Below are 115343 nucleotides of genomic sequence, written 5' to 3'. Positions count from 1 at the left end.
GTCGCCGCTGCCTGAATCAACTGTGTCACGGTCGCTTGGGTGTTGAGCAACTGCGTGTAGTTGCCGGCACCGACGTTGAGGTTGATCGCCAGTTGATCGAGGTATTTGAGCAGGTTGATGTCGGTGTGCAGCAAACCGTCCCAGCCCACTGCCGTCAGGTTGACGTTGCCGCCGAGCAGCCCGGAAAACAGCGGATTGAGGATGTTCGACTGCGCCGTGTCGATGCTGGCGAGGGTGCTGCGGATATTGAGTTGGGCGACGGTCGGCTGCGGTTTCGCGGCAACTGCGGAAGCATTGAGTGTGGTGTTGAGGCTGACCGGCGTGGCGCTGAACAGCGCCTGCACACCGCCGGCAAAACTGCTGGTGACCGTTCGGCTAGCGGTGACTTTCACCGCAGCCGCTTGTGTGGCATCGACGGTGAAACTGCGCAAACCGCTGGCAGCGGTGGCCAGCGTGCCGCAGGTGGTCGCGAGTGTATTGGCGGCGTCCACCACGTAACCATTGCGCAGCGCACTTTGCCCGGCGTAACTGGCGGCCGTCAGCCCGGGCAGGCAATTACCGTTGCGACTGACCGCTTCGAGGGCGGCGGTATCCACCACCCGCTGCAGTTTGCGCTGTTCCATGTACAGGCGACCGCTGTCGACCACCAGCAACATCATCACCAGCGCCAGACTAAGGGTGGCGGCGGCCATCAAACCGATCGCCCCGCGTTGCCGGGCCGGGCCGTTGCATTGCGATCCTCGCGACATGGCGCACTCCTGTGCCGGCGCAGTGCCGAGCGCTACCTCCGTTAATGAAAAAGAGTGTAGACGCGGTCGGTCGAGAGTGCTGGCGCCACGTCCCCTGTAGGAGTGAGCCTGCTCGCGATAGCGGTGTGTCAGTCACCGGCCAGGAACCAGACATACCGCTATCGCGAGCAGGCTCACTCCTACAGGGCTGTGCCGGTTTCAGGAAATAATCAACGCGGTGGATAGTTGGCCAGAATCCTTGCGACGGTCTCGCGAATGGCATTGCTGCGATCGGCCGGATTCGGGCGGCTGCTGAGCATTTGTTCATCGCTGCCGCGCCACACCAGTTTGCCGTCCTTGCCGTCGAGCAGGTCGATCTGAATGGTCGCGACCTTGTAGGTGATGTTGCGCGTTTCGTTGTACATCGGCGCGCCCCAGTAGCCGTTCCACGGACCGCCCCAACCGCCACCGTAATTGGTCGTCACCTGCTGCTGCCGATCCTCGACGATCAGGTAGGTCTGCACATTCAGATCACCTTTGCCGCCGCCAGCAGCCGGGCGCAAACCGCGCTGATCGAGCTGATCGGACACCGCCTGGCGGATGCGCTGTTCGGTCAGGTCACTCTTGATGCGCGGGTCATCGGGACGATATTGCAGGGCCGGATCTTTCCAGCTCCAGCTGCGATACGCGGCGAAGTCGCGGCTGGCATCGAAGTCGTGATTGACCTGGTTGGCAGCGCAGGCGCTGAGCAGCGCGGCAAAAGCGAGTAGAGCGAGACGGCGGAACATGATGTTTCTCCGGGTGAAGACATGAACCTGCTGACACGAAGTCAGCTGGGAGGATACGCCGCCATGGCTTTTTCCACAGCCTCGCGAATCGCATCGGCGCGTTCGATCTGATTGCCCTGGGTGCCGGTTTCGGCGCTGGCGCTCCACACCGGTTGACCATTGCCGGCATCGAACAGATCGACCCGCACCACCACGACCTGCTCCTGATAAGTGCGCACGATCGGAACGGAGTTGTACATGCCGTAACCGCGACCATACCGATCATAGCCGCCGTAACCGCCGTAGTAGCCGTAATCGTCGCGGACCTGTCGCAATCGGGTTTCCAGATGCAGATCGGCGCTGACCAGCAGGTCGGCCGGGCGGTTGTCGCGCATCGGCCGCAAGCCTCGCTGGTCGAGGGCGTTGCTGACCGCCTCGGCCACCTGCGCCGAGTCGGCCCACGCCGTGCCCGGTGGCAACTGGCCGTTGAGCCAGGCCCAGTTGCGGTAGCGCCCGTAATCACGCGGCGGCGCCGGGTAGGCGCTACGGTCGAAAGTAATGGCGGCTTGCGGCGGCGCTGGCGGCAATGGCCGCGACTGCGCCACGTAGGGGTTGCTGCCCTGACAGGCGGCCAACCCCAGACACATCAGCAATAACCCGCATTGAGCTTTCATGTCGCGCTCCGATCAGATCGGCCGGCAGATCCAGTGCAAGTAACGCCCAAGCCCGGCGAAGCCTGGGTGACGACGGTGCGCGAGTTCCATTTCCAGCAAATCCGCCAGTTCGGCGCGGGCCTGGAATTCCACCGGCATGTAATCGTGAAATACCCGTACGCCGCTCTGACTTTCGACCTGCCACATTCCGGCGAGTTGCGTCGCCAATTCCCGTGGGTCGAGAGGCTGTTGCGGCGTCAGGCTCTGCTTTTCGCCGGCCATGACGTTCTTGCGCATCTTCTTGAAATGGCCTTTGAGCAGATTGCGATAAATCAGTGCATCACGGTTGTAGAACGCCAGCGACAGCCAGCCGCCGGGCTTGGTCAACTGGTGCAGCACCGGCAGGATCGCATGGGGTTCGGCGAGCCATTCCAGCACGGCGTGGCAGATCACCAGATCATAGGGTTCGGTGAGCTGACCGGGGAGTGCCTGCCACGGCGCCTGAATGAACGTCGCGCTTTGTCCGGCTTCGGCAAACCGCTGGCGCGCACCTTCGAGCATCGGTTCGGCCGGCTCGGTGAAGGTGACGTCATGGCCGCGCTCGGCCAGCCACAGCGACATGTGCCCCAAGCCCCCGCCGATATCGAGCACCCGCAGCGGACGATCCGGCAAAGCCTCGCTCAGGTCGGCCTGCAACACGGCGAGACGAATCGCGCCTTTGGCGCCGCCGTAGATTTTTTCGGCGAAGCGCGTGGCCAACTGATCGAAATGACGGTCGCTCATCAGTTGAACCGCCGTTCGCTGTCGGCGAGCTTGGCGCGCACCACTTCATTCATGTCCAGGCCCAGCTCGCTGCACAGCAGCAACAGATACAGGACGATATCGCCGACTTCCTGCCCGGCATGGGCGAGTGTGTCCGCCGGCAACTGGCGCGACTGGTCTTCTGTCAGCCACTGGAAGATTTCCACCAGCTCGGCCATTTCCACGCTGGCGGCCATGGCGAGGTTTTTCGGGCTGTGAAATTGCCGCCAGTCATTGCGGTCGCGAATGGCGTGCAGGCGTTCGGTCAGTTCAACAAGGTTCATCGGGCTCTCCTGAAGACGCATAGCTTCGGGGGGATAGGTGCTTAAGGCAAGCGCAAAACCTGTAGGAGTGAGCCTGCTCGCGATAGGGGGATGTCAGTCGACGATGATGTCGAATGTGACGGCGTCATCGCGAGCAGGCTCACTCCTACAGGACGTGCAAACGCTCTATAGTTGCAGGGAACTCGGCCGCCCTCGGCGTGGCCCAAGGCTCAGCTCTTTCATCAGGGATGCAGACATGCGTGTAGAAAGCTTTTTCGAATGGCTCGGCCAGGCACTCGGTTCGGTCATCCGCTTCATCGTCGATGGCCTTAGCGGTCTGTTCAACATGCTCAGCAACGCTGGCGGCAATTTTGTCGATGGCCTGGCGCAGACGCTGGGGATGGACACCTCGATCATCAGCATCATCGCGCTGATCGTTGGCCTGATGCTCTTGTGGTCGGCGATTCGGGCGTTCATGAACGCGTCGATCATTGCCGGGATCATCTGGTTGCTGCTGGGGTTGTGGTTGTTGAGCTGGATCATCCATTAACCCACCGCCCCCTGTAGGAGTGAGCCTGCTCGCGATCGCGGTATGTCATTCGAAGCTTGTGTGACTGAACGGGCGCTATCGCGAGCAGGCTCACTCCTACAGTAAATTGCGTTAATCGCTACAATCCCCGCTCCCCCAAGGAGCCTGCATGTCCTCTCTGATTACCGACTGGCGCGACCGCCCGACTCACCGCAAGGTCTGGGCGCTCGCCGCGCCGATGATCCTCTCCAATATTTCCGTGCCGCTGGTGGCGCTGGTCGACAGCACTGTCATTGGCCATCTGCCGCATGCCCATCAGTTGGGCGCGGTGGCGGTCGGCGCCAGCCTGTACACGTTTCTGGCCTGGGCGATGGGATTTCTGCGCATGGGCACCACCGGTTTTGCCGCACAGGCTGCCGGGCGCAGCGATGGCGCGGCGTTGCGGCAGATTCTCCTGCAGGGTCTGTTGCTGGCGATGGGGCTGGCGATCGTGCTCGGCTGTCTTGGTGTGCCGCTCAGCGGCGTTGCGCTGCACTTCATGCAGCCATCGGCGGAACTGGAGCTACTGACCCGGGAGTTTTTCCACACGCGCCTGTTCGGCCTGCCCGCAGCGCTGGCAACGTACGCGCTGGTCGGCTGGTTCCTCGGCACGCAGAACGCGCGGGCGCCGTTGGCGATTCTGCTGAGCACCAACCTGATCAACATCGTTCTCAATCTGTGGTTTGTCATCGGTCTGGACTGGGGCGTGGTCGGCTCCGCCCGCGCTTCGGTGATCGCCGAATGGAGCGGCGCCCTGCTCGGCCTGTGGCTGACGCGCACGGCGTTGCGCGCCTATCCGGGGCAGATCATCTGGTCGGCGCTGAAAGTCTGGCAGAGCTGGCGCCCGCTGCTGGCGGTCAACCGTGACATCTTCATCCGCAGCCTCGCCCTGCAATCGGTGTTTTTCCTGATCACCGTGCAAGGCGCGCGGCTCGGCGATGCGACGGTGGCGGCGAATGCGCTGTTGCTCAACGGCCTGCTGCTGACGGCTCATGCCCTGGACGGTCTGGCCCACGCCGTCGAAGCCTTGTGCGGCCATGCCATCGGCGCGCGGGATCGACTGGCACTGCGCCGTTCGCTGGTGGTGGCCGGCGGCTGGTCACTGATCGCCAGTCTCGGCTTCGCTGCGCTGTTTCTGCTCGCCGGACACCTGTTCATCGAAATGCAGACCGATATCCAGAGCGTGCGCGACACTGCTTTCGTCTACCTGCCCTACCTCGCCGTGCTGCCGTTGATAGCGGTCTGGAGTTACCTGCTCGACGGGCTGTTCATCGGCGCCACCCGCGCCCGGGAAATGCGCAACGGCATGCTGTTGACGGTGCTGCTGTTGCTGCCCTTCGCCTGGTTCTTGCAGGAGCTGGGCAATCACGGCCTGTGGATATCTTTCCTGCTGTTCATGGTCTTGCGCAGCGTGACCCTTGGCGCGCAAGCCCTGTGGCTGAAACGCAGCGATGGCTGGTTCAGCGGCAAGGCTCACTGAGGAAAACAGTCAGCCCGCCGCGCCCCACTGACGACGCAGATGATCGAGCCGCTCCTGCTGCGTCAGCCCCGCCGGCGGCGCAACCAGCGCGGCGCGTGGATGCAGCAGACGCAACCACAGCCAGCCGTCGAGCACGGCACGATCGCTGAAACCCAGCGCCAGTCCTTGTTGCACATGTACAGAGATCGTCTGGTAATCGGCGCTCAGGGACTGGCACCAGCGCCAGATATGCTGCTCCAAAAGGCAAGTTTGCAGGCGTTCACGCTGGCGCCGGGTCAGACTTTCCTCGATGCCCAACGGTTCGACGAGCAGACCGGGATTACGCAATTGCTGCCAGCCCTGACTGCCGATGGCGCGGTCGGCCCACGTACCGCCAAACCAGCGCAGGTAGCGGATCGGCCCGAGCCAGCGACTCAGTTGCGCGGCGTCGCAGGCGTCGAAGAAATAGCTCGCGGTCTGACGGTTGTAATAGCTGAGCAAGGCCCGATGATTCAGACCGAACGAAACCGTGAGCATGCGCTGCAAATGGCTCAGCAACTGCTGCGCGGGTATTTCGCAGCTCAGCAGCAGGCCGCGCCAGGTGTCCGGATCGTGCAGACATAACGCCGTCAATCCCGGGCTGTTGCGCAAATCGACGAGGACCGGGCCATGCTCACTGACCGGTTGAAACTCAGTGCCGTCAAACAATCGGTGACGTTGCACCTCGGCAAACCCCTGGCGCAAAGTTCGCAGGGCACGTGACGCGTCCGGAGTATCGAGCAACAGCCAGTGCGCCACAGGCTCAAGCGCCGCGCCGCTCATCTTGCGCTGCTCTGGTCGAGCGCAGTGAGCAACCGGCAGCTGCATACGGATTCAGCGCAATGGTTGAAACTCCCCCCACCCGGCAGCAGACACAGCAGCAGCAACGGCTCGCCGGACTGTAGCAATTGCTGCAATCCATCACTGACCAGCAGTTCCGGCAGCGGTGACGGAGCATCGTCCTCAACCGCATCCTCTGGCAGCACTGAGGGCTGAAGAACGCCAGTGACCATCGGCTGATCGGGATCGCCTTCAAGAAAACTCACCACCACCTCCACGCCATCGGCCAACGCTGCCGAAGGCAAATCGCTCAGGGTTGGCGCGAGGGGCAGCCAGCAATGGCTCGGCGCTGCGCCCTCGCCCTGATAGAGCCAGTCGAATTGCACCGCGACGGGCCGCGAGCGATCAGGTTGCGCTTCGTCGACCGAGACTACCCAGGCGCGCTGCAGGCTGTGCATGCGTTGTTTGGGAGGCATCGCGGCGGCCGCAGAGACTGGCACCCGCGCGGCCGCGAACAGGCGATTGCTGTAGGCCGGTTCGAGAGACTGATCGGCGCGGTGCTCGATACGGGTCAGCAACCAGGGGCGATTGCATTCGATGAAAGGATGGTCGTCCAGCGGCAGCCACTGACCGCTGCGCAGGGCGGGCAAATCGCTGTGTCCTTCGGCATAGGGTCCTCGCTGGTTGGCCTCAGAATCGTCTTGCAGTCGCCATTGGCGGACGGCTGGCGCGACGCCCCGGTGGTCATGCTCAGCCTGATAGTGCGCGACATCGGCCTGTGGCAACCGCGTCGGATCGTCGCCGAACACCAGGCAATGCCGGTCGCGGTGATGCTCGAAGTGATAGTGAATGCGTGCCTGTGCGCACAAGCGCTGGAGCAGTTGCAGATCGGATTCGCGGTACTGGGTGCAGAAGGTGCGGGCCGGGTAGTCGCTGTGCAGGTCGAAACGCCGTTGCAGGCCGACGATGCCATGTTCGCGCAGCACCTGTTCGATGATCTGCGGCACAGAACGGCCGCTGAAAATGCGCTGGCTCAAGCGCAGGTCGAGGCAATCGAGCCTCGGCCCCAGGCGCACTCGGCTCAAGCGCAGACCATGGCTGTGCTCATGCTGGACAAGGCTGTGCAACTGTCCGTGCACGCCTTGGCCGGGCGGGCCGAAACACAGGTAGGCCGAACGGTGCAGCAGGCCGGCGAGATCCAGATGCGGATCGTCGATTACCACATCGATCTCGAAGGCGAAGGGTTCGCTGAGCGCTTCCCTTCCGGTAAAGGCGAGAACTTCGAAGGGGTCGGACAGGCCCGCTACATCGAGACGAAACGACGGCTCGTTGACTGGATCGAACATGGGCGGATCTCTACAGGAGGGGCGGCCGGGGATTCTCGCCGAGAGGCATGGCCGAGTAGAGAGGCGAAGTACAACTTAGGAAATGACCTACGCGAAAAGCAGACCAGAAGAGTTTGCTGACTTAAGTAGCACAGGTTTTCCTGAAAAAATCAGGAGATGTCCCACCGGGTTATCCGAATTTTCCACAGCTTGCGGAAAAAAATCGGACAACCCGGTCGGAACGCTATCGGGTCTCAGGAAGACAGATAGGACGAGCGGGTCAGGCCCAGACGCAGAGCATCGAGGAACTGCGTGCGCTCGCTGGCGCTGATGCGGGCACTGGCGCACTTGTCGCGGTAGTGAGTCATCAGTTCTTCCGGCGACAAGTGCACGTAACGCAGCATGTCTTCGATGGTGTCGTGGGTCTCGATGCCCGCGTGATACACGCTGCCATCGGCGTTCTGGTAGATGTTCACCGAGTCGGTGTCACCGAACAGATTGTGCATGTCGCCGAGGATTTCCTGGTAGGCGCCGACCAGGAACACGCCCAGCAGGTAATCTTCGCCTTCGTTCAACGCATGCACCGGCAGGCTGGTTTCGATGCTCTGCTCGTCGACGTACTGGTTGATCTTGCCGTCCGAATCGCAGGTCAGATCCTGCAGCACCGCCCGGCGCAGCGGCTCTTCGTCGAGACGGTGCAGCGGGATGATCGGCAACACCTGATCGATCGCCCAGGTGTCCGGCAGGCTCTGGAATACCGAGAAGTTGCAGATGTACTTGTCGGCCAGCTTGTCGTTGAGTTCGTCGAGCACCTGACGGTGCGAACGCTGACGCGCCTTCAGCGAGTTGTGCAGGCGCCGGCAAACAGCGAAATAGCATTGTTCCGCCAAGGCCTTTTCCGCCAGGGTCAGCTTGCCATCGGCGTACTGCGCGGCCACGTCGCTCATGTAGTGCGTAGCGCGCCAGTAGGTTTCGGTGACCATTTCGATGTCGGTCGGGCCGAGCAGGTCCACCAGCCACTGCACGGTTTCCGGCAGGCTTTCCTTGTTTTCGATCAGCGGGATTTCGTCGTTGTGTTTCTCGACGTCGGTCACCTGCACCACCAGCATTGCGTGGTGTGCAGTCAGCGAACGGCCGCTTTCCGAGAAGATGTGCGGATGCGGCAGGCTCTGCGCGTCGCAGAATTCCTTGAGCATGCCGACCACGACGCCGGCGTAATCGTCCATGTCGTAGTTGATCGAACTGGCATTGCGCGAGTGGGTGCCGTCGTAGTCGACACCAAGGCCACCGCCGACGTCGATGTGATCGACCGGCAGACCGAGGTTGCGCAGTTCGCCGTAGTAACGAATTGCTTCCTTGAAGCCGTGCTGGTAGTCCGCGAGGTTGGCGATCTGCGAGCCCATGTGGAAGTGCAGCAGGCGAATGCCCTGATCCAGACCGGCGCCACGGAAGCGCTCGACCACCGACAGCAACTGCGCCGCCGACAGACCGAATTTGGATTTCTCGCCACCGGTGTCCGCCCATTTCGACGAGGCCAGCGACGACAGGCGCACGCGCAGACCCACCTGCGGCTTGACCTTCAGCGAGGCCGCTTCTTCGATCACCAGACCGACTTCGGATTCTTTTTCGATGACGATGAACACGTTGTGGCCGAGCTTCTGGCCCATCAGCGCCAGACGGATGAACTCGCGGTCCTTGTAACCGTTGCAGACGATCGTGCCGCCCTTCGGCGCCAGCGCCAGCACGGCCAGCAGCTCAGGCTTGGAGCCGGCTTCCAGACCGATGGAGACGTTCTGGGTGGCGATGATGTTCTCGATCACCGCTTCCTGCTGGTTGACCTTGATCGGGTACAGCGCGGTGTACTTGCTCTGGTATTCCAGGCGTTCGATGTTCGAATCGAAGGCTCCAGTCAACTGACGGACACGGTCTTGCAGGATGTCGGGGAAACGTACCAGCAACGGCAAGGACAAACCGCTCTTGCGCAGTTGGTCGACTTGTTCGAACAGATCGATGGGCGAGCTGCTCGGGCCGTTCGGACGTACTTCGACGCGACCGGCTTCATTGATCGCGAAATACCCGGCCCCCCAATGGCGAATCCCGTAAACGCTGCGGCTGTCCGCAACTGTCCATTGGCTGCCATCGTCTTTACGTGTGCGTCGTACGGACATCGAAGTCCCCTATAAAGAAGTCAGAGTGCGTCGCCTGAAGTGCAGGCCGGCGCAGTCTAAAGAATGAAAATGACGGTTCGTCAGTGCGGCGGTAGACCGCACTGACTGCGTGGAGTTTAGAAACCGGTCATGAACAGGCTCTGTGAAAACCATGGCGACGACGCCGGAGTCGAGAACACTCGAAGCCGGATCAAGCCGCCGGAGGGTTTCACAGAGGCTGCTAGCCGCCGGATTTCTTCGCTTTGAAACCGTGCTTGATCAGCTCTGCCAAGAGTAGCTCGACGTGATCGCCCTGGATTTCGATGATGCCGTCCTTCAACGCCCCGCCGGTGCCACAACGTTTTTTCAACGTCGTCGCCAGTTCCTTGAGCGCGTCTTCGGCCAGGGGCACGCCGGTGATGGTTGTCACCGTTTTGCCGCCACGTCCTTTGCATTCGCGACGCACGCGGGCAATGCCGTCACCGGCCGGGATCACGGTTTGTTTGCAGATACAGGCGTCCACCGGCTTGCTGCATTCCGGGCAATGACGACCTGCGTCGGTGGAAAATACCAGGCCGCCCAGGGCGGCGAAGGATGCGGCTTTCTTGGCCACCGGCAATCCTCTCGGGAGGACAAAGACTGATCGCAACCTTGGGCAAGGTCAGCGACCGCGAAGCCCCACTCAGGCAGGGGCAGCGCTACTGCATCGGAAAACTATGAACGCTGGGCTGAATATCTGCAGGCCAACCTCAAGCCATCCGGTGCAGCTTGAAAAGGTCGCGCAGTGTAACGACAAAAATCGCGATTGCTAAGTGCCAATCGGCGCCAATTCATGTGTTCTTTGCGACGTGGCTCTGCTGCGCCTTGAGATAGCGCTTCAATGCGGCCAGAGAGTCCGGGCAATAAGGCTTTTCGGTGATTTCCCGCATGACCTGTTCGACGGGAATGAATCGCGCTTCGAGGACTTCCTCCGGCTGCAGTTTCAGCGGCCCGTCCCATACAGCGGAAAACGCCGAACACCACAGTCGATTGCCGGTGTCTTCGAAGTAGAAGTGATCGTGAGCGGTCAGCTCGACGCCGCTGACGCCCAGCTCTTCCTCCAGCTCGCGCGCCGCCGACTCGGCGTAGCTTTCGTCGGCCTGGACCATGCCGCCGGCGGCAACATCCCAGTAGCCGGGATAAATCGCCTTGCTCAATGTGCGCCGGTGCACGCACAACTCACCGGCGGAATTGAACAGCATGATGTAGGTGCCACGACCGATCAGCCCGCGTTCGCGCAAATCGGAACGCACCAGGGTGCCGAGCAGGTTGTCGTGCTCGTCGACCCAGGCAATCTGTTCAGCATCCGAGGCAGCGCGATGGGCCGCCTCTCCGGGGGTCTGGCTCACGTATCAGCCCTGATTGAGCAGTTGACGCAGATCGATCACCGCGGCGTTGGCCCGGGAAATGTAGTTGGCCATGACCAGCGAGTGGTTGGCCAGAACGCCGAAACCGCTGCCATTAAGGATCATCGGGCTCCACACCGGCTCTTGCGAAGCCTCCAGTTCCCGAATGATCTGGCGCACGCTGACGGTGGCGTTCTTCTTCGCCAGCACATCAGCGAAGTCGACTTCGATGGCACGCAGCAGATGCGACAGCGCCCAGGCCTGACCCCGTGCTTCGTAGAACACGTTGTCGATCTGCATCCATGGGGTTTCCACGACTTCTTCGTCAACCTGCGGCACTTCGCCGACCGCCGGGACTTCGGTTTTCAGCGCAGTGTTGAGCTTGACCCGGCCGACACTGGCCGACAGGCGTTGCGACAGCGAACCGAGACGGGTGCCGACGTCGCCCAGCCAGTTGTTGAGGTTGTCGGCGCGGGCATAGAACAGCGCGTTTTTCTGATTCGGATCGGACAGGCGCGCCTGATAACGGCTCAGGGAGTTGATGCCTTCCTGATATTCCGACTCACTGGACGGCAGCACCCAGCTCTTGTTGTCGAAGTTGAAACGCGGTTCGGCCTTGGCCAGATCGGCGTCTTCGGCCGACTGCGATTGCGAACGGGCGAAGTCTTTGCGCAGGGCACGGGTCAGGTCACGCACCTGCACCAGCACGCCGTATTCCCAGCTCGGCGTGTTGTCCATCCACAGACCCGGCGGGAAACGATCGTTGGAAATGTAACCGCCCGGCTTGTTGAGCAAGGTACCGGCAACGGTTTTCAGGGTTTCGACGGTGGTGTAGCCGACCACCATTTGCTTGCCTTCTTTCTCGGCAGCGACCTGGGCATTTTGCGCCACTGGAAACAGCTCCGGTTCCTGGCTCCAGTACCAGCCCAGCGCGATGGTCACCAGCAAGTAGAGACCAATCACTGTGGCCAGCGCCCGGCTGAAAAATAGCCCGCCGACATAACTGCGGGTGGCCGACTTGGGCTCGGCGGCACGTTCAGGCGCGCTGCCCGCGCGGTTTTTCCAGTCCAGCATGGCGATATCCTTTCAATCACTTGGGTTCAACGGTTCGACCACAACCATACAACAACGTGCCTTGGCCTAGCACCTGCCGCTAACGATAAGCCGCAAATCGTAAGGGCCGATGACGCTTGGCGACACGCTAGGGGATTCCCTGATACTGGCAATGCCTGCGATGCAGCGAACCCTGCCTGAGCGTGGTCCGCGCAACGATGGAGAATTCCCGACTGTTCTGCCCTTCCTTGCAAGTCGAACGTGCGGATTCCGGGCGTCGGACTGACCCGCAAGTGCGTGAGAAAACCACCCGGTCAGAAACTGAATCGTGTCGTCCAGCAGATTATTGACGTACGACACTCGTCTAAGGGAAAAGAGGTGCTAGCATAGAGCCACCAGTCGATCTCAGCATGCACCCTAACTAGTAGTCAGGATATGACCGAGCCAGAAGACCCCAGCCGTGAGCGTCTCAAGCACCACTTTGCCCAGCGGGTAATTCATCAGGCACGTCAGATTCTTGAGATATGGCAGCGCCTGCAACGCAGTGAGTGGTCCACCGTCGACCTCGCCGAACTGAGCGAGGCGAATCTGCGTCTGCTGCGTTTTGCCGAGCGTTTCGAACAGCCGGAACACACGCAGTTGGCGCATCACATCGGCCAGTCGCTGCAGGCGGTGGACGCCAACCGTGGCCGTCTCAGCAGCGGCCTGATCACCGATCTCAATCGCTTGATGCAGCGCCTGTCGCGCACCGGCCTGCGCCATGGCGATCAGCTCGACCAGACCTTCCTGCCGCCACTGCGCAAGCCGATCTATGTGATGTTGCAAGACCACGACCGCGCCGAACGGCTGGCCAAGCAGCTGGAATTTTTCGGTTTGAGCGCGCAGGCACTGGACAGCGTCGCCGCGTTTCGCTCGTCGATGGTCGAGCGCTTGCCCGCGGCGATTGTCATGGACGTGGATTTCAGCGGTCCCGGCATCGGCCTGAAACTCGCCGCCGAAGCTCAGGTCGGCCTCGAAGAACAGCTTCCATTGCTGTTTTTCAGCCTGCACGAAACCGATACCCCGACCCGTCTCGCCGCCGTGCGCGCCGGCGGTCAGGAATTTCTCACCGGCACCCTCGAAGCTTCGAGCCTGCTGGAAAAAATCGAAGTGCTGACCTGCGTCGCCCAGTACGAGCCCTATAAAGTGCTGATCATCGACGACTCGCGCGCGCAGGCCTTGCACACCGAGCGCCTGCTCAACAGCGCCGGGATTGTCACCCGCACGTTGATCGAACCGATTCAGGCGATGGCGGAACTGGCGGATTTCCAGCCGGACCTGATCATTCTCGATATGTACATGCCGGCCTGCACCGGCACCGAACTGGCCAAAGTGATCCGCCACAACGACCGCTACGTCAGCGTGCCGATCATTTACCTGTCGGCCGAGGACGATCTGGACAAGCAGCTCGACGCCATGAGCGAGGGCGGCGATGACTTTTTGACCAAGCCGATCAAGCCACGGCACTTGATCACCACGGTGCGCAACCGCGCCGCCCGCGCGCGCAATCTGAAAGCGCGCATGGTCCGCGACAGTCTCACCGGGCTGTACAACCACACGCACATCCTGCAGTTGCTCGAAGACTGCTCGTTCCGCGCCCGCCGCGAGAACAAGCCGCTGAGCTTTGCCATGCTCGACATCGATCACTTCAAACGGGTCAACGACAGCCACGGCCACCCGATGGGCGACCGTGTGATCAAGAGCCTGGCGCTGTTCCTCAAGCAGCGTTTGCGCAAGACCGATTTCATCGGCCGTTACGGTGGCGAAGAGTTCGCCATCGTCATGCCCGACACTGATATCGACGCGGCGCACAAAGTCCTCGACGAGATTCGCCAGCGCTTCGCCGAAATTCATTACCCGGCGCAGCCGCAGGATCTCTGGTGCACATTTAGCGCCGGCGTGGTGGAAATGTGCGATGACTCCGACAGCCTGATGATGGCCAGCCAGGCCGACGAGGCGCTGTATCGCGCCAAGGGTGCCGGACGCAATCGGGTGCAGACCGCCAGGCAATCAAAGCAAAGTGCCACTTTTTCATCGGAATCCACTGATTCGGTCATAACCTTGTAATAGAACCGCAATAAATTCAGGCGCTTACCATTTCTGCCGTTGGTAGCCGTCATGCGCCTGAAGTTGCTCACCAATCTCAACACTCTGCTGCTGGTCGCCGTCTGCGTGGCCCTTGGCGCCACGCTGTGGTGGTCGCAAAAAGCCCTGGAACGGCCCTATCTTTTGATGGAGCGGTACCTGGGGCTGTCGCAGCAATTTCAGAATGAAGTGGCGCGCAACGTCGAGGATTACCTCGCCAGCGGTGACGCGCTGCGCCTGAGCAGCGCCGCCCAGGCCATCGACAGCGTGCACAAGCAACTGAGTGAATTGCCGCCGGCGCTGGCCGACACCGTGCAGCCAAGTCTGTCGAGCCTCGATGAATTCAGCAAAACCGACCTGCTCGCCGCCGGCAAACTGGCCGGCGATCCGCAAGCCCTGCTGTTGCAGGCAGAACGCGAACTCAGCGCCGGCCTCGACCAGCTCAACACCTACGCCAATGGCAACGCCGCCTATCTCGCACCCCTGCTCGCCGCGTCGCAGCATCTGGGCAAATTGTCGCTGGCGCGGGACAAACTGGTGAGCAGCGGGCGCAGTGAGCTCGCCGCCGATGTCGAGCGCGAGGTCGACAGCATGCGCGCCGAGGCCCAGGCAATCGACGCCCTGCCCTTGCTCGGAGTGGTCACCAGCACTGAATCGAACAGTGACGATTTCGCCGCACTCATGGGCATCGAGAACACTGATAAAGCCGCCGCCGAGGATGCCGGTGTCGGCCTCAAACGCGAACTGAACAGCTTGCTCGGCCGCTACCCGGCGGAACTGGCGCGCACTCGCGAGCAGATCCATAAACGCGCGGATCTCAGCGCCGCCACCCACGAAAAAATCGCCAGCGTGCAACACGCCATCGCCGGCCTCGAACCGGTGGTGCGCGCGCAACACGGGCAGATCCAGGGCGAAGTGCGGCTGATGCAAGGCGTAATGATCGGCCTGATTCTGCTGATCGCCCTGCTCATCGACACCTTGCAGCGGCGCCTGGCCCGCACTCTGACCAACCTCGCCCCGGCGCTGTCGACCTGGGCCGAGGGCGATTTCAGCCAGGATATTCAACTGGGCAAGACCAACCGCGAACTGCACGACATCGAAGCCTCGCTCAATCGCTTGCGCGCCTATCTGGTGGATCTGGTCGGCACGATTCGCGGCAACGCCGAGCAAGTCGCGGGTAGCAGCCGCACCCTCGCCGAACTGAGCAATGACCTGCACAGCGGCGCCGAGCATCAGGCCGGTGATACGGCGCTGATCCGTGACTCACTGGGCGAACTGGAGGCGACCATTCAGCAAGTGGCCGGCGACGCCCGCCAGGCTGCCGATGCCAGCCGTCATGCCGGTCTGGCTGTCGAGCATGGCCAGGCTGTGATCGGCCAGAGCCTGACCGGACTGCATGCTTTGGTCGGTGAAGTTCAGGGCAATGCGCAGATGATCGAGCACCTCGCCGAGGAGTCGGCAACTATTGGCGGCGTGCTGACGGTGATTCGCTCGATTGCTGACCAGACCAATCTGCTCGCCCTGAACGCCGCGATCGAAGCCGCTCGCGCCGGCGAGATGGGCCGTGGTTTCGCCGTGGTTGCCGAAGAAGTGCGCTCGCTGGCGCAGCGTACTGCCGGAGCGACGGCGGAAATCCAGACGCTGATCGCCGGCCTGCAGACCGCCGCCCGACAATCGGTTGAGGGTATGCGCGCCCAGGTCGAACACGCCGAAGCCACGGCCAGTCAGGCGCAGGCGGCGGACGGTGCGCTGGATAAAATCGTCGGCGCGATTCAGACCATCGCCGACACGGCTGTGCGCATTGCCGATGTCACCGCACAACAAAGCGGCGCGGTGAGCGAGATCCGCGATCACAGCGAGCGCATTCATCAACTGGGTGGGGATAACCTGCTGCGCATCGGCCAGGGGCGCGAACAGGGCGAGAATCTGCTGGTGCTGGGTGGGCGATTGCATACGGCCGTTCAAGCCTTCCGCGTTTGATAAACCGCTATCGCGAGCAGGCTCACTCCTACAGGGGATACGCGTTCCAAATGTAGGAGTGAGCCTGCTCGCGATAGCGTCAAACCAGACACCGCCGATCCCGCAGAATGACCGGATGTGAACTCATGGTCACAAATTTCGCGCAAACATCGCCCATCGTGCCGGCTATTGCATGGAACTGGACAGTCACAAAGGCTTTGCGGCATAGTCGCCGGGTTCTGACGACTGCTCATTGATAACAAGGACAACGCAGATGGCGACGCTACTGGTGCTGCACGGCCCCAACCTGAACCTGCTCGGCACCCGGGAACCGGGGACCTATGGGTCGACGACCCTGGCGCAGATCAATCAGGATCTGGAGCGTCGCGCCCGTGAAGCCGGCCATCATCTGCTGCATCTGCAAAGCAACGCCGAGTACGAATTGATCGATCGCATCCACGCTGCGCGCGATGAAGGCGTGGATTTCATTCTGATCAATCCGGCGGCTTTTACGCACACAAGTGTCGCATTACGTGACGCGCTGCTGGGAGTGAGCATCCCATTCATCGAAGTGCACTTGTCCAACGTGCACAAGCGCGAACCTTTCCGCCATCACTCCTACTTCTCCGATGTAGCGGTAGGAGTGATCTGCGGCCTTGGCGCCAGCGGTTACCGACTGGCCCTGGAGGCCGCACTAGAGCAGCTTGAACACCAAGCTATACGCCCCTGACCGACCCTTGGGAGTTGATGATTCATGGATATCCGTAAAGTTAAGAAACTGATCGAATTGCTGGAAGAGTCCGGCATCGACGAGCTCGAGATCAAGGAAGGCGAAGAGTCCGTACGCATCAGCCGCCACAGCAAGACCCCGGCGCAGCAGTACTACGCGCCAGCCCCGATGCAGGCTCCGGCCGCTGCCCCTGCTGCCGCGCCAGTCGCCGCCGCTGCTCCGGCTGCCGCTGCTGCACCCGCGCTGAACGGCACCGTTGCCCGTTCGCCGATGGTCGGCACCTTCTACCGTAAATCTTCGCCAACCTCGCCAGCCTTCGTTGAAGTCGGCCAGACCGTGAAGAAAGGCGACACCCTGTGCATCGTCGAAGCCATGAAGATGATGAACCACATCGAAGCTGAAACCAGCGGTGTGATCGAATCCATCCTCGTCGAAGACGGCCAGCCGGTTGAGTACGACCAACCGCTGTTCACCATCGTTTGAACCGCGGAGAGCCTTTGATGACTGCGAAGTTGGAAAAAGTTCTGATCGCTAACCGCGGTGAGATCGCCCTGCGGATTCTGCGTGCCTGCAAAGAGATGGGCATCAAGACCGTCGCCGTTTACTCCAAGGCCGACAAAGAGCTGATGCACCTGGGTCTGGCAGACGAATCCGTCTGCATCGGCCCGGCGTCCGCCGCTCAGTCTTACCTGCACATCCCGGCCATCATCGCTGCCGCTGAAGTGACCGGCGCTACCGCCATTCACCCAGGCTACGGTTTCCTCGCGGAAAACGCCGATTTTGCCGAGCAGGTCGAGAACTCCGGCTTCGCCTTCATCGGCCCGAAAGCCGACACCATCCGCCTGATGGGCGACAAGGTATCGGCCAAGCACGCGATGATCGAAGCAGGCGTACCCACCGTTCCAGGCTCCGACGGCCCACTGCCGGAAGACGAAGAAACGGCGCTGCGCATCGGTCGTGAAGTCGGCTACCCGGTGATCATCAAGGCCGCCGGTGGCGGTGGTGGTCGCGGCATGCGTGTGGTGCACAAGGAAGAAGACCTGATCGCCTCGGCGAAACTGACCCGCTCCGAAGCAGGCGCGGCGTTCGGCAACCCGATGGTCTATCTGGAAAAATTCCTCACCAATCCACGTCACGTCGAAGTGCAGGTCCTGTCCGACGGCCAGGGCCACGCCATCCATCTGGGTGACCGCGACTGCTCGCTGCAGCGTCGTCACCAGAAGGTTCTCGAAGAGGCGCCGGCACCGGGCATCGACGAGAAGGCGCGCCAGGAAGTCCTGGCTCGCTGCGTCAAGGCGTGCATCGACATCGGCTACCGTGGCGCCGGCACCTTCGAGTTCCTCTACGAGAACGGTCGTTTCTACTTCATCGAAATGAACACCCGTGTTCAGGTGGAGCACCCGGTTTCGGAGATGGTCACCGGTATCGACATCGTCAAGGAGATGCTCAGCATCGCCGCTGGCAACAAGCTGTCGTTCACTCAGGATGACGTGGTCATCCGCGGTCACTCGCTGGAGTGCCGGATCAACGCTGAAGATCCGAAGACCTTCATGCCGAGCCCGGGCACCGTCAAGCATTTCCACGCCCCAGGCGGCAACGGCGTCCGCGTCGATTCGCACCTGTACAGCGGTTATGCCGTGCCACCGAACTACGACTCGCTGATCGGCAAGCTGATCACTTACGGCGCAACCCGCGACGAAGCCATGGCACGCATGCGCAATGCCCTGGACGAAATCGTGGTCGACGGGATCAAGACCAACATCCCGCTGCACCGTGATCTGGTTCGTGACGAAGGCTTCTGCAAAGGTGGTGTGAACATTCACTACCTCGAGCACAAGCTGGCCAAGCAGTCGTAAGACTGACCTGGCGTGAAAAAACCCGATCCCTGCGGATCGGGTTTTTTTATGCATTAAGCCAGCGCATCAGTTCATCGATACCAAGGTAAAAGCCTGCTCCTGAATCATCTCGGGAGTTGCCCGGCGCCCGTTCTGGTCGACCACGGCGCCAGAGGCATCCTCGTGCAACGGCTTTCGCCGAAACCGCTCCATGAATACCTGTGCGCGTCTGGACACCGGATCGCTGGCATGGCTCGCCCGCTGCAAAACCGGCGAATACAGGCGTTCAACCTGACTGGCGGATGTCTTGAACACGGTCGAAACACCGCTATCGAGATTCAACGACACTGCATAGTTATTGCCCAGACAGGAAGAATACGACCAGTAGTCCCACGTCGGCTTCAGCCCCTCTTGACGCAATACTGTCCTGACCGTCCCACCGATGTCGGTCCCGGTCAGCCAGTCACCGCCGACCAGCGTGACCCGAACATCTTTGCTCGAGCCTCCCAGACGCGCCATCGTATCCTTGACCGTGTCTTTGATCAGCGTGCGAATGTTGTGATCGAAATGAATGACAGCGCCAACCTTTGTCGTCGGGTTGTAGATCGAGGCAATCACGCAGGTTTGCGCATTCAGCGAAAACAGGTAATTGTCCCGCGAGCCGGCGACAAACTTCGCCACCAGCGCTTCGCCCTGCAACGCGCCACGGTTAAGCACCGGCTCGACGCGCCCGGGAAACGCATTGCGCAGATTGCTCACATGGCCAAGATTGCGCACCTGATCATCGCCGCCGCGCAACCCGACGCGATCGTGCGTCCATTTGCCGCTCGTGGTCAGTCGTACCGGTTTTTGATAAATGGCTGCGGGCCGCCGGGCATCGACCAGGCTGAGACCATCGAAATGCGGGTTTTCCCTGACCTGGAAATACTTGCCCCTGTTGCGGATGTAATAGGTCGGTTGAGCCTGTGGAGTCATGGGCGGACTGCGCCATGTGCCAAAAAAGACACCTTCTTCAGTGACCTGCTGCAAATCATTCGGCTTTCTGCTGACGGCCTGTCTGGCATGAAAACGCACCTCGCGAACCGCCGGCAGCGTTTCCTTGCGAACAGGAGCCACGCTGCTCAGACGCTCGGTGAGCAATGAGACCGGTCGCATCGTGTGCTTCAGATTGCTGACCGAACGCCCGAGCAGCTTGACCGTACCGCCGGCGCCGACCATGGCAAACAGGGCGCCCCACGATGCCTCGAGCCAGTGGCCGAGCGCGCCCTCGACATCGCCTTCCAGATGCGCCGCGACGGCCTGACCGGCGCTGACGGCAATGAACACGACATCCAGCAGCAAGGCAAAGGGTGGAAACACCATGCAAAACGGTGCGGCGCCGAACATCAGTCCTTTGACAACCTGTCTCTCGATCATTTCTGCCCGGCTGGTGGTGATGTCCTCCACATCCGTGGCCGTGCGCTCGATGTAGGCGTTGAACTCGCTGCGCGCATCACTCACGCGCTGTGCTTCGTACAGCGTATCGACACGCTGTTTTCTTGCCGCTATCGCATACAGGGCACGCGAAACAGTGTTGCGCGCAGCAACCGGCGTGCGCGCGAGCAGGTAATCATGCAATGCACCGGCGATGTCGCCATGCAGTGACTGATACGGGCGCAGCGTCAGATCATCGGGAGCATCCGGCGTGTACAGCCACCAGGACGGTTCGGGATCGAAACAGGTGAAAACGTAGACCCCAAGCACAACGTGGCTGCGCACGGTGAATCTGAAAACACCGTCACTGCTGACCATGCTCGCGCCCCGCAAAGGCTTGCCCGGCGCTGGCAGCTGACTCAACAGCGATACCTGACGGACCAGCGCCGAATAAACCGCGTCGCTTAACCGCGCCTGACTTCTGGCGACGCGCAAATCACGGTCCATTTTCGACAGCAGCACGTTACGGTAGGCGAAGCGACGCGGCTCATAGGCAGCATCGCGAGCGTCGAGATACCTGCTGCGGATCTCGCTGGCATACTTTTCACCCAGCCACGCCCGGCGCAGATACAGCGCCAGATCAGCGCTGCGCACCTGACTCAAATCCTGACCAACGGAGGAGCGCACGCCTTTCTTCGGATGGTCGATACCGGCGTTGTCGTCGTAGCCGTAGATCGCCAGGTCGAGCAGGCTGGCTACCGATTGCTTCCTGCGATCGACGATGCCGGCGCTGTAATCGATCAACACGGTGGCCGGGTCGACCGGTTCCAGTACCTGTTTGCTGCGCATATAAGGCGCGATCTCTGCGGCAACCGTGCGCCTGGCGAAGTCGACAAAGACTTCGAAACCGCCCAGCCACTCATTGAAGACCCGCTGATGGACAACCAGCTCCTGATTCAGGCTGCTGAGGCGTCGGCGCGCATCCGGGGCCTGCGTCGAGGACCAGCGAAGCGAGTTGTCCTCTTCAAGCTGCTGCAGGTTTTTCGCCAGGCCCATTTTTACCGCCGCGTCGACGCATTCAGCAAACAGCATGGGCGCACGGCGGATGTCACTGCTCATCCCCCACCGGCCAGGGTCGGCAGCCACGGCGACCAGGTACTCACGGGCTTGACGATGGGCAGTGGGGGAAAGCTGCTGCAAAAGGTATTCGCGACCGGACTCGCTCTGCGTCCAGCCCCAGACCTCTCCGGTCAATGCCGCCAGCGAAGGCAGGCGCACCCACTCCTGGCCGTCTGGTTTGTTTGGCGCGTACAGCAGCAGATCAGTTACCGCTGGTGCAGCCTTTTCTCGGTAAAACACCAGAAAGTCGGCACACTGCATGCCATTGGGTAACGCAAGTGCGGCGACGCGCAAGGATTCATCCATGGCCTCCCCGGCCCACAGCGATTCGAGACGATCATGGTCGTCGACCGCCAGATGCCCCGCACAACGCGCAACGAACGCGCTTTGCCTGAGTCGCGTGATAAACCAGTCGATCAAGGCTTTGTGTACATCCTCGCGCTCATACTGTGCGGTGAGGGCGCGCAGGTAGCCGACCGGATAATCCTGGCCGGCCAGCATGTCGGCGATGAATGCCGGTTCCAGCGGCTGATTGCGTCGCGAAGGAGCACTGGTGACTTCCAGGACGGTAGCGAAATCAGTCCCGATCGGCCCCGCCGCGAGCAACTCGCTCAGACTGCGGTTCTGTGTCGGCTCACCGACCGCTGAACGCCATTTCAGGCGGACGTCGATCCGGTCCGGCTCCACCTCCATGTCGAGTTTGAGCCTGATGTAGTCAAGCGCCTGTTGCCGGGCATAGGCGCGCAACGAACCGTAGCCTTCCAGCAGATCATCGAGCGCTGCCCGGGCCTGCGACGTCTGCTCTTGATAACCGCGCAACCTCGCACGCTCCGGGTCGTTCAGCACTCGCAACCAATGTGGCAACTGTGCGTATGACTGCGCTTCGAGCCGCTTCTTTTCCGCGCCCGTTGCCAGCGCGGTCAACCGATAGCGGCGCGCGCCTCGCTCCTGAACCTTTTCGATCTGCCTGCGCAGTCGATCCGGCGTCAGTTCCGCGAGACGATCCGGGTGAAACAGCGCGTCGATGTCGTCGACATAACGCCGCAACTTGCGCAGGACCAACTGATCGAACGCAGCCTCCTGGCCTTTGGTTTCCCAGTGTGCTCGCAGGTATTTTTTGTATTGCTCAAGGAAATGCACAGAAACGCTATCCACGGTCTGGATGACCGCTTGGCGATGGCCGGGCGGCAATCCCCGATCAGCAGCGCCCGGCCAGCGGTACGGAGCGTCACGGATCGCCAGGTACATCAGCGGTTTGCCGTCGATGATTTTTTGCAGGATCGCATCCAGCACAGCCAGCACGAACCCCGGGTCGATATTGCCGTGCGGGTAATGACCGCGCAGCTCGGTCAAGGCGAAATCTTCCATGGCCTCCAATAAGGTCAGCTGACTGCTCAGGCGTTTGTCGATGATCACCTGCCAACGCGTGATCCGCAGGAGAATCTCCTGGGCCGTTCCTGTGGGCGCAGCGGCTTCCGGTGGTTTTTCTTCTACAATCGCTTGTTCACCCGCCATATCGTCCAGCCCGTTCTTGCGTAGAAATGAGCTTTCACTCTATTTGTCGGCAACCGCACTCAGGCGATACATATGTATATCGCGCTGGCGAATGTGTAACAGCCAAGCGGCGTGTCCACTTTGCCGGCGACCTGGCGTAAACTGCGCGCTTTTGCAGCTTCGGGCTGCCCCACAGATTTTCAAAGGTGCCCGCCATGCCTTGGCTGCAAGTCCGTCTCGCCATCACCCCGGAACAAGCCGAAACTTACGAGGACGCATTTCTCGAAGTCGGCGCCGTGTCGGTGACTTTCATGGACGCCGAAGACCAGCCGATCTTCGAACCGGAACTCAACACCACGCCGCTGTGGTCGCACACCCACTTGCTGGCGCTGTTCGAAGGCGGCACCGAACCGGAGCCGGTGCTGGCTCACCTGGAGTTGCTGACCGGCAGCCCGTTGCCCGAGCACCACAGCGAAGTCATCGAAGACCAGGACTGGGAACGCAGCTGGATGGACGGTTTCGAGCCAATGCGCTTCGGCCAGCGCCTGTGGATCGTGCCGAGCTGGCACGCCGCGCCTGAGCCTGAGGCGGTCAACCTGTTGCTGGACCCGGGCCTCGCGTTCGGCACCGGCACCCACCCGACCACCGCGCTGTGCCTGGAATGGCTCGATGGCCAGGATCTGAAAGACTGCCACGTGCTGGATTTCGGCTGCGGCTCGGGGATTCTGGCGATTGCCGCTCTGCTGCTCGGCGCCAAACAAGCCGTGGGCACCGACATCGACGTGCAGGCGCTGGAAGCCTCGCGCGACAACGCCGGGCGCAACAACATCGCCGATGAGCTGTTCCCGCTGTACCTGCCGGAAGATCTGCCGCAGGTCCAGGCCGACGTGCTGGTCGCCAATATTCTCGCCGGCCCGCTGGTGTCGCTGGCGCCGCAACTGTCCAGCCTGGTCAAGAGCGGCGGGCGCCTGGCGCTGTCGGGCATCCTCGCCGAACAGGGTGAAGAAGTCGCCGCTGCCTATGCGCAGGACTTCGCGCTCGACCCGATTGCCAATCGCGATGGCTGGGTGCGCATCACCGGGCGTCGGCGCTAAAATGACCGCTTGCCTGAACCGGATCGCCGCATGACCGACAGTTTCGTCACCCAGTGCCCGCATTGCCAGACCAGCTTCCGCGTCAACCATGCGCAATTGAGCGTGGCGCGCGGCGTGGTTCGTTGCGGCTCCTGCCTGCAAGTGTTCAATGCTGCCAAGCAGCTGCTCGAGCAACATGCCGGCAAGGACACGGTGACGCCGGTCGCGTCGCCACTGCCTGAAGCGCCAACATCCGTCAGCGTTGCACCGACCATCGATGACACGCCTGCGCCGCGCGCCATCAGTCAAAAACAGTGGAGCGCGTCCGAACTCGACCTGGACAGCCTCGATCTGGACGAAGAACTCGCCCGCCTCGAACAGCGCGAAATCCAGCCGGTCGCCGAGTTCGGCCGTGCCCGCGAAGAGTCCTTGAGCGCGCGGCGCGACATCCCGGAACCCGACGAGGGGACATGGCCCGACAGTCTGTTCAGCGAGCCTGCCGAGGAGCGCAGCGCCGCGCCGGATATCGAGCCGGATATCGACGAGATTGAAACCCTCGAACCCGAGCGCACCGAACCGTCGTTGTCACTGGAGCCGGTGGACCTGGACGACGAGCCGCCGATCCCGCAACTGCGCCTGCACGACCCGATCAATCCCAACGCCCGCCGTGAACGCTTGTCGGCCAGCGACGACAGCGAGGACGACGATCTGCCGTTGATCACCTCGCCGCGCAAGAAACGTGAACGGGCCGAGCCCGGCGTGCGCGCCGAGGTCCTGCAGGATCTGACCGACGACCCGCTGCAACTGGACTGGCAGCAACGTCGCTCGCCCTGGGGCCGGCGTCTGCTCTGGCTGGTGCTGGTGGTGTTGGCGGCCGGCGGGCTTGCCGCTCAGTACATCGCCTATCATTTCGAGGAACTGGCGCGGCAGGATCAATACCGCCCATGGTTTCAGCAGATCTGTCCGCAGATCGGCTGCACCGTGCCCTCCAAAGTCGATATCGGCAAAATCAAGAGCAGCAACCTGGTGGTGCGCAGCCATCCGGAATTCAGCGGAGCGCTGGTGGTCGATGCGATCATTTATAACCGTGCGACGTTTTCCCAGCCGTTTCCGTTGCTCGAGTTGCGTTTTGCCGACCTCAACGGTCACCTGATCGCCAGTCGTCGCTTCAAGCCCGGCGAGTACCTGAGCGGCGATCTTGAGGGTCTGGCGGAAATGCCGCCGCAGACGCCGATCCACATCGCCCTGGATATTCTCGATCCGGGGCCGAAAGCGGTGAATTACAGCCTCAACTTCCATTCGCCGGAATGAACCGCTTCAGCGTTTCCCGATTGACGGCATTTTTCTGACTGGATCGCGGCCAACCAAACCGTTGGCGATAACAGAATAACTGTTCAGATTTTGTTCAATTCAGCCTTTAACCAGTCATCGAGAGCGGGTATCATGCCCACCCTTTTTCGAACTCTCATGATCCGGCCCCACTTCAGGGAAGTCCTATGTCGGCGGTACGCATCGGCCCATATACATTGCAGAACGGTTTGATTCTCGCCCCGATGGCGGGCGTCACCGACCAGCCCTTTCGTCAGCTGTGCAAGCGTCTGGGCGCAGGACTTGTAGTCTCGGAAATGGTCACCAGCGACATGAGCCTGTGGAATACCCGCAAGTCACGCATGCGCATGATCCACGAAGGCGATCCCGAGCCGCGCTCGGTGCAGATCGCCGGTGGCGACGCGCAGATGCTGGCCGATGCGGCACGGGCCAACGTCGAGCTGGGCGCACAGATTATCGACATCAACATGGGCTGTCCGGCGAAGAAGGTCTGCAACAAGGCCGCCGGCTCCGCGTTGCTGAAAGACGAAGCACTGGTGACCGAGATCCTGCAGGCCGTAGTGGCCGCGGTTGATGTGCCGGTCACCCTGAAGATCCGCACCGGTTGGGATCGCGAGAACAAGAACGGCCTGATCGTGGCGAAGATCGCCGAACAGGCCGGGATCACTGCGCTGGCCGTGCACGGCCGTACGCGCGCCGATCTGTACACAGGGGAAGCCGAGTACGACACGATTGCTGCGATCAAGCAGGCCGTGTCGATCCCGGTGTTTGCCAATGGCGATATCGATTCGCCGGAAAAGGCCCGATATGTGCTTGACGCGACCGGTGCCGATGGCCTGCTGATAGGCCGCGCCGCTCAAGGGCGGCCATGGATTTTTCGCGAGATCGAACACTTCCTGCGCACCGGCGAGAAATTGCCCGCGCCGGAACTGAGCGAAGTGGAACGCATCCTGCTGGAGCATCTGGCCGCCCTTCACGCCTTCTATGGCGACGTGATGGGCGTGCGCATTGCCCGCAAGCATGTGGGCTGGTATCTCGCAACCTTGCCGGGCGCCAGGGAGTTTCGCGCCCGTTTCAATCGTTTGGATGGTACGGAAGCACAATGCGCCGACGTTCGGGAGTTCTTCGCCGAGCGTTACAAGAGCCTGACAGGGGACGAAGAAGGGGTGGCCGCATGACGATGATGACCGAGACTTTAGTGAGTGGAACAACACCCGTGAGCGACAACGTGAATTTGAAACAGCACCTCAACACGCCGAGCGAAGAAGGCCAGACCCTTCGCGGGAGTGTCGAGAAGGCGCTGCACAATTATTTCGCCCACCTTGAGGGCGCGTCCGTCACGGATGTGTACAACCTGGTGCTGTCCGAAGTCGAGGCGCCCCTGCTCGAAAGCGTGATGAACTACGTCAAGGGCAACCAGACCAAGGCCAGTGAGCTGCTGGGACTGAACCGCGGCACGCTGCGCAAGAAACTCAAGCAGTACGATCTGCTGTAAGCATTCAATCAAACCAGAAAGGCGCCCGCGTAAAAAACGGTCGCCTTTTTTGCTGACTTCCTTTGCTTTTGATGGAAATTGAGATGACCGACCAGACTACCCGCCTGCCGATCCGCCGCGCCTTGATCAGCGTTTCCGACAAGACCGGGATCCTCGAATTCGCCAAGGAGCTCGAAGCTCTGGGCGTCGAGATCCTCTCCACCGGCGGAACGTTCAAGCTGCTGCGTGACAACGGCGTTGCCGCAGTGGAAGTCGCGGATTACACCGGTTTCGCCGAGATGATGGACGGTCGGGTGAAAACCCTGCACCCGAAAATCCACGGCGGCATCCTCGGTCGTCGCGGTACTGACGATGCAATCATGAACGAGCACGGCATCAAGCCGATCGATCTGGTGGCGGTCAACCTGTACCCGTTCGAAGCAACCATCAACAAGCCAGGCTGCGACCTGCCGACCGCCATCGAGAACATCGACATCGGCGGGCCGACCATGGTCCGTTCGGCAGCGAAAAATCATAAAGACGTTGCGATCGTGGTGAATGCCAGCGATTACGCCGACGTCCTGGAAAACCTCAAGGCTGGCGGCCTGACCTACGCTCAGCGTTTCGACCTGATGCTCAAGGCCTTCGAACACACCGCCGCCTACGACGGCATGATCGCCAACTACATGGGCACCGTTAACCAGGCCGCTGAAACCCTGAGCACTGAGGGTCGCAGCGAATTCCCGCGTACCTTCAACAGCCAGTTCATCAAGGCCCAGGAAATGCGCTACGGCGAGAACCCGCACCAGAGCGCGGCGTTCTACGTTGAAGCCAAGCCTGCCGAAGTCGGCATCGCCACCGCCACCCAGTTGCAAGGCAAGGAACTGTCGTACAACAACGTTGCCGATACCGACGCTGCGCTGGAATGCGTGAAGAGCTTCGTCAAGCCAGCCTGCGTGATCGTCAAGCACGCCAACCCGTGCGGCGTGGCAGTCAGCCCGGACGCCGAAGGCGGCATCCGTCAGGCCTACGAACTGGCCTACGCCACCGACACCGAGTCGGCGTTCGGCGGCATCATCGCCTTCAACCGTGAACTCGATGCCGAGACCGCCAAGGCGATCGTCGAGCGTCAGTTCGTTGAAGTGATCATCGCGCCATCGGTTAGCGAAGAAGCCCGCGCCATCGTTGCCGCCAAAGCCAACGTACGTCTGCTGGCCTGTGGTGAGTGGTCGGCTGAGCGCGCCGCTGCCTGGGATTACAAGCGCGTCAACGGTGGCCTGCTGGTGCAGAGCCGCGACATCGGCATGATCAGTGCCGATGACCTGAAAGTGGTGACCAAACGCGCGCCGACCGAACAGGAAATCCACGACCTGATCTTCGCCTGGAAAGTCGCCAAATACGTCAAATCCAACGCCATCGTCTACGCCAAGAACCGTCAGACCATCGGCGTCGGCGCCGGCCAGATGAGCCGCGTCAACTCGGCACGCATCGCCGCAATCAAGGCTGAGCACGCTGGCTTGCAGGTTGCCGGTTCGGTCATGGCCTCGGACGCATTCTTCCCGTTCCGCGACGGCCTCGACAACGCGGCCAAGGTCGGTATCACCGCGGTGATCCAGCCGGGCGGCTCGATGCGTGATGCTGAAGTGATTGCCGCTGCTGATGAAGCCGGTATCGCGATGGTCTTCACGGGCATGCGCCACTTCCGCCACTAATCACACGATCCACTGTAGGAGTGAGCCTGCTCGCGATAGCCATTGGTCAGTCAAAGCTGCAGTGACTGACACACCGCAATCGCGAGCAGGCTCACTCCTACAGAAAAGCGTCCCTGCGGCGCTCAACAGAATTAGCGTCATCCGAGGTTTTTGAAATGAATGTTTTGATCATTGGCAGCGGTGGCCGTGAACACGCCCTGGCCTGGAAAGTGGCTCAGGATCCGCGTGTGCAGAAAGTCTTTGTCGCGCCGGGCAACGCTGGCACCGCCATTGAAGCCAAGTGCGAAAACGTCGCCATCGACGTATTGGCCCTTGAGCAACTGGCCGATTTCGCTGAAAAGAACGTTTCGTTGACCATCGTTGGCCCGGAAGTGCCGCTGGTGGCTGGCGTGGTCGATCTGTTCCGCTCCCGTGGCCTGGACTGCTTTGGTCCGACCGCCGGCGCTGCGCAACTGGAAGGTTCGAAAGCCTTCACCAAGGATTTCCTCGCCCGCCACAAGATTCCGACCGCCGATTACCAGAACTTCACCGAGATCGAGCCGGCCCTGGCTTATCTGCGGGAGAAAGGCGCGCCGATCGTGATCAAGGCCGATGGCCTCGCTGCCGGCAAAGGCGTGATCGTTGCCATGACCCTGGCCGAAGCCGAAGACGCCGTGCGTGACATGCTCGCCGGCAACTCGTTTGGCGACGCTGGTTCGCGCGTGGTGATCGAAGAATTCCTCGACGGCGAAGAAGCTTCGTTCATCGTCATGGTCGACGGCAAGAATGTCCTGCCGATGGCCACCAGCCAGGACCACAAACGTGTCGGCGACGGCGACAGCGGCCCGAACACCGGTGGCATGGGTGCCTACTCCCCTGCCCCGGTGGTCACCGCCGACGTGCATCAGCGCGTGATGGACCAGGTGATCTGGCCGACCGTGCGCGGCATGGCCGACGAAGGCAACGTCTACACTGGTTTCCTCTATGCCGGTCTGATGATCGACAAGGCCGGTAATCCGAAGGTCATCGAGTTCAACTGCCGCTTCGGCGATCCGGAAACCCAACCGGTGATGCTGCGTCTGCAATCGAGCCTGGTGCTGCTGGTCGAAGCCGCGCTGGCGCAGGCACTGGACAAAATTGAAGCGCAGTGGGATCCGCGTCCGAGCGTTGGCATCGTTCTGGCTGCTGGCGGCTATCCGGGCGACTACGCCAAAGGCGCAGCGATCAAGGGTCTGGATGCAGCGGCAGGTCTGGAAGGCAAAGTCTTCCACGCCGGCACCGCATTAAAGGACGGTCAGGTGGTTACCGCCGGTGGTCGCGTGCTTTGCGCCACGGCCATGGGCGCCACCGTCGGTGAAGCTCAGCAGCAGGCCTACCAGCTTGCCGCTGCCATCGACTGGGAAGGCTGCTTCTACCGCAAGGACATTGGCTACCGCGCCATTGCCCGTGAACGCGGCGAAATCCAGGAATAAGCGATCCATCAGGCCCGGCGCGGGATGCCATTTCTCGCCGGGCTGTTCGGTCGTCGCGCATCGTTATATTCTGGCATCAACCTACGAAGGGATTTCGCCGTGCGCTGGCTCAGGATTGCCATAAGCTTCACCGTCACGCTGATGACCTTGCTCTGCATGCTCCCGGCCCAGGCCGCGCAAGGCAGTGGCTGGTCGGTATTGCTTGACGATCAGGGCATCCTGCAACTGAGCGACATCCGCTCCGCTCGCTACACCAATCAATTCAGCCCCACCGACCTTGACCACCTGACCGCGGCCGAGCCCGAGGGCGCCCTGTGGCTGCGCTTCAAACTGGCGCCGGGCAAGCACGAACAGGTGCTGCGCATCTTTGCCCCCGATCTGTCACAGCTCAATCTCTACGTGCTCGACGGCGACCGGCTGATCGAGCAACGTAACACCGGCACCGCACGGCCTCAGGCCGAACGTCCCTTGCCGAGCAGCGATTTCATGCTGCCCCTGCCCCAGGCCGACAAGCCGCTGGACATCTACGTACGCATGGTCTCCGACCATCAATTGCGCCCGCACATCACCCTGCAAGCGGCGGTGGAAGGCGCGGCCGATCAGAAGCAGACGCTGATTTTCGGCCTGCTGTTCGGCTGCCTCGCCATGCTCCTGCTGCACAATCTGGTGCGCTACGCCTACTCGCGCTCGCGCAGCAGTCTGTGGCTGGCGATCTGTGAAGGCCTGCTCGGGCTGAGTCTGTTCCTGTTGCTCAACCTCGCCGGGCCCTGGCTGCCGAACTGGCATGCGATCCAGACGCCGGGGGCTTATCTGGCCCTGTTGCTGACCGCCCCGGCCGGATTGATGTACGCCCTGCGCTTCTTCGCGCCACTGGGCCAGCACCCGCTGAACAAACTGCTGTGGGGCGACATTCTGTTGATCGTCACGTGCAGCCTGTTGCTGCTGTTCGTCAACACCTTGCCGCTGAACATCATCACCTACGCGCTGGTGGCGCTGGCCGGCCTGAGCATGTTGCTGGTGGGCTTCTATCACTGGCAAAAGGGTTACCGCCCGGCGCGCCTGTTCGTTGCCGCCATGGTCGTGTTCAACATCGGCACGCTGGTCATCCTGCCGGCGCTGCTGGGGCTGACCCTGGTCACGCCGCAAGGCCTGATCATGACGCTGATGGTGTTCATCTGCATCAGCGGCCTGCTGATGAGCATCGCCCTGGGCGAGCGACAGCGCAGCATCACCGAAAGCCGCTTCAGCATCAGCCGCGACCTGGCGGCGAGCAATGCCGAGATCAATGCCAAAGCCGAATTCCTCGCCAAGATCAGCCACGAAATCCGCACCCCCATGAACGGCGTACTGGGCATGACCGAGTTGCTGCTGGGCACGCCGCTGTCGGTCAAGCAGCGTGATTACGTGCAAACCATCCACAGCGCCGGCAACGAACTGCTGACGCTGATCAACGAGATCCTCGACATCTCCAAGCTCGAATCCGGGCAGATCGAACTCGACGACGTGCAGTTCGACCTCAACGCGCTGATCGACGATTGCCTGAGCATCTACCGGGCCAAGGCCGAGCAACAGAACGTCGAGCTGATCAGCTTCATCCAGCCGCAAGTACCACGGGTGATCAGTGGCGATCCGACACGCCTGCGCCAGACCTTGCTGAGCCTGCTGGAAAACGCCCTGAAGAAAACCGAAGAAGGCGAAGTGTTGATCGTCGTCGCCCTCGACGAGCGCAGCAGCAAACCGCGCCTGCGCATCGCCGTACAGGACAGCGGCGTGCCGATGGAGCCGGAAGAACGCGATGCACTGCTGCACGCCGAGCTGCACAGCAAACACTTCCTCTCGGCCAATCGCCTCGGCGGTAATCTGGGGCTGGTGATTGCGCGGCAACTGATTCGTCTGATGCACGGCGAGTTCGGTATCAAGAGCGGCGCCACCCAGGGCAGCACCTTATGGCTGACCCTGCCACTGGACCCCGATCGCCTCGAGCATCCGACCTCCGATCTGGACAGCCCGCTGCAAGGCGCGCGGGTGCTGGTGGTCGACGACAACGACACCTGTCGCAAAGTGCTGGTGCAGCAGTGCAGCGCCTGGGGCCTAAACGTCAGCGCCGTGCCTTCGGGCAAGGAAGCGCTGGCGCTGTTGCGCACCAAGGCGCACCTGCGCGATTACTTCGATGTGGTGCTGCTCGACCAGAACATGCCGGGCATGACCGGGATGCAACTGGCGGCGAAGATCAAGGAAGACCCGAGCCTGAACCACGACATTCTGCTGATCATGCTCACCGGCATCAGCAACGCGCCGAGCAAGATCATTGCGCGCAATTCGGGGATCAAACGGATTCTGGCCAAACCGGTGGCCGGCTATACGCTCAAGACCACGTTGGCGGACGAACTCAATCAGCGCAACAAGGGCCAGGTGGTGTTCCAGCCGCAAGTGGTTACAGCGGCCGCTGCTGCGAAAGTGCCGAGCGACTTCCGTATCCTGGTCGCCGAAGACAACACCATTTCGACCAAAGTGATTCGCGGCATGCTCGGCAAGCTCAACCTGCAGCCGGATACCGCGAGCAATGGCGAAGAAGCGCTGCAAGCGATGAAAGCCCAGCGTTATGACCTGGTGCTGATGGACTGTGAGATGCCGATCCTCGATGGTTTCTCCGCCACTCAGCAACTGCGCGCCTGGGAAGTGAGCAATCAGCGGATCCGCACACCGATCGTGGCCCTCACCGCGCACATTCTTGCCGAACACAAAGAACGCGCCCGGCAGGCGGGCATGGACGGGCACATGTCCAAACCGGTCGAGCTGTCGCAGTTGCGCGAGTTGATCGAGCACTGGGTGGCACAGCGTGATCAGCAGAACCGTACGGCTTCCACGTACTGAGCGATCAGAGTTCAAGCTCGCTCAAATATTTCAGTGACTGGGTGAGCACCGACTTTTTCACCTTCTCGCGAAACGTACCGTAGTGAAGCGTATTGAAGCTGATCAGTGCCATCTGTTCGAGGCTGTTACTGATGAGTGATTGATCATCGAGAAACAGGAACCCGGTGGCCTTTCGTTCAAGCTTGAACTGCCGATGATAGACACCCATATCGACCCTGTTCGGGCCATTCATGACGCAGGGAATCAACTGAAAAATACTGCCCTGCGCCCGCAGTACGGTTGAGTCGAACAGTTCGCTCGCAGATGCATTCCTCTCCATTTGCTTGAGGGCGCGGCTCATCGGCCAGGCGAAATCGGCGCCCAGGCGCGTGGAAATGCGGTTGATCGCCTGCCCGGCCATCACACCGCCCTGCTCAGGTACGAAGGCTTGCGGACGGGGTACGTCCCATCCCAGAAATCTCAACTGGTTGCAGTAGTACTCGAACCATTCCCCGGACAATCCTGCTTCGAATGCTGCGCGCGTCGCGTTTTGCGCGAACGCCGTGCTCATGTAGACGTCTTCCCGGTGGGATGCGGGCAGACCGCTGGCGAACGACACGACGCTGCCGCCCACGACCGCAGCGGGTGGTGCGAAGAGCTCGGTCATTGCTCATGCTCCAGGGACAGCGCCGCCACGTTGGCCGCAATGCGATCTTGAATCTTCAGCGCTATTTCGCTGGCGACCATCTCATACAGACCTTGCGACAGCGTCGATCGGGCAAACCGCAGCGTGACAGGACCTTGAACCTCCTCTGCCTGATAGGCATGGGCCAACGGATTCACAGGAAGCGCTTGATGCGTTCTCAACGTCACGTACACGCTGGTGAGATGCGTCGGGGAGTGCGCCACGATCACCAGCAACTGCACAGGCATTGCCGTTGCATCAGAGATCTTTTGCATATGCGTACGAAGCAAGTGGATGGCCGGATGCTCCGCCGACAGATTCGCACATTGATCCAGCATGGCCGCAATCGCAGGCACTCGATCTGGATCGGCCTTACCGATGCAATCGACTACCCAATCGATGACTGACTCCATATTCCCAGACAACACATTCCTGTCCTCACGCGCCCTCGTCTGGCGCACCCAGAAGTTGTCCAGGACTTCTGTATAACACTCATACCATTGGGATCCGGGTTGTTTTTCCACCGATTTATTGGCGACCAATTGTGCGTACAGCACACTGTTGATGACGTTGTCACAAGCCAACATTTCTTCTGTTTCAGGCACCAGCAAAATTGCCGTACCAACAACAATTGCCGTATAGGCCGTATCCATAACAAGTTATCCCCGCACAAAAAAGGCGGCCGTTATCCGGCCGCCTTCATGTTGTCATCAAATATCGTAATCGATGGCTTTAGCCAGGTGATTCACCAGAGCGGTGGCAATCTTTGTGCGAGTCGCTTCAGCAACAAACTCGTTTTTCTCGAAGACAGTTTCACCGCGATAAAGGCCGACATTGCGAACATCCACATCGACAAACATTACTTTGGTCGAAGAGTTGCGTCGGGCAAAGCGCACGGCACCAACTGCAAAAATAGTCGCTCCGTTGATCTCGGCGCACGCGCCGGCGGTCACTCCACCGACACCATTTTCCAGCAGGTTGCGCTCATACAGGGTCAATGCCGTTTGACGCTCTTTCAGCGCAGCGATCGCATCGCCCGCTACCTTCAACATCAGCGCGGTGCTAGGGCCAGGTACAGCCAGGCCAGCAACTACCGAGCCAAGGATTTCAAGCACCAGCTTGTCCATCCGCACGCTGGTTCCGCTGACTTGCAAATCACTGTAGAAACGGCGGATAGGCGCCCAGCCCGCATTGGTCATGACTTCGCGAAACAGCATGTACCATTCTTTGCCCTGACTCTCCAGGGGGTAGCGCTTGTTAGCGACCAGCGACGCATAAAGAAAAGCATTCTGCGCATCGGTGCGATTAACACCGGTGATGTTGCCGCTGAAGGAAATGATCCCTTCACCGACAACCGAGCCCTGGGAGGGCGCTTCAATTTCGTCACCCGGCATGATCAGACTACGCGAACGGATAATGGGCGCATCATCCAGTTCATATTCGTCAATGTTTTTGACACACGCATCGATATACCGCTGACTTACAACTTGAGCATTCATTACAACTGTTCCTTATTCAATTCAATGCAAGTTCCTCATGAACTTGCCAAACAAACAATAACCAGCAAATACATTACTCACAAACCCAAACATGTAACAGCATATCCAGCACAAAACCAAACCAACAAAAGAAGTTACCCCACTCCCCGGAATAACAACTAAGCAACAATTAAACATCAGACCCACAGCCAATAGATCAGTCTGATAGACTCCAACTCATCTACTCTGGATGCGAGCCAAAATCATGCTCCACGTGTTGTTCAGCGTTTACCTGAAGATGCTGGTGCTCTACAGCCCGTTCTTCGTGTTGTCCTGTTTTATCAGCCTGACCCGCGGCTATTCGCGCAAGGAGCAGCGGCGTCTGGCGTGGAAGGTCGCTCTTGCAACACTGATTTCCAGTGTTCTGCTGTATCTGTTCGGGCGGGTGATTTTCGACGTGTTCGGCATCACCGTGGACGCCTTCCGCATCGGCGCCGGCAGCGTACTGTTCATCTCGGCACTGGGCATGGCCCAGGGAAAACCGGCGGTGCAGGCCGACAACGTGCAGCAGGACGTGACCATCGTACCGCTGACCATTCCGCTGACCGTCGGCCCCGGCACCATCGGTGCCTTGCTGGTAATGGGCGTCAGCCAGCCGCACTGGGACGACAAGCTGACCGCGATCATGAGTATCGCCCTGGCCAGTTTTACCGTTGGTGTGGTGTTGTATCTGTCCAATCGTATCGAACGGATTCTTGGCGATCAGGGTTTGCAGATCGTCAGCCGCTTGATGGGGCTGTTCGTCTGCGCGCTGGCAGCGCAGATCATCTTCACCGGTGTGAAGGGCTATTTGGTGCCTTGAGCATTGCCGCAGCACGACGACCACTACAAAACGCCGCGCACGGTAACCGTTCGCGGCGTTCTGTTGTGCAGAGCGACCTCAGTGCAGGGCTGCGATCACCGCTGTCAGGCTGGCCGTTGACTCAGCACCGCGCGCGGTGGCCAAGGCTTCCACGCCTTGAGTCAGGGTGAAGGTATGTTGCCGCCCGGCGATGGGGAGCATCAGTTCCAATGGGCGCTGTGCGTCGAAATTGCGCACGATCAGACTGCGCCCGGAGTCCGGATCGCTCAGCACCACGTCGCCATCGACCGATGACATCAACCAATGCCCGCACTCGTCCAGGTCCAGACCCAGCAGGCAAGGCTCAGCCGTTTCCGCGTCCGACGCCTGTCTTCCATCGACCACGATGCAGTCCAGGCGCTGCCAGGTTTCCAGCGACAGCCGATAACCAGAGGTCTGCGCAGCGTAAACCAGCCACAGCTTGTCGACCCCATCCGGCAGCAACGTCGCAATCTCCGTAACGTCATCAGCCACTTCGAGCGTCATGACCTCGGCGTCGCGATGGGCATGACTTGCGGGTAGCCAGACGCCGTCGCTTGGGCCGGCGCTGAAAATCAATGGGGCGATCGGGTCGAACAGCAGCGGCTGCCTGGACCCGCGCGTGCCGAGAAATGTCGACCACGATCCGTCGCTGCGACCTGGAAGATCGAACAGCCGATCGAGGTCCGGCACGTAATACACATAGCGTCCGGTTGCGCTTGCCACTTGCACGACCGGCGCGTGGGCATGCCCGCTCAATAACGCTCGCAGGCGTGCACGTAACTGATCATCGGTCTGCCCCGGCACGCAAGACCAGCGATTTTCCACGCCAACGATCATCGCTGGCTGGTTATCCAACAATTGCAGATGCACCCCGTCGAAGGTCTGCGCGACCAGCCCTTCACCCTGCCGCTGCACCTCGCTACAGGCCCATGATGGCCAGACCTTTTCAGGCCTGACCAGCAACTGCGGCTGCACCAGGCGATGTTCGGCTGAAAACGCTCCGCGCAGCGCTTCGATCGCCACCAGCGGCTGGCGATAAAGTCGCCCGGTGGCGACCTCGAACAACCAGACCGCGGTTTTATCCGGCGTCGGGCCGAGCAGCGACAATTCCCTGCCTTGACCGATCTCGGCCAGAGCGATTTGCCCCTCGATAAACCATGCCGCCAGCAGGGCCTGACCCGCTACATCGCGCAAACCCAGGATCGGAAAAGCCACCAACGGCGCGGCCCTGGCCAGCGCGGGCAATGCACTCAACCAATCGGGGTTGCGTTGCAGCCAGCGTTGACCAACGCCGGCAAACCTGAGAATCGAGGGTTTATCTGCCAGATCACGCCACGCCTCATCGCTTCTGTGGCTGAGCGCAGGTACCCCGAACTTGAGCGCAACGTCGTCGGCAATCGCTGGCGCAGCAGGCACATCGACGATATCGACCTCGAACAGGCGACCATCCTCCCGGGTGGCGATGAAGCGCTGATTCGTGCGGGTGATCTCGACCACATCGTGCTCGATCACCAAATTCTGCCAACGCCCGACGCTCGGTTCGATGCCGCGGCTGATGGTCCGCTCCTGCTGACTGTAGAACAGCACCGCATTGTTTTCAGGACTGGACGGCATCAGCATCAGCAAGTCCTCGGGCCATGCCAGGTTTTGTCCGGCCTGAATGCACTTGCCCGTCGTCTTGTTCAGCCAGGCGCGGTCGCGCAACTGCGACCCGACGTAGCCTTCGACGACAATGAACGGAGCATAGGACCAATCGCTGCTGCTGGCGGTCGTGTCTGGCGTGTCGTCAGCGAATGGCACATCGATCTGGCGCAGTGCTTCGCGCGGCTGAAACCGATAGTCCTGCGCCGCAAAAGCAATCTTGCAAGCCGTCAGCTCCACCTGTTGGGCGCTGATCCGATACTCGACGGTGGTCGTGCCATGCAGCGCTTCTGCCGTCAGCCTCTGCGCAATCCGCAAGGCACCATCGGCTTGCTGGTGGCAGCCGATGATGGTCGAACCTGTGCGCGGTTTTTTCAGCCGGTAGCGATGCTGGACAGTACCGGTCAGCGCATCGACCTGCCACACCAATGGATGGTCGGGATGGTAGAACCACGCATGACGGGCGCTGGCGCCGGCCAGGACCACGCCCTCGCTGACCTCTTGCGGCAGGTTGCGCGCGAACAGCACTCGATCCCGCGCAGTGTCGTAGTAGCCAGTAGTGATGACTGGCCGGCCCGGCGCGTGGAACGGCACGCTGAAGTTACGCAACGGCAGACAGGCCGCTGTCAGTTGTCCGGTTTTGACCTGAGTGCGCAGAAAGCTCAGAACCGGCGCCGGGATGCCACTGGCTGTCTGGTTTGCGCTGCGCAGGTGATCCGCAGCTGTATTTTCGTAGTCGAGGACCACGCTGATCAGATGCAGGCTGCGGCCCGTCCAGTCGATCCGGTACAGCCCCTCGGCCAGCTCGATGACGCCGTCGAAACGATTCAACACCAGGCCATCGACCAGCATCTCAGGTGCGCTGTCGGCACTGTCCCGTGGCTTTTCGCGGAAGCTGACCTGCGCCAGCCGAGCCCAGGACGCCTGCACCGTCCATGTCACCTGTTCCCAGCCCTGCGCTTGCTCGAAGCTCACCGCCAGCAGGCCCGGCACCAGCCGGATCCGGTACTGCCCCTGCGGTGCGGTGATGCGGTACGCAATCTTCTTGCGCCACTCTGGCGGCAGATCCGCAACCACCAACTGGCGCACCGATTCGCTCAATTGCACCGCGATCGTCGTGGCCAGAAATACCGGATGCAGCTTGAAGAGTATGTGCGGCGCAAACGGTGTACTGAACAGATAAAACTGCCGATTGCCCTGCGTGTCATATTCCAGCTGATGCGCCAGGCGATCATGCAACTGCGGATAGCGGGTGGTGGAAAAGGGTACGGCGCCGGCGCTGCCGATCTGATATTCGTAGCCGTAGTAACAGATTGGCGCACAGGGCAGCACAATCACCTCGGGTAACGTGCCCCAGACGCTGGCGACCGCAGGTCGTTGAAAAGCGCTGCGGATATCGATCGCGGCGTGCCGCCGGGCGGGATCATCGTCGTACTGCGGCAGCTCCAGCGCGCTGCCCTTCCACGGGTAGAACTTCTGCCCCTCGAACACCACCCGTCTGCTTTGCAGATTCAGATCGGTGATCACTGCCAGTGAGGGGAACTGCAAGACCGCACCATGGCTTTCGTAAGACGCCTGATAAGCGTCATGGATCTGCGAGAGGTGCTCGCCAATGGCCGCAGCCTTGTCCATGATCTGCCCCAGATTGCTGGCAATGGCGGTCACGCCGATACCCACGCCCAGGAGCGGCACGGACAGCGCTGCGGCGAACGCGCCCACCGCTCCGCCCGCCGCCAGGGCGACGATATCCAGGCCCAAAGCCGCCACGTTGAACGCCAGAGACGTGGAAAAGCGCGCACGCTGCTCACGATTCTCTGCCTGCGTCAGGTTGTAAATGTCGAAGCCGATGTTGGCCACGGAAAACGCCACCCCGACGCCCGTGGCGGCCTGCCCTGCCAGGCGAGCGGATAACGAAGCCTGCTTCAATGCCTGCTCAGCCGCCGCCACCTGGCGCACCAGTTGGGCAATCTGCAGTGCATCGCTGACCACACCAGTCCCCAGCTGTGCATAACTCACGTACAGCTGGATTTGCAGGGAGACGGTCAATGTCGGCAATGAATCGCCAACGCGGTACTCGCGCTGGCGCATTTCACTGATCAGCGTCTGGATCGCGAAGGCGAAACTCAACCGGCTGCCACCGTCGTGATCAGCCGCCAGACCTGGCCTGGCCGCGCCGCCCTGGACGAGTCGTTCGACATACTGCCTGATTCTCTGAAAACGCGAATCCCGGCTGAGGACCGTCACGGTATTTTGCGCATTGCGCGAATCCATCAGCGTCAGGCGATAGCCGCCGTCGGCGTCGTTAACTAGGGTATCGAGCAGCGGCACATACTCACGCGTCAGCTTGTGCTCACTGCGCAAACGCTGGGTCGCCTGTTCGAACTCGCTGGCCCAGTAGCGCGCATCCAGCTGCGCCAGACTGGCGCCCAGCCGCGAGTTCTGGCCCAGAGACCGGGTGCGGGCCAGCGCCTGTTTGCGCCAGATCGACGCCCCCTGAGGGTCGGCCAGCGCAACGTTGTGCAGAAAACTGTCCACGCGCAGATCCGATGACAGCCTGCGTTCGGCGATCGCCACGGTGTCCAGTTCAGTCACGGTGAACTGCGCCGTGGCCATATCGCCCAGGCCATAAAGCTTCGCCAGGGCGTTATCGTCCGCGCTCAGATAACGCTCTATGCCACGCAGCAGTTGTGCGCCATCGGCAAACCCGTAGAGGGCAAAATTGGGATCGTAGAAGCGATAGGTCGGGTGTTCACCGGTCAGGACCTTGGCCAGCAACAGGGCGTGGTCGCCAGTGTCGAGCAGCAGCACCGCAGGCCCCGCGCGGGCGTCCAGTGCAGCCATGATGCTGTCGAGACGCTGCACGCCCCGCGCGGTGCCGACCTCGGCGGTGGGCACGGCACGCAGTTCGTCCAGCGCACTGCGCAACGCCTGTGCACCGAGTTCGTCGGGACTCGCGCTGGCGGTGGCGACATGCCCTACCAACGCCCGCTCGGCCGTCTCGCCGGCAGCCACGGCGGCGGCCATCAGCAGCGCCAGCGGATAGCAACGGCGACCCGGATCGCCCGCGCTGCGTAGCAGCAGATCCTGCGGCAACTGCTTGACCGAGACGGCGCCAGCCGTGAAAAAGGCGTCGCGCACTTGCCCGCTGCGCTGGAAGATCTGCGTGCGCAACTCCTGCTCGGCGCTGCGCTTGATCTGGCCGATACGCTCGCCCCACTGGCGTAGCGTAAGCGGCTCGGACATGGCTTGGACCTTGAGCTCGCGGGCCGTCGATGCAACGGCCGGCAGGTCGCGCGCCAGTCCGTTTTCGAACGTTGCCGAGTGGCGCTGGCACACGGCTTTTTCGATCGCATGGTAGCGGGCGAACGTACCGTCGCTGTCCGTTTCGAGGGCGAGGTTGCGCACGTTCTGCCAGGTATCGGCGAAACCTGCATCGTCCAGGTGCGTCGCACCGAAAATCCCCCCGAGCACCACTCGCATCAAAGGACTCAGTTGTTCCAGCGGCATCGTTCCGTGGGCGATCCGGCTGAACAGTTCGTTGAGGTGGCTGACGGAATCCGCACCGCGGGAGGTCGGCACAACGGCAGGCCTTTGCGCCAGTACTTGCTGGCGGGTGTCGAAGTCGATGACCACGGCCTGGTGGAAAGCGACTTCACCACTCAACTTGTCGCGCATTGCTCGAATGAACGGCTCTCCCAGATCATCCATCAAACCTTGCAACACCGAGGTCAACAGCACCGGTTTGCCTTCGATAATCGGCCAGCCGCGCTCGAAGGTCAGGCTTCGATCATTGAGCAGTTCGGACAAGCGACCGGCATACCGAGACTTGAGCTTTCCCTCGGCCCACCGCGCGTGCTCCCGTTCCAGCCAGTCTTTTTCCTTGCCCCTGACGATCCAGCCGGAAACGGTTTCCTCTTCGGTATTGACGTTGTAGCCCTCGCGCAAACGCTGTTGCGCCAATACCTGACGGCTGAAAGACGGATCGGAATTGGCTTCGATATATTCATGCAATCCGGCGAGTGCCGCGCCCGGGCCGGTAAGCGTTACGGTACCCCCGGCGTCATTACGGATACCGTCCTGGTAATAGGTGACAACCGCTTTAAGCAACTGATAGGCATACGCCTCATCCCATCGGGTGAAGTTCGACCTGACCAGAATATCTTCAATGACTGTTGCAGCAATGCCGGTCAGGGTTTCGCTGTCGGCCCAGCCCGCTCCCGAATTCGCCATGCGTTTTTCAACTTCAATGAGCACGTCGTAATTAAGTCGAATGACTTGCATGATCGACATCGTCATGCCGCTGCCTGGCTGAGCAATAAAATGCGCGTTCATTTCTTCGCCGATTTGCAGTCCCATGCGAAAGCCGTTCTCGACAGCGTCCATGGTTTCTGGCGGCACGAACAGCTCAAGGACGTCCGGCTTGCTCCGAGCAAAATCCTCCAGAAGTTGTTTATGTTGTTCGGGAAGGCTGTCGGTTCTGTCCGGGTAATGCTGCGGATCGCGCCCAGGCATCAACTGTCGGTTGTTATTCAACAACAGTTGCAGAACACCGATTTTCTGCGTCTGGCTGTAATCACTGATATCGACACCACCCAACTTATCGAGCAGTGGCGGCAGATAATCCATGTCGGTATAACGCCCGCCTTCAAGGAGTTCTGCCTGCAAGCGCACCACATCGCTCGCCGCGGCGAAATTGCCACGCATCGCCACTTCGCGGCGGTAGACGTCCGCCAGCAGGTCATCGGTAAAGGCCTGAGCTACATCGCGTAATTGCAGGTCCGGACCCACCATGGCCAGATGGCTGTCGAGGCAGCGTTGCCGGAAAGCCTGCAGCGTCGCGCGGTCCTTGCCATAAGCACGCACCATCAGATCGATGCGCGCTTCATCGGTTCGCCCCTTCCATTTCGGCTGGCTGAGGTAATCGAACATTTGCTGTTTCAAGACCCGCGCGCGGTCTTCAATCATCGTCGCCAGTTGCCCGGCATGGTGGAGTTGTGCGCCACCGGACGCCATCGCATCAGCCCTGGCACTGTCGAGAATGACCCGGTTCATCTCGAAAGCCAGCAACGCGTCGCTGTCGTACCAAAGGTTGAAGCGGTAATCCTCAGCCCTCATCACCTGGCGCCAGATGTTCATGTAATCGCGCTGGTTGACACCGACTTCGCTTCCGCCAACCCAGACGAAATGAACAATTTTCGGCACCGGTCGGCCCACCCCCGACAACATTTCCACGGTCGTCGAAAGCCGTGCCAGATAACGCTGCAGCCCGCTCGCAATGTTATCCACAGCCACGGGCACAGCGGTTTTCTTGCGTTTCAACAATTCTGCAAGTTGCTCTTGAAACAAGCTCGCCAGATTCAGTAACAGCACCGGGTCAGTCGTCTGACTGGCCTGCTGATAATAGTCGTTCAGCGCTTGGTATTGCGCCGAAGCGGAAAACTCCCGAAGTGCCTTGGAAAGCACCGAATATTCTTGCGCAGATACGAATGCTCGTCCGAACGAATAATCATTTTTTAAAGCCATCACACATTCCTTGTTTATTGAATGACCCATTCACCGCGCACACTTTCGCGCCGCTGCAGAGCGGTAATCCGATTTCAATGACACTCGACAAGTGCTACGAACACAGCACCCTAGTGGGCCAACAAGCGCCATACAAACAACAAGGAATACAAAGCTTGTCGCCGGCAATATCTGATCACACGGAAATCATCAAACCGTAACAGCAGTGCGATTACTAACGGGCTGGCGCAATCTCCAGGCATAAAAAATGGCCCTGTCCGGGGGGACATGACCATTTTTTATGACTTGAAGAAAACAATTGAAACTTCAACTCAACTTACAACCGCTCAAACTTCTTACAGCTGGAAATCGAATGACTGGCGGCTTTCTCAGGAACGTGGTTTTTCGCCATACCAACGCGGCGTATACACCCAGTCACCGCCCCCGGCACGAGCGAAAGTGCAAGTGGTCGACGAACCGATCAGCACCATCGTGCGCATGTCGACCTGTTCCGGCGTCAGCGCACCCAGCGTCGTGGTGCGCAGGGTCTGTCCCGGGCGGCCGATGTCTCGGCCCAGAACCACCGGCGTTTCCGGCGAGCGGTGCTGTGCAACGATTTCCAGCGCGCGGCCCAGTTGCCAGGGGCGCGCCCGGGAAATCGGGTTGTAGAACGCCAGGGCCAGATCCGCTTCGGCGGCCAGATCCAGACGCTTCTCAATGATCGCCCACGGCTTGAGGTTGTCCGACAGCGACATCACACAGAAGTCGTGGCCCAGCGGCGCCCCGGCCTGAGCGGCGGTCGCCAGCGAGGCGGAGACACCGGGCAGGATCTCCAGCTCGACACTGTGCCAGGCCGGATCATCCGATTCGTGCAAGGCCTCGAGCACCGCAGCGGCCATAGCGAACACGCCCGGATCACCAGAGGAAACCACGATCACCGAGCGCCCCTCGGCGGCAAGCCTGAAGGCGTGACGGGCACGCTGCATTTCTTCACGATTATCGGTGCAGTGCTGCACTTGATCATCGCGGAAGGGGCCGGCCATGCGCACGTAGGTTTCGTAACCGAGCACATCGGTGGCGCGCGCCAATTCGGCTTTCACCGCCGGCACCATCAGTTCGGCGGCGCCAGGGCCAAGGCCGATCACCGCGAGTCGACCCCGTGGGCGGCCGATCTGCGAAACGTCCAGTGGTTGCTCGGCAATCGCCACCGCCAGATGTTCAACGCCAATCACGTTCGCTTCAGGCACTGCGATACCCGCCAGGGCCTGCAGATCGCTTTGCGCCGCCACGAAGCGCAGTGGCACGCCCAATTCGAGCGCAGCCTCGCGCAAGTTCGTCGCCGCCATGTCAGTGTCGGCGGCCACGAGGCAGGCGAGCGCCGGCACGGCGACGTTGGCCCGTTGCAATGCGGCGCGAACGACGTTTGGCAGATCCGCCACTTCAGCATTCACCGCCACCGCCACACTGCGCGGATAGATCAACAACTCGTCGGCACTGGCCAGACGCTGCGCACTGCTCACATGGATCGAACGCAGTGCCTGCGGATCCTGTGGCAACTGCGCCTGATCCAGCCACGGCGCCGCGCCTTCGATACGCACGCTGTGCCCGGCGAGCAGGTCGGAGACGAAGCGTTTGCCCGATTCCAGATCCGCCAGCGCATAACCACTGGGCGGATTGAGCAGGCAGGTGCCAAAGCGCAATTCCCCGCTGGTGGTGATTGCCGGCGCCACGTGCAGCGCCGCCGCGATCTCCCGGGCCATGACATTCACTCCGCCCAACCCGCCAAGTAGCGGCACCACAGCGCTGCCGTCTTCAGCGACAGCCAGCACCGCCGGTTCGGCGCCCTTCTCCAGCAGCAGCGGCGCCAGGGTGCGGATGACGATGCCGGCCGCGCACAGGGCAATGATCGGCGTGTCCTGCTGATACAACGCGCGCAGGGTCGCGCCGAATTCCTGATACAGGCAATCAGCGCCTTCAACCCGCCCGGCGAGGCCGTGGATCTGCGCCGCCGGATAGACCTGCTGAATCCGCCGTGCCGTCGCGAGACTGCCCTGGCCGAGGATAACGATGGCGGGTGTCGAGTGCGTCATCACCCTTGCCACCGTTCGCCCGGGACGATGATCAGCGAGAAGTATGGCGAGGACATCGGCTCGACCTGATCCATCGGCACGATCTTCTGATTGGCCATGGTTGCCCGTTCGACGTACAGCGCGCGCTCGGCGAGGCCGAGTTCTTCCAGAACCTGACGCACCTTGGGAAAATTGCGCCCCAGCTTCATGATCACCGCCGCATCGGCATCGGCCAGACGCCGTTTCAGCTCTTCATGGGGGAGCACGCCCGAGAGCACCGACAGGCTCTGATTGCGATACACCAGCGGCGCGCCGAGCACCGAAGCGCCGCCGAGCATCGAGCACACGCCGGGCACCACTTCAGCCTCATAACGGCTGGCGAGGCGGTCGTGCAGATACATGTAGGAACCGTAGAAGAACGGGTCACCTTCACAGATCACCGCCACGTCACGGCCGGCATCCAGATGTTCGGCCACCGCCACCGCGGCTTCGTCGTAGAAATCGCTGATGACCTGTTCGTACGACAGCGGAGCCGGCAACGCCTCGGTGGTCACCGGGTACACCAGCGGCAGCAGATTCTGCGCCTCGACCAGGTGCGCCTCGATGATCCCGAACGCATTGCCCTTCTTGCCCTTGGCCACGAAGTACGCGACCACTGGCGATTCGCGCAACAGGCGCAAGGCTTTGACGGTGATCAGTTCCGGATCACCGGGGCCGACACCAAGGCCGATCAGACGTCCTTTGGCCTGCATCATTCGATCTCCGTGGCGAGGGCATTGACGGCGGCGGCGGCCATGGCGCTGCCACCCAGGCGGCCTTGCATGATCACGAACGGCACGCCACGACTGTCGGCAGCCAGCGCCGCTTTCGATTCGGCAGCGCCGACGAAGCCCACCGGGAAGCCAAGAATCAGCGCCGGTTTCGGCGCGCCGGCGTCGAGCATTTCCAGCAGGTAGAACAGCGCGGTCGGCGCGTTGCCGATCACCACGACGCTGCCTGCAAGGTGCGGGCGCCACAGCTCCAGCGCCGCGGCCGAGCGGGTGTTGCCCAGCTCGCGAGCAAGCTCCGGCACGCTGTCGTCGCGCAAGGTGCAGATCACTTGATTGTTGGCCGGCAGACGGGTGCGGGTCACGCCTTCGGAGACCATGCGCGCGTCGCAGAGAATCGGCGCACCGGCCGCCAACGCATCGCGCCCGGCCTTGCCCGCGCCTTCGGAAAACTGCATACCGTCGACGGCCTCGACCATGCCGCACGCGTGGATCACCCGCACCGCGAGTTTTTCCAGATCGGCGGGGATGCGCGCCAGATTGGCCTCGCGGCGAATGATCGCGAAGGAGTTGCGATAGATCTCCTGACCGTCGCGGATGTAATCAAGCATCAAGGGGGCTCCGGGAGCGGGCGTCGAGCAGGGTCGCGGCCGCTTCAATAGTAAGGTTGCAGGCGTGCAGCGAGCCGAAACCGGGCTGTGCTGCATCGCGAAAATAGAGGTCGTAATGACCGGGGGCAACGGCCAGCAGCGTGGCTGGCGCGCAGTGAGCGGCGGCGCAGGAGCGCGAGCAGCCTGACAGGTGCACGCGCAGTCCTTCGGGCAGCAAAGGTGCCAGTTGCCGGGCGTCCTGCTTGGTGTCGGCCAGGCCTTTGCTGCAGCCATCGGCACCGGTGCAGGCGATCAGCCGGGCCAGCGGTTCGGCTTCGGTCGTCAACAGGCCCAACGCCCGTAACTGCTCAAGCACTTGCTCGGTCTCAGTGACGTTCACGTTCGGCAACAGCAGGCTTTGCCATGGCGTAAAGCGCAGGCTGCCATCGCCAAATTGACGGGCCAGTTGCGCCGCGCCGCGTAGCATCAGCGGATCGAGTCGTCCAAGCGGCGGCACCGCGCCGATGTAAAAACGATCCGTCGTGTTTTGCTGCCGGGCGCCAATGTACAGCGCATCTGCCGACGTCGGGCGCTGCCAATCGCTGATCGCCTTGACCGATACGCGCTCGCGCAACGATTCAAGAAACGCGAGCCTCGGCAACTCATCGAGCAGATGGCGCATCCGTGTTTGCTCTGGCCGGGCCAGGTCGAGGAACAACTCCAGCACCGCGACCACCAGCGCGTGAGCGTTGTCCAGGGTCACGGCGCCGAGCGGGCGATCGGTCGGGCAACCGGCCAGACCGAATGCCCAGAGGATTTCGCCATCACGCTCGCACGCCGACAGCCACAGGTCATGGGGATGTTCGAGCATCGCCAGCGCTTCACCACCATCGAGCTGCACGGCGAACTTGGCGCTCAGTTCGTGGAAGCGCGGATGGCTTTGCAAGGTGTCGAGGATCTGTTCGGCGAGCGGACGCGTGTCGATCGACAACTGCTGATCGACCCCGGCGGTCGGGCTGAGCATCAGATTGCGCACATCATCGCCGGCGGCGGTTTTTGGCCCCAGCCCAGCGGCGAGCAAGCGCTCGATCAGCGCCGCCGATTGCGCACCGATTCCGCGAATCTGCAGATTGCCGCGATTGGTCGCCTCGATCGCGCCACTGGCGAACTGCTCGGCGGCAGCGGCCACCGCATCGGCCTGATCGGCACTGATCGAACCGCCATCGAGTTTGATCCGACAGATACCGCCGTCCAGTGCCTGGACGATACGCAGCAACCCCGGGCAGGCCGAGGGGCGTAAGGCGGTGGACATCGGGCGTTCGTTCAAGGGGCTGACCGGTTGCGTGGCAGAAGCGCTTCGCGGGCGAAGGCGCGGTATTATGCCTGCTTTGTCCGGCGGCATGAAAAGTCTGCCCGTCGGAACGGCACGTTTAGAGGAATATAGATGTCACCCTGGCTGACGATCGTGGGAATTGGGGAGGACGGCTTCAAGGGCCTGGGCAAGAATGCCCGGCGTGCCCTGATGGGCGCTTCGCGGATCGTCGGCGGCCAGCGGCAACTGGATTTGCTGCCGCCGTGCATTGGCGGCGAGCGGCAGTCGTGGCCCAGCCCGTTTTCTCTCGCGCTGGTGCTTGAGTCCCGTGGCGAGCCCGTTTGCGTGCTGGCGAGCGGCGATCCGATGTTCTACGGCGTCGGTGCCAGTCTGGCGCGTCTGGTGCCGAGCGCCGAGATGTCGATCATTCCCGCGCCTTCGTCGTGCGCATTGGCGGCGGCGCGCTTGGGCTGGCCGCTGCAGGAGGTGACGGTTGTGTCGCTGGTGGCGCGGCCGCTGGCGGCGCTCAATGCGCACCTGTTCAGCGGCGTGCGTCTGTTGTTGCTGAGCAATGACGGCAGCAGCCCTGCCGCCGTCGCGCAACTGCTGCGCGAGCGCGGTTTCGGCGCCAGTCGCCTGAGTGTGCTGGAGCATTTGGGTGGCGAGGCCGAGCGGTGCATCGACCGCCGCGCCAGTGAATGGGACAACCCGCCCGTTGCCGATCTCAACGTCATCGCTATCGAGTGCCTGGCCGAGCCCGGTGTTGCCGGCCTGTCGCGGCTCGCCGGTTTGCCCGATTCGGCATTCCGTCACGACGGCCAGTTGACCAAGCGCGACGTGCGCGCCATCACCCTCGCCCGTCTGGCACCGACGCCCGGCGAACTGCTCTGGGATGTCGGCGCCGGCAGCGGCTCGATCGGTATCGAATGGATGCGCGCCCATCCGAGCTGTCGCGCCATCGCGGTTGAGGCCGACGCGGGCCGCCAGCAATTGATCGAACACAACCGCGATGCGCTGGGCGTGCCCGGCCTGCATCTGATTCGCGGCAAGGCACCGCAAGCGCTGCATGGCCTTGAACGTCCGGACGCTGTGTTCATCGGCGGCGGCGTCACCCGTGAAGGCGTGGTCGAAGCCTGCTGGGAACAACTCAAGCCCGGCGGCCGTCTGGTCGCCAACGCCGTGACGCTGCAAAGCGAAGTCGCCCTGATGCACTGGCGCGAACGTTACGGCGGCGAGCTGACGCGCATTCATGTCGCTCAGGCGCAGCCGCTCGGCGAGTTCGACACCTGGCGTCAGGCACTGCCGATCACCCTGCTGGAATTGGTCAAACCCCTCGATGCGTGACGAAACCGCCGAACAACCCGCGCCCCTGCGCAGTGGCCTCACCACCGGCAGCTGTGCCACCGCGACCAGCCTCGCCGCGGCGCGCCTGTTGCTCACCGGCGTCGGCGCCGACGCAGTGCAGATCACCTTGCCCAAGGGCAAACAGGTACAGATGCGTCTGGAGTTCTGCCGCCTGAGCGAGAACGGCGCCGAGGCCGGCACGATCAAGGACGCTGGCGACGACCCCGATGTGACCCACGGTGCTTTGCTCTATTCACGAGTGCGCTTGCTGGACGAAGCGGGGATCCGTTTCAATGCCGGCGCCGGGGTCGGCACGGTGACCCGCCCAGGACTGGTACTGGCTGTCGGCGAGCCGGCGATCAATCCGGTGCCGCGCAAAATGATCAGCGATCACCTGACCCTGCTCGCCGCCGAAACCGGTTATCACGGCGGCTTCGAGGTCACCGTCAATGTCGAGGGCGGTGAGGCACTGGCGCTGAAAACCATGAATCCACGGCTGGGCATTCTTGGCGGCCTGTCGATCCTCGGCACCAGCGGCATCGTCCGGCCATTTTCCTGCGCTGCCTACATCGCCTCGATTCATCAAGGCATCGACGTGGCGAAAACCAACGGTTACCTGCACATCGCCGCGTGCACCGGCAACGCCAGCGAAGACACCATGCGCCGGGTCTACAACCTGCCGGAAATCGCCCTGATCGAAATGGGCGACTTCGTCGGCGCGGTACTCAAGCATCTGCGCAAGGTGCCGGTGAATAAACTCAGCCTGTGCGGCGGCTTCGGCAAGATCAGCAAACTGGCCGCCGGGCATATGGATCTGCACTCACGGCATTCGAGCATCGACTTGCCGCAACTGGCCGAGTGGGCGGCGGCGATTGGCGCGGACGCGGCGTTGCAGCAAGGCATTCGCGCGGCCAACACCAGCCAACAGGCCTTGGCCATGGCCAGTGCGGCGGGGATCGCTTTGGGTGATGAAGTGTGTCGCCATGCGTTGAATTTCGCCCGCAGCGTCGTGCCTGCGCAGGTGCAGGTCGAGGTGTTTGCGATCGATCGCCAGGGCGGGATCGTCGGGCACGCCGGAGGGTTTGCATGAAACGGATCTTGTTGCTCGGTGGTGTGACTGAAGCGCTGGCGATTGCCCGCACGCTCGGGCCAGAACATATCTACAGCCTCGCCGGTGTTGGCCGGGTGCCGAGCGACTTGAGCTGCCAGGTTCGGGTCGGCGGTTATGGCGGCGCTGAGGGACTGACGCAGTTCATCGCTGATGAAAGTGTCGATCTGCTGCTAGACGCTACGCACCCGTACGCCGCACAAATCAGCGCTAACGCCGCCCGCGCGGCACAGCTCGCCGGCATTCCCTGCTGGGCCCTACGGCGCCCAGCATGGCAGCCGCAAGCAGGCGATGACTGGCGCGAGGTGAGTGACTGGCCCGAGCTGATCACAGCCCTAGAACCCTTCCACCGCCCGCTGTTCACCCTCGGCCGCGAACCACTGCAACACCTCGACGAAATCCCCGCCCACCAGTTCTGGACCCTGCGCGCCCTCGACGTTTACCCCGGCAATGAACGCTGCGAAGTGATCGGCGCCCGAGGGCCGTTTCTGCTTGAGGATGAACGAGCGCTGTTCGAGCGCCGGCAGATCGACGTACTGATCAGCAAGAACAGCGGCAGCACCGCGACCGAGCCGAAGCTGGAAGTGGCGCGTGAGCGTGGCGTGCCGGTGCTGGTGTTGAAGCGGCCGGGGTTGCCGGGGGTTGATCGGGAGTTTGCCTCGGTTGACGATATCCTCGCTGCCCTCTCCCTCTGAATCGGCACGTCCCGTCGTGGGAGCGAGCCTGCTCGCGAAGACGTCAGCACCGACAGCCCATTAGTGCCTGACAAATCGCTTTCGCGAGCAGGCTCGCTCCCACAGGAACCGTGGATGTTGCTGATAGCTGTGCGCAGCCACAAAACCTGTGGGAGCGGGCTTGCCCGCGAAGACGTCAGGTCTGGCACTGCAAATCCAAGTGGCTACACTCTTTTCAACGGCGCACTGCGACACCAGACCGCAGGACGCTTTTTTACTTATCGGCCCTGATCAGGCTAAATAGCCGCGCCTGATCGCCCACCCAACGGACCTGTCCCATGAACCGACGCCGGTTAGCATTTGCCTGGATCGCCTGCTTTGCAGTGCTGTTCAACATGCTCGCCATGCCGCTGAGCGGGGCGATGGCGCAGGCGGGCGGCGACCCCGCCGAGCAGATCCTCTGGAGCAGTTTCTGCACCGGCAGCGGCATGAAGATGGTGGCGATCGACATCGGCGCCACAGATCAAAAGGCCCCGCAAAACGATAGCCATTCGAACATGCAGCATTGCTGGTGCTGCTCAGGCTCGGCGCCACTGCTGGCGCTGCCGGGGCATTCGCCGCAGTTGTATTTCGCGCGATTCGAAAGTAACCGCAGCGTTGCCCCCGTCGCCCTGCAAGCCCTCGCTCCGCGCCAGCAATGGCCGAGTCTCAATCCCCGTGCATCCCCTCTGGTCTGATTTGTTCGCGCCATAAATCCGCGTTTCAAATCGTTCTGGAGAACTGCCATGTTGAAGAAACTCTTCGTCCTCGCTGCGCTGCTTTTGCCGGCGTGCTTCGCCCATGCCCACGAATACAAGGCCGGTGCGCTGGAAATCGCCCATCCGTGGTCACAGGAACTGCCGCCGAATGCGCCGACCGTTGCCGCCTATTTCATCATTCACAACACCGGCAAAAGCGCCGATCGCCTGCTCAGCGTCGACTCGAAGATTGCCGCCGACGCACAACTGCACGAGCACGTGATGCAGGGCGACCTGATGAAAATGCAGCAGGTTCCAGGCGTGGATATTCCACCTGGCGGCACCGTGACGTTTGCGCCGATGGCTTACCACGTCATGTTGCTCAACCTGAGCGATCGCAGCCTGCTCAGCGATGGCAAGCGCTTCCCGATGACCCTGCATTTCGAGAAGGCCGGCGATGTCACGGTCGATGTCGCCGTGCAGAAGAAACCGCCGGAATCCACCCAGGCCCACGTGCACGCTCAGTAACCGACCCGGCTGACTCCGCCCATGCGTCCTTTGCGCGCCAGGCCCGCCCCGCACCACCGTCAGACTCAAGCGCTGACGCGTGGCAGCTGGATCGCCCTGTTCGCCATGTTGATGATCTTCATCGGCCCACTGATTTCTCAGTCGATGCCGATGGATCAGCACGCCTCGACATCGATGCCAATGAGCATGGACATGTCGATGGACATGCCCGGCATGGACCACAGCAGCCATGACGCCAAGCCCTCGGTAGAGCACTGCCCGCCGCAATCCTCGCATCACGTGCTGTGGGAAAAGTGCGGTTACTGCAGCCTGCTGTTCAATTGCCCGGCGCTGACCGGCGGTGGCGATTTCATCGCTTTCAACATCCCGCCACCCAATACCTTCACCCCACCCTCCCCGCGTTTGGGCCACGCCCGCCAACCCTTCTTCCCCGGCGCCCGCACCCGCGCCCCGCCCGTCGCCACGTAAACACGCACCTCTGATTGCACACGGTTGAGAAGACAGTTTCAGGCTGTCGGCCGTGGTGTTTACGACTGTTCGATGGAAATTGTCATGTCCAGGTTTACTGCTGTTCCCTGCGCGGAATCCGCCCGCGCGCCTTTTACCCTGAACCGATCGCGGATGCGATTCGGGCACGCCAGCGCCGTCCTCTGCGGCGTATTGCTGACACCGCTGGCCCAGGCCGATGAGCATGCCGGCCACCCGCAAGAACTGAGTCCGACGGTGATTACTGCCATCGCCCCCAGCTCACCACTGACGATCGTCACCGATCCCAAGGACCCGCGCCAACCGGTGCCGGCCAGTGACGGCGGTGACTATCTGAAGAGCATTCCCGGCTTCGCTCTGGTGCGCAATGGCGGCACCAACGGCGATCCGGTGCTGCGCGGGATGTTCGGCTCGCGGCTGAACATCCTCACCAACGGCAGCATGATGCTCGGCGCCTGCCCGGGCCGAATGGATGCGCCGACTTCGTACATCTCCCCGGAAACCTACGACAAACTCACGGTGATCAAAGGCCCGCAAACTGTGCTCTGGGGCCCCGGCGCGTCGGCGGGCACGGTGCTGTTCGAGCGCGAGCCGGAGCGCTTCGGCGAACTCGGCACGCGGGTGAACGCCAGCGTGCTGGCCGGCTCCCACGGTCGTTTCGACAAGGTGATCGACGCCGCTGCCGGTGGTGCGTTGGGCTACATGCGGGTGATCGGCAACACCGCGCATTCCGACGATTACCGCGACGGCAACAACGACGTCGTCGCCTCGCGCTACGACAAATGGAACGGTGATATCGCGCTGGGCTGGACGCCGGATGCCGACACCCTGATCGAGCTCACCGCCGGCAAGGGCGATGGTGAGGCGCGGTATGCCGGGCGTGGCATGGACGGCTCGCAGTTCCTGCGCGAAAGCCTTGGCCTGCGCTTTGAAAAATCCGATATCACCGATGTGCTGGAAAAACTCGAGGCGCAGGTCTACTACAACTACGCCGACCATGTAATGGACAACTACACCCTGCGCACACCGTCCGGCACCGGGATGATGGCCGGCCCCATGGCGTCCAACGTCGACCGGCGCACCCTCGGCGCGCGGATCAAGGCGACCTGGCGTTGGGCGGATATTCAGCTGATCACCGGGCTGGATGCGCAGACCAATGAGCACCGCGAGCGCAGTGCGATGGGCGTCGATACCTACAAGGATCTGCCGTACAGCAAGGACGCAGACTTCCACAATTACGGCGTGTTCAGCGAAATGACCTGGTACGCCGCCGAGCGTGATCGCCTGATCAGTGGCGCGCGGGTCGATCGCGCTTCGGCCAGGGATTATCGCCAGACCACCGGGTCGGGGATGATGTCGCGGCCCAACCCGACCGCTGACGACACCCGCGCCGATACGCTGCCCAGCGGCTTCGTGCGCTATGAGCATGACTTGGCTGACAGCCCGACCACGCTTTACGCAGGCCTCGGCCACGCGCAACGCTTCCCGGACTACTGGGAACTGTTTTCGCCAGACGCCGGCCCGACGGGTACGGTCAATGCTTTCGACTCGATCAAACCGGAAAAAACCACCCAGCTGGATTTCGGCGTCAATTACAAAAGCGCCGACCTCGAAGCCTGGGCATCGGGCTATGTCGGCGTGGTCCGCGATTACATCCTTTTCGACTACACGCCGGGAATGATGGGTATGAGCACTTCGCGCGCCGAGAACATCGACGCGCGGATCATGGGCGGCGAACTCGGCGCCGCCTACAACCTCAGCGAACACTGGAAGGCCGACGCAACGCTGGCCTACGCCTGGGGCAAGAACAGCAGCGACGGCTCGGCGCTCCCGCAAATGCCACCGCTGGACGCGCGTTTCGGCCTGACCTACAGCGAAGACAACTGGAGTGCCGGGGCGCTGTGGCGGGTGGTCGCCGCGCAGCACCGCATCGACGCAAACAAGGGCAACGTAGTCGGCAAGGACTACGACCAGAGCTCGGGCTTCGGTGTGTTCTCGCTCAACGGCGCGTACCGCATCAACAAGCACTGGAAGGTCAGCAGCGGCGTCGACAACCTGTTCGGCAAGGCTTATGCCGAGCACTTGAACCTGGCCGGCAATGCCGGGTTCGGCTACCCGGCCAATGACCCGCAGGCAATTAATGAACCGGGGCGAACGCTCTGGACCAAAGTGGATATGAGTTTCTGACACGCCACGAGAAATTCCTGGTGTGAACACTGCCCTGTGGCGAGGGAGCTTGCTCCCGCTGGGGCGCGTAGCGGCCCTCTCTTGATTTGCAGAGCCAGAGCCTGCTTCGCAGGCCAGCGGGAGCAAGCTCCCTCGCCACGAACAGGCAGTCCAGACAAATAGCGAAAAGAACCAAGCCCAGCGGAGCACACGTGATGCAAAAGCCTCAACCCAATTTCTACAACCTGGCCTGGCGCTGGCATTTCTATGCCGGCCTGTTCGTCGCGCCCTTCATGGTGATGCTGGCCCTGACCGGGATCATCTATCTGTTCAAACCGCAGCTCGACGCGCTGATGTACAGCAGCCTGCTCGAAGTGCCGGCCGGTCACCACACGGTCCCGGCCGATGACTTGCTGCAACGGGTGAAAAACGCTTATCCGCAAGGCCAGGTCACCCAGTACCTGCCGCCGGTGAATGCCGAACGCAGCGCGCAATTCGTGGTGAAGAATGCCGGGCACGAACTCAACGTGTTTGTCGATCCGTATCACGGCGACATCCTCGGCGAGCAGGACGCCAAGCAGAATCTGCAAGCCATCGCCCGGGCGATCCATGGCGAATTGATGATCGGCACCGTCGGTGATCGGCTGATCGAAATGGCCGCTGGCTGGGGCGTGGTACTGGTGGTGTCGGGCCTGTTTCTGTGGTGGCCGCGTGGTCAGGCGGCGGGCATTCTGTGGCCGCGCCTGAGCAGCCGCGGTCGGGTGTTGTGGCGCGATCTGCATGCGGTCAGCGGTTTCTGGGGCGCGACGTTGCTGTTGGTGATGCTGCTCAGCGGCATGACCTGGACCGGTTTCTGGGGCAAGCAGTACGCGCAGGTGTGGAACGTGTTTCCCGCCGCGATGTGGAACAACGTGCCAACCTCCGACATCGAAGCGCGCAGCCTCAACAGCGCCACTCGCCAGACCGTGCCATGGGCGATGGAAAACACGCCGATGCCCATGTCCGGCGACCACGCCGAACACATGAACCACGGCAACGCCCACGCCGGCCCCGCGGCTCCCGCGATCAGTCTGCAGGAGGTGCAGAACATCGCCAGCGAGCGCAAGGTCGAACCCGGCTATAGCATCACCCTGCCAACCACCGCCACCGGCGTGTTCACCATCGCCGTATTCGCCGACGACCCGCGCAACGATGCCACCCTGCACGTCGATCAGTACACCGGCAAGGTCCTCGCCGATGTGCGCTTCGAACACTACGGCACGGTTGCTCGCGCGACCGAAATCGGCGTGATGCTCCACGAAGGCAAGATGTTCGGCACCTTCAATCAGATCGTCGTGCTGCTGATCTGCCTGATGATCCTGCTCAGCGCCGTCAGCGGTGTGGTGATCTGGTGGAAGCGTCGCCCCGAAGGCAAGTTCGGCGTACCGCCGCTGCGTCATGACCTGCCAAAGTGGAAAACCGGCGTGGCGATCATGCTGGTGCTGGCGGTGGTGTTTCCGCTGGTAGGCGCCTCGCTGGTGGTGGTGTGGTTGCTGGATCGTTTCCTGCTGCCGCGATTGAGCCAGCGCACCGCCGGCCAGCCCCAGTGATCTCGCGGCGCGGGCTCGATGGCCCGCGCCCGACATGGCGTTCGATTTACAGTTCATCTCTGATCCGCACGGTGCCTCGAGCCGAGGGCTGTTGGCGACGGGTGCGCCAACCGCTGCCCAGGCGCCCGGTATGGCGCCAGTACTGGCCTGCCACCAACACCTGAAGCTCGCCCAGTTGCATGAGCCGCGAGACAAATTGCCCAGGCGTCAGGGGGCTGATCCATTCCCCGTTTTCATAAACGATTGACCGGGTCAGCAACAGATCCTGTTCGGCGTCCGAGTACACAGGCGTGTATTTGAGCAACTCATGGCCGGGCGTCGAGTAGTAATAGGCACGGATATCGAAACCCTGGTTTTTCAGTTCATGGGTGTGTGCGTGCACCTGCGCGGGATCGGCGAAATTATTGCGAATCTGTTCGCTGTCGACGACCAACAGGGTGTTGCCCGACAGGCTGAATTGGTGGCTGGCCACCACGGCGTATCCGTCAGGGAAGCGTGGCACCGGCCGACGCCAGTCGGTCGCCGGGTCTGCGCTGGTACGGTAGAGCCGCAGACGCAGGTTTTCCTCATTGCCGAACCAGGCAATCGGCTCCAGCGGCACAAAGCGCTGCCGCGTCTTTTCCGCAAGAATCGCCCCCTCATAACCGGTCCGGCCGAGCGTTTCCCTGTCAGTCCGATGCTGGGCATAGCGAGCCGCATCGTCGGGATGCTGAAAAATCGGCCCCAGTGCCGGAACCGGATGGTGTTGCCAGCGAAGCATGCGCGACGTATCGGCAAGGCCCGGCTGCCAGCTTTCATCCACCCGCCCATGACGCGACCAGCAAGCACTGGTTTCAATCACATCAAGCTCACCGGCACGGGCCATGCGCTTGATGTAATCGACCATGCTGAACGTCCCCTTGGCGATGTCGCGCTCATCGTCTGCGGCCTGCTCCATCGAGACAAAGGCGTTGGGGCGCAACTGGATCTGCCCGAAGCCGTCGTAAAACGTGCCAGGCTCGAACGCGTGCAGTTGCAGCTTCAACAGTGCACCGTCGGCGCAGGAGAAGTAGATCGGCCGGTAGCCCTGCGGCGTAGAGGCCCGTCTACAGGCCTGCTGGACATCGCCGGGCGAAAGCAGCACATGCCGGATATCCCCGGACTGCGCGGCCAATGGCGGCAGAGCGGCACGCAAGTAGATGGAATCGAGCAGATAGCCTGAAGGCAGTCGCCCTTGCTCGAACACCCGGTCCAGCGCCAACGCCGAGCGTTGCGTCGTCAGCGGCAGACTGGCAAGAAACAGACCCTCGGCCGAGCGCAGAACGACACCAAAGGTCTGCGCATCCCGGCTCACCGCCAGCTCATGCACGTATCGGGCGGCTGCCTCCGCCTGAAGGAATAACGGGCTGCACACCGACTCAGTGACGGCTTTGCTGTAATCCGACCCGGCCTGCAGATCGGTCGAGAACGGCACCCAGCGCGATACTTGCCGAGGCAGGCCCCACAGGTCACTGCCGGTGACGACTTGCAAATAGCCTGTTCTGGCCAGCGAGTCGATCCAGGCAATCGGTTTCAATGCGCCGCTGTAGAGGCGCTGCTTGATGACCTCGCCGTTCAACGAGTCGGGCAGCGTATTGTTTGCGGTCAGCGCAATCGACAGATCGGCGCGCAAGCGCTCCCACAGTCCCGGCTGATAGCGAATCGTCGCTCCGTCCGGCGCGAACAGGTATTCATCGTGCACCGGCTTGCGCGTAAAAGCCGAATACAACGTCTCGACCGAGAGCATGTTCAGATAAATCCGTTTTTCCATGGACGAGAAGGCGACCGACAGTTCCCGTGCAACTCTGGAACGGTAACGCGCAACGATCCGACAGCCTTCCGGAAACAGTCCAGCGGAGCGGCTTTCATCGGCGATGATCTGCGTGCTGTCGAAATTTTCCCGGGTGACTTCCACTGGCGTCGTGGCGACGTACAGGCCGTCGAGCCTTTCCAGAATCAGCCCTCCCCAGATTTTTTCCGTGACGTCCGGCACAAGCGATCGGGCGTGAACTGCCGCATCATCGGCACTGCGAAAAACCGGGCCGAGGGCGCGCCGCTCAAGATTTGCAAAGGGCTGCCAGGTTTTCTTGACGATGCCCGGACGGTCCCAGCACAGGCTGGTTCGCAGCACGCTCAGTTGGCCACTCTCGGCCACGACATGGACCAGATCCGACGGTAGCAACCGTTGCGCAGCAAGATCGTCCTTGAGCGATTCGAGCGTCTGTTGCGAGCTCTCGTCATGGAACAACTTGCCGGAACTGCTGCGCACATATTTCAGCAGGGCATCGTCGCCTGTCGCGATGAACAGTGTCTTGTGCAGGCCAGAGGTGATGACCGGGCGCCGGGGCGACAAGTACATCGCCACGGCCAGGGTATCGGGTGAAACAAAAAAATGCCCAAGCCAGTCCGCAGGATCGCGCGAAGGATCCTCGACACGCCGGTGCGAATAAAAACCGGCATGCAGATCGAAGCCATCCGGGTATTCATGCCAGGGGGGCGTTGTTCGGGAGCCAAACACCGACGCCAGGCGAAACAGGTTGTCGCCGGAGTCATTCACGGGAATCAGTTCGGTGCCGATGTACTCTTCCCGATCGTTGTGCTTGAGGATAAAACCGAACCACGCTCGGTTTTCGCTGTGCAAGCGCCGGTCAGCAGCGCACTGACTCACGGCCACATCGTCCGCCGAAGCGAAAACCGCACCGAAGAGCACCCTCTCAGGGCGTTTCCATGGCATTACCGTAGCGGCGGGCAGAGGGGTTGCCGGCGACGGATACGGCGGCAAAGAAGGTTGCGGCAATGAAGGCGCCGGCAGCGTGGTCTGCGGCCTCTCGGGCTCGGCGGGGACAGCCGGGAAAGCCACCGGCAGGTAACCGTCGGGCTTGATCTGACCGCGATAGCCCCACAGTGGATGGTCGATCAGATTGACCAGTTGGCCCGCCTGCGCCTGTTCGCGGACAAAATCCTGCGGCCGCTTGCTGCCTCTTTCCAGCTCATTGGCCAACCAGCCCGGCTGCTGGCGAGTGCCGAGGCGTTGGGCCAGGTCGCTGGCCTGCGCGGTTGCCGAGGGCTCGAATCTGATCAGGCTATTGCCGGCACCGGAACAGTACACAATCGCGCGATCGAGCAAGGTCTGGCGCATTTCATCGACACTCAGCATCTGCTGACTCAGCACCGCTTCTTCCCATGTCCAGCGCAAATAGCGGACATGCACCGGATCAAGTTGCGACAGCGCCACGTGACAGACATAACGCGCATATAACCGGTGGTCGTCCGGAAATACCGGGCGACCCTGATTGTCCTGGGGAAAAAGTCGCCCCTGGCTCAGCCTGTCGATGTCCGCCGGCAACGGCTCGGTCACGACAAAGCGTTGATCGCTGCGCTGGAAAACATAACCGCCGTGCTGCCGATCGCGACGGCTGCCGAGCTGCTCATGGGCATGCAGGGCGGCATCGTCAGCGCGCCGGAAATCCCGACTCAACACCGGCCAGGGGAAGTTGGCGAACGGCTGCCACTGCAGACTCACCGCGCCCAGGTTCGCCCAGAGCGCACTGCCCCGCACTACCTCCAGCCTGCCGGCCAATACCAGCATCGAGACGAACTCACGCGGACTCAGCGTGCCGGCCAGCAACCTGGCCTGCACGCCGTTATCGCTGACCGTGGCGTCGGCGTTCACGACGCTCAATGCCGCCTCGATCGGCTGGTCGCTGAAGCAGTACCTCAACATCGAATGATCCTGCGCGCGCATGTACAGCGACAGCGCCCCCCCAACCTTTGCCAGGTGTTTACTGCGACCAAAGGCTTCGATGCCGATGGCGATTTCCTGCGGGGTGAAAAAGTTCTCGTATAGCCAAGGTTGCGCGGCTGGAAACTGCGCAGGGTCGGGGCGTGATGCGAAGTAAAAGCCCTCCAGCAGATAGCCCCGCGGCAGTTGCAATTGCCCTTGGGCATCCGCGGGAAAGATCTGCTCGGGATCCCACGCAGCGAGTCCGGCCGGGCGCGCATGGGTCGCGACATATTCTTCCCCGGTGATTTTTTTCAGCAGCAGCCCGGCGGTTTGCGCGCCGGTGGATTTCAATGCGGCGAGCACTGCGCGCTCGGCGTTGACACAGACCCGGGTCATCAGCGGTGGCTCGCTCGGGGTACCCGTGGAAAACCCCTGACCCGGTTGCCAGTCCAGCGGCACCACGCCCACTGAATGGCCCCAGTCGGCATTGGAAACGATGACCTTCAGTTCACCGACCGAGGCAAGTCGGATGATGGTATCGATGATGTTGATCGCCCATGATTTCTGCCCAGAGCGTGATTGCTCGCCATATAACCGATAACTGTCGAGCTCCGCTTGTGAACCACTGGGCGAATATTTCAGCAAGGTCCCATCGGGGCCGGAAATATAGGCACCGGGAAACTCGGCGCGCAGATCGATGGCCGTCTTGAAATCCTTGAGCGAGAAAAAGTTGACGAAGAGTCGCCGACGCCTTTCGTCCAGTTCCGGCCAGGCGGCACTGACAACCTCGTAGAGAGCCACATGGCTGTGAAGATGGGCAACGAACCGGTACCCCGAGGGCGCTTGCCAATATCCGGAGATACCCAGTTCGAGCACAGTGCTGAGATCGAAAGAAGTGGCATCCCCGGGCGTGGGTGCAGTGGCCACGAACCTGCCGTCCGGGCGCAGCAGAATCACGCTGCCATATTCCCGGTCCGGTTTACGCGGTAGACGTGTGTGGACCCAATAGGCCGCGTCCTCCTCAGACAGGAACGCCGGACTCAGCGGCGGCAGCCTGGATTTTCCATTGTGGGTGGCAGCAAGACCGGGCCGGCCTGGGACGTCATTCATGATAAAAATCCTGCGAAATGAAATCGGGATATCGATCGAATGAGTGTCGGCCGTCGGTTCGCCCGTGCTGTGGTACATGTTTATCGTTTCTGTATCTGCATTCGAGCGCCGCGCGCGCCCCAATCTGGCGCACCCCTGCGCACCACCGCCCGCAACCCGTCCCCTCGTGGTGCACGCCTTCAGCGCGCAAGCGCTCTAGCACGACATTTTCCTGCCTGATCCCGACCGGGCACAGCCCTTGCAAAACACCCTTCAGTCGTCCGCATCTGCCAATCAAAAAAAATCGAATGTTCATGGAGATCGCACAATGAAGCGTCGCAGTTTGATCAAGGCTTTCACACTCACGGCATCCATTGCCGCGATGGGCATGACCTGGACCGTCCAGGCCGCCGAGACCATCAAGGTCGGGATTCTGCATTCGTTGTCCGGGACCATGGCGATCTCCGAAACGTCGCTCAAGGACATGGCGCTGATGACCATCGACGAGATCAACGCCAAGGGCGGTGTGAACGGCAAGATGCTCGAGCCGGTGGTGGTCGACCCTGCTTCCAACTGGCCGCTGTTCGCCGAAAAAGGCCGGCAGTTGCTGACCCAGGACAAAGTCGCGGTGGTGTTCGGCTGCTGGACGTCGGTGTCGCGTAAATCGGTATTGCCGGTGTTCGAAGAGCTCAACGGTCTGCTGTTCTACCCGGTGCAATACGAAGGTGAAGAGATGTCGCCGAACGTGTTCTACACCGGCGCCGCGCCGAACCAGCAAGCAATCCCGGCAGTGGAATACCTGATGAGCGAAGAAGGCGGCAGCGCCAAGCGCTACTTCCTGCTCGGCACCGACTACGTCTATCCGCGCACCACCAACAAGATCCTGCGCTCGTTCCTGCACTCCAAAGGCGTGGCCGACAAGGACATCGAAGAGGTCTACACGCCGTTCGGTCACAGCGATTACCAGACCATCGTCGCCAACATCAAAAAATTCTCGGCCGGTGGCAAGACTGCCGTCATCTCCACCGTCAACGGCGACTCCAACGTGCCGTTCTATAAAGAGCTGGCCAACCAGGGCCTGAAGGCTACCGACGTGCCGGTGGTAGCGTTCTCGGTCGGTGAGGAAGAGCTGCGCGGCATCGACACCAAACCGCTGGTGGGCAACCTTGCGGCGTGGAACTACTTCGAATCCGTGGAAAATCCTGCGAACAAGAAATTCGTCGCGGACTGGAAAGCCTATGCGAAGAAACACAACCTGCCGGGCGCCGACAAAGCGGTGACCAACGACCCGATGGAAGCCACCTACGTCGGCATCCACATGTGGGCTCAAGCGGTCGAGAAAGCCAAGTCCACCGACGTCGACAAGGTTCGCGAAGCGCTGGCCGGGCAGACCTTCGCCGCGCCATCGGGCTACACCCTGACCATGGACAAGACCAACCACCACCTGCACAAACCGGTGATGATCGGCGAGATCCAGAGCGACGGTCAGTTCAACGTCGTGTGGCAGACCGAAGGCCCGATCCGCGCGCAACCGTGGAGCCCGTTCATTCAGGGCAACGACAAGAAGCCGGATTATGCGGTGAAGAGCAACTGAGGCGAATTCAGTTTTTGAGGCGAGCATGAGACTTCCCCCTCACCCCAGCCCTCTCCCTCAGGGAGAGGGGGAAAGGGAGCCGATCTTCATGCTCTTCAAACCCTGAGTTCGACTCGAATTCGCAGGCCGCAGCACATCGTCCAGACACCTCGGTCAGTCCCCTCTCCCTCCGGGAGAGGGTTAGGGTGAGGGGGCGGTTGAACAGGACACCACTAATGCCCACTGCCATACACCGCGTACTGCTCGCCATCGCACTGTTGCTGCCACTCCTGGCCCACGCCGGCGACGCCGAAGACTTTGTCGCGGCCAACCCGATGCAACAGGCCAGGCTCCTGGAAGCCTGGGCCGCGCAGCCCGATCCGGCACGTATCGAGTTGCTCAATGCCCTGCAACAAGGTGCGCTGACCATCGACGGCCAAAGCAAGACCCTGCGCCTGAACAATCGCCTGCGGGGTCTGATCGACACCGCCATGGCCAGCCATCAACTGCTCGCCGCTGACGGCAAAATCCGTCTGGCTGCCGCACAGCAATTGCAGAAAAGCGCGAAACCCGCGCAGCTGAAATTCCTCGACCAGCAACTGGCTGGCGAAAAAGATGAAAGTGTCCACGCCGCCCTGAGCCTGGCGCTGGCCAATCTGCAACTGGTCGATGCGGATCCGGCGGTGCGCCTCGCCGCTGTTCGCCTGCTCGGTGAAACCGGTGATCCGCTGGCGCGCACACGCCTTGAAGGCTTGCTCGAACCCGGCGTGGAAAGCGATGCCGGCGTACGTACCGCCGCCGAAACCAGCCTCGCTCAGGTCAAGCGCAAATTGCTGATCGGCGAAATGCTCGGCCAGGCGTTCAGCGGCATGTCGCTGGGCTCGATTCTGCTGCTCGCCGCCCTCGGTCTGGCCATCACCTTCGGCCTGCTCGGGGTGATCAACATGGCCCACGGCGAGATGCTCATGCTCGGCGCCTACTCGACCTACGTGGTGCAACTGATGTTCCAGCGTTACGCGCCGCAGGCCATCGAGTTCTATCCGCTGATTGCGCTGCCGGTGGCGTTCTTCGTCACCGCGGCCATCGGCATGGCGCTGGAGCGCACGGTCATCCGCCATCTCTACGGTCGGCCGCTGGAAACCCTGCTGGCTACCTGGGGCATCAGCCTGATGCTGATTCAACTGGTGCGTCTGGTATTCGGCGCACAGAACGTTGAAGTAGCGAACCCGGCATGGCTGTCCGGCGGCATTCAAGTGCTGCCCAATCTGGTGCTGCCGTACAACCGCATCGTCATCATTGCTTTCGCATTGTTCGTTGTAGTGCTGACCTGGCTGCTGCTGAACAAAACCCGGCTCGGCCTGAACGTCCGTGCCGTCACCCAGAACCGCAACATGGCCGCCTGCTGCGGGGTGCCGACCGGGCGCGTCGACATGCTCGCCTTCGGCCTCGGATCGGGCATTGCCGGCCTCGGCGGCGTGGCGCTGAGCCAGATCGGCAACGTCGGCCCGGATCTGGGCCAGAGCTACATCATCGACTCGTTCCTGGTGGTGGTGCTCGGCGGCGTCGGTCAGTTGGCCGGTAGCGTGCTCGCTGCGTTTGGCTTAGGCATCGCCAACAAGATTCTCGAACCGCAGATCGGTGCGGTGCTCGGCAAGATCCTCATCCTCGCGCTGATCATTCTGTTCATCCAGAAACGTCCGCAAGGTCTCTTCGCACTGAAAGGACGGGTGATCGACTGATGAACCAGCCTCTGTTAGTCACGGCTACACAAAAGGCCGGGCCGAAAGCCACGCTCGCGGTCGGTGGTGTGATCCTTGCGCTGCTGATCGTGCTGCCGCTGCTGTCATTGCTCGCGCCGGACAATGCCCTGCACGTCTCGGCCTACACGCTGACCCTGGTCGGCAAAATTCTCTGCTACGCCATCGTCGCCCTCGCGCTGGACCTGGTCTGGGGTTACGCCGGCCTGCTGTCGCTGGGCCACGGTCTGTTCTTCGCCCTCGGCGGTTATGCGATGGGCATGTACCTGATGCGTCAGGCCGCTGGCGATGGCTTGCCGGCGTTCATGACCTTTCTGTCGTGGAGCGAATTGCCGTGGTACTGGAGCGGCACCAGCAGCTTCCTCTGGGCCATGTGCCTGGTGGTGCTGGCCCCGGGCTTGCTGGCGCTGGTGTTCGGTTTCTTCGCCTTCCGCTCGCGGATCAAAGGCGTGTATTTCTCGATCATGACCCAGGCCCTGACATTCGCCGGCATGCTCCTGTTTTTCCGCAACGAGACCGGGTTCGGCGGCAACAACGGGTTCACCAACTTCCGCACGATTCTCGGTTTCGGCATCACCGAGCCGGGCACCCGCGCGGTGCTGTTTCTCGCTACGGTGTTGTTGCTGGTGGCGAGTCTGTTCATTGGCTGGCGCCTGGCACAGAGCAAGTTCGGACGGGTATTGACCGCCCTGCGCGATGCGGAAAACCGCCTGATGTTCTGCGGCTACGACCCGCGCGGTTTCAAGTTGTTTGTCTGGGTGCTCAGTGCGGTGTTGTGCGGTCTGGCCGGTGCGCTGTATGTGCCGCAAGTAGGCATCATCAATCCGAGCGAAATGTCACCGACCAACTCGATCGAAGCGGCGGTCTGGGTTGCTCTCGGCGGGCGCGGCACCTTGATCGGCCCGCTGCTCGGCGCCGGCGTGGTCAATGGCATGAAGAGCTGGTTCACCGTGGCCTTCCCGGAGTACTGGCTGTTCTTTCTCGGCGCGCTGTTCATCGTCGTGACGTTGTACCTGCCCAAAGGCGTGATCGGTCTGCTGAAGAAACGAGGTGAACAATGAGAGTCACAGCGAGTGCGGAATTCATGCTGGAACCTGCGTTCTTTCCCGTGGAACCGAACAAGGACGAAGGCACCAGTCGCGACTCGATCGGCCTCGGCCAGCGCGTCGGCCCCGGCCTCGATACGCGCCATGGCACGATCCTGACCCTGGAAGACATCAGCGTCAGCTTCGACGGCTTCCGTGCGCTGAACAATCTCAACCTGTATATCGGCGTCGGTGAACTGCGCTGCATCATCGGCCCCAATGGCGCCGGCAAGACCACGCTGATGGACGTGATTACCGGCAAGACCCGCCCCAGCCACGGCAAGGCCTGGTTCGGTGAAACGCTGGATCTGACGCAGATGAGCGAAGTGCAGATCGCCCAGTCCGGCATCGGCCGCAAGTTTCAGAAACCGACGGTGTTCGAGGCCTTGAGCGTGTTTGAAAACCTTGAGTTGGCGCAGAAGACCGACAAGTCGGTGTGGGCCAGTTTGCGTGCGCGTTTGAGCGGCGAGCAGAAGGACCGCATCAGCGAAGTGCTGGAGACGATTCGCCTGACCACCTCGGTCAATCGCCAGGCCGGGCTGTTGTCCCACGGGCAGAAGCAGTTCCTCGAGATTGGCATGTTGCTGATGCAGGACCCGCAACTGCTCCTGCTCGACGAACCCGTGGCGGGCATGACCGACGCCGAAACCGAGTTCACTGCTGAATTGTTCAAGTCGCTGGCGGGCAAGCACTCGTTGATGGTGGTCGAGCACGACATGGGTTTTGTCGGCTCGATTGCCGACCACGTCACGGTGCTGCACCAAGGCAGCGTGCTGGCGGAAGGCTCGCTTGAGCAAGTGCAGGAAAACGAGCGGGTGATCGAGGTTTACCTCGGCCGCTAAGGTTTGCGAATACAAAACCTGTGGGAGCGAGCCTGCTCGCGAAAGCGGTGCATCAGGCGATGAAGATGTTGAATGTCAGTCTGCATTCGCGAGCAGGCTCGCTCCCACAGGGTTCTGTGTGCAACAGAAGGAATTCGAACATGCTGCAAGTCGACAAGCTGCATCAGTACTATGGCGGTAGCCACATCCTGCGTGGCCTGAGCTTTGACGTGAAGGTTGGCGAAGTCACCTGCCTGCTCGGGCGTAACGGCGTCGGCAAGACCACCCTGCTCAAATGCCTGATGGGCCTGCTGCCGGCCAAGGAAGGCGCGGTGAACTGGGAAGGCAAACCGATCACCACGTTCAAGCCGCATCAGCGCGTGCATGCCGGTATCGCCTACGTACCGCAGGGCCGTGAGATCTTCGGGCGCCTGACGGTAGAAGAAAATCTGTTGATGGGTCTGTCGCGCTTTCCCGGCAGCGAGGCCAAAGAAGTCCCAGGTTTCATCTACGAACTGTTCCCGGTGCTGCTACAAATGAAGCAGCGGCGTGGCGGCGATCTGTCCGGCGGTCAGCAACAACAATTGGCGATCGGCCGAGCGCTGGCCAGCCGTCCGCGACTGCTGATTCTCGATGAGCCCACGGAAGGCATACAGCCGTCGGTGATCAAGGAAATCGGCGCGGTGATCAAACAGCTCGCGGCGCGCGGTGACATGGCGATTCTGCTGGTCGAGCAGTTCTACGACTTTGCCGCAGAACTGGCCGATCAATACCTGGTGATGTCCCGGGGCGAGATCGTTCAGCAGGGTCGCGGTGAGAATATGGAGGCCGAGGGTGTACGCGGGCTGGTCACAATCTAATGCGGCGGTCTAATCTGTAGCTTCCTAACGATAATCACAACACCATGAATTCAATTGTTGCACCTGCCCTGTTTACCCCCAGCTGGCACGCCGAGCTGGAACTGGCCTACGCGCGCTTCGGCGACTGCACGCGCCCGGTCATGCGCCGCCACCTCGGCCCACTGCGGGTGCAAAAGCATCTGTACGCGGAAGGCCCCGAAGTCTGCCAGCACATCATCGTCCATCCGCCGGGCGGGATCGCTGGCGGCGATCGGCTGGATATCAGCGCCCGCGTCGAACCCGACGCCTGGGCACAGATCACCAGCCCCGGCGCTGCCAAATGGTATCGCGCGGGTGGGCCGGCGTATCAGCAGCTCGACTTGCAAGTTGCTGCCGGCGCGACCCTGGAATGGCTGCCGCAGGAAACCATCGTCTACAGCGCCGCGCAGGCCGAGTTGAGCACGACGATCGAACTCGAAGGCGATGCGCGACTGTTCTACTGGGACGTGGTGGCGCTGGGTCGTCCGGCCAGCGGCGAGCGTTTCGACCTCGGGCATTTTCAGGCGCACCTGGATATACGCCGTGACGGGCGGTTGCTCTGGCACGAACGGCAGCGCATTGTCGGTAACGATGGTTTGCTCGACTCGCCAATCGGGCTGGATGGGCAACCGGTGTTCGCGACGATGCTGGTGACCGGTGAAATCGATGCTGAATTGCTTGAGCGCTGCCGCTCGCTGGGGCATGAGGTACGCGGGGATTTGACTCAGTTGCCGGGGTTGCTGGTGGCACGGTGTCTGGCCGGTGAAGCGTTGCTAGCCCGCGCCTGGCTGATTGATTTGTGGCGACTGCTAAGGCCTGTGCTGCTGGGGCGCGAGGCTATGCCCCCCCGAATCTGGAACACCTGAAATGCATTGCCCTGTAGGAGCTGACGAGTGAAACGAGGCTGCGATCTTTTGATCTTGATCTTTAACAGCAAGATCAAAAGATCGCAGCCTTCGGCAGCTCCTACAGATCGCGATCGACCTGATCATTCTTAACTGCCGATATTGGATTCCAACAATGGACCTGACCCCACGCGAAAAAGACAAGCTGCTGATCTTCACCGCCGGCCTCGTCGCCGAACGGCGGCTGGCCCGTGGCGTGAAACTCAACTACCCGGAAGCCATGGCCTACATCTCCGCCGCGCTGCTCGAAGGGGCCCGCGATGGCCAGACCGTGGCCGAGCTGATGCACTACGGCACCACCCTGCTCAGCCGCGAACAAGTGATGGAAGGCATCGCGGAAATGATCCCGGAAATCCAGGTCGAGGCGACGTTCCCTGACGGCACCAAACTGGTCACCGTTCACCAGCCGATCGTCTGAGGCCGCGCCATGACTTATGCGATTCGCGATGCAACCCGGGCCGATCTGCCGGCGATCCGCGACATCTATAACGACGCCGTGCTCAACACCACTGCGATCTGGAACGAACAAGCTGTCGACCTCGGCAACCGCGAGGCCTGGTTCGACGCCCGTCAGCTGCAGGCGTACCCGATTCTGGTGATCGTCGACAGCCAGAACGCAGTGCTGGGTTACGCCTCGTTCGGCGACTGGCGGCCGTTCGACGGTTTCCGTCACACCGTCGAGCATTCGGTGTACGTGCGCAGCGATCAGCGCGGCAACGGCCTCGGCCCGCAACTGATGAACGCGTTGATCGAACGCGCCCGCACCTGCGACAAACACGTCATGGTTGCCGCCATCGAAAGCGGCAACGCCGCCTCGATCCGTCTGCACGAACGCGCCGGTTTCACCATCACCGGGCAGATGCCGCAAGTCGGCATCAAGTTCGGCCGCTGGCTCGACCTGACCTTCATGCAGTTGACCCTCAACCCCGGCGCACCGCCGCCGAATGTTCACAAGGAGTGATGTCGATGAACGCCGCCCAGTTGCGCCGCGTCAACGCTGAGAGTTTTGCCCACTATCGCCAGGGCCTGATTGATCTGCTGCTCGACGCCGTCGGTTACGGCGCCAGCGTCGGCTTCATGGCCGACCTCGATGCCGCGCAGGCGCGCGCCTATTTCGACGAGGTGCAGGACAACGTCAACAAGGGCAGCACGCTGCTGTGGGTGGTGGTCAAGGACGAGCAGATGCTGGCCAGTGTGCAATTGGGCCTGTGCCAGAAAGCCAACGGTCTGAACCGCGCCGAAGTGCAGAAACTGCTGGTGCGCGAACACGCCCGGCGCCGCGGTCTCGGTCAGCAACTGATGCAGGCGCTGGAACTCGAAGCGCCCAAGCACAAGCGCGGCATGCTCTATCTCGACACCGAGGCCGGCTCGCCGGCTGAAGATTTCTACAAGGCGCTGGGCTACGTTCGCGCCGGCGAAATCCCTGATTACGCCTGCGACCCGAACGGCACCTATCGCCCGACCGCGCTCTATTACAAAGTCCTGCAAGGAGCCCAGCGATGATTCCTGGCCAATACCAGATCCAGCCCGGCGACATCGAACTCAACGTCGGCCGTCGCACCGTCAGCCTGAAAGTCGCCAACAGCGGCGACCGGCCGATCCAGGTCGGCTCGCACTATCACTTTTTTGAAACCAACGACGCGCTGACCTTTGATCGCGCAGCCAGTCGCGGCATGCGCCTGAACATTCCCGCCGGCACCGCCGTGCGCTTCGAGCCGGGGCAGAGCCGTGAGATCGAACTGGTCGATTACGCCGGGCATCGCCGGGTGTTCGGCTTTGCCGGACGCATCATGGGTGATCTCTGACATCGGCGTGCACCGCCGCCCCTCACCCCAGCCCTCTCCCGAGGGAGAGGGAGCCGATCACCGATAGCCGCACGACCGCGATCAATCCCCTCTCCCTCTGGGAGAGGGCTAGGGTGAGGGTCCATGGCTCACCACCATTTTCCTGAAGGACGCAGCATGAAGATTTCCCGTCAAGCCTACGCCGACATGTTCGGCCCCACCGTCGGCGACAAGGTGCGCCTGGCCGATACCGAGCTGTGGATCGAAGTCGAGAAGGACTTCACCACCTACGGCGAGGAAGTGAAATTCGGTGGTGGCAAAGTCATCCGCGACGGCCAGGGCCAGAGCCAGTTGCTCGCCGCCGAAGTGGTCGACACACTGATCACCAATGCGCTGATCATCGACCACTGGGGCATCGTCAAGGCCGATGTCGGCCTCAAGGACGGGCGCATTGCCGCGATCGGCAAGGCCGGCAACCCCGACGTACAGCCCGACGTGACCATCGCCATCGGCGCCGGCACCGAAGTGATTGCCGGCGAAGGCATGATCCTCACCGCTGGCGGCATCGACACGCATATCCACTTCATCTGCCCGCAGCAGATCGAAGAAGCACTGATGAGCGGTGTCACTACCATGATCGGCGGCGGCACGGGACCTGCCACCGGCACCAACGCCACCACCTGCACCTCCGGTCCGTGGCATCTGGCGCGCATGCTCCAGGCCGCCGATGCCTTCCCGATGAACATCGGTCTGACCGGCAAGGGCAACGCCAGCCTGCCGGAGCCGTTGATCGAACAGGTCAGGGCCGGCGCCATCGGCCTCAAGCTGCACGAGGACTGGGGCACCACCCCGGCGAGCATCGACAACTGCCTCAACGTCGCCGATCAGTACGATGTGCAGGTGGCGATCCACACCGATACCCTCAACGAATCCGGTTTCGTCGAAACCACCCTCGGTGCGTTCAAGGGCCGCACGATCCACACCTATCACACCGAAGGTGCCGGTGGCGGCCACGCGCCGGACATCATCAAGGCCTGCGGTTTCTCCAACGTGCTGCCGAGCTCGACCAACCCGACCCGGCCATTCACCCGCAACACCATCGACGAACACCTCGACATGCTGATGGTCTGCCACCACCTCGATCCAAGCATCGCCGAAGACGTCGCCTTCGCCGAGAGCCGTATCCGCCGAGAGACGATTGCCGCCGAAGACATCCTTCACGACCTCGGTGCGTTTTCGATGATCAGCTCCGACAGTCAGGCCATGGGCCGCGTCGGCGAAGTCATCACGCGAACCTGGCAGACGGCCGACAAGATGAAAAAACAGCGCGGCCCGCTGCCGCAGGATGGCGAAGGCAACGACAACTTCCGCGCCAAACGCTACATCGCCAAATACACGATCAACCCGGCAATCACCCACGGCATCAGCCATGAAGTCGGTTCGATCGAAGTCGGCAAATGGGCAGACCTGGTGCTGTGGCGCCCGGCATTCTTCGGCGTGAAGCCGACGCTCATCCTCAAGGGTGGCGCGATCGCCGCCAGCCTGATGGGCGATGCCAACGCCTCGATTCCGACGCCGCAACCGGTGCACTACCGGCCGATGTTCGCCAGCTACGGTGGCTCACTGCACGCCACCAGCCTGACCTTTATCAGTCAGGCAGCGCAGGAGGCCGGACTGCCGCAAGCCTTGGGACTGAAGAAGAAAATCGCGGTGGTCAAAGGCTGCCGCGACGTGCAGAAAACCGACCTGATCCACAACGACTATCTGCCGGACATCGATGTCGATCCTCAGACCTATCAGGTCAAGGCAGACGGCGTATTACTGTGGTGCGAGCCGGCGGAAACACTGCCGATGGCGCAGCGTTACTTTCTGTTCTGATAACTGCCGGGGGCTGAATACGGACGGGCACATCCGTATTCAGCCGTGCACGGCAAACGCTCAGGGAAACGCCCACGACATCTGTTGCTCGCTGTAGTTGTAATCCAGACGCAGCTCGGTGCCCGCGGGGATGTCCTGGGTGGCAAATACGGCGTTGAGGATAAAATCCCTGGTGACCAACTGTTTGCCGATCCATTGCTGCGCCTCGACATCGAACGGCACCAGCTCGACGTTGTACCCCTCCGTTGCCTGACGCACAGGCTTGCCCGTCGCGTCATATTCAAAGGTGGAGTTGATGCGGGACATGATGGTGTCACCCAGGATCGCGAGCGGATCAGGGATAAACTCTCCGGCGCCATACTTCAAACGTACCCCGGCAAGCATGGTGAAGGTCTGCTCGTGGGGCTGGACGAAACGTGCTGGCGTGATGGCCCCGCCGTAGACACCCAGCGCCTCGCCTTTGGCAATGCGCCGGTTGGCGACCACCATGGACTGACCGATCAAGGCCCGCTCACCGGGGGCTTGCATATCGGCTTCGGTAAACACGCGCCATTGCAGCTTCTCCTCATACAGCCGCGCGACATCCTCGTACCCTTCAAACCTGATGTAAGGTTTGATCTGCTCGGAGGTGTAGAGATCGCCGTTTTCGAAGCGCACTTTCGTTTGCAGTTTTTTGATGCGGATCGGCCGGCCAGCGGTGTCTCGCAGCGGATACTTGCCGTTGTTGGCGCGGTTGTAGGTACCCAATTGATTGGCCAGGAATGAATAACGCGTTTCACTGCGCATCGTGTTCAGTTCTTCCGCCGTGTAAGGCTGGATCGGCATCGATTCGGAGGCCAGATAAAACGTCTCGCCAGCGCCTTCGTGATCAGTGGGCAGCTCTTCGAGAGCCGACTCGAATTCATCGTCACTCTGCCGGCTTACCCTGCGGTTTTTCCGCGGCAGGAGTACGGAACCGTCCGCGGGCGCGGTGAAATCCTGCAGCGGATACCAGTGATTGTGCAGCGGGTCGAACGCGAGAGTGGGACCGGAGGCTCGCGCCTCGCTGGGTAATGTGGCCCGGTACAGACCGGTTTCGGCATCGACGCCAAGCAGGACGGTACCGCCATTCTGCAGGTCGGCGTATTGACGTCCCTTGAACACACGAAACCCCTGAGCATCGGCGCCTGGCAAGGCAACCGTCGAGGGAATCAGATAATGCTGCAGAGAAACGGCTTCAGCGGTCGCGGCCATCGAAGCGCTGGACGATGATGGGTGAACCTGGATGTTCGGCGTTGCGGCTGCGGTCTCGATCTGCCGCGTGCCGTCGCCGGTTCCTTGCGTATCGCGCGGGGTCTGGTGAATGCCCGGATCGGGGGTAATGCGCAGCGTTTCAAGACCCTGCGCAGTTGCATCGACAGGCGGGCGCGCAGGCGTGTTCACATCGGCTGTGGCCGTTTTGGGCGGTTTGGGTTTGACTGGCATGGGCAGGCTTCCTTGCAAAGTTTGCGTAGCGCTGGCCCGCGTGGCTGGCGCTACGACAGTCGGCATCCATTGCCGACCTGAGCGCGAAAAAGTATCAGACCCTGCTCACGCTTAACATGGACGGAAACACGCGCAAACACTAACCCGCTGATGACCCGCACACAGCCGTCAGCCCCTCTATTCCACCACCAGGCGCCCCAACCGTTGCCGCAACATGCGATTCTCGGCGCGCAGCGCTTGCACTTCCTCCAGCAGATCCAGGGCCAGCGCCACGCCTTCCCACTCCAGCTCAAGATCACGCCGCAGCTTCGCCGCACGTTTGGCCAGCGCCAGTTCGTAATCGGTGAAGCGCCATTCCCGGGGCTGCGCGCCCTGAGGTTCGAGGATGCCGTGCTCGACGATTTCGATCACGTAGACGTCCGACAAATCGGCCGCCTCACAGAATTCTGCCAGGTCCAGTTGAACGATCAGGGGGCTGCTCATGATGGGCTACTCCGTCGTCGGGTTCAGAAGTTCTCTCGCGGGTTGAACGCAGCTTTCTTCGCCAGTTCCTGCCACAGCGCCTTGACCTCATCGTCGGACGCTTTCGGCATCACGGCCTTGAGTTGCACGAACAGATAACCGCGCTCGCCGGCCTTGTTCAGCAGGCCGTGGCCCTTGGCACGCATGCGCTGGCCATTCTGGCTGCCGGCCGGAACCTTGAGGTTGATCTTGCCGGTGAGGGTCGGCACGGCCACTTCAGTGCCCAATGCCAGCTCCCACGGCGCCAGCGGCAAGGTGATGATCAGGTTTTCGCCTTCGACATCGAATTTCGGGTGCGGCGCAAAACGAATGGTCAGGTACAGATCGCCATTCGCTCCGCCACCGATGCCCGGTGCGCCCTGGCCCTTGAGGCGAATGCGCTCGCCGTCGGTCACGCCGGCCGGGATCTTCACGTTCAGGCTCTTGCTGGTGTTGCTCACGTGCTGGCCGTGCGCGTTGTATTGCGGCACCTGAAAGGTGACTTTCTTCGATTCGTTCGACAGGGTTTCTTCGAGGAAGACCGGCAATTCCATTTCCACGTCTTGCCCTCGGCGTCCGCGTGATTGGCGGCTCTCGGCGCCACCGAAACCGGGGCCGCGATTGCCGAAGATCGAACTGAAGAAGTCCGAGAAGTCGCCGGTGTCGCCACCGCCGCCGCCAAAACCGCCACGGCTCTGCCAACCCGGTGGCCCCTGGAACGGCTGACCGTGCTGGCCATAACGACGCAACTCGTCGTATTCAGCGCGCTTGTCGGCGCTTTTCAGCGCTTCATAGGCTTCCGAGGCGTCCTTGAACTTGGCCTCGGCGTCTTTTTCCTTGCTGACATCGGGGTGGTATTTGCGCGCCAGCTTGCGATAGGCCGCTTTGATGGCCTTGTCGTCGGCTGTCGGCTCCACGCCGAGTATCTTGTAATAGTCTTTGAAGTCCATTGAAGGATCACCATCCGTTATCGATTTCGCGCCGAGGCCAGCGTGCGCCCGAATGGCGCGTGCCGGGTTGACCGATCTCAAGGTTGTGACCGGGTGGCGCCGCAGAAGTTTATCGGCAGTGGACGACGGTTCTTGCGACCGCCGGTGTGTCTGCCGGCCCATGCCAGCAAGTTTGGGGCGATGCGGCGGTTTTCAACCTGCCAGGTGGCGAAATAGCGGATGACCGGCCTTCGAATCTGCCGCGCACTGACATACACTGCGCGGCCGTTTTTTGACCGGAATCCGAAAGACATGAAAGACGCCTCTCCAGCCCGTGCCTGCGGCATCGACTTCGGCACGTCCAACTCCACCGTCGGCTGGCTGCGCCCCGGCATGGACACCATGATTGCGCTGGAAGACGACAAGATCACCCTGCCGTCGGTGGTCTTCTTCAACATCGAGGAGCGCCGCCCGGTGTACGGTCGCCTGGCCCTGCACGAGTATCTGGAAGGCTACGAAGGCCGGCTGATGCGCTCGCTCAAGAGTCTGCTCGGTTCCAAGCTGATCAAGCACGACACCAGCGTCCTCGGCACGGCGATGCCGTTCAAGGACCTGCTCGGGCTGTTCATCGGTCAGCTCAAGAACCGCGCCGAAGCCACCGCCGGTCGGGAATTCGAACAAGTGGTGCTGGGCCGTCCGGTATTTTTCGTCGATGACGATCCGTTGGCTGACCAGGAAGCCGAAGACACCTTGGTCGAAGTGGCGCGCAAGATCGGTTTCAAAGACGTGTCGTTCCAGTACGAACCGATCGCGGCGGCATTCGACTATGAGTCGACCATCGAAAAAGAAGAGCTGGTGCTGATCGTCGACATCGGCGGTGGTACCTCCGACTTCTCGCTGGTGCGCCTGTCGCCTGAGCGCCGCTCTGTGGATAACCGTCACGATGACATCCTCGCCACCGGCGGCGTGCACATCGGCGGTACCGACTTCGACAAACAGCTGAGCCTGCAGGGCCTGATGCCGCTGTTCGGCTACGGCAGCCGGATGAAAAGCGGTGCCTACATGCCGACCAGCCACCATATGAACCTGGCGACCTGGCACACGATCAACTCGGTGTACTCGCAGAAGTCCACGCTGGCCCTGGGCAGCATGCGCTACGACATCGAAGACACCGGCGGCATCGATCGCCTGTTCAAACTGATCGAACAGCGCGCCGGCCACTGGCTGGCGATGGAAGTCGAAGAAACCAAGATCCAGCTGACCCACGCCGACAGCCGTCACGTGCCGCTGGACCGCATCGAAGCCGGCCTGAGCGTCGAGCTGACGCGTGCGCTGTTCGAATCGGCAATCGAAGCTTTGCTCGAGCGCGTGCGCGGCAGCGTTACGCAGCTGTTGAATGACGCCGGCGTGGCGGTCGATCAGGTCGACACGGTGTTTTTCACCGGGGGTTCGAGCGGCATCCCGGCCCTGCGCAACAGCGTGTCAGCAATGTTGCCGAACGCGCGGCATGTCGAAGGCAACATCTTTGGCAGCATTGGCAGCGGTTTGGCGATTGAAGCGATGAAGCGCTACGGCGCCATGAACTGACCACAATCTCTGTGGCGAGGGAGCTTGCTCCCGCTGGACTGCGCAGCAGGCCCCTGCTTTGGACTTTCAAGAGCGGGGCCGCTCCGCGCCCCAGCGGTAGCAAGCTCCCTCGCCACAATGGTCGACAGCCAGACAGTCAGCTCAAACCATCCCGCCCAGCTTCAACTCACTCTTCAGATACGCGTAATAAATCGGTCCCGCCACCACGCCCGGCAAACCGAACGCGGCTTCGAACACCAGCATCGCCAGAAGCAACTCCCACGACTTGGCACTGATCTGCCCGCCGACGATGCGCGCGTTGAGGAAATATTCGAGCTTGTGGATAACGATCAGGTAGCCCAGCGCGGCGATCGCTACCCAGATCGACAGCGACAGGCCGACGATGGTGATCAGCGTGTTCGACATCAGGTTGCCGATCACCGGCAGCAGGCCGAGCAGGAAGGTCAGCACGATCAGGGTTTTGGTCAGCGGCAGCTTGATGCCGAACATCGGCAGGATCACTGCGAGGAAGATCCCGGTGAACACCGTGTTGAGCAGGGAAATCTTGATCTGGGCGAAGACGATATTGCGAAACGCCTGCACCAGCAGATGCAGACGGTCGAACAGGGCCGCGGCCAGGGGTTTGCGCTTGGTCACGTCGGGGATGCGCTGCAGGGCGATGATCGCGCCGAGCACCATGCCGATCAGCAGGGTGACGAACATGTGCGCGGCGTCCTTGCCGACCAGTTGCAGGTCGGCCAGATGCTTGCTCGCCCACTCGCCGATCGCCACGCGAAACTCCGCCGCGCTGGCCGGCAGATAGGCGTCGATGAACGGCGGCAACTGCCCCCGCGCGCGATCGACCACGCCCATGAACTTATCCAGCGAAGCGCCCGGATTTTCCGCTTCATGCAAGAGGAAACTGATAGCCCCGGCGAAGATCAGCGCCAGCACACTCACCACCAGCGTGCCGAGCAGCGCCACCGCCAACCAGCGCGCACGCCGCCCTTCGATCAGTCGTTGCAGTTGCGGGGTGAGCATGTTGACCAGCTCAAACACCAGCAACCCGGCCAGCAGGCTCGGCAACAGGCGCAGCGGCAGCACCAGCAGCAATCCGCCAAAAATGATGATGCAACTGACCCAGAACACAACATGACGCTGAGAAAACGTTGGCATACAGCCTCAAAACGAACGGCGTGAAAGGATGGGCAGTCTGCCAGCGATCCGGGGTTAGCACTAGGGATATGCGGGGTTTCGGATTTTCGTGCAACGCGTGCGATTTTCCCCCTCACTGTAGCCCTCTCCCAGAGGGAGAGGGGACCGATTGGGGGTTGCTCGAGAAATTTGCCGACCTGAACGTGCAGCGCCGAATCCGCCATCGACTCGGTATTTCAGACCACAGTTCCTGTCGGTATCCATGCGGTCGGTCCCCTCTCCCTCCGGGAGAGGGTTAGGGTGAGGGTGAGGGCAAATCTCAAGCCGACCGAATCAATCGGGCACGCATGGCGCCCGCTTATTTCTTCTTCAGACACTCACTCATGAATGTCTTGCGCGCATCGCCGGTCAGCGCCTTGGTTTTCGCATCGGCATTGCAGGTAGTCATCTTCTGCTGCTGCGGGGTCAGCGCCTTGCCATCGTTGGCCGCTGGCGCCGCTTTCAGGCAGGTGCTCATGAACGCCTTGCGCTCATCGCCCTTCAAGCTCTTGGCGGTCGCATCGGCATTGCAGGTGGTCATCTTGTTCTGTTGCGCCGTGGCGGCGAAACCCTGGGAACACAGGAGCAGACCGATCATCAACAACGGCACACGCAACATCTTCATGGAGTTTTCTCCTTGTTGCCGCACCGATGGATGCGGCCTCTGTCGCAGTGTAGTCAAAGCTTGTTACACCTTCCTGCCCTCGAGGTGACTGCGCCGATACTGTTCCGGCGTACAGCCAGCCTGGCGGGCAAACATGGCGATGAAGGCCGAGCCGCTGCTGTAGCCGAGATCGAAAGCGATTTCCTGCACCGAACGCGACGTCTCCAGCGCTTCGATCGCCGCCAGATAACGCAGGCGCTGACGCCACTCGCCAAAGCTCATGCCCAGTTCGCGGACAAACTGCCGCGCCAGCGTGCGCTCGCTGACATGCACCTGCGCGGCCCAATGCGCCAAGGGCTGATTGTTGCCCGGCGCGGCCTGCAAGGTTTCCAGAATCGTCAGCAGCCCGGGACTGCTCGCATATGGCAGGTAACATTCCTGCACCGGCGCTTGTTGCAGTTGATCGACCAGCACCTGGGCCAGACGCTGATCGGCCGCATGTTCGGGGATTTTCACATCGCGGGCGGCGAAGTCCTTGAGGATCGCCTTGAGAATGTCGCTGATCGCCAACGTGCAGGCGCGCGCCGGCAAGCGCGCGCAGACATCGGGATCAAGGCACACCGCGCGGTAGTTGACCGGTTGATGACTGTAGAAACTGTGCTCGACCTCGGGCGGCACCCACACCGCGTATTGCGGCGGCGACATGAAGCGACTGCCGTCGACATCCATGTGCAGCACGCCATGGGCCGCATATTCCAGCGTGCCCCAGGGATGCCGATGGGGCGCGGCATATTCGTGGGCATTGAAATCGGCGTAGCGGAAGTACACCGCTGACGGCAATTGGCTGAATGCGAGCAAGTCGATGTGTTTACTGTTCATGCTGTCCGGATGCAGAGGCAGGTTGTCTGGTTCGCAGTATAGGCCTGCATCCAGACAGGGGATAATCGCGCTTCATCAACGTAGGTTTTGTCCCATGCAATACGCTTTTCCCCTGCTGGCGATTTTCATCTGGGCTGGCAATACCGTGATCAACAAACTGGCCGTCGGGGCGATCTTCCCCGCCGAGATCGGTTTCTATCGCTGGCTGCTGGCCGGGCTGCTGTTTACGCCGTTCATGCTGCGCAAAGTCATCGCGCACTGGCCGCAGATTCGGCCGAACCTGGGGCGGATCTTCGTCCTCGGCGTGCTCGGCATGGCGGTGTATCAAAGCCTCGCCTACTTCGCCGCGACACTGACCACGGCCACCAACATGGGCATCATTCTCTCGCTGATGCCGTTGATGTCGCTGGCCATGGCGATCATCAGCCTTGGCCAGCGCCTGACTGCAGGGGCCTTGGTCGGTGCAGTGCTGTCGTTCGCTGGCGTGCTGGTGGTGGTGTCAGCCGGCAGCCTCGGTGCGCTGCTGCAACACGGGGTCAACATGGGTGACGCGATGATGCTGATCGCGACGCTGGCCTATGCGGTTTACAGCACGCTGTTGAAAAAATGGCAGCTGCGCCTGCCACCGTTGGTGCTCCTGTACTTGCAGGTGCTGGTGGCGATTGTGGTGTTGTTTCCGTTGTTCGCGGTGTCGCCGAAGACCGGTTTGAATCTGCAAAACGTGCCGCTGGTGCTGTATGCGTGCCTGCTCGCTTCGATGGTCGCGCCGCTGGCGTGGATGCAGGCGGTGCAGCGGCTGGGGCCGAGCCGGACAACGTTGTTCTTCAATCTGCTGCCGCTGATTACCGCGATGATTGCCGCTGTGGTGCTGAAGGAGCAGTTGGCGATGTATCACCTGGTGGGCGGATTGCTGACCTTGGGTGGGGTGGTTTTATCGGAGCGCTGGACCACGGTGTTGGGCCGCAGGATGAGCGTCGCCTGAACCGACGCTTTCGCGAGCAGGCTCGCTCCCACATTCAAGCGCATTCCTTCAGTTGAAATGCAGACACCTGTGGGAGCGAGCTTGCTCGCGAAGAACGATAACGCGGTCTGACTGCTAACACCCAGCCGCCTCCAGCCGCGCCGCATGCTCGACAAACAACCGCACCGGATCCGCGCCCTTGCCCACCAGCCCCAGCGACTGATTGACGATGTCGAAATGATCCAGCGGATAGTCATCACCGATTACCGTGCCCAGATGCGAGCTGTAACGACCGACCATGCCATCGCACTGCCCCCGCTCGCGAACGAAGGTCGTGGCGAACAGGCGGCAACTGCGATTGGTGCCGTCAAAGAGATTGCCACCACGATCGGTCTTGCCCGGTTGCAGCGTTCCTGACCAAGAGTAGTACCGCACGCCGTTGACCTCTTCCGGGCCCTGCCCGCCCCAGGTTTGCGGCAACCCTTGTGGATAACGTTGATTGAACAAGGCAACGCCCGCCGTCGTCAGCGAGTGGTGGGAGGCGTGGATATCCACAGGCAATCTTGGCCCGTGATAACCGGTGTCGAGCATCGCCATGATCCAGCCGATCAAGCGCAACAATGCTTCGAGCAGACGCCCTTTGGCGGTGTTCGCCGGATAGTTCTTTTCCAGATGATCGGCCAGCTCCGAACCGTGATTCGGCCCGGCCACCGATGTTACCGAGGCGACCAGATCGGGACGTTTCGCCGCTGCATAGCGCGCCGTCAGCGCGCCCTGGCTGTGACCGAACAGATTGACCTTCTGCGCCCCGCTCTCGCGGAGAATGTCCTCGATCCGCGCCAGCAACTGCTCACCGCGCACTTCGGTGGAGTTGAGCGGCGAAACCTGCACCGCGATCACCGTCGCACCACCACGGCGCAAGGCCTTGATGATGCCGAACCAGTACGGGTAAAGCACCAGCCGGACAAAGCCGAGCATGCCCGGCACCAGCACCAGTGGATAACGTGTCGACATGGGTTACATCCTTGTGCGCGGTGAGTGGAGGCCTGACGTGCAAGACGCCCGCCAAGCATCCACCGTGACGATGACAACTCTTGGATGAGCCTACATCAACCCCACCTGAAACTCCCGGGCCAGTTCGAGCAAACGCTGCTCGGCCTCGGCCACCGACACCGCGAAGGTGCGCTCAGCGGACTCCTCGCCTTCTGCCGCGACCACGCTGACGTCATTGATACCGATAAAGCCCAGCGCAGTGCGCAGCCATGGGTCGGCGTGATTGAGCGCCAGGTCCCCGCCCGGGCCAAAGCCGAAACCGCCGCGACTGGTGACGATCAAGGCTTTCTTACCCTGCAACAATGGGCTGTACTGCGCGACGCCATTGTCCAGCGTGTGATCGAAGGTCAGCCCCAACCGCACAATCTGATCGACCCAGGCCTTGAGCCCGCTGGGCACGCTGAAGTTGTACATTGGCGTGGAAATCAGCAGCAGATCGTGGGTGAACAACTCGTCGACCAATTGATCGCTGAGCGCCAGATCCGCCTGCATCACCAATGGCCGCGCCTGCGGTTGTGGATAAAACGCCGCCGCCACAAAAGCCTCGTTGACCGCAGGAACCGGCACCCGCCCGACTTCGCGGCGGGTCACCTGCCCTTCTGGATGACGCTCCTGCCAGGCACTCAAAAATCCCTCCGCCAAACGCCGCGAAGTCGACCGATCCCCACGCGGACTGCCATGCACCACAAGAATCCTGCTCATCTATAAATCCTCAGGCTAAACTCAAACCTCTTGAGGCTTGCAGCTTGGAGCTCGCAGCTGCTCCATACAAATGTCTGGACTGACGCCGAGATCGCAGTCTTCAGCAGTTCCTGCACGGAGCCCGGCGTAAATCGCATAAAACTTTTCGCTTCGCTCAAGACTCACAACCTGGGTAGCGACCGCGTCTTCAGAACGTGGCGCCCATCGGATTAGCCTCCAGGAGAATGAAATGAGTGACCTGCATTTGTCTGATGTTCAAACCCTGCGCGAACGCGCACGGCAACACGTGGAAAACGGCGCGGTCACCGAGACCTACAGTGCCAACCGTGAGGAGGTGCTGCGCTTGCTGAACGAGTCGCTGGCCACCGAACTGGTCTGCGTATTGCGCTACAAGCGCCACTACTTCATGGCCAACGGCCTGAAAGCCAACGTCGCCGCCGACGAATTCCTCGAGCATGCCAACCAGGAAGCCGAACACGCCGATCGCCTCGCTGAACGCATTGTGCAACTGGGCGGCGAGCCGGAGTTCAACCCCGACCTGCTGAGCAAGCTGTCCCACGCGCAGTACGTGGCCGGCAATTCGCTCAAGGAAATGGTTTACGAGGATCTGGTGGCCGAGCGTATCGCGATCGACAGCTACCGGGAAATCATCCAGTACATCGGCGACAAGGACCCGACCACCCGCCGCATCTTCGAAGACATCCTCGCCCAGGAAGAAGAGCACGCCGACGACATGGCGGACATCCTCAACGACCTGTAACCCTTAACAGCAAAAGATCGCAGCCTTCGGCAGCTCCTACACAAGGAACGCATTCCAAATGTAGGAGCTGCCGAAGGCTGCGATCTTTTGATCTGCCCTGCTTACTTGGTAGGTTTGACGGTCACCGGCGCCTTGCCCTGCTTCATCTGCTCCAGCAACGGCGCGCATTGATTCGGCTCGCCACCGCTCGGCGCCACCAGCGCCAGCAATCCCGCCGCTGGTGCGGCGATCACGCCCAAAGCGACCATCCCCGCCCCACGCAGCATCAACGGTACGGCTTTGACGCCGGCATCCGGCTTGATGAACTTGCCGCGCACATACAGCGGCGAGCGCAGGGAGATCAGGCGCCAGCCCTTGGATTCCGGTGTCACCGTCAGGTCCAATCGCTCGGTGGCCATGTTTGCCGTGCCATCGATGTAGATAATCGCGTTCTCGGTATCGAAGACAAACAGCCGCGTGGTCGCCAGGCCGGTCTTGATATCGAAGTCCGCCGCCGCGCAGTTGATCTTCACTTCCTTGTCGCCAAAGATTTTCCCGACCACGTAGTTGCCGACGTTGAGCCCGGCCAGCTCCATCAGCTCACGGCTGATCGCGCCGTCGTTGATCAGCATCTTCAGATTGCCGTTAGCGCCGCCAAGCAGCTTCGCTACGGAGTTGCCACGGCCACTGATGTCGGCATCACCGTTGAGCTCACCGAAACTGGTTTTCATCGGTTCGAAAGTCGGGAACAACTCTTTCAGCTTGAACTTGCGTGCGGTCAAACGCGCCCGGCCTTCCAGTGGTTCGGTGCGGCCATTGAGGCGAATCTGCGCATCCAGCGTGCCGCCGGCGACGCCAAAGCGCAGCGGCTCGAGACTGAGCTCGCCATCGTTGAGTTTCAGATGGGTATAGAGATCCTTGAACGGCAGCTTCTCGCTGTGGACGATGCGCTTGCCGGTGAACTCGACGTCGGCATCCATGGCGCGCCAGCGGTCGGTCTTGAACTCTTCTACCGGCAGAACCTTGTCCCCGGGTTGCTTGCTCGCACCGCCACGGGCTTTCTGTTCGGTGTTGGAGTCGGCGCCGATCAATGGCGCGAGGTCGGCGAACAGCAGTTGATTGGAGAGCAACGCACCGCTGAGTTTCGGCCGTGGCTGGCTGGCGACGTAGGTGAGGTCGCCGTGGATGTCGCTGTCGCCGATCTTGCCGTTGAATTTCTCGTAAGTGAATCTCGCCCCGGCCTCGTCGTGCAGCTTGGCGATCAGGTGGCCGTCGGTGGAATACGGTGGCGTGTCCGGCAGGGTTACGCCGGTCAGCGGATAGAGATTGCCAAGGCTATCGCCGGCGAGCTTCAGGCGCAGGTCGAGGGCGCCGAGGTTGAGCGGGTCGGTGAGGGTGCCGGCCAGCTCGATTCGGGTGTCGCCAATCTTCGCCTGGGCCTGCAACGGGAACGGTTTGCTCGCGTCCTGCAAAGCCAACAGTCCGCCGATCTTGCCCTGCCCGGTGAGATTCTGCGCGTGGTACTGGCCTTTGACCTTGAGCGCAAAAGCGTAGTCCTGCGGTGCGCCGCCCTTGTCCTGCGCGGTTTTCGCCGCTTTGTCGCCGACGATTTCGCTGAAGGGGATCGGCTTGCCGAGCGGGTCGATCAGCACATCAAGGTTGGTTTTCAGGGTCTGATCGTCGAGGGTCACGTGGCCCTTGTCGAAGCCGATCGCGCCGATATCGACCACCCAGTTCGATGGCTCGGCGTTCGGGTCCTTGGGGTCGAATTTGAAGGTCCAGTTGGCGCGGCCATCGGCCAGACGTTGCAGCTCGGCATTCGGCTCGGTCAGGTCGATGCGCGGAATCACCACGCGCTGGGCCAGCAGGGCGAGCGGCGAAATGCGCAGCTCGACGCGTTTCAGCGTGACCATCTGCGGCTGCGTCGACCAGTCCGGATTGCCCAGGCTCAGGTCCTCCGCGACCACGTGCGGCCACGGCACCCAGGCACGCCAGCCGCCCTCTTCCGGCTCGCGCTGCCAGATCACCGCGAGGTTGCCATTGATAGCAAACGCCCGGTGCAGTTCTTCCGAGACTTTGGCGTTGATGGTGGGTTTGATCCGGTTCCAGTCGAAGAACACGATGATCAGAATCAAGGCTGCCACTAGCAGCACGAGGATGGCGAAGGTCCAGCTGAAGATTTTTCCAGTGCGCGTCATGCACAAAGCTCCTGATCACGACTGCACGCCGATTACCCGACGCACAGCTGAAACGGCAGACCGAAGCGGCCCCTATGCAGTCTGTGACTGGCGAAAGGCCCGCAGGTTTAATCGAAAGGCAGTTTAAGCCATAAAAAGCGCAGCAAATCTGACCGATCGGTCGAGCAGTGTTACCGCGACCCGCACTTTTACGAGGCGCGAGTGAGTCGAAAATACCCACGACGGTGCAAAACCGCCGCCCGCAAAGGCCCGTGCTAGAGCCTTCGCGTGGAACAATCAATTCTGTTGATTATTACCATTGCGTTTATGAACTTTTATATCGACTTATCGAGAGTAGCATTGCCCTCGTACCCACTTTATCGCCCTCCCAAGGAGCCACTATCATGAAACGCCAATTACTGCTCAGCCTTACCCTTTCGATGCTAGCCAGCACTGCTTTCGCCCTGCCCGCTGCCGATCAGGCCACTCCGCAAATCAAATCGAGCCACTCGGTGTTTAGCCAGACCGTAGCTTCCGACGGTTCCGAGCGCACTCCACAAGGTCAGACCCTGGCTGAAAACGGCCGCAACCGCCTCGAAGAAAAAGGCCTGGTTCAAGACGGCTCGGATCGCACCCCACAAGGCCAGGCCCTGGCTGAAAACGGTCGCAATCGCCTCGAAGAAAAAGGTCTGGTGCAAGACGGTTCGGATCGCACGCCTCAAGGTCAGATCCTCGCCTCCGACGGCACCGAGCGCACCCCACAAGGCCAGACCCTGGCTTCCGATGGTTCCGAGCGCACTCCACAGGGCCAGACCCTGGCTGATGACGGCTTCGATAAAACCCCACTGGGTCAAGCCCTCGCTGAAGGCGGTGGTGACCGTGTGATCGAACGCAACAGCAAACTGAGCTGAGCCCATGACGGCCCGGCAAAAAAGCCCAATCAGCGGATTGGGCTTTTGACTTTTCAGCTTCTGTAAATTCCTCGCTGAACGACTCCCCGTTCGACGCCGACAAAGCCGATTTGCTAGAGTGCGGCGCTTGTCCTGCCGAAGAACACACCCTGCGATGCTGCCCCGCGCCGAACAGAAACAACAGACCCGCAACGCCTTGATGGACGCTGCCCGCCACCTGATGGAAAGCGGCCGAGGATTCGGCAGCCTGAGCCTGCGCGAAGTGAGCAAGACCGCCGGCATCGTGCCCACTGGATTCTATCGTCACTTTGCCGACATGGACGAGTTGGGGCTGGTGCTGGTCAGCGAAGTCGGCCAGACCTTCCGCGAGACCATCCGCCTGGTGCGGCACAATGAATTCGTCATGGGAGGCATCATCGACGCTTCGGTGCGCATCTTCCTCGATGTGGTCAACGCCAACCGCTCGCAATTCCTGTTTCTCGCCCGCGAACAATACGGCGGCTCGCTGCCGGTACGGCAGGCAATCGGACGCTTGCGCGAAAACATCAGCGCCGACCTCGCGGCGGACCTGGCGTTGATGCCCAAACTGCAACATCTGGATCTGGCGGGTCTGAGCGTGATGGCCGACCTGATCGTCAAATCAGTCTTCGCCACCCTCCCCGACATCATCGACCCACCGCCCGAAGCCTTGCCGGAGCACCTGACGCCGCAGGCGAAGATCACCCAACAGTTGCGCTTCATCTTCATCGGCCTCAAGCACTGGCAAGGGCTGGGCAGTACCGAATAACACCTTCCTACCGCGACAACACATATCCCCTGTAGGAGTGAGCCTGCTCGCGATAGCGGTTTAACAGTCAGATATTTACTGACTGATCCACCGTCATCGCGAGCAGGCTCACTCCTACAAGGGTGCACCGCGACAGCCTCTCTTTGGTGCATGACAAATTCTTCATGCACCAAAACCTTCCAGAATCCCCGCGCCTGTTGAAAGATCGGATGCGCGCCGACAGCTATTTCCTACATCTCGTGCGATTGGCGCGGCCCTTGCTCTAGCCCAATCAACGTTCATTGCTGGAAGCTTTCCGATGCTGGTGATTCATCGCAGAATCGACCCTCAACCCGTCTGGGCCGCCGAGTTGCACCTGACCTTCGAAGCGCGCAGCAAAAGCCGTTTGCGCTGTTTCAGTGCCGAAGGCGAAGACGTCGGGTTGTTTTTGGAGCGCGGCCAGCCACCGCTGCATGACGGCGAATGCCTGCAGGCCGAAGACGGCCGCGTCGTGCGCGTCTGCGCCCGTCCCGAACAATTGCTCCATGTCACCTGCGCCAATGCGTTCGAACTGACGCGCGCGGCCTATCACCTCGGCAACCGCCATGTCGCCCTGCAGGTCGGCGATGGCTGGCTGCGCCTGCTCGACGATTACGTGCTCAAGGCCATGCTCGAACAGCTCGGCGCACAAGTCGAAGCCATCGAAGCGCCGTTCCAGCCGGAGCACGGCGCCTACGGCGGCGGCCATCATCATTCCCGCCACGGTGACGAAGACTTCAACTACGCGCCGAAACTCCATCAGTTCGGCGTGCGCCTGTGAATCCGGCCTGGGCGCTGCTGCGTCTGGCTAGTCCGCAATTGCCGATTGGCGGCTACAGCTATTCCCAGGGTCTGGAAATGGCGGTGGATAACGGCCGGGTGAACAACCCGGACAGCGCCCGTCGCTGGATCAGCGACCAACTGCTGCTCAATCTCGCCCGCTTCGAAGCGCCGCTGCTGTTGGCGCATTGCCGGGCGGCGGCGGACGAAAACTGGGCCGACCTGCAGCTACTTTGCGAAAACCATCGTGCCAGCCGCGAAACCCGCGAACTGCATCTGGAGAGCCGGCAGATGGGCTACTCCTTGCAGCAGTTGTTGAACGGTTTGCCGGAACTCGACGCGTCCGCCCGCGATTTTCTTGCACAGATCACAGAACCGCATCTGGCCCTGTGCTGGGCACTGGCCGCGCGCGCCTGGGGCATCAGCCCCCAGGACGCACTTGCCGCGTGGCTGTGGAGCTGGCTGGAAAACCAGCTCGCCGTATTGATGAAGACTCTGCCGCTGGGCCAGCAAGCCGCCCAGCGCCTGACCAGCGAGCTGCTGCCGCTGCTGCAACAGGCGCAGCACGACGCAAGCCAAATCAACCCCGAACACATCGGCAGCGCCGCTTTCGGTCTGTCCCTGGCCTGCATGGCCCATGAACGCCAGTACAGCCGTCTCTTCCGCTCTTAGGCCTGTTTATTTTGGAGAATGAAATGCAAACACAACCTCTGCGCGTCGGCATCGGCGGCCCGGTCGGTTCCGGCAAGACTGCGCTGACTTTGGCCCTGTGCCTGGCCCTGCGCGAGCGCTACAACCTCGCCGTGGTCACCAACGATATCTACACCCGCGAAGACGCCGATTTCCTGGTGCGCAACGAGGCCCTCGCGCCGGAGCGGATCATCGGCGTGGAAACCGGCGGTTGCCCGCACACCGCAATCCGCGAAGACGCTTCGATCAACCTTGAAGCGGTCGACCAACTGAACCGACGCTTTCCGGGGCTGGATCTGATTCTGGTCGAGTCCGGCGGCGACAACCTCTCGGCGACCTTCAGCCCCGAGCTGTCCGACCTCACCATCTACGTGATCGACGTTTCCGCCGGCGACAAGCTGCCGCGCAAGGGCGGCCCAGGGATCTGCAAGTCCGACCTGCTGGTGATCAACAAGATCGACCTGGCGCCGCTGGTGGGCGCCTCGCTGGAAATGATGGACAGCGACACCACACGCATGCGCAACGGCAAGCCGTTCGTGTTCAGCAACCAGAAAACCGGTCAGGGCCTTGAAGAAATCATCGCCTTCATCGAACGCCAGGGCCTGCTGACCGCCGCCTGACTCACTTATCAACAAGGAAGCTTATCCATGACATTCAAACGCATTCTTGGCGCCGTGGCGCTGCTGCTGACACCGGCGCTGGCCTTCGCTCACCCGGGCCATGGCGACAGTGGCCTGGTCGCGGGCATCAGCCACCCGATCGGCGGTCTCGACCATTTGCTGGCAATGCTCGCCGTCGGTTTGTGGGCGGCGCAGCAACAAGGCGCGGCGCGCTGGGCGCTGCCGTGCACCTTTGTCGGCACCATGCTGCTGGGCGGCCTGCTCGGTTTTGAAGGGCTGGAGTTGCCGGCGCTGGAAAGCGGGATTGCCGCGTCGGTATTGGCGCTGGGCCTGGCCGTGGCACTGGCGGTGCGTCCACCGCTGGTGATGGCGGTGGCGGCGACGGCGCTGTTTGCGCTGTTCCATGGCGTGGCGCATGGGCTGGAGTTGCCGGAGATGAGCAGCCCGTGGGCGTATGCGACCGGGTTTGTCGCGGCGACGGCGGTGTTGCATGCGCTCGGCTATGGCGTGGTGCGGGTTCTTCCGCAGGCAGCGGCACCGCTTGTGCGACTGGCGGGTGCGGCTTCGGCGGCGACCGGGGTCTGGTTGTTGGCAGGATGATTGTTTAGCGCCTGCACTGGTCTCTTCGCGAACAGGCTCGCTCCCACAGGTTTTATGTACGCTGCAAATCCACTGTGGGAGCGAGCCTGCTCGCGAAGACGGCCTGACAGACACCGCATCTCTCAAGCAGTGCTCTCTGCTACCATGTCGCGCAATCGCCCCAGCCCGTGACGACATCCGCTCATGCCCCACGCTTCCCGCTCCACCACCCTGCCCGAATTGACCGCCCTGTTTGCCGAGGTGCAGAAGCATTTTCTGCATGTCATCGTGCCGCTGTGGCAAGGCCCGGGCTGGAATGCCGACATGGCGTTGCCCTATGAGGCGCTGGACGCCGCGCATCAAGCGTTGCCGGCGCAACGTTATCGGGCAATGGCCTGCGCACGGCAGCTGTACCTGTTCTCCAGCCTGATCGGGGTTGTGGATAACGCCGAAGCACGGGCGGCGGCGCTGTTCCGTTCCTTGCAACGGCACTTCCATGACGCCGAGCATGGCGGCTGGTTCTACAGCATCGACGCCCAGGGCAAGCCGCTGGATCAGCGCAAGGATCTCTACACCCACGCTTTCATTCTGTTTGCCTGCGCGCATTACTGGAACAAGTCCGGCGATTCGCTGGCCGAGTCGACATTGAACGCCGCGCTGGAAATCATCGGCCGCCGTTTTGCCACCGGTGACGGCTTGTACGAAGCCTGCCTTGAGCGTGACTGGATCACCTTGCAGACCGGCCCGTTGCAAAATCCGCTGATGCATTTGGCTGAAGCCTTTCTGGCTACCCTTGCGGTGCGCGAAGATCCGCAGACGCAGAAAGCCCTGCTTGAGTTATGCACAGCCATGCACAAGCAATTCGTCGATCCGCAACATGGCGTGTTGATGGAGAAGCCGCTGGGGGCTGTGGATAACTGGTACGAGCCGGGGCATCAGTTCGAATGGTATTTCCTGCTCGAATCGTCGCCGCTGTTGCGCGATTCCAAACTGCATCGGGCATTGGATCGGGCGTTTGCCTTTACCGAACAATATGGCGTGCTGGAATCTTGCGGCGCCGTGCGGGCGATGCTTGATCTGGAAAGCAATGGCCGACCAAGGGATTCGACCCAGCGTATCTGGGCTCAGGCCGAATACCTGCGCGCACTGACGTTGCGCAAGGACAGCGAAGCGGCGGTGCTGCGCCAGTTGCAGGCGTTGCAGCAACGGTTTCTGCATACCGGTGGGTGGCACGAGTGCCGGGATGAAAACGGCGAAGTCAGCCGCAAGGACATGCCTTCGACCACGCCTTATCATTTGGCTACGTGCTACCACGGTTTGGCCGCTTATCTTGCTTGAAGATCAAAAGATCGCAGCCTTCGGCAGCTCCTACACAGAAACGCATTTCAAATTATAGGAGCGAGCCTGCTCGCGAATGCCGTTACGCGGTCATCAGGCAATCCACTTCTTGTCCCCGGTGAAACTGATGGTCAGCCACCGCGCCGCATCCGGCTTGCCCAACTGCGCGGAAATCTGCTCACGCAACGCGTCCAGCTGCGCGACATTGCGCAACGGATAAGCCGCCGGCAGCACCACATGAATTTCGATGAACCGCGCCCGACCGTGCTTTTGTACGTAGGAGACGTAATCGTCGAAACCATGCTCGACCTTCGCCACCTCCATCACCTGCCGTACCTGCTCATCCAGCGTGTCCGGGGCGATACCCAGCACATCACGCAATGCCGGGCCGAGGATCTTCAACGCCGGGGGCAGCATGCTCAGCGCAAGTACGATAAGGATCAGCGGGTCGACATACACCGCCCACTCGCCATAACCCTGGGACTTGAGCAGCAGCGCGGCGAGGAAACTGATCAACAAGCCCACCGAGAGCATCGCATCGACCAGCCAACTGATGTTGTCGAACTGGATCAGGCTGGATTTGAGCGTGCGATTACGCCGGCGCACGTAGAAGAAATAAGCGAACTCGACGACGGTGAACACCGCCGCGTAGACGATCACCAGACCCAGCTCGATATCGCGACCACCGTTGATGATGCCGAACAGGCCATTGAGAAATGCATAGATGGCGATCAGCAGCAGGAAGCTGCCTTCAATCAGCAGCACCATCGGCTCCAGATGCCAGAAGCCGAACTGGAAACGCTGATTGCTTTGCTTGGCGATCAACCGGGCGGTGATCAGCATCAGGATTTTGATAAACGTTGCGATCAGCGAGAAAAAACCATCGAACAGGATGGATTGCGAACCTGAAACAAAACCGGTGACGATCCCGGCAATTGACACCGCCAGCATCAGCAGCGTCGATTGTTTGAGCAGTGCCTGCTCACCTCGGTTACTCACTTGAACTCCTCATGAAACCTTGCACACCGCGGGGTGCGGCGGGCTGGCTGAGTGCGGAGTTTAGCTTATCGTCGATTTACACCCGACTTTGTGGCGAGGGAGCCTGCTCCCGCTGGGGTGCGAAGCGCCCCCCCCTGTTTCAGCAAAAAAGCAGGGGCCTGCTGCGCAGTCCAGCGGGAGCAAGCTCCCTCGCCACAGGATCAGGTATCAAGCCTTGTTACGCTCAATGGCAAACCCGGCCCAGGTCTGACTCACCGGCATCAGCTCCAGGCTGTTGATGTTGATGTGCGCCGGGGTGTTCATCACCCAGAAAATTGTCTCGGCGATGTCCTGCGGCTGGATCGGCTCGGCGCCGGCGTAAGTGGCGTTGTAGCGTTCCTGGTCGCCGGCGAAACGTACCAGCGAGAACTCGCTTTCGCACAGGCCGGGTTCGATGTTGCTCACGCGCACGCCCGTGCCCTGCAAATCGCAACGCAGGTTCAGCGAGAACTGTTTGACGAAGGCTTTGGTCGCGCCATACACGTGGCTGCCCGGGTACGGGTAGTTGCCGGCAATGGAACCGAGGTTGACGATACCGGCGCCACGGCCGTGGGCGATCAGGCGTGGCAGCAGCAGGCGAGTGGCGTACATCAGGCCTTTGACGTTGGTGTCGACCATGGTGTCCCAATCGTCCAGGTCGCACTTGGGCGCAGGATCGACACCAAGCGCCAGGCCGGCGTTGTTGATCAGGCCACGGAGTCTGGCGAACGACGGCGGCAGGTTGGCGATCGCCTCTTCCATCGCCTTGCGATCACGCACATCGAGGACCAGACCGTGCACTTCGGTCTGCTTCGACAGCTCGCTGCAGAGGGCGTTGAGGCGTTCTTCACGACGGCCGGTCAGCACCAGTTTCCAGCCAGCCTCGGCAAAACGGCGGGCACAGGCTTCACCAAAACCGGACGTCGCGCCGGTGATAAACAGGGTGTCGGACATCGTGTTCTCCTTGCTTCGGCCGCCACGGCAGCCCTTGGAATAGAAAATCAGCAGGCAGCATGCCCGCCCTCGCGGATACGGGCAACACCCGCCGCCTGTACAAAAATCAACCAGACGCACCAAGTCCTTAGCCTGCGTGGCTTCCAGCCATGTGCACGCACGTTATCCACAGTCTGCTCCACAGTTTCCGGGGGCAAGTAGAAACGCGCAAAGCCGCGCTGCACAGGGCTTTGCGGGCGAAATGCAAAGTTTTTTGCTTGACCCTGAGTGACCGGATGTGCGGGACAGGGCATTTTGCACGACGGACGGTACAACCGCGTGATTGCGCGAGGCCAGCAATTACGGCCTCCAGCGAGGTCTTTCCAGAGTTTAGTCACAGACTTATCCACAGGCCGAGGCATACGAAATCCTGTGTGCTGCCAACGCTATAAAAAGGTTGACAATGGCACCCCGCGCTTGCTTGAAATTGCCTGATCAAAAAACAACCACAAGCTTGAAAGCCACGGATTACAAGGGCTGCAACCATATACACCCACGTTATGCACAGCCAGCTCCACAGCAATCGGGGACAAGTCAAAACTGTGGAAAAACAGCCATTTGCAGCGTCTATATGTCGCGCTTTGGCAGCTTGGGGAATTTGTTTTCCACAATTCTGAAAGTTGTGCAATTCCAATGTAGGAGTGAGCCTGCTCGCGATCGCGGTTATTCAGCAGCATCTACAGGACTGACACACCGCTATCGCGAGCAGGCTCACTCCTACAGGGGGAGGTGGTGAGTTGGGGGGATAAAAAAGCCCCGGGACTCTCGTCGCCGGGGCTGTGTATAACCGCGAGAAGAATCAGTGCCCGCCCAGATAGGCGTTACGCACCTCCTCATTCACCAACAGGTCTTTGCCTGTGCCGGTCAGACGGATCTCGCCGTTGACCATCACATACGCCCGGTCCGACAGCTTCAGCGCATGGTTGGCGTTTTGCTCGACGAGAAAAATGGTCATCCCGGTTTTCGCCAGTTCACGCAGGGTGGCGAAAATCTGCTTCACCACGATCGGCGCCAGGCCCAGGCTCGGTTCATCGAGCAGCAACAATTTCGGCCGGCTCATCAGCGCACGGGCGATGGCGAGCATCTGCTGCTCACCGCCAGACATGGTCATCGCGCGCTGATTGCGTCGTTCTTCAAGCCGTGGGAACAGCTCGAACATGCGCTGCATGTCCTCTTTGGCGTACTTGTCCCCAATCGGGATGGTGCCCATCAGCAGGTTTTCCTCGACAGTCATGTCGGGGAACACCCGCCGTCCTTCCGGCGACTGCGCGATGCCGTTGGAGGCGATGTAATGCGAGGACTTGTGGGTAATGTCGACGCCTTGATAAAGAATCTGCCCGCCCGCCGCTCTGGGCTGACCGAAGATCGACATCAGCAGGGTCGACTTGCCGGCGCCGTTGGAGCCGATCAGGCTGACGGTCTCGCCTTCGTTGATCTGCAGCGAAACGCCTTTGAGCGCCTGGATCGGGCCGTAGAACACGTCCAGATTGCGCAATTCGAGGATCGGTTGGCTCATACCAGCTCCTCTTCGTCGGCGCCCAGGTAGGCTGCAATCACTTTCGGATCGCTGCGAATCGCTTCCGGTCCGCCTTCGGCGATAACGATGCCGTGGTCGAGGACCACGATGTGATCGGAAATGCTCATGACCATGCCCATGTCGTGTTCGATCAGCACCACGGTCAGATCGTGCTCGTCGCGCAGCAGCCGGATCATCGCGCTCAGCGCTTCGGTTTCCTGAGGGTTGAGGCCGGCGGCCGGTTCGTCGAGGCAGATGATCTGCGGCCGCGTGCACATGGCCCGGGCAATTTCCAGACGCCGTTGCTGACCGTAGGACAGCTCACCGGCGAGACGGTTGGCGCAGTCGACCAGATCGACCACTTCCAGCCAGTAGAAGGCGACATCCAGCGCATCGCTCTCGGCCTTGCGATAGCCCTTGGTGTTGAGGATGCCGGCGAGCATGTTGCGGTTGACCCACATGTGCTGCGCCACCAGCAGGTTTTCCAGCACCGACATTTCCTTGAACAGGCGAATGTTCTGGAACGTCCGGGCCAGACCTGCACGGTTCACCAGGTGAGTCCCGCCGAACATTTTGTAGTACATGCGGCTGAGGAAGGATTTCGGCGAGACGAAATCGGTCGCTTTGAACGACTCGCCCAGCAGCTGGATGACGTTGGTCTGCTGGCCACGCACGTTGAGTTCGATCTTGCCGCCAGAGGCCTTGTAGAACCCGGTCAGGCAGTTGAACACCGTGGTCTTGCCAGCGCCGTTGGGGCCGATCAGGGCGAAGATCGAATTGCGTTTGACCTTCAGGCTGACATCGCTCAAAGCCTTGATGCCACCGAAATGCATCATCAGTTTTTCAACAGAGAGTACGACTTCACTCATGGCGCAGTCCTCTCGTAGTGAATGGCACCTTTGCGTGGTTTGACCCCGGTGCGGCTGATGCGGATCAGCCCGCGTGGTCGCCAGATCATCATCAACACCATCAGGATGCCGAACAGCAGCACTCGATACTCAGCGAAACCGCGCAGCAGTTCCGGGGCGACGGTGAGTACGAACGCAGCGATGACTACGCCGATGGTCGAGCCCATGCCGCCGAGCACGACGATGGCGAGGATCAGCGCCGATTCGAAGAAGGTGAACGAGGTCGGGTTTACGAAGCCTTGATAGGTGGCGAAGAACACCCCGGCCAGACCCGCCGTCGACGCACCGATGGTGAACGCCGAGAGCTTGACCAGCACGTGGTTGAGGCCCATCGAGCGGCAGGCGATTTCATCTTCACGCAGGGCTTCCCAGGCGCGACCGACCGGCATTTTCACCAGACGATGCTTGACGTACAGCACCGCCAGTACCACCAAGAACAACACCGCGTAGATGAAGTAATACTTCACGTCCGGGTTGTAGGTCAGGCCGAAGAACTCGTGAAACGGTACCCCGCCATCCTTCGCCCGCTTGCCGAATTCCAGACCGAAGAACGTTGGCAGTGGCGCTGGCATGCCGTTTGGGCCACCGGTCAGGGACAGCCAGTTGTTCAGCACCAGACGAATGATTTCACCGAAGCCCAGGGTCACGATCGCCAGATAGTCACCGTGCAGACGCAGCACCGGGAAACCCAGAATGCAACCGGCCAGGCCCGCGGTGATCGCCGCCAATGGCAGCACGGTCCAGAAACCCAGCCCCAGATACTGGTAGCCCAGCGCCAGACCGTAGGCACCGATGGCGTAAAACGCCACGTAGCCGAGATCGAGCAGACCGGCCAGACCGACCACGATGTTCAGCCCCAGCCCCAGCAGTACGTAGATCAAACCGAGGATGACCACGCCAAGCAGGTAGGAGTTGGAAACAAACGGCACGATGATCGCCAGCACAATGATCAACGGAATGATCCAGCGCAGCCGCGATTTGTAATCCGCCGGCAGCACGTGCACGCCGGAACCGGTGCTCTCGAATCCGTCGAGGATCTTCAGGCCCTTGGGCGTCTGCAGGAACAGGCTGAGGGCAAAACGCCCGGCCATGACGATGGCAATGATCCACGCCACGCGGGTTGCTTCGAGATTGAAGCTGTAGCCGTCGAGGACCACGCCGACAATCGGCCCGAACACGATCAGCGCAATCAGGCCGGCAAGAATCGCCTCGACCAGACTTTTTTTGATATCGATGGATTTTTCAGTGGTTGCAGACATCGCTTACACCTTCGACACAAGAGGACGGCCCAACAGGCCCTGCGGCCGGAAGACCAGTACGAGGACGAGCAGCGAGAAACTGAACACGTCTTTGTAGTCGGAGTTGACCAGACCGGAGAACAGCGACTCGGAAATGCCGAGGATGATCCCGCCGAGCATGGCGCCGGGCAGTGAGCCGATGCCGCCAAGTACCGCTGCCGTGAACGCTTTGATGCCGATGATGAAGCCGGCATAGAAGTCGAACGTGCCGTAGTTCATGGTGATCAGCACACCAGCGAGTGCCGCCATGGCTGCACCGATGATGAACACGTAGGAAATCACCCGGTCGGTGTTGATCCCCAGGATCGAGGCCATCTTGCGGTCTTGCTGGGTCGCGCGGCACATGCGGCCGAGCTTGGTGTATTTGATGACGTAGGTCAGCAGCCCCATGCCGACGAACGCGGCGATCAGGATGAAGACTTTGGTGTAGGTCAGTTGCACGAAGCCGCTGCCGACTTCAACACGCCAGGCACCGGTCAGCAGCGTAGGCACGCCCTGTTGTTTGGCGCCCTGAGCGATCTGTGCGTAGTTCTGCAGAATCAGCGAAATACCGATGGCGCTGATCAGCGGCGCCAGGCGGGTCGAGTTGCGCAGGGGTTTGTAGGCGACACGCTCGATGACCCAGCCATACACCGCCGTGACGACGATGGTGAAGATCAGCGTGCCGAGCATCAGCAGCGGGAAGGATTCGATACCGAAGTAAGCCAGCAGAGCCAGACTGATTGCCGCCAGGTAAGCGGAAATCATGTAAACCTCGCCGTGGGCGAAGTTGATCATGCCGATGATGCCGTAGACCATTGTGTAGCCGATGGCGATCAGGCCATAGACCGACCCGAGGGTCAGGCCATTGACCAGTTGCTGCAGGAAAATACCATCCATAACGCAATCTCACGCAGTGAGAACCTGCGCACCAATGGCGCGCGGTTCTTCTAGGAAAAATACAGATGTACGTCGGAGCAATGTCGGAGCGTGACCATCGGACCACCACCGCCCCCTGTAGGCCTTCGCCTGCTCGCGATGACGGACTGACAGGCAACACATGTGTTGAATGTTCAACCGCTATCGCGAGCAGGCTCACTCCTACAAGAAAACCGTGGTGATCAGATGATCGCTTCAGCCCTTACTTCTGCTTTTCCAGCTGGTGGTATTTGCCGTCCTTGTCCCACTGGTAAACCACGTAGTCGGAGACTTTCAGGTCGCCCTTGGAATCCCAGGTCTTCTCGCCCATCACGGTTTTCACCGGATTTTTCTTCAACCAGGCTGCAGCCTCTTCGCCCTTGTTGGACTTGGCGCCGTTGAACGCGGCAGCCAGGGTCTGAACCGAGGCATAGGCGTACAGGGTGTAGCCCTCAGGCTCGGTGCCGGCCTTGCGGAATGCGTCCACTACGGTCTTGCTTTCAGGCAGCAGGCGCGGGTCGGCGCCGAAGGTCATCAGCACGCCATCGGTGAATTGCGGGCCGCCGGCGGTGGTCACCAGCTCGTCGGTCACGATGCCGTCGTCGGACATGAACTTGACGTCTTTCAGGCCTTGTTCACGCAACTGACGAACCAGTGGACCGGCCTCCGGGTGCAGGCCGCCGAAGTAGACGACATCGGCGCCGGCGCCACGGATCTTGGTCACGATGGTGCTGAAGTCTTTCTCGCCACGGGTCAGGCCTTCGTACAGCACAGGCTTGACGCCGCGTTTTTCCAGTTGCGCCTTGGTGGCGTCCGCCAGGCCTTGGCCGTAGGTGTCCTTGTCGTGCAGGACAACGACTTTCTTGCCCTTGAGGATGTCGACGATGTAGTCGCCGGCAACGATGCCTTGCTGGTCATCACGTCCGCACATACGGAACATGGCGCTCAGGCCACGCTCGGTCACCTGCGGGTTGGTCGAGCCCGGAGTGATCGCAATGATCCCGGCTTCGTCGTAGATCTCCGACGCTGGAATGGTCGACGAAGAGCAGAAGTGACCGACCACGCCGGCGACTTTCTGGTTGGTGAGGTCCTTGGCGACCGTCACCGCCTGCTTCGGCTCGCAGGCATCATCGCCTTTGACCAGGACGATTTTCTCGCCGTTGACGCCGCCCGCCGCGTTGACCGCATCGGCCGCCGCCTGTGCACCCTTCATGTACTGCTCGCCGAATGCCGCGTTGGCACCGGTCATCGGACCCGCTACACCGATCTTGATATCAGCTTGAGCAAACGCAGAAACACCCAGCGCAGTAGCCACTGCGAGGGCCAGAAAGCCTTTCTTGTAAAACGTCTGGGACATGAGGTGGTGCTCCAAGGTTTTTTTTAGTTGGCACTGCGACTTCACTTCACTCAAAGCGCAGAGCAAGGCCCGTGCCATCGGTTTTTTATTCTTCAAAAAGTCGCTGCGTTGTTGTTATTTCGACTGTTTCGTTCCCATTTTCATTGGGCGTGCAACCGTCTAAACCGCGGAAGGTGAAACCGTTTGTTTTTTCAGGCGCAACCCGCGCGCGCCATCATTGCAACCGCAGCGGCAAACGACGTGCAACCCGCCTGTAACAGCCCGCGTCACCGAACTGCACACTGCTGGTGCGCAACTGCTACAACCCGCACCATTACAGGCTAGTCGCTGGCTGCAAAAGCGCTGCGTCCGGCAACAAATTTCAACACTCAAATAACGATGCGCAGGCACTGGCCCGCGTGATACAGGGAAAACCCGGCCTCGTACAGGCAACTGCGCAGGCCCGCACCCGCCAAGGGCTGCATCGGTGCGAAGGGAATCGGCAGTGCCTGTGCATCGCCGTGGCACAGGTAATCGGCGAAGGCTTTGCCGACTACGGTGCCGGTGGTCACGCCGCGACCGTTATAACCGGTGACGGCCACCAGTCCCGGCGCCGGCTCGAACAGGCGCATCAGGTGATCAGGCGTAAAAGCAATGCGCCCGGTCCAGGTGCATTCCCACTCGACCGGCTTCAGATTGGGGAAGTAATGCTGCTGGACCCGATCAGCCCAGGCTTTGAGAAACCACGTCGGTTTCTGGTTGCCATTACCGAGGCTGCCGAGCAGCAGACGTCCGTCCTTGTCGCGGCGAATACTGCTCAGCACCTGGCGGGTGTCCCACGAGCCCTGCCCGCCCGGAAGAATCGCCTGCGCGGCGTCTTCGGTGAGCGGCACCGAGGCGACCTGATAGTAATAACCGGGAAAGAAATTGCGTTTGAGCTCGGTCCAGTCGCCTTCGGTGTAGGCATTGGAGGCAATGACCACTTGCTCGGCGAGCACCGAGCCCTGGGCGGTCTGCACTGACCATTTCTGCCCGATGCGTTCGAGGCGAGTCACTGGTGAATGATCGAACATCTGCCCGCCGAGCCCCAGCACGGCGTTGGCCAACCCGGTGACATAGGCCATCGGATTGAGCGTGCCGGCGCGACCATCAAGCAGCGCAGCGGCGATTTTCTGCGTACCGGTGGCTTGCTCGCAGGCTTTGCCGGTCAGCAACTCGACCGGCGCGCCACGGCGTTTCCATTGCTGCTCGCGACTGCGCAGGTCCGCCTCGCCCTTGGCGTTATGCGCCATGTGCAAAGTGCCTTCGCGGCGCAACTGGCAATCGATGTGGTATTTATCCACAAGGCTGAACACCAGCGCCGGCGCCGCCCCGAGCATGCGGTTGAGCTGACTGCCGACCGCCTCGCCGAAACCTGCCTCGATCTCGTCCGGGGGAATCCACATGCCGGCATTGACCAGCCCGACGTTGCGCCCGGAGCCACCGTGCCCTGCGCGATGAGCCTCCAGCACGCAGACGCTTTTGCCCTTTTCCAACAGATGCAGCGCCGCCGACAACCCGGTGAATCCGGCGCCGATCACGCAGACATCGACCTTGACCTCACCCCTGAGCGCCGAATGATCCGGACGTTGTGGCGTGAGCTTTTCCCACAGACATTCTTCGCGTAACGGCATTGCCAGACTCCTGTCGGAGCAGCTGCAAGCCACAAGCTACAAGCTGCAAGCCGGTCTGCTTGACGCTTGTAGCTTGCGGCTCGTAGCTGCTTAATCGAATGTAATGCCCTGCGCCAACGGCAATTCCAGCGAGTAGTTGACGGTGTTGGTCTGCCGGCGCATGTAGGCGCGCCAGGCATCGGAGCCGGACTCACGGCCGCCGCCGGTCTCTTTCTCGCCACCAAAGGCGCCGCCGATTTCCGCACCGCTCGGGCCGATGTTGACGTTGGCGATGCCGCAGTCGCTGCCGACCGCCGACATGAATCGCTCGGCCTCGCGCACGTCGGTGGTGAAGATGCACGACGACAGGCCTTGCGGCACAGCGTTGTTCAAGCGCAGCGCTTCCTCGAAATCGCTGTAGCCAACCACATACAGAATCGGCGCGAAGGTTTCGCTGCAGACCACATCGCTCTGCTCGGGCATTTCCACGATGGCTGGCGATACGTAATAGGCATTGGGGAACTGATCTTCCAGTTGGCGCTTGCCGCCGAACACCCGGCCGCCTTCGCTGAGTGCCTGCTCCAGCGCATCCTGCATGTTTTCGAAGCTGTGTTTGTCGATCAGCGGGCCGACCAGATTGCCTTGCAGCGGATGGCCGATGCGTACTTTCGAATACGCGGCTTTGAGGCGGGTGACGATTTCTTCCTTCACCGATTCGTGAGCGATCAGCCGACGCAGGGTCGTGCAGCGTTGCCCGGCGGTGCCGACGGCGCTGAACAGAATCGCGCGCACCGCCATGTCCAGATCGGCGCTCGGGCCGAGGATCATCGCATTGTTGCCGCCCAGCTCAAGAATGCTGCGGGCAAAACGCGCGGCGACTTTCGGCGCCACTTCGCGGCCCATGCGCGTGCTGCCGGTGGCGCTGATCAGCGCGACACGCGGATCATCGACCAGCGCTTCGCCGGCATCGCGACCGCCAATCACCACTTGGCACAGGCTCGCCGGGGCATCGCTGAAATTCTTCACCACGCGGTCGAACAGCGCCTGACAGGCCAGCGCGGTCAGCGGGGTTTTCTCCGAGGGTTTCCACACCACAGGGTTGCCGCAAACCAGCGCCAGCGTGGTGTTCCACGCCCACACCGCGACCGGGAAGTTGAACGCGCTGATCACCCCGACCACGCCGAGCGGATGCCAGGTTTCGCGCATGTGGTGGCCCGGACGCTCGGAAGCGATGGTCAGACCGTACAACTGGCGCGACAGGCCGACAGCGAAGTCGCAGATGTCGATCATCTCCTGCACTTCACCCAGACCTTCCTGCGTGATCTTGCCGGCTTCCCACGACACCAGCTCGCCGAGGTCGGCCTTGTATTCGCGCAACACTTCGCCGAACTGACGCACCAGCTCGCCGCGACGCGGCGCCGGGACCTTGCGCCAGTGCTCGAATGCATGATCTGCACGACTGATGTGCTGCTCGACTTCGGCAGCGCCTTCCCAGTTCACCGAGGCAATTTCGCTGCCATCGATGGGCGAATGCACCGGCACTTTGCCGTTCTGGTACAGGGCCGGGTTGACTCCCAGACGATCAAGCAATGCGGCAACCATCGGTCTCTCCTCAAGCAAAAACAGAATGTGTGCGGCCATTCATTTCATGGCCGGGCAGGCCTTTAGTTGTAGCGTCACTGCGGCGATGCAACAAACGACCTTTACGCCAGATATCATTCCGTTTATTCATGCTGCGTACAGAAAGACAAGAAAAAGGACTGGCCATGCTGAACAAACGACACTTGCCCTCGATCACCGCCCTGCAGTGCTTCGAGGCGGTGACCCGGCACCTGAGTTTTACCCGCGCCGCCGAAGAGCTGAACCTGACCCAAAGTGCGGTGAGCAAACAGGTCGCACAGCTTGAAGAACTGTTGCAGCACTTGCTGTTTCGCCGCGTGCGTCGGCGTTTGCAGATGACTCCGGCCGGAGATTTGTATCTGGTCGAAGTCAGAAAAATCCTCACTCAAGTGGAGATGTCGACGCATTACCTGCGTTCCTACGGCGGAGAGACCGAAGTCCTGCGTGTATCCACCCCTTCGACCTTCGGTGCCCGCTGGCTGGTGCCGCGCCTGAAAGGCTGGCGACTGCGCCATCCGTCGATCCATCTGGACCTGTGCAACGAGCAGGAAGCCGATGACCTGTTGCAAGGGCGCAGCGATCTGGCCTTCTATTTCGGCCAGGCGTCGCGCCCGGGTACGGAGTCCCTGAAATTGTTCGGCGAAGAACTGGTACCGGTCTGCGCCCCGGGCAGCCTGCCCGACACGCCTTTGACTGACCCGACGCAACTCACCGATCTGGTGCTGCTGCAAAATGCCTCGCGACCGCAGGCCTGGCACGACTGGTTTGACAGCCAGGGCTACCACACCGAACACAGCTACCACGGGCCGCGTTTCGAAACCTTCTATATGTGCATCCGCGCCGCCCAGGTCGGCTGCGGCGTGGCACTCCTGCCACGGTTTCTGGTGGAAGAGGAATTGGCCGAGGGCAAACTGGTCATACCCTGGCAGCATGCGATGCCCAGCAGCGACGCCTATTACCTGGCCTACCCCGAGCACGCGGCGGAAGTACCGAAGGTACGGGATTTCGTGAAGTGGATGCTGGAGCAGATCGACAGCCCGGCTTGAGGTCAACCGGGGATCCCTGTGGGAGCGAGCCGGCTCGCGAAAGCGTCGGGTCAGCCACATCATCTTTAACGACACACCGCATTCGCGAGCCGGCTCGCTCCCACATTCGATCTGCGGTGTGCTTAAAAAATGCTGGCAATCCCTACCGCCGATATGCGCCACTAGCGCCATCGATATAGACCGCGCCAGGCGCGGCGCCACTGGAGACCCGTTTTATGAGCGAGAGTGTGTTTGCCGATCGCATCGTGCAGAACCTGCTCGACACCGACTTCTACAAGCTGACGATGATGCAGGCGGTGCTGCACAACTACCCCAACGTCGAAGTCGAATGGGAGTTCCGCTGCCGCAACGCCGAGGATCTGCGCCCGTATCTGGCCGAGATCCGTCATCAGATCGAGCGCTTGGCCGAACTGAGCCTGAGTGCCGATCAGCTGAGTTTTCTTGAGCGCATCACCTTCCTGAAACCGGACTTCCTGCGCTTCCTGGGTCTGTTCCGCTTCAACCTGCGTTACTTGCATACCGGCATCGAGAACGGCGAGTTGTTCATCCGCCTGCGCGGGCCATGGCTGCACGTCATCCTTTACGAAGTGCCGCTGCTGGCGATCGTCAGCGAGGTGCGTAACCGCTTTCGCTACCGCGAAACCTCGCTGGAGCAGGCCCGCGAACAGCTGTATCGCAAGTTCGACTGGCTGACCGCCAACGCCTCGGCCGATGAACTGTCGCAACTGCAGGTCGCCGATTTCGGCACGCGTCGGCGCTTTTCCTTTGGTGTGCAGGCCGAAGTGGTCAACGTACTCAAGCACGATTTCCCGGGGCGGTTCGTCGGCACCAGCAATGTGCATCTGTCCCGCGAGCTGGACATGAAACCGCTGGGCACCATGGCTCACGAGTGGATCATGGCCCATCAGCAACTCGGCCCGCGCCTGATCGACAGCCAGATCGCCGCGCTCGATTGCTGGGTTCGCGAGTACCGGGGCCTGCTCGGTATCGCCCTTACCGACTGCATCACTACCGACGCCTTCCTTGGCGATTTCGATCTGTTCTTCGCCAAGCTTTTCGACGGCCTGCGCCACGATTCCGGGGACCCGGTGGCGTGGGGCGAAAAGTGCATCGCGCACTACCACAAGCTCGGCATCGACCCGATGAGCAAGACCCTGGTGTTTTCCGACAGTCTGACCCTGCCCAAATCGTTGGAGATTTTCCGCGCGCTGCACGGTCGCATCAATGTGAGCTTCGGCATCGGCACCAACCTCACCTGCGACATCCCGGGTGTCGAACCGATGAGCATCGTGCTTAAAATGACCGCCTGCAACGGCCAGCCGGTGGCGAAGATTTCCGACGAGCCCGGCAAGACCCACTGCAAAGATCCGAATTTCGTCGCCTATTTGCGACATGTGTTTCAGGTTCCTGCCGAATCCAGTCTATCTAGCAAGGAGTGAATTCATGCAAGCCGTACAGCGTGAGATTGCTGAGCAGCTCAAGGTGCAACCACCGTTCGCCGACGATCAGGCCCTGCAGGCCGAAGTCGCCCGACGCCTGACGTTCATTCAGGATTGCCTGGTCAATTCCGGCCTCAAGACCCTGGTGCTGGGCATCAGCGGCGGCGTCGACTCACTCACCGCCGGCCTCCTGGCGCAGCGCGCGGTCCGTGAACTGCGCGAAAAAACCGGCGACGACGGCTACAAGTTCATCGCTGTGCGCCTGCCCTACGAAACCCAGTTTGACGAGCACGACGCCAAGGCTTCGCTCGACTGCATCGCCCCTGACGAAATCCACACCGTGAACATCGGCCCGGCGGTCAAGGCGCTGGCTGCTCAGGTGTCGGCGTTCGAAGGCAAACCGGCGGCGTCGGTGGATTTCGTGCTGGGCAATACCAAGGCGCGGATGCGCATGGTGGCGCAGTACACGATTGCCGGGGTGGCGGGCGGTCTGGTGATTGGAACCGACCACGCGGCGGAAGCGGTGATGGGTTTCTTCACCAAATTCGGCGACGGCGCCTGCGACCTCGCCCCGCTCAGCGGTCTGGTGAAAAATCAGGTGCGCGCAATTGCCCGCAGTTTTGGCGCGCCGGAGTCGCTGGTCGAGAAAGTCCCGACGGCGGATCTGGAAGACCTGTCGCCGGGCAAACCGGACGAAGCGTCCCATGGTGTGACGTACGCCGAGATCGACGCTTTCCTGCATGGTGAGCCAGTGCGCCGGGAAGCGTTCGACATCATCGTCGCGACCTACAACAAGACCCATCACAAACGCGTGATGCCGTTCGCACCCTGAACGGGTACAAAACGGCAAAAACTGTCGCAGACAGCGATCCCGGTTTCGAGGATGACCATCGAAAGATCGCTGCCTGCGCCAGCTTTGCCGCGGTATCCCCAGACTTGCAATCAGTACTTGACGCGAGTTTCAGGCGCCGCGTTGACAGTCACGGTGTAGGTCTCAGACTCTGCGTCGTCTTCAGCCTTGGCTTTCAGCGCATAAGTTGCGCCAGCTGAGAGGACGAACGCGCCGCCCCAGGTGCCATCCGTTGCCGTATACGTTTCAATCGGCGTCGTGTTAGCACCCTCCAGCAACTCGATCTTGCCGTCTTTTGCCTTGCCGCTGATCGTTAGACTGGTGTCGTCGGTAGCCCCACCGTCTGCTACGTCGCCTTTCGAATCCTTCAGCGAAGTGATCTCCAACTCGACTTCGGGCGCCTCGCTGACAGTCACGGTGTAGACAGCAGACTCTTCGCCGTCCTCCGCCACGGCTTTCAGCGCGTAGGTTTTGCCTGCTGTGAGCTCGAACGTGCCGCCCCAGACGTCATTCGTCGCCGTAAACGTTCCAACCGGCGTAGTGTTATCACCCTCCAGCAACTTGATCTCGCCGTCTTTTGCCGAGCCGCTGATCGTCAGTTGGGTGTCTGTGGTCGTCCCACCGCTTGCTACGTCTTGCCCTTTCGAATCCTTCAGCGAAGTGATCTCCAACTCGACCTCGGACGCCTCGCTGACAGTCACGGTGTAGACAGCAGACTCTTCGCCGTCCTCCGCCACGGCTTTCAGCGCGTAGGTTTTGCCTGCTGTGAGCTCGAACGTGCCGCCCCAGACGTCATTCGTCACCGTAAACGTTCCAACCGGCGTAGTGTTATCACCCTCCAGCAACTTGATCTCGCCGTCTTTTGCCGAGCCGCTGATGGTCAATTGAGTGTCTGTGGTCGTCCCCCCGCTTGCTACTTCACCTTTCGAGTCCTTCAGCGAAGTGATCTTCACCTCGCCTTCGGAGACCTCGCCGACGGTCACGGTATAGAGGTCGGACTCCGATCGATCATCCGCTCTGGCTTTCAGCGTATGGATTTTTCCCGCGGCAAGCGTGAGGTCGCCGCCCCAACTGCGGTCACTGCCCACGCGAAACATGACAATCGGTTCAGCAGCACCGTTCAAGATCCATATCTGCCCTTCCTTCCACAAGCCATTGATCTTCAGATCGGTCTCTCCGGTCGAGCCGCCGTTCTCAACATCCCCTGTGGAATCTTTCAACGTTTCGATAAAGGGTTTGGTCGCAACCGCATTCATGGTAAATGGATCGGTGCGCTCGTCCTCATGGGCCAGACGATATTCGTGCCGGCCGTCCGGAAGATCGTCTATCAAAAAATTCAGGTCGCCCGCATTGTTTGTCTGGCCGTTGTATTTCGGCACATCATCGATAAGGAGCTGCAGACTGGCGTCGGCAGGCCCGGTGACGGTGAAGTTGGCTCTTGCTGAAAAAATCGCGCCGCCGTCGGGAACGTCCTGCCCACCTGAAAACACTCTAATGATTTTCAGGTCGGCTAAGGTCGAGTTTTTGCTCTTGGCATTCATGTGGAAATCCTCTTTGCAATCGTCTGGAAAGAAGACTCATGTAAGCCCGACTTTGAAGGAATGGTCTACTGTCAGAAGTAACAGGTAGGCACGTTATTCGGACGAACGGTAGCTTTGCGCCCGACGCGAAAACGCCGCTGGCGATCATCGCGCAGCGGCGTTTCCTGCAATACCTGAACCCGGATTTACTTGAGGGTGACGGTGCCTTTCATCATCGAGATGTGGCCAGGGAACGAGCAGAAGAAGCCGTATTTTTCAGCGGCATCCAGCTTCGATACGTCAAAGGTCACCGAATCGGTTTCCTTGGCGCCGATGATCTTGGTGTGCGCGATGATGCGGGCGTCGCCATCCTTCAGGTAGCTCTTGTCGATACCGGCGGCCAGGCCGTCGGTAGCGATTGGCTGCATGTCAGCTTCTTTGCTGATCACCAGGTTATGACCCATGACGTTCTTCGGCAGGCTGCCGGAGTGGGTCAGTTCGACGGTGAAGGTCTTGCAGCTCTTGTCGATCACGATTTCCTTGGTGTTGAAGGACATCTGATCGGTGGAATCAACGGTGGTTTTGCACTCGGCAGCCATCAATTGGCTGCTGGCCAGCGCCAGCAGGGATACCGCAACAACTTTGGAAAACATGGTGAATCTCCAAGGCAGGGTTAACAAAAACACTAGTGGTGGAAAGACTGCCTGAAATCATCGCAAGTTCATATGACTTGAGTCAAAAATTGTATACAACTTTCAGGCTATGACACTCATCGACACAATCTAACGGTCATTCCATTCGCTCGGCCCTATGATCGGCCCACCTACTGATACGGAGTGCCTGTCATGTTCTTTAACGGCCTGTTGTGCAGCTTGCTCGCCGCCTACGCCTGTGGCGCCAGCGGTACCTGCGAAGCGCCCGAACGCGAAGTCTGATCCTTGGAGCGCGGAGCGGGAGCCGTCACCCTGTGCGACTGATCGCCTCAGGAGTAACCCATGTCGCTGAAATCCGTTTGTGTATTTTGCGGTGCCAACGCCGGTACCGTGCCAGCCTATACCGAAGCTGCCGTGGCCCTTGGCCGGGCGCTGGCCGAGCGCAAGTTGACCCTGGTCTATGGCGGTGGCGCCGTCGGTTTGATGGGCATTGTCGCTGATGCGGCCCTGGCTGCTGGCGGCGAAGTGATCGGCATCATCCCGCAAAGCCTGATGGACAAGGAGATCGGCCACAAAAGCCTGACCCGTCTCGAAGTGGTCGATGGCATGCACGCGCGCAAAGCGCGGATGGCCGAACTCAGCGATGCGTTCATCGCCCTGCCCGGCGGCCTCGGCACGCTGGAAGAGCTGTTCGAAGTCTGGACCTGGGGCCAGCTCGGCTACCACGGCAAGCCTTTGGGCCTGCTGGAAGTGAACGGTTTCTACAGCAAACTCACGGCTTTTCTCGATCATATCGTCGGTGAAGGCTTCGTTCGCGCGCCACACCGTGACATGCTGCAAGTGAGCGAATCGCCAGATTCCCTGCTCGACGCCCTCGATCAGTGGCAGCCGACCGTCACGCCCAAGTGGGTCGACCAGAAACCCGGTTAACCCCCGGACACCGATACAGGGCAGAATACGCGCCGCTCAACCTCACCTTCGACCCCAGAGGATCGCCCATGGCCAAACCCAATTACTCCTTCGCCAAACGTCAACGAGACCTGGCAAAGGAACAGAAGAAAGAGGAAAAGCTTCAGCGCAAGAAGCAAACCGCTGAAGAAGCGGCACTGAACCCTGACGGTGAAGTGGCGACCGATGATGATGTTGATGCATCCGATGCACCGAAAGATCAGACGCCCGACGCCTGAGCCCCACCGGGTTTGATGATCGAATCAGGCCCTGCGGATTTGTGACGGGGCTGGCGGTTCTGCCGCCGGCCCTCGCAGCCCTTCCCAAAACACCCATTTCCCTTGTAGGAGTGAGCCTGCTCGCGATAGCGGTGTGTCAGTCACAACATTTATCGCCTGACACACCGCCATCGCGAGCAGGCTCACTCCTACAGTTTGATCTGCGTTACTCCAGTGGCATCACCGTGACCCGCACTTCCGGGTCGTGATTACCGCCACCGAGAATCACCCCGCGCAACGGCGATACATCGGAGAAGTCCCTTCCCCACGCCAACGTGATGTGTTCCAGCGCCGGCTGCACATTGTTGGTCGGATCGAAATCCACCCATCCCGATACCGGGCAGAACACCGATACCCACGCATGGGAAGCGTCGGCGCCGATCAGCCGTGGCTGCCCCGGCGGTGGCTGGGTCAGCAGGTAACCGCTGACATAACGCGACGCCAGCCCCCGCGAGCGCAGGCAGGCCAGCATCAGGTGAGCAAAGTCCTGACAGACCCCGCGTCGACGCTCCAGCACTTCCACCAGCGGCGTCGCCACTTGGGTGGCTTCGGCATCGAAAGTGAATTCGCTGAATATCTTCTGCATCAGCGCCTGCACGCCGAGCAGCAACGGACGTCCCGGCGGAAAACAGCTGTGCGAGAACTCGACGAAGCTGCGCTTCAAATGCACATAAGGCGACTGGAACCGGTAGCGACAGGCTTCGAGCAAGTCGGCGGACAACGGCTGGCCGCTGTAGGTCAGCGCATCGCGGGTGTGCTCCCACGCCGGGGACTGATTGAAATCCAGCGCCGGTCGCGCCAGCACCTCAACCGTCAGCCGGGCGTTGACCTGCAACTGGTCATGGGGCCGTTCAAAGGCCAAGCGCGTCAGCGGATTGCCGAACACGTCCAGCTCGTCGCGGCGCATGGTCGGCTCGGGGCTGATCAGCAGTTGCTGCTCGGTGCAGCGCTGCCAGCTGCATTCGCGCGGCCACAGGTGCGCCAGTTGCTGCGCGAGGGAGACCGGGCTGTCGTACTGGTAACAGGTGTCGTGAAATATCTGATACTGAGCGCTCATCACACCGACACCGTACGCTGGCTGACATCATCGACATGGGCGAAATGGCGCAACGCCAGACGATCCGATACCTGGCCGCTGGCCTCGGCGATTTCCTGCAACAGATCGGCCAGACCGTCCAGCGCGGCACGTACGCTGGATTTGCCGAACAGCGGATTCTCCAGACAGCCGAGATCAAACCGCGACAGGCGTTCGACCAATTGCAGCAATCCGGTCTCGCGAGGCGCAGCGAAATCGTCGTTCAAACGCTTCAGCGTGCGGGTCACCAGTTTCAGCTGAAACAACACGGCGTGGGGGTTCTGCTCATCCAGCAACAGCAGATCGAGCACCGGAATCAACTGTGCCACCGCCAGATAGCGCGAGCGATAGGTGATGCTGCTGTTGCCCAGTTCCAGCAACCACTCAAGCCCCGCCTGATCGAACGCACCGGCACCGCGCAGAAACGCCGCCAGACTGCTGCTGAGAAACTGCAAGCGTTCGATGCGCCGGCCGATCATCAGAAAACGCCAGCCTTCGTCGCGGGTCATGTCATCCAGGGCAAACCCCGACAGCGCCGCCAGCGACATCACCAGACGGTTGAGGAAATCCAGCAGTTCGCCGAAGTCGGGCTCATCGACTTCCAGCTCCAGTGCCTCGCGCTGCAATTCGACCAGCGCCTGCCAGTTCTCGCGGGACAGCTTGCCGCGCACTTGCGAGGCGGCCCACTGCAAGCGCTGCAAGTTGGAACGCAGGCTGAACGACCAATCCTCGCCCAGCAACGCAGCGAGCAAGCGTTCCGGCAGTTCGCCTTCATCCGGCAACAGCGCCAGTCGCTCACCGAGATCGACCGCCGCCTGCAACGCTTGCGGATCATCACCATCGACATAGCGCGTGAGCATGATGCGCAGCAGCCGCGCGCTGTCGTCACAGCGTTCGCAGTAGCGGCCGAACCAGAACAGGTTTTCCACCACCCGCGACGGCAAGTACGGATCGCGTCGGACCAGATCATGCACGCCGATATTGCGCTGTGCCTTCCACTGCTCGCCACTCGGCGCACGATCGCTCAGCACCCAGGTGTCCTTGCTCGCCCCGCCGCGCTGCATCGACACCACCTCGGCATCGGCGTCGGCCGCCACTCGGGTCAACCCGCCCGGCAATACGCGGTAGCCATCGTGGCTGGCCACGGCGTACATGCGCATGCCAATCGCGCGGGGTTGCAGTTGACCGTCATCGGCTTGCCAGACCGGCGCCTGCGACAGTTGCGCCAGTTCTTGCGCGACATAGGCATAAGGCCGCGCCTGCATGCGTTGCGCCAGCTCCAGGCGCTGACTTTCATTCAAATCACGGCCGAAAACCGGCGCGAAGCTTTGCGACGGAAACGCCGGTTTGATCAGCAGTTCAGGGAGTTTTTCCAGCGCTTGCGCCAGCACTGGTGCTTCCCCGCACCACCAGGTGGCGATCGACGGCAGGATCAGTTCTTCACCAAACAGGAATTGGTTGATCTTCGGCAGAAAGCCCAACAGGCCCGGCGATTCCAGCACCCCGCTGCCCAGCGCATTGGCCACCAGCACCCGCCCTTGACGCACCGCTTCGAGCAGGCCGGGCACGCCCAGCGCCGAGTCGGTTCGCAACTCCAGCGGGTCGCAGAAATCATCGTCGAGGCGGCGCATGATCGCGTGCACCCGGCGCAGGCCGCTGAGGGTTTTCAGGTACACCGTGGCATTGCGCACGGTCAGATCGCCGCCCTCGACCAACGGATAACCGAGCTGGCGGGCCAGATAGAGATGCTCGAAATAACTTTCGTTGAAACGCCCTGGGGTCAGCAGCACTACCAACGGTGCGTCATCACCCTCCGGTGCCTGACGCGCCAGAGTTTCCTGCAACGTGCGGAAGAATCCGGCGAGATGCTGAACTTTCAGATCACGGTACAAATCGGGAAAGGCGCGGGAGACGATGGTGCGGTTTTCCAGCGCATAGCCGGCACCGGACGGCGCCTGAGTGCGATCAGCGGTGACCCACCAGCGGCCATCCGGCGTGCGCGCCAGATCCACGGCATACAAATGCAAAAAGGCTGACTCGGGCGGCGCAATGCCCTGACAGGGCCAGAGAAAATTGTTGTGCCCGAACACCAGCTCTGCCGGCAGCAGACCTTCGCTGATCAGCCGTTGCGGGCCGTACAGATCCGCCAGCACCGCATTGAGCAAGCGCCCACGCTGAGCAATGCCGGCGGACAATTGCTGCCACTCATCCGCCGCAATCACATGGGGCAACAGATCCAGTTCCCACGGCCGATCGGCGCCTTTGGGGTCGGCATAGACGTTGTAGGTGACACCGTTTTCCTGAATCTGCCGGGCCAGTAGGGCCTGGCGTTGCACCAGTTGCGCGGGGCTGCTGCGCTGCAACTGATCGAACAGCCGCTGCCAATGCGGACGCACTGCGCCGTTGCCGTCGAGCAGTTCGTGGTAGGTGCCCGCGTTCAGCGGGTAGCGGTCTAGCAGGTCAGGCATGGAAAGCTCGGCAGACAGCAGGGAACGGTCAGACTAACGCAGGCACGTGACACGCGGATATACGAAAAATCCGCGTGTCACGTGAGACTTAGAAACGTCGCAAATCGAGGGTCATCGGCAGTTCGTCACTGATGTCCACTTCAGGTATCGCAAGTTTCCCCGGGGTATGTCCGAGGCGGAAAAACCGCGCCATGCGCCGACTCTCCGCTTCGTTGGCGTTGACCGGCAAGGTCTCGTAATTGCGTCCGCCGGGGTGGGTGACGTGATACTGGCAACCGCCCAGCGAACGTCCCATCCAGGTATCGAGCAGGTCGAACACCAGCGGCGCGTGCACCGCGATGGTCGGGTGCAGACAGTTGGCCGGTTGCCAGGCCCGAAAGCGCACCCCGGCGACAAACTCGCCCACCCGTCCGGTCGGGTGCAACGGCACCGCGACGCCATTGCAGGTCAGCAGATACCGCTGCGGCGCCAGGCCGTTGAGCTTGACCTGCAAGCGCTCCAGCGAAGAATCGACGTAGCGCACCGTGCCGCCCGCCGAGCCCTCCTCGCCCAGCACGTGCCAGGGTTCGAGGGCCTGGCGCAGCTCCAGCTCGATGCCGTTGACGGCGTAGTCGCCGACCTTGGGAAAACGAAATTCCAGATGCGCAGCGAACCACTCCGCGCGCAAAGGATAGCCGGCATGGTTGAGCTCGACGATGACGTCGGCAAAATCCTGCTCGATAAAGTGCGGCAGCAGGAAGCGGTCGTGCAGCTCGGTGCCCCAGCGCGCCAGCTTCGGCGGCGCGTAAGGCTCGCGCCAGAACCTTGCAACCAATGCCCGCAACAGCAACTGCTGGGCCAGACTCATCTGCGCGTGGGGCGGCATCTCAAATGCGCGCAATTCAAGCAAACCGAGACGCCCGGTAGCGCCGTCCGGCGAATACAGTTTGTCGATGCAGAATTCGGCGCGATGGGTGTTGCCGGTAACGTCGATCAGCAGATTGCGCAACAGCCGATCCACCAGCCACGGCGCGCATTCTTCGCCCGGTTCGGGTATCTGCGCGAAAGCGATCTCCAGTTCGTACAAGGCATCATTGCGCGCCTCATCGACCCGTGGCGCCTGGGACGTCGGGCCGATGAACAGCCCGGAAAACAGGTACGACAGCGACGGATGGTTGTGCCAATAACTGATCAGGCTGCGCAGCAGGTCCGGCCGCCGCAGAAAGGGTGAATCCGCCGGTGTCGCGCCGCCGAGGACGAAATGGTTGCCGCCGCCGGTACCGGCGTGGCGCCCGTCAATCATGAATTTCTCGGTGGTCAGGCGGGTTTGCCGCGCCTGTTCGTAAAGAAACTCGGTGCGCTCGACCAACTCGTCCCAGGTCGCCGACGGCTGCACGTTGACCTCGATCACACCAGGATCCGGAGTGATCCGGAAATTGCTCAGGCGCGGATCACTCGGCGGCTCATAACCTTCCAGCAGCACCGGGCAATGCAGTTCCTCGGCGGTGGCCTCGATGGCCGCCACCAGTTCCAGATAATCCTCGACCCGCTCCAGCGGTGGCATGAACAGGTACAGCCGCCCTTCGCGGGCCTCGGCGCAGAATGCGGTGCGGGTCAGCCAGTCAGCGGACTCATCGATTTTCGGCACGCGCTCATCCAGCGCAGCCGGCTCGCCGTGAAGCCCGAGCTGAACGGGATCCGGCAGCTCGGCAAAGTCCTGATTCGGATCGTTGGGATGGATGAACGGGTATTCCGCCGCCTTCACCCACGGCTGCGACGCCAGCGGCAAGCGATACCCCAAAGACGAATCCCCCGGCACCAGACGACAATTTTCATCGCGCAGATACCAGCGCCCGCTCTGCCACTGATCGCCCTTGGCCGTGCGCGCCAGCGGCAGCACCTGACCGATCACCTTGTTCAGGCCCTGACCGAAAACCTTGCGCAGCCGGGCGCGCTCCAACGGATCTTCCAGGCGCGAATCTTCGGCGCTGACGTTGCCGGGCAACGCGCCCTCGCGCCACAGGTAATAGAGATGATCCTCGTAGGCCGGGAAGACAAAGCGCGCAGGCAACTTCAGACGCTCGGCGACGCTGGCCAGAAAGCGCCCGGCCAGTTCGCCGTCGGCGCCGTAGTCCTGCTGCTCGTCGGCAATCAATGCGGCGTTGTGCCAGATCGGCTGTCCGTCGCGGCGCCAGTAACAACTGAGCGACCAGCGCGGCAATTGTTCGCCGGGATACCACTTGCCCTGGCCGAAATGCACCAGCCCCTGCGGCGCGTACTGCTTGCGCATGCGCTGGAACAGTTCGGCGGACAGCCGACGCTTGTCCGGCCCCAGCGCGGCGGTGTTCCATTCGGCGCCGTCGGGGTCATCGATGGAGACGAAGGTCGGCTCGCCGCCCATGGTCAGGCGCACATCGCCTTCGAGCAGGTCGGCGTCGATCTGCCGGCCCAGCGCCTGGATCGCCCGCCATTGCTCATCGGTGTAGGGCCTGGTGACCCTCGGCGCTTCCCAGATTCGCTCGACTGACATCTCGTGGCTGAACTGCGTTTCGCAAGGTTCGACCAGACCACTGATCGGCGCCGCCGAGGACGGATCCGGACTGCAGGCCAACGGGATATGTCCTTCCCCAGCAAACAGCCCGGACGTGGCATCGAGGCCGATCCAGCCGGCACCCGGCAGATACACCTCGCACCAGGCATGCAGGTCGGTGAAGTCGACGTCGGTGCCGGACGGGCCGTCGAGGCTTTTCACGTCGGCGGTCAGTTGAATCAGGTAACCGGAGACAAACCGCGCCGCCAGACCGAGATTGCGCAGCAACTGCACCAGCAGCCATGCCGAGTCGCGGCAGGAGCCAGAAGCGTGCTGGAGAGTGTGCTCCGGGGTTTGCACGCCCGGTTCCATGCGAATCAGGTAACCGATGTCTTCGCTGAGACGCTGATTGAGCGCCACCAGAAAATCCACGGCAGGCAGCGGCGTCCGGTCGATGCTGTCCAGGTACGCCTTGAAGGTCGGGGTCAGCGGCAAGGTTTCCAGGTACGGCGCCAGCTCCTTGCGCTCATCGGCGGCGTAGCTGAACGGGATTTTTTCGGCGTAGGGTTCGAGGAAGAAGTCGAACGGGTTGAACACCGCCATCTCGGCGAGCAGATCGACTTCGATGCGCAGCTCTGTGGTTTTTTCCGGGAATACCAGGCGTGCCAGGTAATTGCCCTGAGGGTCTTGTTGCCAGTTGATGAAATGCTGCTCGGGCGAGACTTTCAGCGCATAGGACAGAATCCGCGTGCGACTGTGGGGCGCCGGGCGCAGGCGCACGATCTGCGGGCCGAGTTCGACAGCGCGGTCATAGCGATAATGCGTGACGTGATGCAATGCGACATGAATCGACACGGCGTGCCTCCTGCGAGCCTGGGCGTAGAGGAAAGCGCGCAAGACTTATGCCATGCACAGGCCAGCGCGTTTTCTCGAAATGCTCAAGGCAGTACAGCACCAAAACCGGGCGATGCGAGGAAATGCTTTGGCTCAGTTGCACGCAAATGTTGCGAAGAGCCCCTCACCCTAGCCCTCTCCCAAAGGGAGAGGGGACTGACCGAGGTGGATGTAAGAGGTACGCCGACGTGAAAGTCCTGAGTCGAACCCGGATTTCGAAAAGCATGGAGATCTGCTCCCTTCCCCCTCGCCCCCTTGGGGGAGAGGGCTGGGGTTGTTCTGGTCAAACGATACTGGACACGGTTATAGGGTTTAGGTCATTTCTCATG

Annotated in this window: 93 protein-coding genes (1 of these 93 running past the window's edge); 49 read left to right on the top strand and 44 right to left on the bottom strand. The window is 61.4% G+C overall.

All coding sequences use genetic code 11. The annotated features are described in order from the left end of the window. The 5 genes from QRN33_RS03235 to QRN33_RS03215 all read right to left on the bottom strand — a co-directional run. Positions 1–749 carry the start of a pilus assembly protein TadG-related protein gene (locus QRN33_RS03235; RefSeq protein WP_285406960.1) on the bottom strand. It extends 1249 nt beyond the left edge of the window, so only the first 749 of its 1998 coding nucleotides appear in the window; the start codon lies at positions 747–749; the stop codon falls past the left edge of the window. 209 nt (positions 750–958) lie between these two features. Further along, a complete protein-coding gene (locus tag QRN33_RS03230; RefSeq protein WP_042608892.1) occupies positions 959–1516 on the bottom strand; it encodes a DUF4136 domain-containing protein in 558 nt (185 codons plus the stop codon). 41 nt (positions 1517–1557) lie between these two features. Beyond that, a complete protein-coding gene (locus tag QRN33_RS03225) occupies positions 1558–2169 on the bottom strand; it encodes a DUF4136 domain-containing protein (RefSeq protein WP_285406955.1) in 612 nt (203 codons plus the stop codon). Between the two features lie 12 nt (positions 2170–2181). After that, positions 2182–2931, bottom strand: a complete 750-nt coding sequence (locus QRN33_RS03220) for a methyltransferase (RefSeq protein WP_042608894.1) — start codon at positions 2929–2931, stop codon at positions 2182–2184. Continuing rightward, positions 2931–3233 (bottom strand): MazG-like family protein, encoded by a 303-nt coding sequence (locus QRN33_RS03215; RefSeq protein WP_227973605.1) that lies wholly within the window; start codon positions 3231–3233, stop codon positions 2931–2933. Before QRN33_RS03215 ends, QRN33_RS03220 begins: the two co-directional genes overlap by 1 nt. Positions 3234–3468: 235 nt before the next feature. Here QRN33_RS03215 and QRN33_RS03210 point away from each other — a divergent pair, with 235 nt between their 5' ends. Together QRN33_RS03210 and QRN33_RS03205 are read left to right on the top strand one after the other, a co-directional pair. Beyond that, positions 3469–3762 carry a hypothetical protein gene (locus QRN33_RS03210; RefSeq protein ID WP_039757018.1) on the top strand — a complete coding sequence of 98 codons (294 nt, stop codon included), beginning with the start codon at positions 3469–3471 and terminating at the stop codon, positions 3760–3762. Positions 3763–3910: 148 nt separating this feature from the next. Then, positions 3911–5260, top strand: a complete 1350-nt coding sequence (locus QRN33_RS03205; RefSeq protein ID WP_285406949.1) for an MATE family efflux transporter — start codon at positions 3911–3913, stop codon at positions 5258–5260. A gap of 9 nt (positions 5261–5269) precedes the next feature. Here QRN33_RS03205 and QRN33_RS03200 read toward each other — a convergent pair whose 3' ends face one another. The 6 genes from QRN33_RS03200 to QRN33_RS03175 form a co-directional block, all read right to left on the bottom strand. After that, positions 5270–6061 (bottom strand): DUF4123 domain-containing protein, encoded by a 792-nt coding sequence (locus QRN33_RS03200; RefSeq protein ID WP_285406944.1) that lies wholly within the window; start codon positions 6059–6061, stop codon positions 5270–5272. Continuing rightward, complete coding sequence (locus QRN33_RS03195) at positions 6058–7404, bottom strand: type VI secretion system Vgr family protein (protein WP_285406942.1); 1347 nt, start codon at positions 7402–7404, stop codon at positions 6058–6060. Before QRN33_RS03195 ends, QRN33_RS03200 begins: the two co-directional genes overlap by 4 nt. Before the next feature lie 233 nt (positions 7405–7637). Beyond that, complete coding sequence (gene speA, locus QRN33_RS03190) at positions 7638–9551, bottom strand: arginine decarboxylase (RefSeq protein ID WP_016771856.1); 1914 nt, start codon at positions 9549–9551, stop codon at positions 7638–7640. 220 nt (positions 9552–9771) lie between these two features. Next, positions 9772–10143 carry a translation initiation factor Sui1 gene (locus QRN33_RS03185; protein WP_285406939.1) on the bottom strand — a complete coding sequence of 124 codons (372 nt, stop codon included), beginning with the start codon at positions 10141–10143 and terminating at the stop codon, positions 9772–9774. 217 nt (positions 10144–10360) lie between these two features. Next, positions 10361–10918: an NUDIX hydrolase gene (locus QRN33_RS03180; RefSeq protein WP_285406936.1), complete on the bottom strand. Its 558-nt coding sequence runs from the start codon at positions 10916–10918 to the stop codon at positions 10361–10363. Between the two features lie 3 nt (positions 10919–10921). Continuing rightward, positions 10922–11989: a DUF2333 family protein gene (locus QRN33_RS03175; RefSeq protein ID WP_064362981.1), complete on the bottom strand. Its 1068-nt coding sequence runs from the start codon at positions 11987–11989 to the stop codon at positions 10922–10924. Between the two features lie 414 nt (positions 11990–12403). Between QRN33_RS03175 and gcbA the strand changes: the two genes are divergently transcribed. The 5 genes from gcbA (at position 12404) to accC (ending at position 18637) form a co-directional block, all read left to right on the top strand. Continuing rightward, positions 12404–14074, top strand: a complete 1671-nt coding sequence (gcbA, locus tag QRN33_RS03170) for a diguanylate cyclase GcbA (RefSeq protein WP_042608901.1) — start codon at positions 12404–12406, stop codon at positions 14072–14074. Between the two features lie 51 nt (positions 14075–14125). After that, the gene (locus tag QRN33_RS03165; RefSeq protein WP_285406931.1) at positions 14126–16072 is read left to right on the top strand and encodes a methyl-accepting chemotaxis protein; all 1947 of its coding nucleotides are present in this window, start codon (positions 14126–14128) and stop codon (positions 16070–16072) included. A 253-nt stretch (positions 16073–16325) separates the two neighbouring features. Then, positions 16326–16781 (top strand): type II 3-dehydroquinate dehydratase, encoded by a 456-nt coding sequence (gene aroQ / locus QRN33_RS03160; protein WP_042608903.1) that lies wholly within the window; start codon positions 16326–16328, stop codon positions 16779–16781. 24 nt (positions 16782–16805) lie between these two features. Continuing rightward, the gene (accB, locus tag QRN33_RS03155) at positions 16806–17264 is read left to right on the top strand and encodes an acetyl-CoA carboxylase biotin carboxyl carrier protein (RefSeq protein ID WP_016771862.1); all 459 of its coding nucleotides are present in this window, start codon (positions 16806–16808) and stop codon (positions 17262–17264) included. A 17-nt stretch (positions 17265–17281) separates the two neighbouring features. After that, a complete protein-coding gene (gene accC / locus QRN33_RS03150; RefSeq protein WP_024011424.1) occupies positions 17282–18637 on the top strand; it encodes an acetyl-CoA carboxylase biotin carboxylase subunit in 1356 nt (451 codons plus the stop codon). 66 nt (positions 18638–18703) lie between these two features. On the opposite strand, the gene QRN33_RS03145 is transcribed toward accC, so the two are convergent. Next, entirely contained in the window at positions 18704–22663 is a 3960-nt protein-coding gene (locus QRN33_RS03145; RefSeq protein ID WP_285406922.1) for a type III effector 1, read from the bottom strand. Positions 22664–22857: 194 nt separating this feature from the next. On the opposite strand from QRN33_RS03145, the gene prmA reads away from it, so the two are divergent. The 7 genes from prmA (at position 22858) to QRN33_RS03110 (ending at position 32555) form a co-directional block, all read left to right on the top strand. Beyond that, positions 22858–23736, top strand: a complete 879-nt coding sequence (prmA, locus tag QRN33_RS03140; protein WP_285406918.1) for a 50S ribosomal protein L11 methyltransferase — start codon at positions 22858–22860, stop codon at positions 23734–23736. Positions 23737–23766: 30 nt separating this feature from the next. Continuing rightward, positions 23767–25026: a DUF3426 domain-containing protein gene (locus QRN33_RS03135; protein WP_285406915.1), complete on the top strand. Its 1260-nt coding sequence runs from the start codon at positions 23767–23769 to the stop codon at positions 25024–25026. 185 nt (positions 25027–25211) lie between these two features. Continuing rightward, a complete protein-coding gene (gene dusB / locus QRN33_RS03130; RefSeq protein ID WP_285406912.1) occupies positions 25212–26222 on the top strand; it encodes a tRNA dihydrouridine synthase DusB in 1011 nt (336 codons plus the stop codon). After that, positions 26219–26539, top strand: coding sequence for a DNA-binding transcriptional regulator Fis (gene fis, locus QRN33_RS03125; protein WP_002555375.1), 321 nt, complete (start codon positions 26219–26221; stop codon positions 26537–26539). Before dusB ends, fis begins: the two co-directional genes overlap by 4 nt. 83 nt (positions 26540–26622) lie before the next feature. Continuing rightward, positions 26623–28230, top strand: coding sequence for a bifunctional phosphoribosylaminoimidazolecarboxamide formyltransferase/IMP cyclohydrolase (purH, locus tag QRN33_RS03120; RefSeq protein WP_285406909.1), 1608 nt, complete (start codon positions 26623–26625; stop codon positions 28228–28230). A gap of 155 nt (positions 28231–28385) precedes the next feature. After that, complete coding sequence (purD, locus tag QRN33_RS03115; protein WP_285406907.1) at positions 28386–29681, top strand: phosphoribosylamine--glycine ligase; 1296 nt, start codon at positions 28386–28388, stop codon at positions 29679–29681. 99 nt (positions 29682–29780) lie between these two features. Next, positions 29781–32555 (top strand): hybrid sensor histidine kinase/response regulator, encoded by a 2775-nt coding sequence (locus QRN33_RS03110; RefSeq protein WP_042608910.1) that lies wholly within the window; start codon positions 29781–29783, stop codon positions 32553–32555. 4 nt (positions 32556–32559) lie between these two features. Here QRN33_RS03110 and QRN33_RS03105 read toward each other — a convergent pair whose 3' ends face one another. Genes QRN33_RS03105 through QRN33_RS03095 form a run of 3 tightly spaced genes read right to left on the bottom strand, consistent with a single transcriptional unit; the run spans position 32560 to position 34718 of the window. Further along, positions 32560–33201 carry a hypothetical protein gene (locus QRN33_RS03105; RefSeq protein ID WP_083354113.1) on the bottom strand — a complete coding sequence of 214 codons (642 nt, stop codon included), beginning with the start codon at positions 33199–33201 and terminating at the stop codon, positions 32560–32562. After that, a complete protein-coding gene (locus QRN33_RS03100; RefSeq protein WP_285406902.1) occupies positions 33198–33872 on the bottom strand; it encodes a hypothetical protein in 675 nt (224 codons plus the stop codon). Before QRN33_RS03100 ends, QRN33_RS03105 begins: the two co-directional genes overlap by 4 nt. Before the next feature lie 57 nt (positions 33873–33929). Next, positions 33930–34718: a hypothetical protein gene (locus QRN33_RS03095; RefSeq protein ID WP_116657916.1), complete on the bottom strand. Its 789-nt coding sequence runs from the start codon at positions 34716–34718 to the stop codon at positions 33930–33932. 244 nt (positions 34719–34962) lie between these two features. Between QRN33_RS03095 and tspR the strand changes: the two genes are divergently transcribed. Further along, positions 34963–35559 carry a type III secretion system genes modulator TspR gene (tspR, locus tag QRN33_RS03090; protein ID WP_016771870.1) on the top strand — a complete coding sequence of 199 codons (597 nt, stop codon included), beginning with the start codon at positions 34963–34965 and terminating at the stop codon, positions 35557–35559. Between the two features lie 78 nt (positions 35560–35637). Here tspR and QRN33_RS03085 read toward each other — a convergent pair whose 3' ends face one another. The 5 genes from QRN33_RS03085 to cobG form a co-directional block, all read right to left on the bottom strand. Next, positions 35638–42744, bottom strand: coding sequence for a TcdA/TcdB pore-forming domain-containing protein (locus tag QRN33_RS03085; RefSeq protein ID WP_285406895.1), 7107 nt, complete (start codon positions 42742–42744; stop codon positions 35638–35640). Positions 42745–43112: 368 nt separating this feature from the next. Further along, positions 43113–44813 (bottom strand): precorrin-3B C(17)-methyltransferase, encoded by a 1701-nt coding sequence (cobJ, locus tag QRN33_RS03080; protein WP_285406892.1) that lies wholly within the window; start codon positions 44811–44813, stop codon positions 43113–43115. Then, positions 44813–45547 carry a precorrin-2 C(20)-methyltransferase gene (locus QRN33_RS03075; RefSeq protein ID WP_370695113.1) on the bottom strand — a complete coding sequence of 245 codons (735 nt, stop codon included), beginning with the start codon at positions 45545–45547 and terminating at the stop codon, positions 44813–44815. The genes cobJ and QRN33_RS03075 overlap by 1 nt, the downstream gene beginning before the upstream one ends. After that, a complete protein-coding gene (locus tag QRN33_RS03070) occupies positions 45544–46170 on the bottom strand; it encodes a precorrin-8X methylmutase (RefSeq protein WP_285406888.1) in 627 nt (208 codons plus the stop codon). Before QRN33_RS03070 ends, QRN33_RS03075 begins: the two co-directional genes overlap by 4 nt. Continuing rightward, the gene (gene cobG / locus QRN33_RS03065; protein WP_285406883.1) at positions 46163–47461 is read right to left on the bottom strand and encodes a precorrin-3B synthase; all 1299 of its coding nucleotides are present in this window, start codon (positions 47459–47461) and stop codon (positions 46163–46165) included. Before cobG ends, QRN33_RS03070 begins: the two co-directional genes overlap by 8 nt. Before the next feature lie 132 nt (positions 47462–47593). On the opposite strand from cobG, the gene QRN33_RS03060 reads away from it, so the two are divergent. The 8 genes from QRN33_RS03060 to QRN33_RS03025 all read left to right on the top strand — a co-directional run bounded on the left by QRN33_RS03060 (position 47594) and on the right by QRN33_RS03025 (position 56093). Beyond that, positions 47594–48805: a bifunctional cobalt-precorrin-7 (C(5))-methyltransferase/cobalt-precorrin-6B (C(15))-methyltransferase gene (locus QRN33_RS03060; protein ID WP_065615535.1), complete on the top strand. Its 1212-nt coding sequence runs from the start codon at positions 47594–47596 to the stop codon at positions 48803–48805. Continuing rightward, positions 48798–49895 carry a cobalt-precorrin-5B (C(1))-methyltransferase gene (locus tag QRN33_RS03055; protein WP_285406879.1) on the top strand — a complete coding sequence of 366 codons (1098 nt, stop codon included), beginning with the start codon at positions 48798–48800 and terminating at the stop codon, positions 49893–49895. The genes QRN33_RS03060 and QRN33_RS03055 overlap by 8 nt, the downstream gene beginning before the upstream one ends. Further along, a complete protein-coding gene (locus tag QRN33_RS03050; RefSeq protein ID WP_285406878.1) occupies positions 49892–50608 on the top strand; it encodes a cobalt-precorrin-6A reductase in 717 nt (238 codons plus the stop codon). Before QRN33_RS03055 ends, QRN33_RS03050 begins: the two co-directional genes overlap by 4 nt. A gap of 317 nt (positions 50609–50925) precedes the next feature. Further along, positions 50926–51324 carry a DUF2946 domain-containing protein gene (locus QRN33_RS03045; RefSeq protein ID WP_285406875.1) on the top strand — a complete coding sequence of 133 codons (399 nt, stop codon included), beginning with the start codon at positions 50926–50928 and terminating at the stop codon, positions 51322–51324. Positions 51325–51372: 48 nt separating this feature from the next. Then, on the top strand, positions 51373–51852 hold the full coding sequence (locus tag QRN33_RS03040; protein ID WP_281922019.1) for a copper chaperone PCu(A)C: 480 nt from the start codon (positions 51373–51375) through the stop codon (positions 51850–51852). Between the two features lie 21 nt (positions 51853–51873). Next, positions 51874–52320: a DUF2946 domain-containing protein gene (locus QRN33_RS03035; protein WP_123419930.1), complete on the top strand. Its 447-nt coding sequence runs from the start codon at positions 51874–51876 to the stop codon at positions 52318–52320. Between the two features lie 84 nt (positions 52321–52404). Continuing rightward, the gene (locus QRN33_RS03030) at positions 52405–54525 is read left to right on the top strand and encodes a TonB-dependent copper receptor (RefSeq protein ID WP_285406869.1); all 2121 of its coding nucleotides are present in this window, start codon (positions 52405–52407) and stop codon (positions 54523–54525) included. A gap of 194 nt (positions 54526–54719) precedes the next feature. Beyond that, complete coding sequence (locus QRN33_RS03025) at positions 54720–56093, top strand: PepSY-associated TM helix domain-containing protein (protein ID WP_064363018.1); 1374 nt, start codon at positions 54720–54722, stop codon at positions 56091–56093. A 46-nt stretch (positions 56094–56139) separates the two neighbouring features. On the opposite strand, the gene QRN33_RS03020 is transcribed toward QRN33_RS03025, so the two are convergent. Beyond that, entirely contained in the window at positions 56140–60945 is a 4806-nt protein-coding gene (locus QRN33_RS03020; RefSeq protein ID WP_285406865.1) for a DUF4329 domain-containing protein, read from the bottom strand. Between the two features lie 307 nt (positions 60946–61252). Here QRN33_RS03020 and urtA point away from each other — a divergent pair, with 307 nt between their 5' ends. The 11 genes from urtA to ureC all read left to right on the top strand — a co-directional run bounded on the left by urtA (position 61253) and on the right by ureC (position 71605). Continuing rightward, positions 61253–62518 (top strand): urea ABC transporter substrate-binding protein, encoded by a 1266-nt coding sequence (urtA, locus tag QRN33_RS03015; RefSeq protein WP_042608927.1) that lies wholly within the window; start codon positions 61253–61255, stop codon positions 62516–62518. A gap of 215 nt (positions 62519–62733) precedes the next feature. Further along, on the top strand, positions 62734–64236 hold the full coding sequence (gene urtB, locus QRN33_RS03010) for an urea ABC transporter permease subunit UrtB (RefSeq protein ID WP_285406861.1): 1503 nt from the start codon (positions 62734–62736) through the stop codon (positions 64234–64236). After that, the gene (gene urtC / locus QRN33_RS03005; protein WP_042608929.1) at positions 64236–65315 is read left to right on the top strand and encodes an urea ABC transporter permease subunit UrtC; all 1080 of its coding nucleotides are present in this window, start codon (positions 64236–64238) and stop codon (positions 65313–65315) included. The genes urtB and urtC overlap by 1 nt, the downstream gene beginning before the upstream one ends. Then, positions 65312–66181, top strand: a complete 870-nt coding sequence (gene urtD, locus QRN33_RS03000; RefSeq protein ID WP_016771888.1) for an urea ABC transporter ATP-binding protein UrtD — start codon at positions 65312–65314, stop codon at positions 66179–66181. Before urtC ends, urtD begins: the two co-directional genes overlap by 4 nt. Before the next feature lie 140 nt (positions 66182–66321). After that, the gene (gene urtE / locus QRN33_RS02995) at positions 66322–67020 is read left to right on the top strand and encodes an urea ABC transporter ATP-binding subunit UrtE (protein ID WP_016771889.1); all 699 of its coding nucleotides are present in this window, start codon (positions 66322–66324) and stop codon (positions 67018–67020) included. Between the two features lie 44 nt (positions 67021–67064). Then, a complete protein-coding gene (locus QRN33_RS02990) occupies positions 67065–67904 on the top strand; it encodes an urease accessory protein UreD (RefSeq protein WP_285406854.1) in 840 nt (279 codons plus the stop codon). A gap of 154 nt (positions 67905–68058) precedes the next feature. Continuing rightward, positions 68059–68361, top strand: a complete 303-nt coding sequence (gene ureA / locus QRN33_RS02985; RefSeq protein WP_042608931.1) for an urease subunit gamma — start codon at positions 68059–68061, stop codon at positions 68359–68361. Between the two features lie 9 nt (positions 68362–68370). Then, positions 68371–68904: a GNAT family N-acetyltransferase gene (locus QRN33_RS02980; RefSeq protein WP_285406849.1), complete on the top strand. Its 534-nt coding sequence runs from the start codon at positions 68371–68373 to the stop codon at positions 68902–68904. Between the two features lie 5 nt (positions 68905–68909). Continuing rightward, on the top strand, positions 68910–69446 hold the full coding sequence (locus QRN33_RS02975; RefSeq protein WP_285406846.1) for a GNAT family N-acetyltransferase: 537 nt from the start codon (positions 68910–68912) through the stop codon (positions 69444–69446). Beyond that, positions 69443–69748: an urease subunit beta gene (locus QRN33_RS02970; RefSeq protein WP_285406843.1), complete on the top strand. Its 306-nt coding sequence runs from the start codon at positions 69443–69445 to the stop codon at positions 69746–69748. Before QRN33_RS02975 ends, QRN33_RS02970 begins: the two co-directional genes overlap by 4 nt. Positions 69749–69904: 156 nt before the next feature. Continuing rightward, a complete protein-coding gene (gene ureC / locus QRN33_RS02965) occupies positions 69905–71605 on the top strand; it encodes an urease subunit alpha (protein WP_285406840.1) in 1701 nt (566 codons plus the stop codon). 60 nt (positions 71606–71665) lie between these two features. On the opposite strand, the gene QRN33_RS02960 is transcribed toward ureC, so the two are convergent. The 3 genes from QRN33_RS02960 to QRN33_RS02950 form a co-directional block, all read right to left on the bottom strand. Next, entirely contained in the window at positions 71666–73069 is a 1404-nt protein-coding gene (locus QRN33_RS02960) for a hypothetical protein (protein WP_285406837.1), read from the bottom strand. A 177-nt stretch (positions 73070–73246) separates the two neighbouring features. After that, positions 73247–73552: a chaperone modulator CbpM gene (locus QRN33_RS02955; protein WP_042608936.1), complete on the bottom strand. Its 306-nt coding sequence runs from the start codon at positions 73550–73552 to the stop codon at positions 73247–73249. A gap of 23 nt (positions 73553–73575) precedes the next feature. Next, on the bottom strand, positions 73576–74520 hold the full coding sequence (locus tag QRN33_RS02950; protein WP_024011397.1) for a DnaJ C-terminal domain-containing protein: 945 nt from the start codon (positions 74518–74520) through the stop codon (positions 73576–73578). 291 nt (positions 74521–74811) lie between these two features. Here QRN33_RS02950 and QRN33_RS02945 point away from each other — a divergent pair, with 291 nt between their 5' ends. Then, on the top strand, positions 74812–76086 hold the full coding sequence (locus tag QRN33_RS02945; RefSeq protein ID WP_285406832.1) for an Hsp70 family protein: 1275 nt from the start codon (positions 74812–74814) through the stop codon (positions 76084–76086). Positions 76087–76227: 141 nt separating this feature from the next. Here the strand turns inward: QRN33_RS02945 and QRN33_RS02940 are convergent, their stop codons facing one another. The 3 genes from QRN33_RS02940 to QRN33_RS02930 form a co-directional block, all read right to left on the bottom strand. Further along, complete coding sequence (locus QRN33_RS02940) at positions 76228–77241, bottom strand: AI-2E family transporter (RefSeq protein WP_101158351.1); 1014 nt, start codon at positions 77239–77241, stop codon at positions 76228–76230. A gap of 337 nt (positions 77242–77578) precedes the next feature. Then, entirely contained in the window at positions 77579–77884 is a 306-nt protein-coding gene (locus QRN33_RS02935; RefSeq protein ID WP_083354095.1) for a PsiF family protein, read from the bottom strand. Positions 77885–77947: 63 nt separating this feature from the next. Continuing rightward, a complete protein-coding gene (locus QRN33_RS02930; protein WP_285406824.1) occupies positions 77948–78742 on the bottom strand; it encodes an AraC family transcriptional regulator in 795 nt (264 codons plus the stop codon). A 94-nt stretch (positions 78743–78836) separates the two neighbouring features. Between QRN33_RS02930 and QRN33_RS02925 the strand changes: the two genes are divergently transcribed. Beyond that, positions 78837–79724 carry a DMT family transporter gene (locus QRN33_RS02925; RefSeq protein ID WP_123419918.1) on the top strand — a complete coding sequence of 296 codons (888 nt, stop codon included), beginning with the start codon at positions 78837–78839 and terminating at the stop codon, positions 79722–79724. Between the two features lie 114 nt (positions 79725–79838). Here QRN33_RS02925 and QRN33_RS02920 read toward each other — a convergent pair whose 3' ends face one another. Both QRN33_RS02920 and QRN33_RS02915 read right to left on the bottom strand, forming a co-directional pair. Then, on the bottom strand, positions 79839–80717 hold the full coding sequence (locus QRN33_RS02920; protein WP_042608941.1) for an esterase/lipase family protein: 879 nt from the start codon (positions 80715–80717) through the stop codon (positions 79839–79841). Between the two features lie 90 nt (positions 80718–80807). Further along, the gene (locus QRN33_RS02915) at positions 80808–81458 is read right to left on the bottom strand and encodes an FMN-dependent NADH-azoreductase (RefSeq protein ID WP_285406820.1); all 651 of its coding nucleotides are present in this window, start codon (positions 81456–81458) and stop codon (positions 80808–80810) included. Between the two features lie 229 nt (positions 81459–81687). Here QRN33_RS02915 and QRN33_RS02910 point away from each other — a divergent pair, with 229 nt between their 5' ends. Beyond that, a complete protein-coding gene (locus QRN33_RS02910) occupies positions 81688–82218 on the top strand; it encodes a ferritin-like domain-containing protein (RefSeq protein WP_042608942.1) in 531 nt (176 codons plus the stop codon). Positions 82219–82319: 101 nt separating this feature from the next. Here QRN33_RS02910 and QRN33_RS02905 read toward each other — a convergent pair whose 3' ends face one another. Next, positions 82320–84395, bottom strand: coding sequence for an AsmA family protein (locus QRN33_RS02905; RefSeq protein ID WP_285406816.1), 2076 nt, complete (start codon positions 84393–84395; stop codon positions 82320–82322). 383 nt (positions 84396–84778) lie between these two features. Here QRN33_RS02905 and QRN33_RS02900 point away from each other — a divergent pair, with 383 nt between their 5' ends. The 7 genes from QRN33_RS02900 (at position 84779) to QRN33_RS02870 (ending at position 90097) form a co-directional block, all read left to right on the top strand. Next, positions 84779–85285, top strand: coding sequence for a hypothetical protein (locus QRN33_RS02900; RefSeq protein ID WP_065615518.1), 507 nt, complete (start codon positions 84779–84781; stop codon positions 85283–85285). 154 nt (positions 85286–85439) lie between these two features. Further along, on the top strand, positions 85440–86072 hold the full coding sequence (locus tag QRN33_RS02895; protein WP_042608945.1) for a TetR family transcriptional regulator: 633 nt from the start codon (positions 85440–85442) through the stop codon (positions 86070–86072). A gap of 298 nt (positions 86073–86370) precedes the next feature. Next, positions 86371–86871: an urease accessory protein UreE gene (gene ureE / locus QRN33_RS02890; RefSeq protein WP_042608946.1), complete on the top strand. Its 501-nt coding sequence runs from the start codon at positions 86371–86373 to the stop codon at positions 86869–86871. Continuing rightward, entirely contained in the window at positions 86868–87542 is a 675-nt protein-coding gene (locus tag QRN33_RS02885; protein WP_064363055.1) for an urease accessory protein UreF, read from the top strand. The genes ureE and QRN33_RS02885 overlap by 4 nt, the downstream gene beginning before the upstream one ends. 23 nt (positions 87543–87565) lie before the next feature. Further along, complete coding sequence (gene ureG / locus QRN33_RS02880) at positions 87566–88180, top strand: urease accessory protein UreG (protein ID WP_285406806.1); 615 nt, start codon at positions 87566–87568, stop codon at positions 88178–88180. 27 nt (positions 88181–88207) lie between these two features. Next, positions 88208–88780, top strand: a complete 573-nt coding sequence (locus QRN33_RS02875; protein ID WP_064363060.1) for a HupE/UreJ family protein — start codon at positions 88208–88210, stop codon at positions 88778–88780. 183 nt (positions 88781–88963) lie between these two features. After that, complete coding sequence (locus QRN33_RS02870; protein WP_285406801.1) at positions 88964–90097, top strand: AGE family epimerase/isomerase; 1134 nt, start codon at positions 88964–88966, stop codon at positions 90095–90097. 93 nt (positions 90098–90190) lie between these two features. On the opposite strand, the gene QRN33_RS02865 is transcribed toward QRN33_RS02870, so the two are convergent. The 9 genes from QRN33_RS02865 to amaB all read right to left on the bottom strand — a co-directional run bounded on the left by QRN33_RS02865 (position 90191) and on the right by amaB (position 101316). Further along, complete coding sequence (locus tag QRN33_RS02865; RefSeq protein ID WP_285406798.1) at positions 90191–91096, bottom strand: cation diffusion facilitator family transporter; 906 nt, start codon at positions 91094–91096, stop codon at positions 90191–90193. A 207-nt stretch (positions 91097–91303) separates the two neighbouring features. Beyond that, entirely contained in the window at positions 91304–92068 is a 765-nt protein-coding gene (locus QRN33_RS02860) for an SDR family oxidoreductase (RefSeq protein WP_083354089.1), read from the bottom strand. Between the two features lie 838 nt (positions 92069–92906). Then, complete coding sequence (locus QRN33_RS02855; RefSeq protein WP_042608953.1) at positions 92907–93623, bottom strand: ABC transporter ATP-binding protein; 717 nt, start codon at positions 93621–93623, stop codon at positions 92907–92909. Next, positions 93620–94492: an ABC transporter ATP-binding protein gene (locus QRN33_RS02850; RefSeq protein ID WP_042608954.1), complete on the bottom strand. Its 873-nt coding sequence runs from the start codon at positions 94490–94492 to the stop codon at positions 93620–93622. Before QRN33_RS02850 ends, QRN33_RS02855 begins: the two co-directional genes overlap by 4 nt. Then, positions 94489–95790 (bottom strand): high-affinity branched-chain amino acid ABC transporter permease LivM, encoded by a 1302-nt coding sequence (gene livM / locus QRN33_RS02845; RefSeq protein WP_024011385.1) that lies wholly within the window; start codon positions 95788–95790, stop codon positions 94489–94491. Before livM ends, QRN33_RS02850 begins: the two co-directional genes overlap by 4 nt. 3 nt (positions 95791–95793) lie before the next feature. Beyond that, positions 95794–96708, bottom strand: coding sequence for an ABC transporter permease subunit (locus QRN33_RS02840; RefSeq protein ID WP_039756948.1), 915 nt, complete (start codon positions 96706–96708; stop codon positions 95794–95796). A 241-nt stretch (positions 96709–96949) separates the two neighbouring features. Beyond that, positions 96950–98083 carry an ABC transporter substrate-binding protein gene (locus QRN33_RS02835; RefSeq protein WP_064363070.1) on the bottom strand — a complete coding sequence of 378 codons (1134 nt, stop codon included), beginning with the start codon at positions 98081–98083 and terminating at the stop codon, positions 96950–96952. Positions 98084–98451: 368 nt separating this feature from the next. Beyond that, positions 98452–99735, bottom strand: a complete 1284-nt coding sequence (amaA, locus tag QRN33_RS02830; RefSeq protein ID WP_285406784.1) for an L-pipecolate oxidase — start codon at positions 99733–99735, stop codon at positions 98452–98454. 90 nt (positions 99736–99825) lie between these two features. Further along, positions 99826–101316: an L-piperidine-6-carboxylate dehydrogenase gene (amaB, locus tag QRN33_RS02825; protein WP_123419907.1), complete on the bottom strand. Its 1491-nt coding sequence runs from the start codon at positions 101314–101316 to the stop codon at positions 99826–99828. A gap of 164 nt (positions 101317–101480) precedes the next feature. On the opposite strand from amaB, the gene QRN33_RS02820 reads away from it, so the two are divergent. The 3 genes from QRN33_RS02820 to nadE all read left to right on the top strand — a co-directional run bounded on the left by QRN33_RS02820 (position 101481) and on the right by nadE (position 104651). Beyond that, complete coding sequence (locus tag QRN33_RS02820; protein ID WP_064363075.1) at positions 101481–102380, top strand: LysR family transcriptional regulator; 900 nt, start codon at positions 101481–101483, stop codon at positions 102378–102380. A 215-nt stretch (positions 102381–102595) separates the two neighbouring features. Continuing rightward, a complete protein-coding gene (gene pncB, locus QRN33_RS02815; protein WP_285406779.1) occupies positions 102596–103819 on the top strand; it encodes a nicotinate phosphoribosyltransferase in 1224 nt (407 codons plus the stop codon). 4 nt (positions 103820–103823) lie between these two features. Next, complete coding sequence (gene nadE, locus QRN33_RS02810; protein ID WP_227973569.1) at positions 103824–104651, top strand: NAD(+) synthase; 828 nt, start codon at positions 103824–103826, stop codon at positions 104649–104651. A 110-nt stretch (positions 104652–104761) separates the two neighbouring features. Here the strand turns inward: nadE and QRN33_RS02805 are convergent, their stop codons facing one another. Together QRN33_RS02805 and azu are read right to left on the bottom strand one after the other, a co-directional pair. Next, positions 104762–106210, bottom strand: a complete 1449-nt coding sequence (locus QRN33_RS02805; RefSeq protein WP_285406774.1) for a hypothetical protein — start codon at positions 106208–106210, stop codon at positions 104762–104764. Between the two features lie 185 nt (positions 106211–106395). Further along, positions 106396–106842 (bottom strand): azurin, encoded by a 447-nt coding sequence (azu, locus tag QRN33_RS02800; RefSeq protein WP_042608962.1) that lies wholly within the window; start codon positions 106840–106842, stop codon positions 106396–106398. Between the two features lie 342 nt (positions 106843–107184). Here azu and QRN33_RS02795 point away from each other — a divergent pair, with 342 nt between their 5' ends. Both QRN33_RS02795 and QRN33_RS02790 read left to right on the top strand, forming a co-directional pair. Beyond that, positions 107185–107772 (top strand): cytokinin riboside 5'-monophosphate phosphoribohydrolase, encoded by a 588-nt coding sequence (locus QRN33_RS02795; RefSeq protein WP_042608963.1) that lies wholly within the window; start codon positions 107185–107187, stop codon positions 107770–107772. Positions 107773–107840: 68 nt separating this feature from the next. Then, positions 107841–108029 carry a hypothetical protein gene (locus QRN33_RS02790; RefSeq protein WP_016771927.1) on the top strand — a complete coding sequence of 63 codons (189 nt, stop codon included), beginning with the start codon at positions 107841–107843 and terminating at the stop codon, positions 108027–108029. Positions 108030–108234: 205 nt separating this feature from the next. On the opposite strand, the gene QRN33_RS02785 is transcribed toward QRN33_RS02790, so the two are convergent. From QRN33_RS02785 to QRN33_RS02775, 3 genes are all read right to left on the bottom strand, one after another. Further along, positions 108235–109125, bottom strand: coding sequence for a transglutaminase family protein (locus QRN33_RS02785; RefSeq protein WP_252873800.1), 891 nt, complete (start codon positions 109123–109125; stop codon positions 108235–108237). Beyond that, complete coding sequence (locus QRN33_RS02780; RefSeq protein ID WP_285406770.1) at positions 109125–111611, bottom strand: circularly permuted type 2 ATP-grasp protein; 2487 nt, start codon at positions 111609–111611, stop codon at positions 109125–109127. The genes QRN33_RS02785 and QRN33_RS02780 overlap by 1 nt, the downstream gene beginning before the upstream one ends. Positions 111612–111699: 88 nt before the next feature. Next, positions 111700–114975, bottom strand: coding sequence for a transglutaminase family protein (locus QRN33_RS02775; protein ID WP_285406769.1), 3276 nt, complete (start codon positions 114973–114975; stop codon positions 111700–111702). Positions 114976–115343 lie beyond the last annotated feature (368 nt).

It is taken from the genome of Pseudomonas sp. FR229a (assembly GCF_030209115.1).
Taxonomy (GTDB): Bacteria; Pseudomonadota; Gammaproteobacteria; order Pseudomonadales; family Pseudomonadaceae; genus Aquipseudomonas; species Aquipseudomonas moraviensis_A.
This window is presented reverse-complemented; position numbering and strand designations above follow the sequence as displayed.

Bases quoted from the DNA above. Each gene is read 5' to 3' on its own strand.
- QRN33_RS03230 (WP_042608892.1), bottom strand. From the start codon at position 1,516: ATGTTCCGCCGTCTCGCTCTACTCGCTTTTGCCGCGCTGCTCAGCGCC.
- QRN33_RS03225 (WP_285406955.1), bottom strand. From the start codon at position 2,169: ATGAAAGCTCAATGCGGGTTATTGCTGATGTGTCTGGGGTTGGCCGCC.
- QRN33_RS03220 (WP_042608894.1), bottom strand. From the start codon at position 2,931: ATGAGCGACCGTCATTTCGATCAGTTGGCCACGCGCTTCGCCGAAAAA.
- QRN33_RS03215 (WP_227973605.1), bottom strand. From the start codon at position 3,233: ATGAACCTTGTTGAACTGACCGAACGCCTGCACGCCATTCGCGACCGC.
- QRN33_RS03210 (WP_039757018.1), top strand. From the start codon at position 3,469: ATGCGTGTAGAAAGCTTTTTCGAATGGCTCGGCCAGGCACTCGGTTCG.
- QRN33_RS03205 (WP_285406949.1), top strand. From the start codon at position 3,911: ATGTCCTCTCTGATTACCGACTGGCGCGACCGCCCGACTCACCGCAAG.
- QRN33_RS03200 (WP_285406944.1), bottom strand. From the start codon at position 6,061: ATGAGCGGCGCGGCGCTTGAGCCTGTGGCGCACTGGCTGTTGCTCGAT.
- QRN33_RS03195 (WP_285406942.1), bottom strand. From the start codon at position 7,404: ATGTTCGATCCAGTCAACGAGCCGTCGTTTCGTCTCGATGTAGCGGGC.
- speA (WP_016771856.1), bottom strand. From the start codon at position 9,551: ATGTCCGTACGACGCACACGTAAAGACGATGGCAGCCAATGGACAGTT.
- QRN33_RS03175 (WP_064362981.1), bottom strand. From the start codon at position 11,989: ATGCTGGACTGGAAAAACCGCGCGGGCAGCGCGCCTGAACGTGCCGCC.
- gcbA (WP_042608901.1), top strand. From the start codon at position 12,404: ATGACCGAGCCAGAAGACCCCAGCCGTGAGCGTCTCAAGCACCACTTT.
- QRN33_RS03165 (WP_285406931.1), top strand. From the start codon at position 14,126: ATGCGCCTGAAGTTGCTCACCAATCTCAACACTCTGCTGCTGGTCGCC.
- aroQ (WP_042608903.1), top strand. From the start codon at position 16,326: ATGGCGACGCTACTGGTGCTGCACGGCCCCAACCTGAACCTGCTCGGC.
- accB (WP_016771862.1), top strand. From the start codon at position 16,806: ATGGATATCCGTAAAGTTAAGAAACTGATCGAATTGCTGGAAGAGTCC.
- accC (WP_024011424.1), top strand. From the start codon at position 17,282: ATGACTGCGAAGTTGGAAAAAGTTCTGATCGCTAACCGCGGTGAGATC.
- QRN33_RS03145 (WP_285406922.1), bottom strand. From the start codon at position 22,663: ATGGCGGGTGAACAAGCGATTGTAGAAGAAAAACCACCGGAAGCCGCT.
- prmA (WP_285406918.1), top strand. From the start codon at position 22,858: ATGCCTTGGCTGCAAGTCCGTCTCGCCATCACCCCGGAACAAGCCGAA.
- QRN33_RS03135 (WP_285406915.1), top strand. From the start codon at position 23,767: ATGACCGACAGTTTCGTCACCCAGTGCCCGCATTGCCAGACCAGCTTC.
- dusB (WP_285406912.1), top strand. From the start codon at position 25,212: ATGTCGGCGGTACGCATCGGCCCATATACATTGCAGAACGGTTTGATT.
- fis (WP_002555375.1), top strand. From the start codon at position 26,219: ATGACGATGATGACCGAGACTTTAGTGAGTGGAACAACACCCGTGAGC.
- purH (WP_285406909.1), top strand. From the start codon at position 26,623: ATGACCGACCAGACTACCCGCCTGCCGATCCGCCGCGCCTTGATCAGC.
- purD (WP_285406907.1), top strand. From the start codon at position 28,386: ATGAATGTTTTGATCATTGGCAGCGGTGGCCGTGAACACGCCCTGGCC.
- QRN33_RS03105 (WP_083354113.1), bottom strand. From the start codon at position 33,201: ATGACCGAGCTCTTCGCACCACCCGCTGCGGTCGTGGGCGGCAGCGTC.
- QRN33_RS03100 (WP_285406902.1), bottom strand. From the start codon at position 33,872: ATGGATACGGCCTATACGGCAATTGTTGTTGGTACGGCAATTTTGCTG.
- QRN33_RS03095 (WP_116657916.1), bottom strand. From the start codon at position 34,718: ATGAATGCTCAAGTTGTAAGTCAGCGGTATATCGATGCGTGTGTCAAA.
- tspR (WP_016771870.1), top strand. From the start codon at position 34,963: ATGCTCCACGTGTTGTTCAGCGTTTACCTGAAGATGCTGGTGCTCTAC.
- QRN33_RS03085 (WP_285406895.1), bottom strand. From the start codon at position 42,744: ATGGCTTTAAAAAATGATTATTCGTTCGGACGAGCATTCGTATCTGCG.
- cobJ (WP_285406892.1), bottom strand. From the start codon at position 44,813: ATGACGCACTCGACACCCGCCATCGTTATCCTCGGCCAGGGCAGTCTC.
- QRN33_RS03075 (WP_370695113.1), bottom strand. From the start codon at position 45,547: ATGATGCAGGCCAAAGGACGTCTGATCGGCCTTGGTGTCGGCCCCGGT.
- QRN33_RS03070 (WP_285406888.1), bottom strand. From the start codon at position 46,170: ATGCTTGATTACATCCGCGACGGTCAGGAGATCTATCGCAACTCCTTC.
- cobG (WP_285406883.1), bottom strand. From the start codon at position 47,461: ATGTCCACCGCCTTACGCCCCTCGGCCTGCCCGGGGTTGCTGCGTATC.
- QRN33_RS03060 (WP_065615535.1), top strand. From the start codon at position 47,594: ATGTCACCCTGGCTGACGATCGTGGGAATTGGGGAGGACGGCTTCAAG.
- QRN33_RS03055 (WP_285406879.1), top strand. From the start codon at position 48,798: ATGCGTGACGAAACCGCCGAACAACCCGCGCCCCTGCGCAGTGGCCTC.
- QRN33_RS03050 (WP_285406878.1), top strand. From the start codon at position 49,892: ATGAAACGGATCTTGTTGCTCGGTGGTGTGACTGAAGCGCTGGCGATT.
- QRN33_RS03045 (WP_285406875.1), top strand. From the start codon at position 50,926: ATGAACCGACGCCGGTTAGCATTTGCCTGGATCGCCTGCTTTGCAGTG.
- QRN33_RS03040 (WP_281922019.1), top strand. From the start codon at position 51,373: ATGTTGAAGAAACTCTTCGTCCTCGCTGCGCTGCTTTTGCCGGCGTGC.
- QRN33_RS03035 (WP_123419930.1), top strand. From the start codon at position 51,874: ATGCGTCCTTTGCGCGCCAGGCCCGCCCCGCACCACCGTCAGACTCAA.
- QRN33_RS03030 (WP_285406869.1), top strand. From the start codon at position 52,405: ATGTCCAGGTTTACTGCTGTTCCCTGCGCGGAATCCGCCCGCGCGCCT.
- QRN33_RS03025 (WP_064363018.1), top strand. From the start codon at position 54,720: ATGCAAAAGCCTCAACCCAATTTCTACAACCTGGCCTGGCGCTGGCAT.
- QRN33_RS03020 (WP_285406865.1), bottom strand. From the start codon at position 60,945: ATGAATGACGTCCCAGGCCGGCCCGGTCTTGCTGCCACCCACAATGGA.
- urtA (WP_042608927.1), top strand. From the start codon at position 61,253: ATGAAGCGTCGCAGTTTGATCAAGGCTTTCACACTCACGGCATCCATT.
- urtB (WP_285406861.1), top strand. From the start codon at position 62,734: ATGCCCACTGCCATACACCGCGTACTGCTCGCCATCGCACTGTTGCTG.
- urtC (WP_042608929.1), top strand. From the start codon at position 64,236: ATGAACCAGCCTCTGTTAGTCACGGCTACACAAAAGGCCGGGCCGAAA.
- urtD (WP_016771888.1), top strand. From the start codon at position 65,312: ATGAGAGTCACAGCGAGTGCGGAATTCATGCTGGAACCTGCGTTCTTT.
- urtE (WP_016771889.1), top strand. From the start codon at position 66,322: ATGCTGCAAGTCGACAAGCTGCATCAGTACTATGGCGGTAGCCACATC.
- QRN33_RS02990 (WP_285406854.1), top strand. From the start codon at position 67,065: ATGAATTCAATTGTTGCACCTGCCCTGTTTACCCCCAGCTGGCACGCC.
- ureA (WP_042608931.1), top strand. From the start codon at position 68,059: ATGGACCTGACCCCACGCGAAAAAGACAAGCTGCTGATCTTCACCGCC.
- QRN33_RS02980 (WP_285406849.1), top strand. From the start codon at position 68,371: ATGACTTATGCGATTCGCGATGCAACCCGGGCCGATCTGCCGGCGATC.
- QRN33_RS02975 (WP_285406846.1), top strand. From the start codon at position 68,910: ATGAACGCCGCCCAGTTGCGCCGCGTCAACGCTGAGAGTTTTGCCCAC.
- QRN33_RS02970 (WP_285406843.1), top strand. From the start codon at position 69,443: ATGATTCCTGGCCAATACCAGATCCAGCCCGGCGACATCGAACTCAAC.
- ureC (WP_285406840.1), top strand. From the start codon at position 69,905: ATGAAGATTTCCCGTCAAGCCTACGCCGACATGTTCGGCCCCACCGTC.
- QRN33_RS02960 (WP_285406837.1), bottom strand. From the start codon at position 73,069: ATGCCAGTCAAACCCAAACCGCCCAAAACGGCCACAGCCGATGTGAAC.
- QRN33_RS02955 (WP_042608936.1), bottom strand. From the start codon at position 73,552: ATGAGCAGCCCCCTGATCGTTCAACTGGACCTGGCAGAATTCTGTGAG.
- QRN33_RS02950 (WP_024011397.1), bottom strand. From the start codon at position 74,520: ATGGACTTCAAAGACTATTACAAGATACTCGGCGTGGAGCCGACAGCC.
- QRN33_RS02945 (WP_285406832.1), top strand. From the start codon at position 74,812: ATGAAAGACGCCTCTCCAGCCCGTGCCTGCGGCATCGACTTCGGCACG.
- QRN33_RS02940 (WP_101158351.1), bottom strand. From the start codon at position 77,241: ATGCCAACGTTTTCTCAGCGTCATGTTGTGTTCTGGGTCAGTTGCATC.
- QRN33_RS02935 (WP_083354095.1), bottom strand. From the start codon at position 77,884: ATGAAGATGTTGCGTGTGCCGTTGTTGATGATCGGTCTGCTCCTGTGT.
- QRN33_RS02930 (WP_285406824.1), bottom strand. From the start codon at position 78,742: ATGAACAGTAAACACATCGACTTGCTCGCATTCAGCCAATTGCCGTCA.
- QRN33_RS02925 (WP_123419918.1), top strand. From the start codon at position 78,837: ATGCAATACGCTTTTCCCCTGCTGGCGATTTTCATCTGGGCTGGCAAT.
- QRN33_RS02920 (WP_042608941.1), bottom strand. From the start codon at position 80,717: ATGTCGACACGTTATCCACTGGTGCTGGTGCCGGGCATGCTCGGCTTT.
- QRN33_RS02915 (WP_285406820.1), bottom strand. From the start codon at position 81,458: ATGAGCAGGATTCTTGTGGTGCATGGCAGTCCGCGTGGGGATCGGTCG.
- QRN33_RS02910 (WP_042608942.1), top strand. From the start codon at position 81,688: ATGAGTGACCTGCATTTGTCTGATGTTCAAACCCTGCGCGAACGCGCA.
- QRN33_RS02905 (WP_285406816.1), bottom strand. From the start codon at position 84,395: ATGACGCGCACTGGAAAAATCTTCAGCTGGACCTTCGCCATCCTCGTG.
- QRN33_RS02900 (WP_065615518.1), top strand. From the start codon at position 84,779: ATGAAACGCCAATTACTGCTCAGCCTTACCCTTTCGATGCTAGCCAGC.
- QRN33_RS02895 (WP_042608945.1), top strand. From the start codon at position 85,440: ATGCTGCCCCGCGCCGAACAGAAACAACAGACCCGCAACGCCTTGATG.
- ureE (WP_042608946.1), top strand. From the start codon at position 86,371: ATGCTGGTGATTCATCGCAGAATCGACCCTCAACCCGTCTGGGCCGCC.
- ureG (WP_285406806.1), top strand. From the start codon at position 87,566: ATGCAAACACAACCTCTGCGCGTCGGCATCGGCGGCCCGGTCGGTTCC.
- QRN33_RS02875 (WP_064363060.1), top strand. From the start codon at position 88,208: ATGACATTCAAACGCATTCTTGGCGCCGTGGCGCTGCTGCTGACACCG.
- QRN33_RS02870 (WP_285406801.1), top strand. From the start codon at position 88,964: ATGCCCCACGCTTCCCGCTCCACCACCCTGCCCGAATTGACCGCCCTG.
- QRN33_RS02860 (WP_083354089.1), bottom strand. From the start codon at position 92,068: ATGTCCGACACCCTGTTTATCACCGGCGCGACGTCCGGTTTTGGTGAA.
- QRN33_RS02855 (WP_042608953.1), bottom strand. From the start codon at position 93,623: ATGAGCCAACCGATCCTCGAATTGCGCAATCTGGACGTGTTCTACGGC.
- QRN33_RS02850 (WP_042608954.1), bottom strand. From the start codon at position 94,492: ATGAGTGAAGTCGTACTCTCTGTTGAAAAACTGATGATGCATTTCGGT.
- livM (WP_024011385.1), bottom strand. From the start codon at position 95,790: ATGTCTGCAACCACTGAAAAATCCATCGATATCAAAAAAAGTCTGGTC.
- QRN33_RS02840 (WP_039756948.1), bottom strand. From the start codon at position 96,708: ATGGATGGTATTTTCCTGCAGCAACTGGTCAATGGCCTGACCCTCGGG.
- QRN33_RS02835 (WP_064363070.1), bottom strand. From the start codon at position 98,083: ATGTCCCAGACGTTTTACAAGAAAGGCTTTCTGGCCCTCGCAGTGGCT.
- amaA (WP_285406784.1), bottom strand. From the start codon at position 99,735: ATGCCGTTACGCGAAGAATGTCTGTGGGAAAAGCTCACGCCACAACGT.
- amaB (WP_123419907.1), bottom strand. From the start codon at position 101,316: ATGGTTGCCGCATTGCTTGATCGTCTGGGAGTCAACCCGGCCCTGTAC.
- QRN33_RS02820 (WP_064363075.1), top strand. From the start codon at position 101,481: ATGCTGAACAAACGACACTTGCCCTCGATCACCGCCCTGCAGTGCTTC.
- pncB (WP_285406779.1), top strand. From the start codon at position 102,596: ATGAGCGAGAGTGTGTTTGCCGATCGCATCGTGCAGAACCTGCTCGAC.
- nadE (WP_227973569.1), top strand. From the start codon at position 103,824: ATGCAAGCCGTACAGCGTGAGATTGCTGAGCAGCTCAAGGTGCAACCA.
- QRN33_RS02805 (WP_285406774.1), bottom strand. From the start codon at position 106,210: ATGAATGCCAAGAGCAAAAACTCGACCTTAGCCGACCTGAAAATCATT.
- azu (WP_042608962.1), bottom strand. From the start codon at position 106,842: ATGTTTTCCAAAGTTGTTGCGGTATCCCTGCTGGCGCTGGCCAGCAGC.
- QRN33_RS02795 (WP_042608963.1), top strand. From the start codon at position 107,185: ATGTCGCTGAAATCCGTTTGTGTATTTTGCGGTGCCAACGCCGGTACC.
- QRN33_RS02790 (WP_016771927.1), top strand. From the start codon at position 107,841: ATGGCCAAACCCAATTACTCCTTCGCCAAACGTCAACGAGACCTGGCA.
- QRN33_RS02785 (WP_252873800.1), bottom strand. From the start codon at position 109,125: ATGAGCGCTCAGTATCAGATATTTCACGACACCTGTTACCAGTACGAC.
- QRN33_RS02780 (WP_285406770.1), bottom strand. From the start codon at position 111,611: ATGCCTGACCTGCTAGACCGCTACCCGCTGAACGCGGGCACCTACCAC.